We start from the raw sequence: 114,304 nt of genomic DNA, 5'->3' as shown, positions 1-114,304 counted from the left end.
TTCTGCCTGCCGGATCCCGGCTGCGAGAACCACACCGCGTTCAGCGCCGACAGCGGGACCCTCGCCTACGGTGCCAAACCGCCGGTCGGCCGCTACTCCAAGGTCACCTTCTATGTCTGGGACACCCGTACCCGCCGCCAGGTCGCCTCGCTGTCCCTTCCGGAGGGCGTCGAGGGCATCGGGCTCAGCCCGGACGGGAAGACCTTCCTGGCCTCCAGGATCAAGGCAAGCGGGACGATCGAGGTGTGGGACGTCCGCAGCCGGACCAGGACCCGGGTGCTCCACGGTGTGCGGGACGTCCCCGTCGTCAGGCCCGACGGACGCCTGCTTGCCACGTCGGGCGGCGACTTCGTCGACCTGCCCTCCGGCAAGGTGACCCACCGCAACGCCTCGGACCCGCTGTCGGCCGTCGTCTTCAGCTCCGACGGACGGTATCTCGCCGTGGGCGGCCGGGGCGGGGTCACGATCTGGGACGGCGGTGCCCGACGACGCCTGGCGAACCTGCCCGCGACCCCCGACGGTGACATCGACGGGGACACGGACGACGACGACCAGTTCGTCACGACGGTGGCCTTCTCGCCGGACGCCCGCTATCTCGCCGTGGGCACCGCCGGCGGAACGCTGCAGATCTGGCAGACCGAGGCACCCCACCTCCGGCCCACGGTGTTCCCCGCCCTGGGCGGCCGGGTGCAGTCCGTGGCCTTCGGTCCCGACGGGGGCACCCTGTACGCCGCGAGCACCCACCGCCGCTCCCGCTCCTACGACCTCGACCCCGAGCACGTCGCCACCACCGTGTGCGCACGGGCGGGCGGCGGGCTGTCCCGCGCCGACTGGCGGAGCTATCTCCCCGACGTGCCCTATCGGGACGTGTGCTGAGCCCCTCCCCGGGGGTCCCTCGGGCCCCCGAGTCGGCCTCTCCTGAGCAGGTCGGATAACGTATGAGCGCACTTGTGGGGCTGTTCGCGGCCCCCGGGTGACGCCCCCTCGGGAAAGTTCGTGAAGTTCTTCACAAGGAATTCGGTCCTGTTGGGCGACGAACGTGCTCCGCAGGGCCCTTTCGGGGGCTCACCAGGGGCGGGAGCGTGCTCGGGGGAGCGTTTCGGCGGGGTTTCCGGTGGGTGTGGCGGGAGGCTGGTCCAGTCACTCCGGCGACCCGGAAGGGCAGTTCACGCGGCATTGACATCGGGGCGTACCGCCCGCTGGTTCGTCCCGCGCGACACGGCCTCGGCCATGCGGGCCGCGCAGTGTAGCAGAGGGGGTCCATATGCTTGTGAAGGGGCTCACGAGCGACCCCCCTGGGGCGGGTGGATACTCGATGGCATGAGCACCACGGAGCGTCCCAGGATCCTCGTAGTAGGCGGTGGGTACGTAGGCCTGTACGCAGCTCGGCGCATTCTCAAGAAGATGCGCTACGGCGAGGCGACCGTCACGGTCGTCGACCCCCGGTCGTACATGACCTACCAGCCCTTCCTCCCCGAAACCGCCGCCGGCAGCATTTCGCCGCGCCACGTCGTCGTACCGCTGCGACGTGTGCTGCCCAAGGCGGAAGTCCTCACCGGTCGGGTCACCACCATCGACCAGGACCGCAAGGTCGCCACGATCGCCCCCCTCGTGGGTGAGGCGTACGAGCTGCCTTTCGACTACCTCGTCATCGCCATGGGCGCGGTCTCCCGCACCTTCCCGATCCCCGGCCTCGCCGAACAGGGCATCGGCATGAAGGGCATCGAGGAGGCCATCGGCCTGCGGAACCACGTCCTCGAGCAGCTGGACAAGGCCGAGTCCACGACCGACGAGGAGATCCGCCGCAAGGCGCTCACCTTCGTCTTCATCGGCGGTGGCTTCGCGGGTGCGGAGACCATCGGCGAGGTCGAGGACATGGCGCGCGACGCGGCGAAGTACTACCCCAGCGTGTCCCGCGAGGACATGCGGTTCGTGCTCGTCGACGCCGCCGACAAGATCCTTCCCGAGGTCGGCCCGAAGCTTGGCCAGTACGGCAAGGAGCACCTGGAGAGCCGCGGGGTCGAGATCTATCTTTCGACTTCGATGGACTCGTGTGTGGATGGCCATGTGGTCCTGAAGAACGGCCTTGAGGTCGACTCCAACACCATCGTGTGGACGGCCGGCGTCAAGCCCAACCCGGTGTTGTCCCGGTTCGGCCTGCCGCTGGGGCCGCGCGGTCACGTGGACGCGCAGCCGACCCTCCAGGTCACGGGTACGGACTACATCTGGGCCGCGGGCGACAACGCCCAGGTGCCCGACGTGGCCGCCCGCAAGGCCGGCGTGGAGAACGCCTGGTGCCCGCCGAACGCGCAGCACGCTCTGCGGCAGGCGAAGGTGCTCGGCGACAACGTGGTCTCCGGTATGCGGGGCTTCCCGCAGAAGGAGTACTCGCACTCGAACAAGGGCGCCGTGGCGGGTCTCGGCCTGCACAAGGGCGTCGCGATGATCGTCATGGGCAAGGTGAAGATCAAGCTCAAGGGCCGGCTGGCGTGGTACATGCACCGCGGCTATCACGGTCTGGCGATGCCGACGTGGAACCGGAAGATCCGGGTGTTCGCGGACTGGACGCTGGCGATGTTCCTGAAGCGTGAGGTTGTGGCGCTGGGGGCGTTGGAGACTCCTCGGGAGGAGTTCTACGAGGCTGCGAAGCCGGCGCCGGTCGCTGCCGCGAAGAAGACGGAAGAGAAGACAGAGGCCAAGGCCTCCTGACCTCCGTGCACTGAATTCCCCCTGCCTGAGCCCGAAGGGGCCGCCCGCCATCCGTGGTGCGGGCGGCCCCTTCGGGTTTTTTCCTCGCCCCCGCCGCCCCTACCCGTTCCCATCCCTGGGGGCGGCAGCCCCCAGAAGGATGGGAACGGGTAGGGGCGGCGGGGGTGAAGGAAGCTTGGTGTCGGGTGGCTGCCCCGCTGGGCAGGCACTTTGCCCAGTTGTGATCCCCCCGGGGGACTGCGAGCCGGGCGTGTTGGTGTTTTCGTGGGTGTTGGACATTCCCGGTTGTGCCGTAACGGAGGTGTGCGTCATGCCCGAAGCCGCGTCGCGGCTGCAGAGCTTCGCCGAACAGTTGCTGGGTGCCCCGCTCCCGATGCGCATCCGCGCCTGGGACGGCTCCGAGGCAGGCCCGCCCGGCGCCCCCGCCCTGGTCGTCCGCAACCGCCGCGCCCTGCGCCGGCTGCTGTGGAAGCCGGGCGAACTGGGGCTCGCCCGCGCCTGGGTCGCGGGCGACCTGGACATCGAGGGGGACTTCTACGCCGCCCTCGACCTGCTGTCCGGGCTGGTCTGGGAGCGCGGGGAGGACGCCAGGACCCTCACCGAGGCGCTGCGCGACCCCGAGGTGCGGGCAGCGGCGCGCGGGCTCGTGAAGATGGCCGGGCCTCCTGTACCTCCCGCTCCGCCCCGTGAAGAGGTTCCGCGCCGGCGCCGGCACCTCCACACCAAGCGCACCGACAAGCGCGCCGTCAGCCACCACTACGACGTCGGCAACGACTTCTACGAGATCGTCCTCGGCCCGTCCATGGTGTACTCCTGCGCCTACTGGGACGACCCCGAATCGACTGCCCTCGAAGCCGCGCAGCGCGACAAGCTCGACCTCGTCTGCCGCAAGCTCGCCCTCGCGCCCGGCCTGCGTCTCCTCGACGTCGGCTGCGGCTGGGGCTCCCTCGCCATCCATGCCGCCCGGGAGCACGGCGTACACGTCGTCGGCGTCACCCTCTCGCAGGAGCAGGCCGCGTACGCCCGTAAGCGCGTCGCCGACCAGGGGCTCACGGATCGGGTCGAGATCCGGGTGCAGGACTACCGGGACGTCACCGACGGGCCCTTCGACGCCGTCTCCTCCGTGGGGATGGCCGAGCATGTGGGGAGCGAGCAGTATCTGACGTACGCGCGTGATCTGTATGCCCTGCTGAAGCCCGGCGGGCGGCTGCTCAACCATCAGATCGCCCGGCGGCCTCAGGCGGACGAGGGCGCGTACAGCCTCGACGGGTTCATCGACGCCTATGTCTTCCCGGACGGCGAACTCGAGCCCATCGGCACCACTGTCACCCAGCTCGAACGGGCCGGGTTCGAGGTGCGTGACGTCGAGTCCATCCGGGAGCACTACGCCCTCACCCTGCGGCAGTGGGTGACCAACCTGGAGGGTGACTGGGCGCGCGCCCAGCAGCTCGCCGGCCCGGGGCGGGCCCGCGTCTGGCGGCTGTACATGGCCGCCTCGGCCCTCGCCTTCGAGCACAACCGGATCGGCGTCAACCAGGTCCTCGCCGTACGGACCTCGGAGGAGGGTGACTCCGGGATGCCGCTGCGTGCCCGTACCTGGAACTGACCAGACCAAGTCGGGCCCCGCTCCTCACGAGCGGGGCCCGACCTCCGTACTCCCGCCGCTCTACTCCGACTTGATCGCCGCCAGCATGTTCAGGCGGGCAGCGCGCCGCGCCGGCCACAGGGCCGCCAGGACGCCCACCGTGGCGGCCAGGAGCAGGAAGAACGCCATCCTGGCCCAGGGCAGGACGAGTTCGTACGTCGGCATGCTCGTGCCGATGAGTTCGCCGGCCGCCCAGCCGAAGAACACGCCCAGGCCGATGCCCAGGACACCGCCGAAGACGGAGATGACCAGGGATTCCAGGCGGACCATGCGCTTGATGCCCTTGCGGTCGAGGCCGATCGCGCGGAGCATGCCGATCTCCTGGGAGCGTTCGAAGACCGACATGGCCAGGGTGTTGATGACGCCGAGGACCGCGACCAGGACCGCCATCGCCAGCAGGCCGTAGAGCATGTTCAGCATCAGGGTGAACATGCTGGCGATCTCGTTGGAGATGTCCTTCTTGTCCTGGATCTGGATGGCCGGGTTGGCGCCGAGGGCCTGCTCCAGCCGGTCCTTCGTCGCGTCCGTCGCGCCGCCCGAGGTCTTCACCATGACCTGCATGTCGCCGATGTCGTCGGCGGCCGTCCGGTGCGGGGCCAGGACGCCGTCGTCGACGAGGAGGCCGCTGATCATCTCGTTGCCCTCGTACACGCCCGCGACCGTCAGCCGCTGCTTCTTGCCGTCCTCGTAGCCGACGGTGAAGGCCGAACCCGCCTTCCAGCCATGGGAGTCGGCCGTCCACTCGTCCACGACGACCTGGGCGCCGCCGACCTTGAACGTGCCCTCGTCGAGCGTCAGCTCGGTCAGCTTGCCGATCGTGGCGCCGCTGACACCGGTCACCGACTCCGTCCCGCCCTCGATGCGTACGGGGGTGTTGCGCATGGGGCTGAGGGCGGTCACGCCGGTCGTCCCCGCCAGCTTCTCGGCGACCTCGGGGGAGAGCTCCATGCCGTTGGCCATCGAGACGACGTAGTCCGCCCTGATCGAGGACGAGGCCATCTTGTCGATCGACTTCTGGAGGCTGCCCGCCATCACCGTCATGCCGGTGATGAGGGTGAGCCCGATCATCAGCGCGGAGGCCGTGGCGGCCGTACGACGGGGATTGCGGACCGAGTTCTGGCGGGCCAGCTTCCCGGAGACGCCGAACACACGCATCAGCGGGCTCGCGGCGGCGATCAGCGGGCGGGAGAGCAGCGGGGTGAGGATGAAGACGCCGATGATGAGCAGGACCGCGCCGATGCCCATGGGGGCCTGGCCGTCCGAGCCGCTCATCGTCGTGGCCGCCAGGACCACGGCGACGCCCGCGCCCGAGAAGAGCGCGCCCAGTGTGTTGCGCAGGACCAGCGACTTGGTCGTCGCGGTCGCGTGGACGCTGCTCATCGCGGCGACCGGGGGGATCTTCGCGGCGCGGCGGCCGGGCAGCCAGGCCGCCAGCATGGTGATGAGGATGCCGACCGCGAGGGCCGCGCCGACCGTGCCCGGTGTGACGATGAGCGGCCCGTCGGGCACGGTCGCGCCGAGCAGGCCGAGGAGTGCCTTCAGTCCGGCCCCGATCCCGATGCCCGTGACCAGCCCGGTCACCGCCGCCACCGCCCCGACCACGAACGCCTCGATCAGCACCGACCGTGTGACCTGGCGGCGCGAGGCGCCGACCGCCCGCAGCAGCGCCAGTTCCTTGGTGCGCTGGGCGACCAGCATGGTGAAGGTGTTGGCGATGATGAACGTGCCGACGAAGAGCGAGATGCCGGCGAAGACCAGCAGGCCCTGCTTGAGGCCGCTCATCGAGGAGGAGATGAACTTGGCCTGGTCGTCGGCCAGTTGGGTGCCTGTCGTGGTCTCGACCGTGTCGCGCGGCAGGGCCTTGTCCAGCGCCGCCTTGAGCGCGGTCTGGCTCGTCCCGGCCGCCGCCTTGACGTCGATCTCGTCGTACGTGCCCGTCTTGCCGAACAGTTGCTGCGCGGTCGCCGTGTCGAAGAGGGCGAGGCTGCCGCCGGCCGCGACATTGCCGTCGTCCGTGGTGAAGACGCCGGAGACGGTGGGCGTGAGCACCGGGCCGTCCACCGACAGGCGCACGGTGTCGCCGACCTGGTAGCCGGCCCGCTCGGCGGTCTTCGCGTCGAGGGCGACCTGGTTCGCGCCGCGCGGTGCGGTGCCGTCCTTCAGCGGGTACCGGGCGTCCTTGTCGCCCCAGAAGTTCCCGCCCTGCGACTGGAAACCGTCGCCGACGAGCTTGCCGTCCTTGTCGGCTATGGCGGTGAAGCCGGTCACGACACCGATGGCGGAGGCGGCACCCGGGACCTTCGCGCTCTCGTCGAGCAGGGCCCGCGTCAGCTCCGGAGTCTTGCCGATCTTGTCGCCCACATCGTCCCGGGGGCGCGCCTGCACGGCGACGTCGACCTGGTCGAAGCCCTTGGCGGAGCTGTTCTGGAGGGCGTTCGAGAGGGTGTTGGTGAAGACCAGGGTCCCGGACACGAACGCCACGCCGAGCATCACGGCGAGCACGGTCATCAGAAGCCTGGCCTTGTGCGCGAGTACGTTGCGCAGGGCGGTACGGAACATGGGGTGTCGTCTCAGTCCGTCGGGTCGTGAGCGGGGTGAAGTAAGGGCAGGGTTACGGGAGTTGAGGGCACGTCAGCTGGTACGGACGGTCCTGGTGTCCAGCCGCTTCATGCGGTCGAGGACCGCGTCCGCCGTCGGGCCGTACAGCTCGTCCACGATCCGGCCGTCCGCGAGGAAGACGACCCGGTCCGCGTACGCCGCCGCCACCGGGTCGTGGGTGACCATCACGACCGTCTGACCCAGCTCCCGTACGGAGTTGCGCAGGAAGCCCAGTACCTCGGCGCCCGCGCGGGAGTCGAGGTTCCCGGTCGGTTCGTCGCCGAAGATGATGTCGGGGCGGGAGGCCAGCGCCCGGGCCACCGCGACGCGCTGCTGCTGGCCGCCGGAGAGCTGGGACGGGCGGTGGCGGAGCCGGTCGGCGAGGCCGATCATCGTGATCACCGAGTCCAGCCACTGCTTGTCCGGCTTACGGCCCGCGATGTCCATCGGGAGGGTGATGTTCTCCAGGGCGGTCAGCGTCGGCAGCAGGTTGAACGCCTGGAAGATGAAGCCGATCTTGTCCCGGCGGAGCTTGGTGAGCTGCTTGTCCTTGAGGGAGCCCAGCTCGGTGTCGCCGATGCGCACGGAGCCCGAGGAGAAGGAGTCCAGGCCCGCCACGCAGTGCATCAGCGTGGACTTGCCGGAGCCGGACGGGCCCATGATCGCGGTGAACTCGGCCTGCCTGAAGTCGACGGAGACCTGGTCGAGGGCGACGACCCGCGTCTCACCCTGTCCGTAGACCTTGGACAGTTCCGTGGCACGGGCGGCCACCGTGGTGGTGGTCCGGTCGGCGAGGGGGGTGGTGGTCACGGGCGGGCTCCTGTCGGGAGGTTCGACGAGTTTCGGCGTCTGTGGCTCGTGAACCATCGTCATGGCGGAGAAGCGCCGTGTAGTCAGCCGCTGTTCCGGTTCCGAAGACAGCCTTGGGACGGACCTGGCGGGTCTGTGTCATACCTGGGGATGACGGGCGTCCCCTACAAGGGGGCATGACAAGAACAGGTGGAGCCCCCTTGTTCGGGCGGTGAAATTCCGTCATTCCGCATGCGCACCGGACTGCCTCGCGAAAGGCTATTGGCAAGTGCGGATGGCCCGTTCCAGGTGCTGATGCACCCTCAGACGTCAATAAAATAAGACAACATCGGTCCCCTCACCCGCAGTTCGGGTGAGGCGTCCCGATAGGCTCGGAACCTCGATGCGGAGCCCAGGGCCTGCCCGGATGGTGGAATGCAGACACGGCGAGCTTAAACCTCGCTGCCCCTTCGCGGGCGTGCCGGTTCAAGTCCGGCTCCGGGCACCTCCGACCCTCGTATGCCGGATTTGTCGGTGCTTCATCCATTGAAGTCTTGGCTGCGGAATCGTTGACAGCGGGCGTATGCGGTCAGACACTCATCTCAGGTAGTCAGTGAAGAAAGTTTCACTATACGAACATTCCTCGGATGAACGTACCGCATGAAGGGAACGACCGATGCGTACCACCGTCGGCATCATCGGAGCCGGCCCCGCCGGGCTCCTGCTCGCGCGGCTGCTCCACAACGCCGGTATCGACTCGGTCGTCCTGGAGAGCCGGGACCGGGAGTACGTGGAGCACCGGCAGCGCGCCGGGATCCTGGAGCAGGGGACCGTCGACGTGCTGCGCGCCGCCGGGGCGGGCGAGCGCATGGACCGCGAGGGCCTGCGCCACGACGGCATCGAACTGCGGTACGACAGGAAGCGCCACCGCGTCGACTTCCCCGCCCTCACCGGCGGCCGGTCCGTGATGGTGTACGCGCAGACCGAGGTCTGCAAGGACCTCATCGCCCTCCAGCTGGCCGAGGGCGGCCCGCTGCTGTTCGAGGCGGAGGCGCTGGCGGTGGAGGACGCCGACAGTGGCAGCCCGCGCGTGCGGTTCCGGCACGAGGGGCGGGAGGACGTACTGGAGTGCGAGTACGTCGTCGGGTGTGACGGGTTCTGGGGCGTGGCCCGTACGGCGATCCCGGCCGAACTCACCCGGGTGTTCGAACGGTCGTACCCCTTCGGCTGGCTCGGCATCCTCGCCGACGTACCGCCCTCGCACGACGAGCTGGTCTACGCCCGCCACGACCGGGGCTTCGCCCTGCTCTCCATGCGCTCGCCGTCCGTCTCCCGCCTCTACCTCCAGGTGCCGGACGGCACCGACGCCGAGGCGTGGAGCGACGAGGAGATCTGGGACGAGCTGGAGCGGCGCTTCGAGACCGCCGACGGCTGGAAGCTCGACCGGGGGCCCATCACGCAGAAGTCCGTGACCCCGATGCGGAGTTACGTCCACGAGCCGATGCGGCACGGACGGCTGTTCCTCGCCGGGGACGCCGCGCACATCGTCCCGCCGACCGGCGCCAAGGGGCTCAACCTCGCCGTCGGGGACGTCGTGACCTTCGCGCGCGCACTGACGTACGAGAAGGAGACGGGGTCGGCCCAGCTGCTCGACGCCTACTCCGAGACGTGTCTGCGCCGGGTCTGGCAGGCCGAGCGGTTCTCGTACGACATGACGACGATGCTGCATCGCTCCCCGGACACCACTCCCTTCGAGGAGCGGCTGCAGCTGGCGCGGCTGGAGCGGATCGCCACCGCCCGTTCGGCGGAGGGGGATCTGGCCGAGGGGTACACGGGCTTCCCCCTGTGATCAGTGATCGGTCTCGGGTCTGTACCGGGTTGGTCATGGTCCTGGGGCTCCGTGGCCGGGAATCAGGCGGGCGCGTAGCGTGTTCGCGACAGGACAAGGGAAAGATCCTCCCCAAGCACTAGGGTCAATCCTTTGCCCACCTATTACTCTTGAGCCCAAGGCCACGCATCGTGTCCATGGAGGAGTGAAATGAGGAGCAGCAACCCGGTCTTCTCGCGACGGGGGTTCAGCCGCGACAACGGCTACGCGGGTTTCAACACCGCGCCGCAGGCCGGGGGCGCCGCTGTCGGTACGCAGTCGGGCAACCCGTACGCGGACCAGCAGGCCCAGCAGGGTGGCAACCCGTACGCGACCAACCCCTACGCCCAGCAGGACCTTCAGCACGGCGCGCCGCCGCAGGCCCCGGTCACCACCGGCCGGATGACGATCGACGACGTCGTCATGCGGACCGCCACCACCCTTGGTGTGCTGGTCGTCACGGCGGCGCTCGCCTGGGCGCTGCTGCCGGTCGACGACGCGAACATCAACCGGTCCTACGGCATCGCCATCGGCGCCGGTCTGGTCGCGATGGTCCTCGGCCTCGTCCAGTCCTTCAAGCGCAAGGCCTCGCCCGCGCTGATCGTGACGTACGCGGCGCTGGAGGGTGTCTTCCTCGGCGTCGTCTCCAGCGTGGTCGACAACCGCATCGCGAGCGGTGCGGCCATGCAGGCCGTGATCGGCACGCTGGCGGTCTTCGCCGGCGTACTCGTGGCGTACAAGGCGGGCTGGATCCGCGTCAACCGCCGCTTCTACGGTTTCGTCATGGCGGCCGCGCTCGGTTTCGTGCTCCTGATGGCCGTGAACCTGCTGTTCGCCGTCTTCGGCGGCGGTGACGGCCTCGGCTTCCGCAGCGGTGGCCTCGGCATCGTGTTCGGCATCATCGGCATCCTGCTCGGTGCGTGCTTCCTGGCTCTCGACTTCAAGCAGGTCGAGGACGGCATCGCCTACGGCGCGCCGCGCGAGGAGGCCTGGCTGGCCGCCTTCGGCCTGACCATGACGCTGGTCTGGATCTACCTGGAGTTCCTGCGGCTGATCGCCATCCTTCAGGGTGACGACTAGTACGACGGCCGACAGTAGCCAGTAGGCAGTAGAAGGGCCCCGGGGTCGCTCCCGGGGCCCTTCGTCGTCGTGGTGTCGGTGCGTGTCGGTGCGCGCCCCGGGCTCTCAGAGGAGCTTGCGCGCGGCCCTCCTCATGTCGTACTCGTGAATGATCGCCTTGGCGTGGCCGTACGCGAGATTGTGCTCGTGCCGGAGCCAGCTGACCTTCTCCTCGAAGCGGAAGAGGGAGGGGCCTTCGTCGACGGTGCGCAGCCAGTCGGATACTTCACGACCGGTGCAGTGGGGGATGCGGGCGAGCATGTTGCGGTGGGTCTCCTCGGAGAGGACGTGGGACATCGGCGCCTCCGGACGCAAAGGGGATGTAAGCCGGTCCTTCACGCCACGGTGCCTGAGGGTTGGGTTGTTGGCAACAGTCCAGGTGCGACCGTTAGTCTCACGGCGTGCTGGATACCTCGCCTTTGACGCGCGCAGTGGATCACTTTGCCGATCGTTTGCGGGCGGCGCCGCAGAGTCGGTTGCAGCGGGGGGCTGCCGCTGAGGCGTTGGGGTTGGCCAGGGAGTTGGCACGGCGTGCCCAGTTGTTGGAGTCGCCGGGGGGTGAGCCGCTCGTCATGCCTGATGTGGGGATGTTCGCGGGGGCGGATCAAGTGACTGTGGCCGCGCATGATTTGGCGCTGGTTCTTCGGAGTGAGGGGGAGTTGGCTTCGGCGTTGGCTCTTGTTGCGGAGGCTCAGCAGCGGGCGGGGGTTTAGGGGGTTCGTTGTCGGCTGACCGCCGGTGGGGGCTTGTCGCGCAGTTCCCCGCGCCCCTGAAGGGGCGCCCCTGTCGGCGGCGATTGAATGCTCAGCCCCTTGCAGCAACGAAAAACCAACCGCCCGCCCGCAGCCAGCGCCCGCAACCGCCCGCCCGCAACCAGCGACCGCGACCGACCGCTCGCCCGCAACCAGCGACCGCGACCGATCGCTCGCCAGCGACCAGCGACCGCCCGCTGCGGCCAGCGGCCCGCAACCGCCCGCCCGCGACCTGCAACCGCCCGCCCGCAGCCAGCGACCGAGCCGCCCGCCCGCGGCCAGCGACCGAGCCGCCCGCCCGCGGCCAGCGACCGAGCCGCCCGCCCGCGGCCAGCGACCGAGCCGCCCGCCCGCGGCCAGCGACCGCTCCCGGCTACAGGGAAGCTATGACGCGGTCCGCCAGTACGTACACCGTTTCCTCGCCGCATTCGAAGGTGAGGGCGTAGGCGCCTGAGATGCCTGAGCCGCCTAGGAGGACCGGGGCCTCGCCTGCGCGGAGGGCTGCGGAGAGGCGTTCGGCGGTTTCGCGGTGGCCGGGGGTCATGCAGAGGGTCGTGCCGTCCGTGAAGACGTAGACGTCGAGCGTGCCCAGGGGGCCGGGGCGGACGTCGGACAGGGCCGTGCGGGAGTCGGCGAGGTCCTCCAGGCAGGCGACCGTGCGTTCGTGGTCGTTCACGATGGGCGACTGGGCCGGGACGAAGTCCGGGTGGGACGGGTGCCGGCGGCGGGCGGCGGCCAGTTCGGCCGATTCTCCCCCAGAGGGGGTACCCCCAGCGAACTCGTCGGATTCCGTGCTCGGCTCGGTCACCGGCTCCAGGGACTCCAGGCCCGCGAAGTCCGCCGGACGCGGCAGGAACAGTTCGCTGTCGGGGAGGCCGAGCAGGGAGGGGGCGTCGGAGGCGTCACGGGCCTCCTGGGCGGCCCAGAAGGCACGCGCCTCGGCAAGCTCCCGCTCCCGCTCCTCGGCGAGCGCCTCGGCCACGGCAGCGCGTATCTCGTCGGTCTCACGGGGCGTGCGGGCCTGCGGCACGCGCCCGTGCGCCCCGACGGCGAGGCTCTGGGCGGCCAGCTCGGTGTGCAGGGCCGCGATCTGTCGACGCAGTCCCAGCAAGGTGCGCAGAACGGCGACGCCCACAGCCGTGGTGACGGTGGCTGTGGCGAGCAGCAGAGCAAGAGGCGTAGCGCTCACTGACGTACTCCCGGTTCAAAGTCGACCCCCGACTTCCTACATCAGCTTGAAGGGTGGACTAACCACCTGTCAGTGCGTAACGTCACGAAACGGACAGGACTTTGGGCCTGATGTTTGGGGTCGAACCCCAGGTGACCTGCGCAAATGCCCCTTCGGAGCGAGATAGGTCACATCCTGGGGGAGATTGGATCACAAAACGGCCCAGAACCCCGGTGGTTGCGGGGTTCCGGGCCGATCTCTCACGCAGGGTTTCCGGCCAACTACCGTCCGGAATTGGGGGTGGAGGTCAGCTCAGGCGCTCGATGACCATGGCCATGCCCTGGCCGCCGCCGACGCACATCGTCTCCAGGCCGAACTGCTTGTCGTGGAACTGGAGGGAGTTGATGAGCGTGCCGGTGATCCGCGCGCCCGTCATGCCGAAGGGGTGGCCGACGGCGATGGCGCCGCCGTTGACGTTCAGCTTCTCCAGCGGGAGGCCGAGGTCGCGGTAGGAGGGGATCACCTGGGCGGCGAACGCCTCGTTGATCTCGGCCAGGTCGATGTCGTCGATGGTCAGGCCGGCGCGGCGCAGTGCCTGCTGGGACGCTTCCACCGGGCCGAGGCCCATGATCTCGGGGGAGAGGCCGGAGACGCCGGTGGACACGATCCGGGCCAGCGGGGTCAGGCCCAGCTCGCGTGCCTTCGTGTCGCTCATGATCACGACGGCCGCGGCGCCGTCGTTCAGGGGGCAGCAGTTGCCGGCCGTGACCAGCCCGTCCGGACGGAACACCGGCTTCAGTCCCTGGGTGCCCTCCAGCGTCACACCCGCGCGCGGACCGTCGTCCTTCGAGACCACCGTGCCGTCGGGCAGCGTCACCGGGGTGATCTCGCGCTCCCAGAAGCCGTTCTTGATGGCTTCCTCGGCGAGGTTCTGCGAACGGACGCCGAACTCGTCCATGTCCAGCCGCGTCACGCCCTTCACGCGGGCGAGGTTCTCGGCGGTCTGGCCCATCGAGATGTAGGCGTCCGGTACGAGACCGTCCTCGCGCGGGTCGTGCCAGGAGGTGCCCTCCTGCTCGGCGACGGCGGCCGTACGGGCCTCGGCCTCCGCGAAGAGCGGGTTGTGCGTGTCGGGCAGCGAGTCCGAGTTGCCCTTCGTGAACCGGGAGACCATCTCGACACCGGCCGAGATGAAGACGTCGCCCTCGCCCGCCTTGATGGCATGCAGTGCCATCCGGGACGTCTGGAGCGACGAGGAACAGTAACGGGTGATCGTGCAGCCCGGCAGGTAGTCCATGCCCATCTGCACGGCGACGATCCGCCCGAGGTTGTTGCCCTGCTCACCGCCGGGCAGACCGCAGCCGAGCATCAGGTCGTCGATGTCCCGCGGGTCCAGCTCGGGGACCTTGGCCAGTGCGGCCTGGATGATCGTGGCGGTGAGATCGTCGGCGCGCAGCTCCTTGAGGGAGCCCTTGAAGGCGCGTCCGATGGGGGAGCGGGCGGTCGAGACGATGACGGCTTCCGGCATGACGGCTCCATTGGCGTTACGGGGGCTGCTGGGCGTTTTTTTGCTTCGTGCGCTTCTTGCAGGCGGACCTGCTTGGGAAGTTACCCGTACGTATGGTCCCGGTCACGGGTGTGGCGGTGTGACTCGGACCGCACTTTTCTAAGCGCTTGCTCAGAGGGTGGTGGGTGAGGTCGGGAGTGGGGGCAGTCGCCCCTTCCTCTCCAGCCACGTCCAGTACACCCCCGCCCGCTGCACCTCCGCCCAGTACGCCTTCGTGAGCGCGTCGTGCAGTGCGGGCGCATGCTCGGCGAGGGGGCTGTCGGCCGCCCACACCAGCCGTTGCCGCACGCCCATCGGGTCCCCGGTCAGCGGCCGTACGACGACACCCTCGCGCTCGGTCACCAGCGGGTGCGCGAGCGCGACCCCGTGCCCCTGTCCGACCAGCGGGAACACCACGCTCCCGCTCAGCCGCTGCACGCGGCGCGGAGTGAACCCGGCCCGACGGCACGCGGCCCGGAACTGCGCCCGCATCCGTACGTCCTTGTTCTCCCCGGCGAGCCAGGCCTCGCCGGAGAGTGCCGTGAGGGGGATCTCGGGCCGGGCGGCGAGCGGGTGCCGTTCGGCGATCAGCACGAAGACGGGGTCGACGGCGAGCAGGGCGTCGCTGAGTCCGGGGCGCAGCGCCAGCTCGTAATCGGGGTAGTCGACGGTCAGCCCGAAGTCGAGCCGGCCGCCGGCGAGGAGTTCGAGCTGCTCCTCCTCCGTGTCGCAGGTGTGCAGGGTGATCTCGGCCCGGGGGAGGAGCCGGCGCGCGGTGGTGACCAGTACGGCGGTGAGCGGGCCGGGGACCGAGCCGAGCCGCAGGGCGGTCAGGTCGGAGTCGCCCGGGCCCCGCTGCCGTACGTCACGCATGAGGTCCTCATGGGCGGTGAGGATGCCGTGGGCGTGCGCCAGCACCATCGCGCCGAACGCGGTCGGCCGGGAGCCACTGCCGTCCCGTACGAACAACGCGCCGCCCAACACGCGCTCGATGCGCTGGAGTTGGGCGGTCAGCGCGGGCTGGGTGAAGCCGAGGGCCGCGGCGGCACGGGTGATGGAGCCGGTGTCGGCGATGGCGTTCAGGACGCGTAGGTGGCGGATCTCCAGATCCATAGCGCGATGTTATGGGCGGTTGGGAGTACCGGGAAGATCGCACCGGCGGGGACAGTCGACGGCGACCGAGTCACGACCGTCACCACCGCAGCAGTGGAGGCCGTATGTCCCGCATGTCCCGAAGACTGGTCGGCGTACTGACAACCGCGTTGCTGGTGCAGGGAGTTGCGGCGACCGCGCCGGCAACCGGCGCTGTGGGCAAGGCTGTTGCCTCCGACTGGACCCACGGAACCGGACAACAGGCCGCCGCCTCCCACCGGGTCACCCTCGTCACCGGCGACCGCGTGGACCTGGCCGGTGCGGGCGTCGCCATCGAACCGGGCCCGGGACGCGAGAGCTTGGGCTTCCAGCAGTTCGAGCGGGACGGCCACCAGTACGTCGTACCGAACGACGCCCTGCGCCTGGTCGCCGGCGGTCAGGTGGACGAGCGGCTGTTCGACGTGACGGGCCTGGTCGCGGCCGGGTACGACGACGCGAGTACGGCCGTACTGCCCACGATCGTGACGTACGCCGACGCGACGCTCGGCGGCCGGAGCCTGCGCGCGACGGACGGCGCCCAGGTGATCCGTACCTTCCCCGCTGTCGACGGCGCGGCGGTGGCCGTGGCGAAGGAGAGCGCGGGCGCCTTCTGGGACGGGGTGACAGCGGGCAGCCGTACGACCGGACTGCGCGCCGCGAGTGGTGTCGCCAAGGTCTGGCTGGACGGGAAGCGGCAGGTCAGCCTGGACCGGAGCGTGCCGCAGATCGGCGCGCCGACGGCCTGGCAGGCCGGGTACGACGGGACCGGCGTCACGGTCGCCGTCCTCGACACCGGCGTCGACGCCACCCACCCCGACCTGGCCGGGCGGATCAAGGAGGCCGTGAACTTCACGGACGCGCCCGACGCCGACGACACGGTCGGGCACGGCACGCATGTCGCGTCGACGGTCGCGGGCGGCGGGGCCAAGTACAAGGGGGTGGCGCCGGGGGCGTCCCTGCTGATCGGCAAGGTGTGCCCGGACCGTTCCTGCCCCGACTCGGCGATCCTGGCCGGGATGGAGTGGGCGGCGCCCCGGGCACAGGTCGTCAGCATGAGCCTCGGCGGTGACGACACCCCGGGCGAGGACGTCCTCGAAGAGGCCGTGAACACGCTGACCGCGAAGACCGGCGCCCTCTTCGTACTCGCCGCGGGCAACGACGGCAGCGCGGACGGCTCGGTCGACTCCCCGTCCACCGCCGACGCCGCGCTGTCCGTGGGCGCCGTCGACAAGCAGGACGTGATGGCGTCCTTCTCCAGCCGGGGCCCGCGCGAGGACGGCGCGATCAAGCCGGAGATCACGGCGCCGGGCGTCGACATCGTCGCGGCGCGGGCCGCGCACGCGGGCAGCGAGTACGTGGAGGTCGAGCCGGGTTACACCTCGGTCTCGGGTACGTCCATGGCCACCCCACATGTCGCCGGGGCGGCGGCGCTGCTCGCGGGCCAGCACCCGACCTGGCGGGCGGCCGAGCTGAAGGCGGCCCTGATGGCGGCGGCGACGCCGACCCCCGGCGCGAACGTCAACGCACAGGGCGCGGGCCGGACGGACGTGGGCAGAGCGGTCCAGCAGGCGGTCCTCGCCACCCCGACCACCCTCCCCCTGGGCACGCAGGAGGCTCCGGCCGAGGACGACGTACCGGTGGTCAGGACGGTGACGTACCGGAACGAGGGCGCGGAGCCGGTGACGCTGGACTTCGCGGCGAAGGTGACGGGCCCAGGCGGGGCCGCTGCCCCGGCGGGCATGTTCACGGTCAGCCCGTCGCACACGACGGTCCCGGCGGGCGGGTCGACGACGGTGACGGTGACGGCGGACACGCGCGTGCAGAGTGCGACGGGCGTCTTCGAGGGTGCGCTGGTGGGCACGGACGCGACGGGCGGCGTATCGGTCCGCGTACCGCTGACGATCACCAAGGCGACCCCCACCCACAAACTGACGGTCAAGGTCATCGACCGAGCGGGCAACCCGGCGGCGAACTACTGGACCGACATCATGAGCCTGGACGGCTCGACGTACCGCTTCGTGTACGACCCGTCAGGCTCGGGCACGGTGTCGCTCCCGGCGGGCCGCTACACGGTGGACGCGTCGGTGATCACGCAGACGGACGGCAGCACGACACTCCTGGCCCGCCCCACCCTGACGGTGACCGGCGACACCGAAATAGTCCTCGACGCTCGCAGGGCCACCCCCGTCTCGGCGACCCTCCCGCGCAAGGACGCGAGCCTGCGCCTGGCGGCGGTCGGCTTCCGCCGCGAACTGACCAACGGGACGGGCTTCGGTATGCGGGCCACCGCCGACTCCTTCGACAAACTCTTCACGGCCGCACTGGGCGAAGACGTGGGCCCGGGTGAGGGCGGGCTGGTGGCGGACGTACGCGGCTTCTGGGCGAAGAAGGGCGCTGACGGGACGTACAACGACTCGCCGTACGAATACGTCCTGGTGTGGTTCGAGCGAGGTCATCTGCCGACGAACTTCAGCAGGGTGGTGCGGCAGAGCGAACTGGCCGAGGTGAAGCAGCGGTACTACTCGGTGACGCCGGGAGCACCGGCACGGGCGTTCCAGCACAACTTCGGCTTCCCGCCGGAGGGCGGGAGCGCGCTGTCGGCGGGCGCGATCTGGTTCGACACCCCGGGCAGCGGCCGGACCCTGTACTACAAGGCCGACGACACGATGTGGGAGACGCGGTACAACCAGTACGCGGCCGACGGCAGCACCTTCCAGACCCAGTTCTGGTCGAAGGACTACGAGAGCTACAAGCCCGGCAAGCGCTACACGGTGACCTGGCAGAAGGCGGTACCGGGCCCACGCTTCGGCCGCCTGACGTTCGTCGCCCGCGAGGGCAACCGCCTCTCCTTCAACATGCCGATGGCCGGCGACCAGGCAGGCCACACCGGCTACTCCCTGTACGACAAGAGCCGCGTCGCCTTCTACTACGGCGACCAGAAACTCGTGGAGCTGAACTACCCCTGGACCGACGCCTCGGGCACGGTCCCGGCGGCCGAATCGACCTACCGCCTGGAGTACTCGTCGGAGCGCAGCGTGGCCAACGGGGGCTTCGGGCTGGGGACGAGCATCAGCGGGTCGTGGACGTTCCGGTCGGCGGAGGTCGTGGGCGGGCGCGCGGCTCTTGGCCTGTCGGCGTTCGACTTCGCGCCGGTGGTCGACCTGAGCAATACGGGGCGGGGGGCTGTTCTGCCGATGCGGTTGGTGCGGCAGCCGGGGGCGGTGGCTTCGGCGGTGCGGTCGGTGGGGGTTGAGGTGTCGTACGACGACGGGGGGAGTTGGCGGAAGGTTCGGCCGGTGCGGGTGGGGCGGGATGCTTGGGTGGTGCCTCTGCCTGGGGGTGGGCGGGGGCTGCCGAAGGGCGGGGGGTATGTGTCGGTGCGGGCGAGTGCGGGGTTCGCTGATGGGGGTGCGGCGGAGTATCGGGTGATTCGGGGGTATCGGGTGGGGTGAGGGGGCTCATGTCGGCGGCGCTGCGACTCGCGTAGTCGCAGCGCAAGTTGGCAGAGGTTCGTAGTCCCAGGGGGACTGGCGTACCCAGCCTGGTCCCATGAGACAGCAGCAGACGCCGCCCCTACTCCTCGCCCCGGCCGCCATCGACGTCGGGAAGCCGTTCGACCACGAACGATCCGCGCGCTCTCACGGTGACGATCAGTCCACGTTCCCTCAGGATGTCCAACGACCGGCGGACCGTGTTGGAGCCGACGCCGTATTCCTGAGACAGGATCAACTCGCCAGGCAGGCGCGACCCTGCGGCGAACTCGCCAGTCCGGATCTTGTTCTCGATGATCTTCGCGAGCTGCTCGTAGTGGTAGGTCGCGGCGGCCGGATTGATCTTCTCTTCCACGTACTCGAACGTAAGCGTTCGGCAACTTGCGTGCATCCTCGAAAACTGTCAACTGCTGTCAACCACTGCCGTCTACTGCCGACCGCTTTCGAAAGTGGCTATGGTGGCTGGCGCAAGCAGATGGAGAAGGCGAGACCCCCCGCGACTGTGCGACCAGTCCGGGGGCGTGGCCCTCAACCGTTGGGAGGTTGACGACATGCGAGAGCGTAGCGCGGTCGTATTCGTTGGATTGTTGCTGCCACTGCTGTGCTGGGTCCTGCCAGGGACCGGCAGGCGGCGGAGGGCGACTTCGGAACCAATCCGGAATGTCGTGACCAGCAAGAACGTGAAGCGTCCCGTGCGTCTGGTGAAGCGGGTGCCGTCCCGGCAGCGGTCGCCGTACAGCGCCGACCGGGCGCCCCTGGACGGTTCCGCGTCCCGGCTGTCCCGGCCCTACCTCCCCGCCTTCGCTGACCTTGTTGTCCACGCCGAGCTGAACACGGCGGGGGCCCGATGACCGGCCAGCGGGGTAACAGGGTTCAAGCAGCCGTACGCCAGGCCGAGTTGCCGATGCTGCGTGCCTACCGGCTCTGGTTCGAGCACGCCCGCAAGTGCGCCGAATGCAAGCCCGCCAGCAAAGCGATGGACGGGTGCGAGAACGGACAGGGGCTGTGGGGCGCCTACCGCCACGCGTACGACGGAGGTGCCGGATGACCACCCATCCCACCGACACCTGCGGGACCGTTCGCGCCTCGCTGTTCTACCGGGCACCGATCCTCAGCGAGACCGGAGCGTGCGTCCTCCCCAAACGTCACGAGGGCGACCACCAGGACGCCAAAGGCGCACGCTGGTACGTGATTCCCCTCGTCGGCGGTGCGGACCTCGGCGGGGAGAGGGGTACGCGATGACCCGCGAGTCGGCCCTAGCTCCGGAACCCCCGTTCCGTTCTCCCCGCTGCGTCCTGGGCCAGCACCCCGGGTGCCAGGACGACGAACCGCGTGACACCGGCGTACCCGGAGTGCACTACCTGGTGTGCACCTGCGCCTGCCACTGTCCGGCACCCGCGCCGCCCTTCATCGCCCGCGATGCCCAGGGCGAACCGCTCAACGGTGTCATCCAACCCTTCCCCTACCATCGCGCGGTGAGGATCTGGACGGAGCCCCCTGCCAAGACCGACGTCGAAGCGGTCGTCCACCGCTACTTCGATCTGCTCCGCGTCGGAAAGCTCCCCGAGGCCGAACAACTCGTCGATCACACGTCGCTCCGGCATGTGCTCAAGGCGCTGTGGACCGGCTCGGTCGGGGTGGACGCCGGTGAGGGCGAGGCGAGTTGCAGGGTCGCTGCCGACGCGTGGGAACAGGATCTGTCCTGGCTTCGCGAACTCCGGCTCGGGGACTTCAACTGGGGTCACGCCGGCGGTCAGTTCTACGTAGAGATCAGCTACCTCGCGCAGACAATCGACGTGGCCTTGGGTTTTTGGGTCAAGCCCGTCGACGCCGGCTGGGTCGTCTCGGGGCCGTCCACCCTCTGGTAGGGCATGCCGGATGTCGTCCCCGCTTCCGTACAACGTCTCCGCCCCCGCGTGAGTCTGACGGTGCGGAACGGGCCGGAGCGGCCGTTCCGCACGGCAGTGGCTGCAGCGCAGTGCCGACGCAGCCGACCGGGAAGACCAATGGGGGTAGGACTCGTGAGACGCGCGACTCTGCGTACGGTGTCGAGAAGGAGACGGTCGAGGGGCGGCGGCGGGGTGGTCTCGGTCGCGGCGGCCCTGGCGGTGGTGGCCGGGCTGCTGCAGTTCACGTCGGTGCCGGCCGTCGCGGCGGACGGCGGCGACATGCCGACCGTCACGCTGACCGGCGTGCACCGGACGCAGCCGAGGTCGGCGTCCCTGGCCGCGGTGGACGACTCCGGGTACCTGTCCGTACCGCAGCCGTACTCGACGGACTCCCCGGCGGTGTGGACCGGCCGCGACGGCTCGACCAAAGACATCCCGAGCCACGGGTCCACGACCGCCTACAACGGCGGCCTCGGGCTGGAAAAGGTCCCGGGGACGACGAACGTGTACGAGATCCGGCGCTACTCCACCAACAAGGTGACGCGGTTCTACGTGCCGGCCGGCGACCGGGTCACCAAGGTCTTCGCCGAGAACCGTCTGCTGGTCTCCCGCCAGGTCGGCGGGAAGTGGACGCTCGTCCTGCTGGAGATGCCGGCGGGCGGCGGGCAGCTGGTCGAGCGGCCGGTGACCGGCCTGGACGACGACTTCGCCGGGGGGACATACGGAGAGACGTCGGACACCCGAGGGGCCGCGTTCTGGTACAAGCAAGCCGACGGCTACGCCCCCTGGCGCACGGCGCTGCTCGACTTCGACACCGCCGCGGTGACGTACGTGCCGAGCGACGACTTCGGTCTCCTGGAATACCCCCACCTCGCCGGCGACACGGTGCTCTTCTACGCCATCGACAAGGCGTTCGACACCTCGCGGCTGTACGTCGTCGACCGCGCGCACCCGGAGACCCCCGGGCACCTGGTCGACGTCCCTGAATCCGCCCTCCTCAAGGCCCGCGCGATCGGCGATTGGGTCCTGTACCCCGAACCGATCGACAACGCCACGAACGCGATCCTCGCCGTGCCGGTGACCGGCGGCCCGGCGCGGACACTGCTGACCGCCTCGGCCGGCGACTTCGTCGACGGCGACGACGGCAGTTTCTCCATCGAGGGCGGTACGGACGCCGAGCACTGGGCGGTCCAACGCGTCACCCTGGGCGCGGACGGGATCCCGGTCGTCGAGCCGGTGGCGCCGCTGCCCGCGGTCTCGGTGTACGAGGTCGGAGGCGTCGCGGTCGACCAGGGGCGGGTGCTGCTCGGCACCGAGCGCGTGGACAGGTCCGCCACCGATCTCACCGCCTCCGCGCTCTCCCTGGCGGCCGACGGCACGCTGACCGCCGCACAGCCGGAGAACCTGGGCGACCTCGGGTACGACGTGGAAGACCCCTTCGGCAGCCCCGTCCACGTCCAGTGCAGCGGCGAGTGCCTGCGGTTCACCGGCACGGGCGAGGGCAACATCCTTCACTCGGACGACAAGGTGTCGGCGGTCGTGGCGGCGTCCGGTTCGTACTCGGTGGTCCGGACGACCAGGGGTACGCAGGAGGTGCGGGACGGGAGCAAGGTGCTGGCCACCGGCGGCTGGCCGGCCGTCGCCCTGTGGGGGAACACCTTGTGGACGGCCCGGACCGACTCGCTGGGCAAGTACGAGAGGTACTCGCTGCCGTCGATGCGGAAGCTGGACAGCCTGTCCTTCGGCTCCTGCGTCCCGACCGATCTGCAGGTGGTGGGCCGGTACGTCTACTGGTCCTGCGGACCGAACAAACAAGCGGGCATCTACGACCAGACGACCCACGCGGAGCAGGACGTACCGCGCGGCTACGCGCGGCTGGGCGACGGTTATCTGGTCTCCCAGGACGACGAGGCCGGCAAGCTGCTGATCACCTATCTGCGGGGCGCGGTCCCGGCCGACCGGGTCGGTACGGAGAACCTCGGCCCGCTGCCGTCCCCGGCGTATGCTCCGGCCGATCTACGTGGCCGGTTCTGGAACGTGGACCGGTTCGGTGGTCCGGTCGCCTACTCGACGGCGTCCGGTGACGTGACGGTGAAGTGGCCGCAGGTGACCACGTCCCCGTTCGCGGTGACCGACGCCACCGTCCCCACGTCCGTCGACCTGCGTGAGGGCACCCACTTCCAGGGGACCTGGCACCTGACCAGACCGACCGAGAGCTGGAAGCTGACCATCGCCACCTCCGGCGGCGCTGTCGTGCGGACCGTCACCGGTGGCCCGGCGCGCGGGAAGGTCACCGCGGCCTGGGACGGACGTGCCGAGAACGGGGCACTGGTCCGCACGGGTACCTACCGCGTGAAGTTGACCGCCCGGGTCGCGAGCGAGACAACCGCGGACTCGGACACGGTGATCTACGACAAGCCGCTGTCGGTCCGCTCGACGGAGCGCCATGACTTCGGCCGGGACGGCATCGGTGACCTGCTCACCTTCGACAGCGCGGGCCGGCTGGCCATCCAGCCCGGTACCGGGCGCGGCACCATCGACAGCGCGCACAAGGCCCTGGCCGGCGGCTGGCCCACCTCGTCGGCCTTCGTGCCGTTCGGCGATCTGAGCGGCGACTCGTGCAATGACCTGCTGGTCCGGGACTCCGGCGGGCGGCTGCTCCGGTACGACGGCACCTGCGGCAAGGCGTTCACGCCGAAGACCCCGCCGCATCGTGTGATCGGTACGGGGTTCGGCGGGTACAACGTGCTGACCTCGCCTGGTGACCTGACCGGTGACGGCCGCGCCGATCTGGTCGCGCGTGACAAGGCGGGTGTGCTGTGGCGGTACGCCGCCGACGGCAAGGGCGGTCTGGCCGCGCGGGTCAAGCTGGTCGCGGGCCAGGGCGGCTACACCCGGCTGATCGGCGCGGGCGACCTGAACGGCGACGGCGTCGGTGACCTGGTCGGCCTGGACCGTGCGGGCGTGCTGTGGCGGTGGCTCGGCAACGGCAAGGGCGCCTTCGGTGCCCGGGTCCGGATCGCGGGCGGGATCGGCGTCAACGCGCTGGCCGTACCCGGTGATCTGACCGGCGACGGCCGTCCCGACCTGCTCGGCCGGGACAGCAAGGGCGCCCTGTGGCGCTGGAACGGAACAGCGTCCGCCACCTTCGGCACGAAGACCCGGATCGCCACCGGCTGGAGCGGCTACACCGGCCTGTACTGAACCCACTCACCCCTGGCACCGGGCCCGGCCGCGACTCTCCCCGCGGCCGGGCCCGGTCGTCTCCGGCCTCAGTTCCTGACCGCCTCCGCGATCCGCCCGGCGGCCTCGGCGGGCGTGAGGTGGGTGGTGTCGACGACCTCCGCCTCGGCGTGCAGCCAGGTGCGGGCCGCCTCTGCGTAGGGGTCGAGGTATCTGAGGCGGAACGGGGAGTTGGGGCCGAGGACGGTGTCGTTCGCGATGCGCCCCCGGAGAGTGTCCTGGTCGGCGTGGAGGACGAAGTGCCGTACCGGGATGGCGTGTTGGGCCAGGCCCGTGCTGATCTCGCGCCAGTACTCCTCGACCAGGACGGTCATGGGGATCACCAGGGTGCCCCCGGTGTAGTCGAGCACGCGGCGGGCGGTCTCGACGACGAGCGGTCGCCACGGCGGCCAGTGCTGGAAGTTGTCCGTCGCGGGCAGCCCAGGCTTGATGTCCATGAGTGTCTCGCCGACCTTCTCGGCATCGAACACCCTTGAATCCGGGATCAGTTGCTGTACGAGCGCACTGGTCGTCGTCTTGCCCGCGCCGTGCGTGCCGTTGAGCCATACGATCATAGGCCCGACGCTATCGCTCCCCTCGCACGCCGCCTGTGCCGCCCGCGCCGGTCTCGCTGCCGTTGCGGCCCGGCGTCGGGCGCGGATGATTGATCTCATGACGGTGGATGTGCTGATCGTCGGGGGCGGGCCCGTGGGGCTCACCGCCCGGGCGCTGCTGGAGCGCTGGGGTGTGCGGGCGCTGCTCGTCGAGAAGCGGGTCGAGCTGTCGCCCTTTCCCCGGTCCCGGCTCGTCAACGTGCGGTCGATGGAGATCTTCCGGCAGCTCGGGCTCGCCGACACCATCGCGGCCGGTGCGTTCGCCGCGGAGTACGGCCGTATCCGCTTCCGCGACACCCTCCTCGGGCATGACTTCGCCTCCGCGGCGATGATCGGCGTCAACGCGCCCGTGCCCGAGAGTCCCGCGATCGGGGTCGTCACCTCGCAGGACCGGCTGGAACCCACCCTGCTTGAAGCGGCGGACGAGGCGGACGCACAGGTGCGGTTCGGGGCCGAGGTCGTCGGTCTCGTCGAGGAGGGCGACGGCGTCACCGTCCGGCTCGTCGACCGGCGCAGTGGTGAGGAGACCCGGGTCCGGGCCCGGTACGTCCTCGCCGCCGACGGCGCCAACTCCACCGTCCGGGAACTGCTCGGCATCCCCACCGCGGGGCCCGGTGCGCTCGGGCACGTCACCACCGTCGTCTTCGACGCCGACCTCACCGGCTGGTCCGCCGGTCAGCCCGCCGGTGTCTACGCCACCGCCCACGGGTCCTTCCTCCCGCTCTATCCCGAGGGCGGCTGGGCCTGGGTCGCCCCCACCCCGGACGACCCCGAACGCGCCGACTGGTCCGGCCTCGTCTCGCACGCCCTCGGCCCCGACGGACACGGCGTACAGGCCGATGTCCTGCGGGTCCAGCACTGGACGACCACCGCGTACGTCGCCGAGCGCTTCCGGCACAGGCGGATCCTGCTGGCCGGAGACGCCGCGCACACGCTGCCCCCGGCAGGCGGCCTCGGCATGAACGTCGGCATCGCCGATGCGCACAACCTCTGCTGGAAACTGGCCGGCGTGCTGCGGGGGTGGGCGGGGGCCGGGCTGCTGGACAGTTACGAGACGGAACGGCGACCCGTCGCCCAGCTGAACCTCCGCCAGGCGGTCGCCAACGCCAAGCTCATGTTCCAGGCACAGGACCGGCGCCGCGAACAACTCCGGAACGGGGCGGGCGCAGACGTACCGGACCAGGTCGAACTGCCCTGGTCGGAGCGGTACTTCGCCCAGCTCGGGCTCGCACTCGGGATCAGCTACCGCTCCGGTGCGGTTCTTGTCGACGACAGCACCCCGCCGCAGGGCTCAGCCCAGGCTCCGCCCCAAGCCTCACGCCAGGCTGCATTCGATGCCCCGCCCCAGGCCTCACCCCACGCCTCACCCCAGGCTCCATCCCACGCCCCGCCCCAGCTCTCCGACCCCGACCCCGACCCCGACTACACCCCCACCGCCGAGCCCGGGCACCGCATGCCCCACCTCTGGCTCACGCCCGGCCGCTCGACCCTCGACTCCTTCGGTGAGTGGTTCACCCTGCTCACCCCGGACCCGGGCAGCTGGGAACAGCAGGCCGACCCGTCGTCCCTGGCGCCCTTGCGCGTCGAGGAGTTGCCCGGCGAGTACGCCGAGCACTGCGGCCTCCGCCCGGCCGGCGCCCTGCTCGTCCGGCCCGACGGGCACATCGGCGCCCGCTGGACCGACCGTCCGGACGGCGACTCCGCCGTCCGGTCCGCCCTCGCCGGGATCAGCCGCCCGGCACCTCTTTCGTCGTAGCCCGACGGGCACATCGGTGCCCGTTGGACCGGTCGGCGACCCAGCGACTCCGCCCTCCCTCGCGCCCTCGCCGGGATCAGCCGCTCGACACCCCTCCCGACGTAGTCGGCGTGGGTGTCGGGTCCGTCCCCGGTACCCGCCTGCGCCGTCTGCGCTTGAGGAGTGCCCAGGGGCCCCTGGGCCCGGTCGGCATCGCCGCCGTGACCTCCGTGCCCGCCTCCGACGCGGCCTCCGCCGCCGCCCGCGCCACCGGCAGGAAGCCCTCGCGGCGGGACACGTCCGGGCGCTCCTCCTCCGCCGGCCACAGGCCCAGTGCCGCGCACACCGTCGGGAGTACCGCCATGGCCGCTGTCGCGTAGCCCTCCGCCGAGGGGTGGTAGTTGTCCGGGCCGAACAGTTCGCGCGGGTTCGCCTCGAACTCGGGGCCCAGCAGGTCGCCCAGCGACACCGTGCGGCCCCCCTGTTCCACGACCCCGATCGTCTGCGCCGCCGCCAGATGCCGGGACGCCCGCCGGGCCAGCCAGCGCAGCGGCTGCTGGACCTGCTCCACGGTGCCCAGGTCGGGACAGGTCCCCACGACCACCTCCGCACCCGCCGTACGCAGCCGTCGTACCGCCGACGAGAGGTGACGGACCGAGCGGGTCGGGGGCATCCGGTGGGTGACGTCGTTCGCGCCGACCATGATCACGCAGATGTCCGGGACCCAGTCGGACGCCGAGACGGTCAGTGCCACCTGGCGGTCCAGATCGTCGGACTGGGCGCCGGGCAGCGCCACGTTGCGCAGCTGCACCGGGCGTTCCGCCACCGCCGCCAGGCCCGACGCGATCAGCGCGCCCGGAGTATGACGGGCCCGGTGGACGCCCTGGCCGGCCGCCGTGGAGTCACCCAGCAGTACGAGTCTGAGCGGAGGTTCACCGGGCGTGGCGTACCCGCGCCCGTAGAGGCCGTCCGCGCTCGGCGGGTGCGGACTGCGGCCGTTGCCCACCTGGCGTTTCGCCATCCGGACCTCGGCCAGCACCAGACCCACGGCCGCCGCGCTCACCAGGCCGATCCCGCCACCGCCGTACGCAGCGCCGGCCGCGATCCGCCGGGCCACCCTTGCCCTGGACATGCTCGTCATGCGTCGCCGCCACCTCCTCGTAGCCGTACAACCACTCCTTGCCCCGTACCGACCGTCCGCCAATCGTGACGTGAGGTGAATGCCGAGGCGGAGCCTTAGGCTGGCCGCACCAATGACAACCACATTTATGTGCGGCAACCGGAGACAACGGTGCAATTCCACGACTCGATGATCAGCCTCGTCGGCAACACCCCGCTGCTGAGGCTCAACAGTGTGACCGCGGGCATTCAGGCGACCGTCCTCGCGAAGGTCGAGTACTTCAACCCCGGCGGGTCCGTGAAGGACCGCATCGCCCTGCGCATGATCGAGGCGGCGGAGCAGAGCGGGGAACTCCGGCCCGGCGGCACGATTGTCGAGCCGACCAGCGGAAACACCGGTGTCGGGCTGGCCATCGTGGCCCAGCAGAAGGGGTACAAGTGCATCTTCGTGTGCCCCGACAAGGTCTCCACCGACAAGATCAACGTGATGCGTGCCTACGGCGCCGACGTGGTGGTCTGCCCCACCGCCGTCGATCCCGAGCACCCGGACTCGTACTACAACGTGTCCGACCGGCTCGTCCGTGAGACGCCCGGCGCCTGGAAGCCCGACCAGTACTCCAACCCCAACAACCCCCTCTCGCACTATCACTCCACCGGCCCCGAGCTGTGGGAGCAGACCGAGGGACGGATCACCCACTTCGTGGCGGGCGTCGGCACCGGCGGGACCATCTCCGGGACGGGGCGCTACCTCAAGGACGCCAGCGACGGGCGCGTCCAGGTCGTCGGGGCGGACCCGGAGGGGTCCGTGTACTCCGGGGGGTCCGGGCGGCCGTACCTCGTGGAGGGTGTGGGCGAGGACTTCTGGCCCACCGCCTACGACCGGACCGTCGCCGACGAGATCGTCGCCGTGTCCGACAAGGACTCCTTCCAGATGACCCGGCGGCTCGCCAAGGAGGAGGGCCTGCTGGTGGGCGGCTCCTGCGGGATGGCCGTCGTCGCCGCGCTGCGGGTCGCGGAGCGGCTCGGGCCGGACGATGTCGTGGTCGTGCTGCTGCCCGACAGCGGGCGCGGGTACCTCAGCAAGATCTTCAACGACGAGTGGATGGCCGACTACGGCTTCCTGGAGGACTCCGGCCCCTCCGCTCGAGTCGCCGCCGTCCTCGACTACAAGGAGCACGGCCACATTCCCTCCCTCGTCCATATGCACCCGGACGAAACCGTCGGTCAGGCCATCGAGGTGCTGCGTGAGTACGGCGTCTCGCAGATGCCGATCGTGAAGCCCGGCGCCGGTCACCCGGACGTCATGGCGGCGGAGGTCGTCGGGTCGGTCGTCGAACGCGAGCTGCTCGACGCGCTGTTCACCCAGCGGGCCTCGCTCGACGACCCGCTGGAGAAGCACATGTCGGCGCCGCTGCCGCAGGTCGGCTCCGGTGAACCGGTCGGCGACCTGATGTCCGTACTGGGCGCCGCCGACGCGGCGATCGTGCTGGTGGAGGGCAAGCCGACCGGTGTCGTCAGCCGGCAGGACCTCCTGGCCTTCCTGGCCAAGGGCGGCAAGCAGTAGTAAACGTCCGGTGAACTGGGCGTGTCGGAGCGGAAGTTGCGGTCTCCGCAGCGATGTCCCGGTCCGATTCCCTTCGGATTCCCTTTCCGAACGGAACTTCGTGGAAGTGGTACGAGGGCGTCACGTCCGCGCAGCACACGCTTAACACGAGTCCGGCACATTAGTGGATGTCGGCAAGGGCGGGAGCGGCTCCCCGCCCCGGCCGGCAACCGAAACGGCGTCACGGACCTCCGGAGCGGCTCCCGGACCTCCACCGACGCCTAGGACGCGCCAGCCCGGCCCTGACCCGGCCCGCGTCCCTCGCGGGGACCGCCGTCGTCCCGCCCCCCGGCAACGGGGGTGCGGCGGTCCCCGCGCATAGCTTTTTTGGGGAGTGTCAGTCCTCCCAGTCGTCCCTGTCCCGGCCGGACCCCTTGTGGCGGCCGAACATCCATGACGAACTGCGCGCCGCCTGGACCGCGTTGACGCCCACGATGCCCGCCCACGCGACCAGCAGGCCGGGCAGCCCCGAGCTGCCGCCGCCGATGGCGGACAGGGGTATCGCGACGATCAGCGAGACGATGCCGAAGCCGAAGCGCTCGCCGCCGGAGTCGTTGGACTTCGGGCCGCGCGAGCCGCGTGCCACCACCATCTGCTGCTCGGCGAGCTGCCGTCGTACCCGGCGCTCCACCGAGTCGTCTATCCGCTGGTCGACCTTCTCCAGGAACGAGTCGACCAGCGCGGACTCGTACTCGTCGCCCAGTTCCCTGCGGGCCTGCAGGGTGGCGTTGAGTTCCTTCTTCAGGTCGGCGTCGTGTGCGCCCGTCGCGTCCATACCGGTCATGCACACCACGGTAGAGAAACCGCGCCCGACCGGCACTGGGGATAGCCCCCCAGTTGTCCCTGGGCCGGACCCTAGGGGGCAGGACCGGCAAGGGGTCTCCGGCAAAGGTTCTCCGGCAAGGGGCCTACTTCGTCAGGCCCTTCTCCTTCGCGTACGCGTTCGCCACGTCCTCCGGGTCCTTCTTGTCCTTGTCCACCTTGCGGTTCAGCTCGGTGAGGTCGGTCGTCGTGAGGACGTTGCCGAGTTCGGCGAGGGCCTTGCGGACCTTAGAGTCGGCCTTGCGGTCGGCTATCAGGGGGACGATGTGCTGGCCGGGGATCAGGTTCTTGGGGTCCGTCAGGACGACCCAGCCGTTGTCCAGGATGTCGGTGTCCGTGGTGAACAGGTTCGCCACGTCGACATCCCCCTTCTTCAGGGCGCCCTTGACCAGCGGACCGGACGAGTCGAGCGACTTGAACTCCTTGAACTCGACCCCGTACACCTCCTTGAGGCCCACCACGCCCACCTCGCGCGTCTTCACCTCCGCCGCCGCACCGATGATCAGCTTGCCGTTCTGCTTCTTCAGGTCGGCCAGGGAGGTCAGGCCGTACTTGGCCGCCGTCTCGCGGGTCACGACGAAGGCGTCCGAGTCCTCGGCCATGCCGTACGGGAGGACCTGGAGGCCCGCCGGGAGGGCGATCGTGAGGGCGTTCTGCATCTCGCCCTCCTCCGTCGCCGTCGCCTTGGGGGCCACGTAGTGCAGCAGGGCGCCCTGGTACTCGGGGAGGAGGTCGATGTCGCCGCTCTTCATCGCGGGGATGAGGATCTCGCGGCTGCCCAGGTTCGGGCGGACCTTGGTCTTCACGCCCGCCGCGCCCAGTACGGCCGCGTAGAGGTAACCCAGCACCTGGTTCTCGGTGAAGTTGGCGGTGCCGATGGTGAGGCCGCCCGCGCTGGAGCCGCTGCCCCCGCCCGCGGAGCCGGACCCTTCGTCGAGGGAGGTGATGCCACCGCTGCACGCGGCGAGGGCGGGGACGGAGGCGGCTGCGAAGAGGCCGCCGAGGAGGGCACGTCGGTTCATCGGAAGGGCCATCGGAAGAACTCCTGGGCGGTTCGTTTACGCGGGGCGGTGACGGATTACGCGGGGCGGTGACGGAAGAGGAAGCGCTGGACGCCGGAGAGCGCCAGGTCCAGGGCGATGGCGACCACGGCGACCAGCACCGCACCGCCCATCACCTGGACCAGGTCGCGCTGGGCGAGGCCGTCGAAGACGTAGCGGCCCAGGCCCCCGAAGGAGACGTACGCGGCGATGGTGGCCGTGGCCACCACCTGGATCAGTGCCAGGCGCAGGCCGGTCATGATCAGGGGGAGCGCGAGCGGCAGTTCGACCTGGAAGAGGACCTGGTGCCAGCGCATGCCCTGGCCGCGCGCCGCGTCCTTCACGTCCAGGTCGACGGCGGTCATACCGGCGTACGTGTTCGTGACGATGGACGGGACCGCGAGCGCCACCAGGGCGATGTACACCGGCCACATCGAAAGACCGCTGGCTAGGAAGACGAGAACGACCAGGCCGACCGTCGGCAGGGCGCGGCCGAAGGAGGCCAGGTTGATCGCCACGAACGCGCCCCGGCCCGTGTGGCCGATGAGCAGGCCGAGCGGGAGGCCGATGGCTGTCGCGATGAGGGTGGCGAGCAGAGAGTACTGGAGGTGCTCGGCGAGGCGGTGCGCGATGCCGTCGTAGCCGGACCACTGGTCGCCGCTGGTCAGCCAGGAGCCGAGATCCTTGAAGAGTTCGTACATGTCAGGCTCGCCGCCTCGTCCACGGGGTGAGTACGTACTGGACGGCGACCAGCAGCGCGTCCGCGATCACCGCGAGGAGCAGGGTGAGGACCACTCCCGCGATCACCGGGGTCGGGAAGTTGCGCTGGAAACCGTCCGTGAAGAGCTGGCCGAGGCCGCCGTCGCCGATGTAGGTCGCCACGGAGACGAGCGAGATCGACATGACCGTCGCGATGCGGACGCCCGCCATGATCACCGGGAGTGCGAGCGGGAGTTCGACCGTGAGGAGGGTGCGCAGCGGGCGCGTGCCCATCGCCTTGGCCGCCTCCTTCGTCTTCACCGGCACCGAGTCGAGGCCCTCGACCGTGTTCCGCAGCAGCACGACCAGCGTGTAGACCGTCAGGCCGATCACGGTGGTGGTGCGGGTCAGACCGCTGACCGGCAGCAGGAGCACGAAGATCGCGATCGACGGGATCGTGAAGAGAACGTTGGACAGCCCGAGCAGGAAGCCGCGCAGGGGGCGGACCCGGTGGGCGACCACGGCCAGGGGGAGCGAGATCAGCAGTCCGAAGAAGACCGCCGAGAGGGCCGCCTGGAGGTGGGAGACGGTGAGGGTGGTGAGGTCGTCGGTGTGGTCGCCGATCCACGACCAGTCGATGGTCATGCCTTGACCTGGGCTTCCGTCTGGGCCTCTGTGTGGGCTCGGCCCGCGTGTGCGTGGATGTCGTCGCGGGACGAGACGCCGGTGAGGGTGCCCGCGGCGTCCACGCGGGCTATGAGCCCGGTCGGGGAGGCGATCGACTCGTTGAGCGCCGCGAGCAGCGAATCGCCGTCCTTGAGCGGTCGTACGGGGATGTCGGCGCCGTTCGCGCCCCCGTCCGCCGCGTGCCAGTGCAGTGGCTTGCGGGCCTCGTCCAGTACGAGGGTCCAGGCGCCGCCCTCCGGGGCCGGGGCCTGCGGGAGGTCCGCGAGGGTCTTCAGGGAGAGCAGCTTGAGGCCGCGCTCGGCGCCGAGGAAGTCGGCGACGAAGTCGTCGGCCGGGCGGGCGAGCAGTTCGGCGGGGGTCGCGCACTGGACCAGATGGCCGCCGGTGCGGAAGATCGCGATCTGGTCGCCGAGCCGGACGGCCTCGTCGACGTCGTGCGTGACGAAGACGATGGTCTTGTTCAACTCCTTCTGCAGGCGCAGCAGTTCGTCCTGGAGCTGGGTGCGGACCACCGGGTCGACCGCGCCGAACGGCTCGTCCATGAGGAGGACGGGCGGGTCGGCGGCGAGCGCGCGGGCCACGCCGACGCGCTGCTGCTGGCCGCCGGACAGCTGGTGCGGGTACCGCTTGCCGGCGTCGGCGTTGAGGCCGACGGTCTCCAGGAGTTCGGCCGCGCGGGTGCGGGCCTTCTTCCGGCCCCAGCCAAGGAGCAGCGGTACGGTCGCGATGTTGTCGAGGACCGTGCGGTGCGGGAAGAGTCCGGACTGCTGGATGACGTACCCGATGGATCGCCGCAGGTCGGCGGCGTCCTGCTGGAGGACGTCCTTGCCGTTTACCTTGATTGTGCCGGAGGTCGGATCGACCATCCGGTTGATCATCCGCAGGGTGGTCGTCTTGCCGCAGCCGGAGGATCCGACGAGAACGGTCACGCCGCCTTCCGGCATCTGGAGCGAGAGGTCGTGGACTGCGGTGGTGCCGTTCGGGAAGCGCTTGTGGACCGCGTCGAACTGGATCATGGGGTGTCCCTTGCCGGGCCTGTATAACGTCATGCAGAGTTCTCCGTGTCTGAATAGATTGTCAATGCCCTCGTGTTAATCCGAGGTAACGGACGCCCAGCAAGCAAGATCAAACGTCCCATTTGAGGGGAGCGCGCACCTTATGTCGTCTCGGATCGTGGATGCATCGCTTCCGGTGCCGCCTCCGGTGTCCACCGGCATCGTCGTGCTGGACGGCGTCGGTCTCGGCGTCGAGGACGTCGTACGCCTCGCCGACGGAGCCGCGCGGCCTGTCCCCGGCACCGACGCGATGAAGCGCGTCGAGGAGGTCTGGGGCGTCGCCCGTCAGATCGCCGCGACCGGCCGCGTGTACGGCCGCTCCACCGGCGTCGGCGCCAACCGCAACGAGAACGTCCCGACCGAGGCCGCCGCCGACCACGGTCTGCGTCTGCTGCGCAGCCACGCGGGTGCCATCGGCGCGGAACTCCCGGCCCGGCAGGTACGGGCGATGCTCGCCGTCCGCGCCAACCAGCTCCTCGCTGGCGGCGCCGGACTGCGCCCCGGGGTGGTCACGGCCCTGTGCGAGGCGCTGGAGAGCGGCGCGTATCCCGTGGTCAACGAGTTCGGGTCGGTCGGTACGGGCGACATCGCGGCGCTGGCCCAAATGGGGCTGGCGCTGGCGGGGGAGCACGAGTGGATCGCGCCGGCGACGGGAGCGGGGGGCTCGGCTTCCCGCGGCTGGCGGGTCACCGGCGCCCCCGAGCCGCAGGCCCTCGACAACAACGACGCCCTCGCCCTGATCAGCAGCAACGCCCTCACTCTCGGGCAGTCCGCGCTGGCTCTGCACGAACTGCGCGGGCTCATCGTCGCCACGCAGGTCGTAGCCGCGCTCTCCCTCCTGGCCGTCGACGGCTCGCACGAGGCGTACGCCGCCCCCGTGCACGCCGCGCGTCCGCACCGGGGGTCGGTCGAGGTCGCGCGCCGGATGCGGGCGTTGATCGGTTCGGCGGACCGGCCCACGCCTCCCCTCGGCCGCATCCAGGACCCGTACGCCTTCCGGTGTCTGCCGCAGATCCACGGGCCCGCGCACGACGCGGCGGATGCGCTGGAGGGGGTCCTCGCGATCGAGATCAACGCCGCCGCCGAGAACCCGCTCATCTCCCCCGAGGACCTCGCCGCCTACCACCACGGCGGCTTCTACCAGGCCCAACTCGCCCTGGCCCTGGACCACTTCAGGCTGGCGGTCACTCAGGTGGCACGCCTGTCCACCTCCCGCCTGTCCACCCTCAACGAGCCCGCCTTCACCCGCCTGCGCCCCTTCCTGGCCGACCATGAACCCGCCGCCTCCGGCGTGATGATCCTGGAGTACGCCGCCGGCGCCGCCCTCGGTGACCTGCGGGCCTTCTCCGCGCCCGCCTCGCTCGGGCACGCTGTACTCTCCCGGGGCGTCGAGGAACAGGCCAGCTTCGCCTCGCTCGCCGCCCGCCAGACACTGCGCGCCTGCGACGCGTACCGTCTCGTCGTCGGCTGCGAACTGGTCGCCGCCGTCCGGGCGCTGCGCCAGCGCGACCTGCGCCCGGACCCGGACCTGCCGGTCGGCCGGGCAATGGAGCTGGCCGAGTCGGTCCTGGACGCCGACTCGACCGACCGCCCACTCACACACGACGTGACGGTGGCGTCGGCACTGCTGGACCGGTTCACGGAGATCTGGAGGGGGAGCGGGGAATGAGCACGCCGAGGGCGGACGACAGCGGGGGTGCGGGTACCTCGGGTACGGGGGCGCGTACCGGTACCGGTGTGGGTGGGGACGCGGGCGTGGGTCCCGGCGCGCGCCGGGACGGGAACGCGGACGACGGTGTCGGCGCGGACATGGGAGCGGGTGCGGAGGCGGGCGTGGGCACGGGTGCGGCGGGGGGCGTGGAAGGTCGCGGGGACGCGGGCGGCGGCACGGGTGGGACCGCCACCGGTGGCCCCGGCCTGGATGGGGACGCGGGTGCGGGTGGGACCCCGCCCGACAGTCCTGCCGGGCGGCTTCAGGCGCTCTTCGAGGGGCATCGGCTCACTCCGACCCAGCGGCGTATCGCGCACAGCATGGTGCGGCGGGCCGCCGACGTGCCGTTTCTCTCCAGCGTCGAGCTGGCCGAGCTGGCCGGGGTCAGCCAGCCGTCCGTCACGCGGTTCGCCGTCGCTCTCGGGTTCGACGGTTATCCCGCCCTGCGCAAGCATCTGCGCGAGGTCGCGCCCGCCGAACAGAGCGCCGAGCCGGGCTCGTACAACGAGTACCAGCAGGCCGTCGAGGCCGAGATCGAGAACCTGAGGCACCTGGCCGAGGTGCTCGCCGATCCGCGTCCCGTGCACCGGGCCGGGCGGCTGCTCGCCGCGTCCCGCCCGCTGCCCGTCCTCGGGCTGCGCGCCGCCGCCTCCCAGGCCTACGGCTTCGCCTACTTCGCCGCCAAGGTCCACCCGGACGTACGGCTGCTCCACGAGGGCGGCACGATGATCCACGACCGGATCGACGCCGCCGTACGGGCGGGCGCCACCACCCTGCTCTGCTTCGCGCTGCCCCGGCATCCGCGCGAGGTCGTCGACACCCTCGCCTACGCCAAGGCGGCCGGCCTGACCGTCGTCACCGTCGCCGACTCCGCGTTCGCGCCGGTCGCGAAGGTCTCCGACCTGCTGCTGCCCGCCGCCGTCGGCACCGGCCTCGCCTTCGACACCGCCTGCGCGCCGATGCTCCTCGGCCGGGTGTTGCTGGAGGCCATGTGCGACGACCTGCCGGACGCCCAGGCCCGCCTGGAGGAGTTCGACGCGCGGGCCGCGACCCGGAGTCTGTTCGTGGAGTAGGCCTCATCACGGACTTGTGCGGCTCTCAGACTCGTCTCACGTTCGCTCGTTACTCTCCCGCTCCGACAGCACTGTGCCGGGAGAACGAACCGGGAGGCGGACGTGGCACGCGGAGTTCACGGAAGACAGGGCCTGGCTCGGGTGGCCGTGGTCGTAAGGGCCGGAGCGGCGCCCATGTGGTGGCTCGGAGTGTTCGCGGCGGGCGTCGGCGTGGTGCTGCCGGGGATCACCGGCCGCCGGATCGGCGTCATGGCGGGGGCCGCGCTGTTCATCGTCACGGCCGGTGCCGTGGCGTATCTGCGGCGCCGGCGCTACACCGCGCTCGCCGCCGGTACCGCCCGGGCGGGCCGGCACGATGTGCTCCAGGACCGCGCGGTGACCGTGCGCAACTGGCGCCGGGGCCACCGCTGGTGGCTGCTGCTCGCCTTCGCCGCCGCGCTGGGCAGCTCCTTCGCGGTGCCCGCCGCGGGCGGGATGCTCCTCGCCGGGGCCGGTACGGGACTGCTGCTGAAGGCCGCCTGGCTGGGCCGGCGCGAGCGCGCCGACGACGTACTGCTGTGGGTACGGGTGGACTGGCTCGGCCCGCGCGCCGGCGCCCCGGTCGGCAAGCCGGTCAAGGCCTACCGCTCCACCGGGATCGCCGCGGGCGACGCGACCCCGGGCGGGGCGCGCCGCCGCGGCGACGTACTGGTCTAGCTCGTCGGTTCCCCCGGTGCCGGGGCGGGTCTCAGACCTCGATGTCCGCCTCGATCCTCTTCAGCTGGTGGCGGGCCATCGCCAGGTTGGAACGGTTGATGTCGAGCACCAGGTAGAGGAAGAGGCCGTTGCCGCCGCGCCCCTTCATCATCCGGATCAGGTGGTACTGGCTGGAGAGCGTGATCAGGATGTCCTCGATCTCGCCCTTCAGCCCGAGATGCTCCATCGTGCGCATCTTGGCGCGTACGACATCGGTGTTGCCGGCGGCGGCGACGTTCAGGTCGAACGTCTTGCTGCCGCCCATCGTGCCCAGGGCCATGCCGCTGGTGTAGTCGACGAGGGCGACTCCGGTGGCGCCCTCGATGGAGGTCAGCGCCTCTTTCAGCGCGGTCTCGGTGTTGGCCATGACGGTGTTCCTCTCCTGCTTCCGGTTCAACTTTCCGTGGTGGTACGCGCGTTGGGCGTGGTTGACGGTGTGCGTGGCGCGCGCGGTGTTCTGGTTCGGGTGGGCATCGGTGGTGCGGGGGCGGGTGACGGCGTGGGCGCGGGAGCAGCGGCCGGTCTGGGCGCCTGTTCGGCCGCCGCGTCCACCAGCTCCCCGATGCGGACGCCGGCCCTGCGGCCCTCCAGGTGCAGCCGGCCGACGTTGACGCGGTCCTGGGCGAGCAGCGTCAGGACGGCGCTGCGGCCCGCCGCGTACGTCGCCACATAGCCGTACACCCCGCGCACCAGCAGCTCGCGGAAGTCGCCCTGGCCGGTCGCGTCCGCCATCCGCACGGCGACGCTGAGCGCGGTGGCGGTGAGCGCCGCGACCGTCTCCGGTTCGACGCCCGGGGTGTCGTGGACGAGGACGAGACCGTCGACGCTGGCCGCGAGCGCCCCGGTGAGCTGCGGCACGCGGGCCCGCAACCGGCGTAGTTCGTCCATGACTTCGGCCTCGGCTGCCATGAGTTGTCTCCTCTCGGCACGCGGGCGCTGCCGCTCAAAGGGCCTCCAGCGCATCCCTGAGCCTCTTCAGCAGCGTGATGTTGGGGTCGGTGAACGAGGGCGGCAGCGATCCTGGCGGCGCCGGTGGCGCCGAGGACGTGGACGGCGGGGGAGGCGGGAGGGCCGGGACAGCCGCCGGGACTATGACCCCGGCCGCCGCGAGCCGCCGTACGTCCACCAGGGTGTGGAAGGTCGGGCGGGCCAGCGCCAGTGCGATGTCCGCCGCCGTGCGGACACCGTCCACCAGGTCCAGTACGGCGGACTGGCGGGCGCTGATGGTCGGCGCCCCCGGGCTGCCGGAGCGGAGCAGCGGGGCGCTGTCGGCGGCCGGGTCGGGCCAGATGCGGTGGAGCAGGGCGCGGCGGCGCAGGGTCTCGTGCTCCAGCGCCGCCACCGGCACGGGGCGCACCGGGCCGAGCCAGTGCGTGTCCCCGTACCGGAAGTGCCCCGGTGTGCCGCTGGGCGCGAGGGCGAAGTACGCCGCGTCGTACAGCGCCCCCAGGTGGCACACCTCCAGGGCGCCCGCGCCGATCCGGCCGCTCTCGACCAGGAACCGCCCGACCCGGTTCCGCTCACCGGCCGCTCCTACGGCGTCCCGCCAGCCGTCCGCGTCCAGCGTGCCGCGCGCGGTGAGCAGCACGTCGAGCCCCGGTACGGCCGGGCTCTCGGCGTGCACGACCTGGCCGTCGGCGAGATAGAGCGAGCCGCACTCCCGCACCAGGGCGCCGGTGGCCCGCTCGCCGGCCAGCCGGCCGAGGATCGGGGAGACCCCGCCCCACGCGCGCTGCCGGGCCGCCGCCTTGTCCCGTACCGGCAGACGCGGCGGCGGGGTCGTCAGATTCGCGTGCACCGCAGTCATCCCAGCACCAGCCGTCCGGCCATCTCGCCGAGGCGGATGCGGGCCAGCGCGAGATTGCCCTCCGCGCGGGCCAGCCACAGGTGCAGGAACACGCTGCTGTCGAAGCTCGTCGTCACGAACCGCAGGACGTGATAGCTGTCCCGGTTGCTGATGATCAGGTCCTCGACCGGCGGGTCCTGCCCCCGGCCGACGGCCGCCCCGCCTGCCGCGGCTGAACCGGACTCCCCGTCGTCGCCCTCGGGAGCGAACGCGCGGTGCTCGGCGGCCAGCCGGGCCAGCTCCGCCGCCTCGGCCGCCATCGTCTCCGGGTCACCGCCCGGGGAGTCCCCGACGGTGCCCAGTGCCAGCCCGCTGGTCCAGTCGACCAGCGCGGCGCCCCTGGCACCGGGCAGCCGCATGGCTTCCAGCAAGCACTCGTCGATTCCGGGCACCCTTGGCCCCTCCTGCCTGTCCCGCTCGCGTCTGTCCGGCCGGTGTTCGATCGCCCAGCCTGGAGTTCGCCGACCTGACGTTCGGCCAACCTGGTGTTCGGCTGAGTGACGCAGACGCTACGCAACGTGTGCATGAGGAGTGAGAGATCTGGCATTTTCCAGTGGAACATGCGCTGGATGACTAAGGTGGGTCGACTGGCCCTGTTTTCAGAGCAGTTGACCTGCATGTTCCCCGGAGTCCGTCAAGGGCGTGCGGTGGGGGAGGTGGTTGCGGAGAGGGTGGTGAGCGTGGCGGCGTGCGCCCCGCCGGATTCGGCCACGATCTCGGCGACGGTCTGCGGCTCCCGTACGACCGCGAAGACGACGTTTCCGTCCCCGTTCCCGCTCGGCGCGAAGCCGTAGATCCCGGGCCGGGCGAGGGAGTTGTACGCGTAGTGGTGCGCGAAGTAGTACGCGCCCGTGTCCAGTGCCGCCGCGTAGTCGCCCTGTTCGAGCAGCGGCAGCGCACGCCCCTCGGCGAGCAGGTCGCCCGAGAAACAGGCAGGCCCGGCCACGTCCTGCACGACCTCCGGTCCCGCCTTCGGCCGCCCCTTCTCGTCGTACGCGGCGATCCTCAGCGGCCACGACGCAGGCGCGTACACCGTCCGTGTCGCGACCTGCACGCCCGCGTGCGTGACCGCGACCGGCCGCCCGCCGGCGCTCTTCGCGTACTCGACCCGCGCCACGATCGTGCCGTGCTTGGCCAGCAGCGACCGCCCGAATTCGGTCACCAGCCCGTACCGCCCGCCGAACAGCCCCGGCACCTCCTCGCTCAGCAGCCGTGCGTACTGCGCGTACGTCGGGCTCGTCGCGTCCGACGCGAAGTTGACCGGGAGCCCGCCGCCGATGTCGATCGTGTCGATCTGCCGCCGCCCGACCCGCCGGTTGATCTCCTCGGCCAGCGCGTACGTCTCCGCCGCGCCCCGCACCATCAGCGCCAGCGGGATGCCCTGCGACCCGGTGTGCGCGTGCAGCCTGGTCAGCCACGGGCGCTCGGCGTACGCCCCCACGATCCACTCGCGCGCCCCCTCGTCCAGCAATGCGACCCCGAACTTCGAAGTCGCGGTGGCGGTGGAGGTGGCCCCGATCGACCCTCCGCCGATCTGCGGGTTCACCCGTATCCCGATGGGGGACCGGCTGGTCGCCGACCGCATCAGGGCGTCGAGACGGTCCAGCTCCTGCGGGTTGTCGGCGTTCACGGCGATGCCCAGGGCCAGCGCCTCGCGCAGCTCGGCGGGCGTCTTCGCGGGCGAGTCCAGCACCGTCCGGGACGGCGCCACCCCGGCCGCCCGCGCCAGCGCCAGCTCCCCGGGGCTCGCCACCTCGGCCCCGATCCCCTCCTCGCGCAGCAGCCGCAGTACGGGCACCAGCGGGGTCGCCTTCACCGCGAAGGCGTGCAGTACGGGTGTGCCGGGCGCGACGACCGCGTCGAAGGCGGCGCGCAGCTCGGCGGCGGACTCGCGGATGCCGGTGACGTCGAGGAGTCCGACGATGGGTGCGTCGGCGCGGAGCAGCCCCTGCTCCACGGCGGCACGTACGGCCTCGTCCCGGCGGTTGGTCCGACCGGCCCCGTTGTGGTCCACAGTGTCCCCCGTGGTGTCGATGTCCGTGTCCATGGGTCAAGCGAAACATCCGTGCCGCACACATGCAGACGCCGGAATGTATTGACTAGTTCTATTCAGGAAGTCAGGATGTGAATATCCGCTGCAACAGTCCGTCAGTAGTTCTTCAACAGTCCGCTGGGAGGCAGACCATGTCAGGACCCCGCCCCGTACGAGCCCCGCGCGGTACGGAACTGAGTGCCCTGGGATGGCAGCAGGAGGCCGCCCTCCGGATGCTCCAGAACAACCTGGACCCCGAGGTCGCCGAACACCCCGACAAGCTCGTCGTCTACGGCGGCACCGGCAAGGCCGCCCGTGACTGGCGCTCCTTCGACGCCATGGTCCGCACCCTGCGGACCCTGAAGCAGGACGAGACGATGCTCGTCCAGTCGGGCCGCCCGGTCGGTGTCATGCAGACCCACGAGTGGGCCCCGCGTGTCCTGATCGCCAACTCCAACCTGGTCGGCGACTGGGCGAACTGGGAGGAGTTCCGCCGCCTGGAGGCCCTCGGCCTGACCATGTACGGGCAGATGACCGCCGGTTCGTGGATCTACATCGGCACCCAGGGCATCCTCCAGGGCACCTACGAGACCTTCGCCGCCGTCGCCGCCAAGAAGTTCGGCGGCACCCTCGCCGGGACGATCACCCTGACCGCCGGCCTCGGCGGGATGGGCGGCGCCCAGCCGCTCGCCGTGACGATGAACGACGGTGTCGCGATCTGTATCGACGTCGACCCGCGTGCCATCGAGCGCCGCATCGAGCACCGGTACCTCGATGTGAAGGCCGACTCCCTGGAGCACGCCCTCCAGCTCGCGGTCGAGGCCCGTGACGCCCGCCGCCCGCTCTCCATCGGCCTGCTCGGCAACGCGGCCGAACTGCTCCCGCGGATGCTCGCCGAGAGCGCGCCCATCGACATCGTGACCGACCAGACCTCGGCCCACGACCCGCTGGCCTACCTCCCCGTCGGCGTCGACTTCGACGACATGGCGTCCGCCGCGGCGAAGGACCCGGCCGGCTTCACGACCCGGGCGCGCGAGTCGATGGCCCGGCACGTGGAGGCGATGGTCGGCTTCATGGACGCCGGTGCCGAGGTCTTCGACTACGGCAACTCGATCCGGGGCGAGGCCCAACTCGCCGGATACGAGCGGGCGTTCGCGTTCCCGGGCTTCGTCCCGGCGTACATCCGCCCCCTCTTCTGCGAAGGCAAGGGCCCCTTCCGCTGGGCGGCCCTGTCGGGCGAGGCGTCCGACATCGCGAAGACGGACAAGGCGATGCTGGAGCTGTTCCCCGAGAACGAGTCCCTGCACCGCTGGATCAAGATGGCCGGTGAGCGGGTCCACTTCCAGGGTCTCCCGGCCCGGATCTGCTGGCTCGGCTACGGCGAGCGGGACAAGGCGGGCGAGCGCTTCAACGACATGGTGGCGAGCGGTGAGCTGGCGGCGCCGCTGGCGATCGGCCGCGACCACCTGGACTGCGGGTCCGTCGCGTCTCCCTACCGGGAGACCGAGGCGATGCTCGACGGTTCCGACGCGATCGCCGACTGGCCGCTGCTGAACGCGATGGTGAACGTGGCGTCCGGCGCGTCGTGGGTGTCCATCCACCACGGGGGCGGGGTCGGCATGGGCCGGTCGATCCACGCCGGGCAGGTGTCGGTGGCGGACGGTACGAAGCTGGCGGGGGAGAAGATCCGCCGGGTGCTGACGAACGACCCCGGGATGGGTGTCATCCGCCATGTGGATGCCGGGTACGACATCGCGGAGACGGTCGCTGACGAGCGGGGTGTGCGGGTGCCGATGCGCGAGGGGGACGACGCGTGAGGGATTCTTCGGTCGGGGACGGCAACTCTTCGGCGGGGGCGGGCGGTTCGTCGCCGACTGCCGGTTCGGCTGTGCCCACCCGTTCCGCCCTGCGGAACGCCTGCCCACAGCCTGGTGGCGGGCCGGCCGCACAGCCCGATGCGGCGACCGCTGGAACGGAAGCCGGTGGACCGCAGCCCGGGCCGACCGGCGCCTCCTTCCACGCCATGTGGCGTGACCTCGCCCCCCTCGGGCGGCACCCCGACTCCCGTGGCTATCGGCGTTACGCCTGGACCGGGATCGATCTCGAATGTCGGGCCTGGTTCAAGGAGCAGGCCGAGTCTCGGGGGTTGTCGTACGAGGTCGACCGGAACGGGAATCAGTGGGCCTGGCTCGGGGATCCCGCTGAGGGGGATGCCGTTGTCACCGGGTCGCATCTTGACTCCGTGCCCGATGGTGGGGCCTTCGACGGGCCCCTGGGTGTGGTCTCCTCCTTTGCTGCTCTCGATGAGCTTCGGGGGCGCGGGGCGCAGTTCACCAAGCCCCTCGCCATCGTCAACTTCGGGGACGAGGAAGGTGCCCGGTTCGGGCTCGCCTGTGTCGGGTCGCGGCTCACCGCCGGGGCCGTCACCGTCGAGCAGGCTCGGCTGCTGACCGACGGGGACGGGATCACGCTGCCTCGGGCCATGGAAGCCGCCGGGTACGACCCGGACACCATCGGGCCGGACCCCGAGCGGCTCGCCCGTATCGGCGCCTTCGTCGAACTGCACGTCGAGCAGGGGCGGGCGCTCGACCTGAGCGGCGACCGTGTCGGCATCGCCAGTGCCATCTGGCCGCACGGGCGCTGGCGGTTCGACTTCCGCGGCGAGGCCAATCACGCCGGTACGACACGGCTCGTCGACCGGCGCGACCCCATGCTGTCGTACGCCGAGACCGTCCTCGCCGCCCGCCGCGAGGCCGAACTCGCCGGTGCCGTCGCCACCTTCGGGAAGATCTCCGTCGAGCCCAACGGCGTCAACGCCATCCCCTCCCTCGTACGCGGCTGGCTCGACTCCCGTGCCGCCGATCAGAAGGCCCTCGACACCGTCGTCTCCGGCGTCGAGCGGGCGGCCCGCGAGTACGCCGAGGCGCACGGCGTCGACCTCGACGTCGTCCGGGAGTCCTTCACCCCCGTCGTCGAGTTCGACCACGCCCTGCGCGACGAACTCGGCCGCATCCTCGGGAAGGACACCGACCTCACCGTCCCCGTCCTCGGTACCGGCGCCGGACACGACGCCGGGATTCTCTCCGGGAGCATCCCGACCGCCATGCTGTTCGTGCGCAACCCCACGGGCGTCTCGCACTCCCCGGCGGAGTACGCCGCCGAGGACGACTGCGTGGCCGGGGTGACCGCACTCGCCGACGTACTGGAAGGGCTGGCCTGCACGTGACCCACCCCCAAGCACGGACGTACTGGCTGGAGCACGCCTGGCTCGACACCAACGTCGAGCCGGGCGTCGCCCTGGACGTCGAGGACGGTCGGATTGCGGCCGTTCGTACGGGAGTCGACGGCCCGCCCTCCGGCGCCGAGATCCTTCGCGGGCTCACCCTCCCCGGCCTCGCCAACGCCCACAGCCACGCCTTTCACCGGGCCCTGCGCGGCACCGTCCAGGTCGGCTCCGGGACCTTCTGGACCTGGCGCGAGGTCATGTACTCCTTCGCCGACAAGCTGACCCCGGACACCTACCACGCCCTCGCGCGTGCCGTGTACGCCGAGATGGCCCTCGCCGGTATCACGGCCGTGGGCGAGTTCCACTACGTCCACCACGCCCCGGGCGGCACCCCGTACGCCGACCCGAACGCGATGGGTGAGGCACTCGTCGAGGCCGCTTCCGACGCCGGTGTCCGTATCACCCTTCTCGACACCGCCTATCTCTCCTCCGGTTTCGGACAGGCCCCCAACCGCCACCAGCTCCGTTTCTCCGACGGCACCGCCGACGCCTGGGCGGAACGCTGTTCAGTTCTCAAGGAACGGGATCACGCGCGGATCGGTGCCGCCATCCACTCCGTACGGGCCGTGCCCGCCGGGCAGTTGGCGACCGTGGCCCGCTGGGCCGAGGAACGACGGGCCCCCCTTCACGTCCACCTCTCCGAGCAGACCGCCGAGAACGACGCCTGCCTCGCCGCCCACGGACGCACCCCCACCCGACTCCTCGCCGACCACGGAGTCCTCGGCCCCCGCACCACCGGCGTCCACAACACCCACCTCACCGACGAGGACATCGCGCTGCTCGGTCACAGCGGCACCGGCACGTGCATGTGCCCCACCACGGAACGCGACCTCGCCGACGGCATCGGCCCCGCCGTCGCCCTCCAGCGCGCGGGTTCACCGCTCTCCCTCGGCTCCGACAGCCATGCCGTCATCGACCTGCTCGAAGAGGCCCGCGCCATGGAGCTGAACGAGCGCCTGCGCACCCGCACCCGGGGCCACTGGACAGCGGCAGCCCTGCTCCGGGCAGCCTCCGCCGACGGTCACGCGGCCCTCGGCTGGGAGGACGCGGGCACCCTGGAAGCCGGTGCGCTCGCCGACTTCACGACGATCGCGCTCGACTCGGTCAGAACTGCGGGACCGGTGCCTCGTCTAGGCGCGGAGACGGCGGTATTCGCAGCGTCGGCAGCGGATGTGCGCCATACGGTCGTGGGCGGGCGGCACGTCGTGCGCGACGGGGCGCACACCCTCGTACCAGAGGTGCCGCAGGCGCTCGCGGCGGCTGTCGAAGCCCTGCGCGCCTGACTCCCGTACGCACCCCGGTTCGCATCCCGGCCCTCCGCCCCGCCACCCATGAGGACGCCATGAACAGCCCCAGCACGCCGAGCAGTCCGAGCAGCCCGAACCGGACGAACAGTGCTATCGGCAGTACGACCGACACCACCACCGGCACGACGACCGTCATCACGAACATCGGCAGCCTGGTCACCAACGACCCCTCTCTCGGCGACGGTTCTCCTCTGGGACTGATCCAGGACGCGGCCGTCGTCATCGAAGGCGACCGCGTCGTCTGGACCGGTGAGAACAGCAAAGCACCCACCACTGACAATCGGGTCGACGCCGGTGGCAGGGCCGTCCTCCCGGGCTTCGTCGACTCCCACTCCCACCTCGTCTTCGCGGGCGACCGGACGCAGGAGTTCAACGCCCGGATGTCCGGGCGGAGCTATACGGCAGGTGGAATCCGTACGACCGTCGCCGCCACCCGCGCCGCCACCGACGCGGAACTGGAGGCCAACCTCACCCGTTACCTCCGCGAGGCGCTCCGGCAGGGCACGACGACCTTTGAAACCAAGTCCGGGTACGGCCTGACCGTCGAGGACGAGGCCCGCGCCCTGCGCATCGCCGCCGCGCACACCGACGAGGTCACCTACCTCGGCGCCCACATCGTGTCCCCGGACTACGCCGACGACCCGGCCGCCTATGTCGCCCTGGTCACCGGCGAGATGCTCGACGCCTGTGCCCCGTACGCCCGTTGGGTCGACGTCTTCTGCGAGAAGGGCGCCTTCGACGGCGACCAGGCCCGCGCGATCCTCACGGCGGGCAAGGCGAAGGGGCTGCACCCGCGCGTTCACGCCAACCAGCTCTCGTACGGCCCCGGCGTACAGCTCGCCGTCGAACTCGACGCCGCCAGCGCCGACCACTGCACCCACCTCACCGACGCCGATGTCGACGCCCTCGCGAACGGCCGTACGGTCGCGACCCTGCTGCCCGGCGCCGAGTTCTCCACCCGCGCCCAGTGGCCGGACGCCCGCCGGCTCCTCGACGCGGGCGTCACGGTCGCGCTCTCCACGGACTGCAACCCCGGCTCCTCCTTCACCTCCTCCGTGCCCTTCTGCATCGCGCTGGCCGTACGGGACATGGGCATGACCCCGGACGAGGCGGTCTGGTCGGCCACGGCGGGGGGCGCGCAAGCCCTCCGGCGCGACGACATCGGCCGTATCACGCCCGGGGCGTACGCCGACCTGACCCTCCTGGACGCCCCGAGCCACGTACACCTGGCCTACCGGCCGGGGGTCCCCCTGGTCAGCGGGGTGTGGCGGCGGGGCGTGCAGGTGGTCTGATCCCGGCCTCGGCTCAGAGGCCGTACCGGCTCTTCAGGTGGCGCCAGAAGTCACGGAACATCCACTTGTCGAACTCCGTGATCTGCGCCGCGCTGCCCGCCTTCATCAGGAAGCAGCACTGGCCGGTCGGGGTCCAGTCGTAGAAGTCGTCGAGCCCGAACGTGTGGCCGACCTCGTGCAGGTAGATGTGGATGTTCTCCTGGTCCAGCGCGCCGGTGAAGTACTCCTGGCCGACCCGCTGGCCCCAGTCGCCGCCCGCGCCACCCTGGAAGCCCTTCGTCAGCCACAGCGACTGGTCGTAGTGGCGGGCCGCGCCGCCCGGGCAGCGTGAGTAGTTGCCGTCCTGGTGGAAGAAGCGCCCGCAGTCCGGGGAGCACTGCGGGGAGCCGCCGGCGTCGAGGTTCCCGGCGTAGATGTCGACCGAACTGTCCGTCCACTGGAGGGTCGAGCGGTTCTTCACGGCCCAACCGACGATGTTGACGGGCACGTTGGTGTACGGCCAGGCGTTGTGGCCCGTGCCGTTGTCGAGCATGGCCGCCGTCCACTTGCCGAACTGCTTCTTCAGCGCCGCGTGGATCCGGTCGCGCAGGGCGGTGCTCACGGGCGCGTCCGACTCCCAGCGGACGCAGTAGTTGACGCTTCCCCGGTTGGCCATGACCTGGTCCCAGCCGTAGTTGCGGAAGCCGTAGAGGTCCGGGTAGGTCGACGAGACGTGGTTCCACACCTCGTTCAGCGGCTGTACGAGGTTCGCGGGCGGGTTCCAGACATCGGCGGCGGCCCGCACCTGTGCCGTCGTCCCGGCGGGGGCGGCGAAGGCGGCGGGCAGACCGGGGGCAGCGATCAGCGCGGCCAGTGCGGCCAGCACCGCCAACAGACGTGCGATGTGCTTGCGCATGGGTGAACTCCCTTTGTGGGGAACGGGATTCACCCTCGGGTCGCCGCCGGTCGCGGGCCGGGTTGCCCATCCCTCCCCGGCCGCTTTTCACTCCCTTCCTGTACGGCGGAGTGAATCGCGCCGCCGACGGCGGAGGTTGGCGAGCGCGGACTTTTCAGCTAGCGCCGGCCCGCCACCGCTGCCCCGTCCCGCCCGTCAGCGCTACGAACTTCACGCCGCCGTCGGCCGCCGGAACCAGCCCCGTCGCGAAGGCGATCGCCGGGCGGATCACCCCGTCGTCGTCCACGGTGAAGCGCAGGTTGTCGCCGTTGTCGCTGTCCACCGAGGCGCACTCCCAGATCCCGACGCCCCGGTCCACATCACCCCGGCTGTCCAGGCACAGGTCTGTGTCGGCCGCCGACTGCAGGACCCCCAAGTCGGCGTCCACACGCCAGCGTTGGGTCTGGGACGACGCGGAGCACGGCGCCGTGAGAACGTCCGTGCCCTTCTCCAGCACACCGCCCCGGATGTCCAGACAGCGCCCCGAGGCGACGTTCACCACCTGGGCGTACGAGGCTCCCGGCGCCCGGAACGCAGGCGTGGGCGTGGGCTTAGGGGTGGGGGTCGGCTTCGGCGCCGGGGCGGAAGAGGTCGGCGGCCGTGAAGTCGGCGACGGGGAAGGGGACTTGGGGGTCGTCGGCGAGGAAGGAGCCGTCACCTCGGGGCTGCTCGGTACGGCGGTGACCGGGAGCGTGTTCGACGCGCCCTGGGGGCTCGACGAGCCGTCGCCCGACGACAGCATCACGATCAGCAGCGGGATCAGCGTCACGCCGAGGACCGCCGAGGCCAGCGCGAAGCGCCGACGGGACGGCGCCGGTGCGGGCGGTGTCCGGGCCCAAGTCGGGGCCGAGGCAGGGGCGTTGGCGAGAGTGACCGTCGGCGCGTCCCGCGCGTACGCCGTTCCGCACCACGGCAGCAGGCCCTCCCCCAGAGCCGTGCGCGGGCTGTCGCGCAGGGCGGAGAGTTCCTCGTAGGCCACCGAGCAGTGCGGGCAGATGACCATGTGGGAGTTCAGGTCCGTGCTGTGGCGGGGGTTGGCGGGGCGGACCGACTCCTCGATCAGCCGCCGGAAGTCCTGGCAGCGCGGGTCCTCGGAGACGGCCAGCCGGGCCCGCAGACAGGCCTGGGCCAGGGCCTGGAGCGCCGACTCCGTCTCGTACGTCACGTCCTCGGGCGTCAGGCCGAGAAGGGCGGCGGTCCGCTCCTCGGATTCCCGCTCCACGATGCCGTACCAGATGAGGCCCTGGGTGCGGGCCGGCAGCGACTGGAACGCGCCCAGCATGGGCGGGGGCGCGAACAGGTGCTCTCCGCCCGCCGTGTTGAGCGTGTTCAGGACGAGGAGCAGGCTCGGGTCCAGGCCCGCCGCACGTTCGTCCGTCGCCCAGCTGGCCGCCAAGTCGGCGGTGAGCAGCAGGAGTTGGTGGCGCCACGGCACGTTCGGCTCGGTACCGCGTGCCGTGTCCCGGGCCGCCGTCGTGAACGCCTGGGCCGCCAGCTGCCCCGCCGTGGAGTCGCTCGTCGTGCACAGCCGGGCGTAGGCGAGGACGGACGCGCGGTGGCGGGTACGGAGTTCCTGCAACGCCGAGTACGCGGTGGGGGAGTTGGTGCGGAGCAGCTCGGTGAGGCGGGCGTCGGACACGCCCGCGTACAGCCCGCTGTCGTCGATGTGCTCAGACATCCCGTCCGCCTCCTCGGACCCCCGTCCGTTCTGACGTACCAGCCAGTCTGAAGGCGGTGTCCGTGACACAGGAGGCCTTTGGGAAAAGAAGGGAGGGGTTTCTGTGGGTAACCAGAAACCCCTCCCGCAAAGACCGCAATGAGGACGTCAGCCTTCGATCGTCAGGCCCTTCCGCAGCCGGTGCAGCGTCCGCGACAGCAGCCGCGACACATGCATCTGCGAGATGCCCAGTTCCTCGCCGATCTCCGACTGGGTCATGTTGGCGACGAACCGCAGCGAGAGGATCTGCCGGTCCCGGGGCGGGAGTTCGGCGATCAGCGGCTTCAACGACTCGACGTACTCGATGCCTTCGATGCCGTGGTCCTCGTAACCGATGCGGTCGGCGAGTGCGCCCTCGGAGTCGTCCTCCTCGGGCTGGGCGTCGAGTGAGCTGGCGGTGTAGGCGTTCGAGGCCGCCATGCCCTCGACGACCTCGTCCTTGGAGAGGTCGAGACGGTCGGCCAGCTCGCCCACGGTGGGGGCGCGGTCGAGCTGCTGGGCCAGTTCGTCGCCGGCCCGGGCCAGGTCGAGCCGGAGTTCCTGGAGTCTGCGCGGTACGCGGACGGACCACGACGTGTCGCGGAAGAACCGCTTGATCTCGCCGACGATCGTCGGCATCGCGAAGGTCGGGAACTCGACCCCGCGGCTCAGCTCGAAGCGGTCGATCGCCTTGATCAGGCCGATGGTGCCGACCTGGATGATGTCCTCCATCGGTTCGCTGCGCGAACGGAAGCGGGAGGCGGCGAACTTGACCAGGGCGAGGTTGAGCTCGACGAGGGTGTTGCGGACGTACGCGTAGTCGTGCGTCCCTTCTTCGAGGGACTCCAGCCGCGCGAAGAGGGTCTTGGACAGGGCCCGTGCGTCGACCGCACCCACCTCGTCGTACGGCGGGATCTCGGGGAGCCCGTCCAGGGCGTCCGGAACGCGTGGGCCCGGAATGAGCGGGTCCTGGTCCAGCTGGTGGGAGTCCGTGTGTTCCGGAGGGGGTGTCGACGTCGCCCTCTGGGTATGCGATGCGTCGAGCCGGGGTGACATGGTGTCCTCCATGGTTCTCGGCATGAGGCTGCCGAAGCCGGTGCGTGTGCACGTGCGGTGTGCGGCGCCTCCAATGCCGGCCGTGTCGGGTACGTGTATCTAGCCCTACCCGGTTTCCCGAGCCCACCGCAAGTGCGTTCCCTTGCCATATGTCCGGATATGGGCGTTAGTTCAGGTGTCGGAGAGTGTGAGGAAGGCGTAGTGTTCGAGGACGTCAGCGGGCGCGATTGGGCGCCGGCGAACAGCCACGACCTCGGGAGAGAGACGGCATGGACCGCGGGACGGTCGGCAGCGCACAGTCTGGCCGGCTACTGGTCGAGGTACGGCGGGAGGGTTCCAGCGCCGTTGTGACTCCGGCGGGTGAGCTGGATCACCACACCGCCGATCTGTTGCGTGAACCACTTGAGGACTGCCTCGCGAAGGGACTCGCGCGGCTGGTCGTCGACTGCGCACGGCTGGAGTTCTGTGACTCCACCGGCCTCAATGTGCTGCTCGGTGCCCGCCTGAAGGCGGAGGCCGCCGGCGGCGGGGTGCACCTGGCCGGAATGCAGCCGGTGGTCGCACGGGTGTTCGAGATCACGGGCGCGGACGCGGTCTTCACCGTGCACGAATCGCTCGCCGACGCCCTGTCCGACGAACCTCCCGAGTCCTCCTGACCCTCACGGTCCACCTGGCCGAGTCTTCCGGGTCGGCGGGGTGGGCTGCCGAGCGCGCCGCGTTCGGGGGGTGTTCTGTCGGTTCCGCCGGGCAGGAGACATCCTGAATATGCGCACAAGGGCGCGCGTAATGAACTGTGTGCAATGACGACCGTGTACGTGAACTGGTGAATCGGTGAGGTGAAGCGCTGATGAGCACCACCCGGCCCGACTCGCCGGGCTCTGCGGAGTCCCCGGAGTCCCCCGAGCCCAGCGGCGCTTCCGGGGGTCGCCAGACCCGCAGCCTGAGTTTCGACGGCGAGAGCGGTGTCGTTCCGCTCGCCCGGGACTTCGCCCGGCAGGCGCTGTACGCGTGGGGCTGGCTGCCCGCCGCGACCGCCGACCGGCGCGCCGCCGCCGAGGACGTCCTGCTCGTCGTCTCCGAACTCGTCACCAACGCCTGCCTGCACGCCGAGGGCCCGGACGAGATGTGGATCACCTGCGACAACAAGGTGATCCGTGTCGAGGTCGCCGACCGGGGCACGGGCCAGCCCGCCCCGCGCACCCCGCACAGAGCCGGCCGCCCGGGCGGCCACGGCATGTTCATCGTGCAGCGCCTGTGCCTGGACTGGGGAGTCGTACGGACCCCCGGCGTCGCGGGCAAGAAGGTGTGGGCGGAGCTGGGCGCTCCGGCGTAGTTCCCGCCGATGTGGCGGCAAAGCGCCGCCGGGATCCGGTCGATTTTCCGCCGATCCGGTCTGCGTTGTGTCTTCCTTCTCCTGGTTACCGGGCGTACCTTGACGGCCGATCCGCGATCTGATGTGCCGTCAGAAATGCTGACAGGACCGCCAGGAATGGGGGACGACGATGTCGTACCACCGGACATGCCGCAGCACGCACCCGAAACGAAGCGCCGCGCTCGCGTCCGTCGCGGCCCTGGCCGGATCGGCGGTGCTGCTGGCCGCCCCCGCCGCCCGTGCCGAGGTCGTGGACGTCAACTACCAGTGCAAGACGCCGATCGGCGACAAGAGCGCCCTCTCGCCCATCGACATCAAGGCGGTGGAGAGCGACGGCGGCTACAAGGTCACGATGTCCTGGCAGAAGGGCGTCTCGTCCAGCCCGGTGGAACTGGGCAAGGGCGCGATGAACCCGAGCGCCACGATCAAACTCGGCGGCGCGGACAGCGGCACGCTGAACGTCAGCGGCCCCGCGAACGCCGAGGCGGTACCCGCCAACACCCCCATAAAGATCAGTGACTTGAGCGGCACGTACAAGCCGTCGAAGAACGGCAAGGTCACCTTCACGGCCGGCGTCCTCACCATCAAGGCCCTCGGTACGACCACCACGTGCACGCCCACCAACAATCCGGGCCCGTCCCTGACGCTCGACGTCACGGGCGCCTCGGACGGCGGAAGCACCGGCGGTACGAGCACCGGCGGTTCGGACGGCGGCGCCGAACTCCCGCAGACCGGCCCCGAGGACTCCGTGATCGCGCTGGGCACCCTCGGCGGCACGGTCCTGCTCATGGGCGCGGCGGGCGCGCTGTGGCTGACGCGCAGGGACCGGACCGCACGGGACGAGCGGGCAGTACGCCGCTGAGGCACGGCCAGTCGACCACGGGAGCCGCCGATGCGTGCCGTCCTCTGTCTCTCCTTCTGCCTCGTCGTCCCGCTGCTGTGGGCCATGTCGTCCACGGCCGCGGCCGACGAGGGGCGGGACGGCTGGTCCGCCGCGCCCCTGGGCACCGACCGGCCCTACTTCTACGCCGAGGGCACCCCCGGTACGGTCCTCCAGGACACGCTCTCCGTCCGCAACCCGACGGACCGCGTCCTCAACATCCGGCTCTCCGGCGGCAGTTGGCTCACCCTCGCCGCCCCCGAGGTCGACGTCCCCGCCCGCACCCGCGCCGACGTGCCCTTCACGGTGTGCATCCCCGACGGCACGCCTCCCGGCGACCGCACCGCCACGATCACCGCCCGCGCCTCGGGCCGGACCGCGACAGTGCGCGTCCGACTCCGGGTCGGAGGACCCCGGTTGCCCGCGCTGACCGTCGAGCACGTACGGGTACGCGGTGACCGCATCGCGTACGAGCTGGTCAACCGGGGCACCACCGACCTGACCCCGACGCTCACCGTCCGCGCGGACGGTGTCCTCGGCTCCCTCCTCGACCGGCCGCCACGGACCCTCCCCGTACGTCTGCCCCCGGGCGAGCGCGTCGCCCTGACCGAACCCTGGTCCGGGCAGCCCGAGTTCGACGCGGTCGACGTACGCCTGACGGTCACGGCGGCCGACGGGACGGTACGCGCCGAGGCGGGCACATCGGCACGGTTCGTGCCGTGGGGCGGGGTGGCTGGAGGAGCGGGGGCGCTGGTGGCAGGCGGCGCCTTGATGGCCGTACGACGGCACGGGCGCCGCAGGAGCGACGAACAGCCGTGCGCACGTGAGGAGTTGGCGGAGGAGCTGACGGGGGCGATGAAGTGAAGCGGCGGATTCCCGCACTGGTCGCGGCGGCACTGGCGTTCGCCTTCCTGCTGCCCGTATCGCTGCTGCCCACGACCGCCGCAGCGGCCGACGGACCGACCGTCAAGGTCTCCAAGTCGCAGGCTGGGACCGGGAGTTCGATCATCGTGACCGGGACCGGCTGGCCGCGGAAGGCGCTGCTGATGATGCTGATCTGCGGCCGGTCCAGCCCGTACCGGGGAGTGATCGGCGGCACCAACTCCTGTGCCAACGCGGACGGGAGAGCCGTCACCACGGACACGCAGGGCGCCTTCAGCCAGAGCCTGCCGGTGGTCGAACCGCCGGTGCCGTGCCCGTGCGTGGTGCATGCGGCGACGGTGACCGGGTCGTCCGACACGGCGGCCGACGCGGTGTTCCGGGTCGCGGGCCACCCGGTCGAGCCGCTGCCCGAATCGGACGGCACCGAACGTCTCTCGGTCCTCACGGACCCCCGGCTCGACGGTTCGAGCGGACTGCTGACCTGGTTCGGGGCGCCACCCAGGCGCACCCTCGTCGTGACCGTCGGCAACCTCGGCACGGCGGCCGTCAAGGACCCGGTCTTCCAAGTCGGCACCTCCCACGGGGTGTTCGCCCCGCAGTGGGACGAGCAGCAGTGGCAGGGCACCATCCAGCCGGGCCGCAAGGCACGCGTCGAGCTGCCGGTCTCCCTGGCGAGCGGGGCGCACGGCGACTACTCGGTCTCGCTGAAGTACGACGGCAAGGTGCTCGCCGAGCAGCCCTGGGGCGTGGGCCGGCCATGGGGCGTGACCCTGTTCTGGGTCCTGGCCGGAGTCGTCGTACCGGCGGCGCTGTTCCGCGTCGGGATGGCGGTGGTGGACCGGGTACGGCCACGCGGGCAGCAGACGGTACGCCGTGACCGGGACGGAGACTCCCCGCACCTGGACAACTCCCCACCCGTTGAGGCCTCTTCGGCCCTGCCGTGGTTCACCCCGGACGCCGACCCCGGCACGAGCACGACAAGCACGGCAGGCACCACGAGCACTCCGACGACGAACGCGATGAACACGACGAACTCGAAGGGGAACACGTGAGAACGCAACGGAGACGGAGCACGAGTGCGGCAGGGGTCCTGTTGCTGCTCGGCGGAGCGGGCGGTGTCCTGCTGGGCATGGCCGCGGCGGGGCCCGCCCAGGCGGCCGAGGTGTCGTACGCGACCAGGTGCGTGCCCCCGGCGGCCTCAGGGCTTGACCCCGTCAACGGCACCACCAAGGTGCAGATCACCGCGCCCGCGACGGCCAAGGTGGGCGACGAGGTGGACGTGGTCTGGAAGTTCACCCAGGCCGCGTCCAAGAACCCCGACCTGATCGACCTCCCGGCCAACTCGGTCCAGCCGAGCGGGGTGTTGAAGGCGGGCGGTGCGCAGACCGCCGACGTCGCGATGGTCGGGCCGCGCGAGAACCCGGCGATCCCCAAGGGCGGGGCGATGGTCCTGTCCGACATGAAGGGCAAGGTGAAACTGACGACGGCCGGAGACGTGACGCTGACCCCGGACGCGTACACGATCAACGCCTTCGGGACGGACACGAAGTGCGCGCCGACGGAGACGGTCCAGCCGTCGGTGACGATCAAAGTGACGGCGGGGGGCGGCAGTTCACCCTCACCGAGCCCGACTCCGACTCCGACGACATCGACGTCACCGTCGCCCTCACCCACGCCGACCGACTCCGCGTCCCCGAGCTCGAGTTCGACCCCGACGGACGAGGAGAGCGAGTCGCCGAGCCCGACGGACGGCGGTCAGACGGACTTCACCGGGAAGCTCGTACAGGTCCCGTACAAGTGCGTGACGCCCATCGGCGACAAGGAAGTGACCTCCCCCATTCAGATCAACGCCAAGAAGAACGGCGGGAGTTACGACCTCACGGTCCAGTTCAAGGGCTCGGTGATGGACAGTCCGGCGGACCTCCCGGCGGACTCGGTGAAACCGTCCATGGAGGTCATTCTGGGCGGGTCCGACACGGGCACGGTCCATGTCGAGGGCCCGGCCAACACGGAGCCGATCAAGACCGGTGACGCGATGACGATCTCCGACATGACGGGCACCTACAAGCCTGGCGCGACCGGTGAATCGACCCTGGCACCAGGCGTGTTGACGGTGAGCGCCCTCGGCACGACGACCACCTGCACCCCGACCACGACGATGGTCTCCCTGACCCTGGACACGGAGGAACAGGCGAGCGGAGCGTCCGGCGGCTCCTCCACGTCGGGCGGCACGACGTCCGGCTCCGGCAGTACGTCGACCAGCGGCGGCCTCGCGAACACGGGGGCCGAGAACAACGGCGCCCTGAAGGCGCTGGGCCTGGTGGCCGGAACGGTGATCCTCGCGGGCGTGGCGGTGTTCACGTTCATGCCGGGCCGCCGGCGGCTGCGCTGATCGGAGGCGATGTCAGGACCCCGCTCCGGTGTGCGTCGCCGGGGCGGGGTCCGGCGTACTCCTCGTGCGCGGAGGGGACGGCCCGCACGGTGTCAGGGCGCGCACCCCTGCTCATGGAGCCCGTGCTCGCTCAACTCCCGTTCACAGTCGCCGACTTCACCCGTGCGCCCGGCCTCCCGTGCCGCGTCCCGCTGAGCGGCCAGCGCCTCGCACACATCGCAGGGCTCCGCCGGGGCCCCGCCGGGAACCGTGGTCACGACGACCACCGGACGAGCGCCGCCTCCAGCGCGCGCAGCACGTCGGGGGTGGGCGCCGCCCAGGTGCCGGGCGCCGGGACGGACACGGGGGCCGGGGCGATGCCGTGGGCGGCGGCGGTGGTGGTCGTACGGATGGTCCGGGGAAAGCGGGGCAGGCGGGGGAGGGTGGTCGTCGTCATGCGGGTTCACTCCTCGGGTGGGGCGGTACCGGCGTGGGCCTGTGCCACGAGCATGACGCCTGAATGGGGCGAAAACGTCGCGGACAGGGCCGGGTTGACACGTTCGGCGGTGGCTGAATTTCCGGTACGCCCCGAACGGCCGGGGCCGCCGCGCCCGTCCGGACACGGCGGCCCCGGCCGCGTACAACCAACCTGCGCATACCGTCAGTTGAGCCTTAGTTAACGCTCCCCATGAGCTGCTTGACCTTGCCGCGGTACGACCACACCGCCGCGCCCGCGACCACCGCGAGCACCGCCTCCAGGGCCACCACGCCCATGCGGTCGAGGTTGACGCCCGCGACCGAGAGCAGGCCCGTCGTCGCGTCGCCCGCCGTGACCGCCAGGAACCAGACGCCCATCATCTGGGAGGCGTACTTCGCCGGGGCCATCTTCGTCGTGACCGACAGACCGACCGGGGAGAGGGTCAGTTCGCCGACCGTCTGGACGAAGTAGATCGCCACGATCCACATCGCCGCCGCCTTGTGACCGTCCCCGGCGATCGACAGCGGCGCCAGGAAGAGGAAGAACGAGACGCCGACCAGGACCAGGCCCGACGCGAACTTCACGATCGTGCTCGGCTCCTTGCCCATCCGGTTCAGCGCCAGCCAGAACCAGGCGAAGACCGGGGCCAGCGCCATGATCAGCACCGGGTTCACCGACTGGTACCAGGAGACCGGGAACTCCCAGCCGAAGACCGTGTTCTCGGCCTTGCCGTCCGCGAAGATCGACAGGGTCGTGGCGCCCTGGTCGTAGATCATCCAGAACACGGCGGCGGCGACGAAGAACCAGATGTACGCCGACATCGACCGCTGCTCGGGCTCGCTCAGGTCCTTGTCGCGCCTGATGCGGGCCAGCACGACCACCGGGACGATAAGGCCGAGCAGGATCAGCGGGACCATGACCCAGTTCAGCGTGTAGTGGCCGGAGAAGCCGACGAACGCGTAGAACACGGCCGCGATGCCCGCCCAGACCGCCGCCTTGCGCAGCGTCGCGGACTTCTCCGCGGCGGACAGCGGGGTCGGGACGACGCTGGAACGCGCGTCCAGGTGCCGGCTGCCCAGCAGGAACTGGGCGAGACCGAGGGCCATGCCGAGCGCGGCGAGCGCGAAGCCGAGATGCCAGTCGACCTTCTCGCCGATCGTGCCGATCACCAGGGGCGCGGCGAACGCGCCCGCGTTGATGCCCATGTAGAACACGGTGAAGCCGCCGTCGCGGCGCGGGTCGTCCGGGCCGTCGTAGAGGTGGCCGACCATGGTGGAGATGTTGGCCTTGAGCAGGCCCGAGCCGATCGCGACGAGCCCGAGGCCCGCGTAGAAGGTGCCCGCCGTCGGCAGGGCCAGCGTCAGATGGCCGAGCATGATGACGCCGCCGGCCACGGCGACGGTCTTGCGGGGGCCCCAGACCCGGTCGCCGAACCAGCCGCCCGGCAGGGCGAGCAGATAGACGAGCGAGACGTAGACGGAGCCGATCGCGGTCGCGGCCGTCGCACTGAGGTGCAGGCCGCTCGGGGCGATCAGGTACAGGGGGAGCAGTGCCCGCATGCCGTAGTAGGAGAACCTCTCCCACATCTCGGTCATGAAGAGCGTGGCCAGTCCGCGGGGGTGGCCGAAGAAGGACCGTTCGGAGACGGGGGAATCCTTCGTCAGGCTGGACGCCATGGGTCGTTCCTTGCTGTCGGGACGCACAAAAAAGACCTTCGGCGGAAAACTCGCCAAAGGTCCCCAGGTGCCGTTAAGAGCTCCAGTCACCATACGACAGTTCACTGTGGTAAATGAAAGGATTTGAGACACGGATCACAGGTGATGGGTGTGCAACAGCCGCTTATTCGAAGGTAAGAGACAGGATCTCATCGCGGAGACACAGGTTCGGCAGCGAGGGTACGGCGTTCACCGGCCGCGTCGCACCGGACGCCCTCGTCGTAGCGTCCGAAGGTAAGAATCAAGAACGCCTGGTCACACCCCAGACGGCGTCCAGGGCGGTCTACCATCAGTTCATGACCCGTGTACTGCTCGCTGAGGACGACGCGTCCATCTCGGAGCCGCTGGCCCGCGCACTTCGCCGGGAAGGTTACGAGGTCGAGGTCCGCGAGGACGGCCCGACCGCGCTCGACGCCGGCATCCAGGGCGGTATCGACCTGGTCGTTCTCGACCTGGGACTGCCCGGCATGGACGGCCTCGAAGTGGCCCGCCGGCTGCGTGCCGAGGGACTGACCGTCCCGATCCTCATCCTGACCGCGCGCGCCGACGAGGTGGACACCGTCGTCGGCCTCGACGCGGGCGCCGACGACTACGTCACCAAGCCCTTCCGGCTCGCCGAACTGCTCGCCCGGGTCCGGGCCCTGCTCCGGCGCGGCGCCGCCGAGCCGCAGCAGCCGCCCGCCACGCACGGTGTGCGGATCGACGTCGAGTCGCACCGGGCGTGGATGGGCGAGGAGGAGCTCCAGCTCACGGCGAAGGAGTTCGACCTGCTGCGGGTGCTGGTGCGTGATGCGGGGCGGGTCGTGACCCGCGACCAGCTGATGCGCGAGGTGTGGGACACGACGTGGTGGTCGTCGACCAAGACGCTCGACATGCATATCTCGTGGCTGCGGAAGAAGCTGGGCGATGATGCGGCGAATCCTCGGTACATCGCGACGGTACGGGGTGTTGGTTTCCGTTTCGAGAAGAGTTAGCGGAGCTGGACGCGCGTAACGTCCCTTGGGGCTTGTGCGTGATGTGCGGCTGCCGGCCGGTGGGGGCTGATCGCGCAGTTCCCCGCGCCCCTGGAAGCGCCCCTCCGGGGCGCCCAGGGGCACGCCCGCCGTCCGTCAGCCATCGCCCGGAGGGGCCGCCTTGCGTCGTCGTCTGATCCAATCCACGCTCGCCGTCGTGCTCGTCGTGATCGCCGTGTTCGGGGTGTCCCTGGTCATCGTCGAGACGCGGACAATCAGTGCGAGCGCGCAGGAGCGGGTGGACTCCGAGGCTGTGCGACTGGCCAGCATCGTGGACAGCCGGATACTCGGCGACGAGCAGATCAACGCCAAGGTCCTCGGCGGGCTTGTCACCGGGGACCGGTACGCCGTCGTACGCATCCCGGGGCGCGCGGCGATCGAGGTCGGGGAGAAGCCCGTAGGGGACGTCATCTCCGCCGAGGAGGACGGCGAGGAGGGCGAGACCGTCCGGGTCGAGGAACCCCGTTCCTCCGTGACCCGCGAGGTCGGCCGCACGCTGCTGATCATCGGCGCCGTCGCGCTGCTCGCCGTGATCGCCGCAGTCCTGCTCGCCGTACGCCAGGCCAACCGCCTCGCCTCACCCCTGACGGACCTCGCCGAGACCGCCGAACGCCTCGGCTCGGGCGACCCGCGCCCCCGGCACAAGCGGTACGGCGTCCCGGAGCTGGACCGGGTCGCGGATGTGCTGGACGGCTCGGCGGAACGTATCGCCCGCATGCTCACGGCGGAACGCCGCTTGGCAGCCGACGCCTCGCACCAGCTCCGCACCCCCCTCACAGCCCTCTCCATGCGCCTGGAGGAGATCACCCTCACCGACGACCCGGACACGGTGAAGGAGGAGGCCACGATCGCGCTCACACAGGTCGAACGCCTCACGGACGTCGTAGAACGGCTGCTCACCAACGCCCGCGACCCGCGCACCGGCTCCGCCGTCTCCTTCGACCTCGACGAGGTCATCCAGCAGCAGCTGGCCGAGTGGCGCCCCGCCTACCGCAGCGCGGGCCGGGCCATAGTCAGCTCGGGCAAGCGGCACCTTCAGGCTGTGGGCACCCCAGGAGCCGTCGCCCAGGTACTGGCCGCGCTGATCGAGAACTCCCTCATGCACGGCGGCGGCACGGTCGCCCTGCGCACCCGCGTCATCGGCAACCAGGCCGTGATCGAGGTCACGGACGAGGGCCCCGGCGTCCCCGCCGACCTCGGCGCCCGGATCTTCGAGCGCGCGATCAGCGGCCGCAACTCCACAGGCATCGGCCTGGCAGTAGCCCGCGACCTGGCAGAAGCCGACGCAGGCCGCCTGGAACTCCTCCAACAACAACCCCCGGTCTTCGGCCTCTTCCTCTCCCGAACCCCCCCGAAAAAGCCCCAGAACGGCGACGAAGAACGCACGGTCAGATAAGCGCCCCAAAGGGGCGCGGGGAACGGCGCGACAAGCCACAACGGCGCCGCACGGACCAAACCCGCTCAGCCGACCCGCTGCCGCTTTTAGGGGCGCGGGGAACGGCGCGACAAGCCACGACGGCGCCGCACGGACCAAACCCGCTCAGCCGACCCGCTGCTGTCTGTAGGGGCGCGGGGAACGGCGCGACAAGCCACGACGGCGCCGCACCGAACCAAACCCGCTCAACCCACCCGCTGCCGCTGATTCCGCCGCCCAGGAATCGCCCCACCCTCGGGGAGCTCCTCAAGGAACGACTCCGCACTGGCCACAGCCTCCCGCGCCGGCAGCGTACGGAACACCCACGTCCGGTACGACCAGAACCGGAACAACGTCGCGACCCCGATCCCCACGAACTTGAAGACGTTGCTCTGCAACGGACTGTCCAGCCCGAACCCGTACGTCGCCGCGTACAGCACACCGTTCTCGATGACGAGCCCCACCGCGCTGAACAGCAGGAACAGCGTCAGTTCCTTCGTACGCCCGCTCTTGTCCCGGTCCCGGTAGGTGAAATACCGGAAGCCGATGTAGTTCGTGCAGATGGCCACCACCGTGGCGACCACACTCGCCCGGACCACCGGGAGATCGGTCGTGTGGCGGACCAGGTTGAACACGAGGAGGTTGACGAGAAGCCCCGCCGTGCCCACCGCCCCGAACTTCGCGACCTCGGCCGCGAACTGGTCGAAGCGCCGGCGTACGGCGCCCGGAGGCTTCGTACGCGGCCCGTCGGAACCACGTTTGGAACCACGTTCCATGGTCTGTCGGCCCCCGTCTGTGGGATCGCCCTGTGGGATTTCGTCAACTCAGCCATGCTAACCACCCCCTCTGGGGCTCGCCTGTGTGTACGGGGTCACAGGCGTGTAATCAGGCCGCGGCGGCCGGGCCGATACTCTTGGAGGGTGACGTTCCCGGTAGTCGGCATGGTCGGCGGGGGGCAGCTCGCTCGTATGACACACGAGGCGGGCATCCCGCTCGGCATCAGGTTCAAGCTCCTCAGTGACACCCCGCAGGACTCCGCTGCGCAGGTCGTCGGCGATGTCGTCGTCGGCGACTACCGCGACCTGGAGACGCTGCGCGCGTTCGCGCAAGGGTGCGATGTGATCACTTTCGATCACGAGCACGTCCCGACCGAGCATCTACGGGCCCTGGAGGCGGACGGCATCCCCGTCCGCCCCGGCCCGGACGCGCTCGTGCACGCCCAGGACAAGGGCGTGATGCGGGCGAAGCTCGTCGAGATCGGCGTGCCGTGCCCACGGCACCGGATCGTGACGGATCCCGCCGACGTCGTCGCCTTCGCGGCCGAAGGCCTTTCCGAAGGTGACCGGGGCGACGGCTTCCCGGTCGTCCTCAAGACGGTCCGCGGCGGGTACGACGGCAAGGGCGTGTGGGTCGTCAGGTCCGAGGCGGACGCGGCCGACCCCTTCCGGGCCGGCGTCCCGGTCCTCGCCGAGGAGAAGGTCGACTTCGTACGGGAACTCGCGGCGAACGTCGTCCGCTCCCCGCACGGCCAGGCGGTCGCGTACCCGGTCGTCGAGTCGCAGCAGGTCGACGGCGTGTGCGACACGGTCATCGCCCCGGCGCCCGGCATCGCGGAGGAACTGGCGCTCCAGGCCGGGGAACTGGCCCTGCGCATCGCCAAGGAACTCGGCGTGGTCGGCCACCTGGCCGTAGAGCTGTTCGAGACGAGAGACGGCCGCATCCTCGTCAACGAACTGGCGATGCGCCCGCACAACTCGGGCCACTGGACCCAGGACGGCGCGATCACCAGCCAGTTCGCCAACCACGTCCGCGCGGTCCTCGACCTCCCGCTCGGCGACCCGCGCCCCCGCGCCAAGTGGACGGTCATGGCGAACGTCCTCGGCGGCGACTACCCCGACATGTACTCCGCGTACCTGCACTGCATGGCCCGCGACCCCCAGCTGAAGATCCACATGTACGGCAAGGACGTGAAGCCCGGCCGCAAGGTGGGCCACGTCAACACCTACGGCGACGACCTCGACGACGTGCTGGAGCGCGCTCGTCACGCAGCCGGCTACCTGAGAGGCACGATCACCGAATGAGCCCCGTCGTAGAACCCGGTGCGGGACCCGTCGTAGGCATCGTCATGGGGTCGGACTCCGACTGGCCCGTCATGGAGGCCGCCGCCCAGGCCCTGGACGAGTTCGAGATCCCGTACGAGGTCGACGTCCTCTCCGCGCACCGCATGCCGCGCGAGATGATCACGTACGGCGAGCAGGCCGCCGACCGCGGGCTCAAGGCGATCATCGCCGGCGCGGGCGGTGCCGCCCACCTCCCCGGCATGCTGGCCTCGGTGACCCCGCTCCCGGTGATCGGCGTCCCGGTCCCCCTCAAGTACCTCGACGGCATGGACTCGTTGCTGTCGATCGTGCAGATGCCGGCCGGTGTGCCGGTCGCGACGGTCTCGGTCGGCGGCGCGCGCAACGCGGGCCTGCTCGCGGCGCGCATCCTCGCCTCGCACGACGAGGAACTCCTCGGCCGGATGCGGGAGTTCCAGCAGGAGCTGAACGACCAGGCCACCGAGAAGGGCAAGCGGCTGCGCGCCAAGGTCGAGAGCGGCGCGGGCAACGGCGGCGGCTTCGGCTTCGGGAAGTGACGCCCGTGAGCGGCTCGTTGGAGGAGGCCCGGGAACTCCTGCGCGAGTTCCCGGTCGTCGACGGCCACAACGACCTCCCGTGGGCACTGCGCGAACAGGTCCGCTACGACCTCGACGCCCGCGACATCGCCACCGCCCAGCACGCCCACCTGCACACCGACATCCCGCGCCTGCGCGAGGGCGGGGTCGGCGCGCAGTACTGGTCGGTGTACGTCCGCTCGGACCTGCCGGACGCGGTGCCCGCGACCCTCGAACAGATCGACTGCGTACGTCAGTTGATCGCGCGGTACGGGAACGAGCTGCGGCCGGCCCTCACGGCCGCCGACATGGAGGCGGGCCGGCGTGAAGGCCGTATCGCCTCGCTGATGGGCGCTGAGGGCGGTCACTCGATCGCCGACTCCCTCGGCACCCTGCGGGGGTTGTACGAACTCGGCGTGCGCTATCTGACCCTCACCCACAACGACAACGTGGCGTGGGCGGACTCGGCGACCGACGAGCCGGGCGTCGGCGGTCTGTCGGAGTTCGGCCGCGAGGTGGTGAGGGAGATGAACCGCCTCGGCATGCTGGTCGACTTGTCCCATGTCGCGGCGACGACGATGCGGCACGCGCTGGACACGTCCGTCGCGCCGGTGATCTTCTCCCACTCCTCCTCGCGCGCGGTGTGCGACCACCCGCGCAACATCCCGGACGACGTACTGGAACGCCTGCCCGTCAACGGCGGTATGGCCATGGTGACCTTCGTACCGAAGTTCGTCCTCCAGGCCGCCGTCGACTGGACGGCCGCCGCGGACGACAACATGCGCGCCCACGGCTTCCACCACCTCGCCACGACCCCCGAGGCGATGAAGATCCACCGGGCCTTCGAGGAGCGGAACCCCCGCCCGGTCGCGACGGTCTCGACGGTCGCCGACCACCTGGACCACATGCGCGAGGTGGCCGGAATCGACCATCTGGGCATCGGCGGCGACTACGACGGCACGGCGTTCACCCCCGACGGGCTGAACGATGTCTCCGGCTACCCCAACCTCATCGCGGAACTCCTCGACCGGCGCTGGTCGAAGGACGATCTTGCCAAGCTGACCTGGGGGAACGCGGTGCGGGTGCTGGGGGCGGCGGAGGATGTGGCACGGGAGGTGCGGGAGCGGCGGGGGCCGTCCAACGCCACGTTGGAGGGGTTGGACGGCTGAGGGGTGGTGCGACCCCTCAGAACGCGCCAGAGAGACGACTGTCTGTTGAACCGTGGCCACAACGGGTAAGAACCGTAGGCGCGTTCAGCGTTTCTCGGAGCGGGGCGAGATCTGTAGGGGGCGGTGTTGGCCGGGGATCGGGGTTCGGTTGTGTGGCGGAAGAGCAGCCACAGCGGTACCGATGGCGATCAGGACTGCTGCGAGGTTGCCATGTTTCCCGGGGCGGTCGGAGTCCGCGATTCCAAACGATCCGACGGCGCGCAGGTGATGGTCACAGCGGATGCCTGGCGTGCGGCGATAGCGTTGTTCCTCGCTCCGGATGCGAATGGGCGGGGCCACGTCTGACGATGTGATGACGCGGACCGAGTTACGGGATGTGAGATGAGCGGCGAACGCCGAGAGCAGACGGTGACCAGGTATTCCGGGCTGGCCGGATACTGCGTGGTGACCGGTGTGCTCGCCATGGCTGCCGGGGCAGGTGTCTCACTGCTGGGCGGAAGCCCGTGGGCGCGGCTCGGGATGTGGCTGGCGGTGCTCGTCGCGGTGTCCGCGGCTGCGGGCTGGTGGTGGGTGCGCTCACCGGCTACGGCCCGCCACTGGACGGTGGATCTTCTGGTCCGTCCGGCAGGGAGGAACGCACCGCCACGAAGGCCATGACGAACGCCCAGATCGTGAGCGGTCCACCACTGAAGGCGATGATCAGGCAGTACCAGGGCGACACGCCCAGCCCGATACCGGCGAAGGCCACCAGGGTGGAGGGGACCGAGAAGAAGATGAACAGGGCACCGAGGTTGCGCAGGAGTCTGATCTCGTCGGCGTCGGCCCGCCCGCGCCGGGTACCGGGCGGACGGGCCTGCGTTTCGTTCGTTTCGCCGACGGTGGCTTCCGACTCCAGGAACATGTTGTAGCTGGGCTCGGCGCGGCGCGAGCGGCGAGGACCCAGCTCCGGTCCCTTGCACTCGTCGTCGCTGGTCATGGCGTCCCCCGGGCCTCAATGCACGCTGACTGGATGTCAGGGGGTGCGGTGGAAGTTTTCGATGAGGTCGTCGAACATCGCCATCGTGTCCTCCTCGCCGAGCGCCTTGTTCTGCAGATCCTCGAAGCACTCCTGGTAGCGGGCGACCTTTTCCCGGTCGTCCCGGTTGGTGAGAACGCCGCCGGGGCCGGAGAGGTACAGGACGTCCTCGTCGTCGGTGAAGCCCAGGAGGATGAAGCTGCTGTCCATGCTGTCGTGGGCGCCGGCCGTGAAGGGGAGTACCCGCAGTGTGGCCTGCTCTCCGGAGGCGAGTGCCTTGAGGTGGGCCAGCTGTCGGCGCATGACCCCCGGGCCGCCGATCTGGCGGCGCAGGGCGGCCTCGTCCAGGATCATCTCGACCTTGGGGCCGCCGTCGTGGAAGACCCTCTCCTGCCGTGCCAGCCGCATGTCGATGAGGCGCCTGGCGCGGGGGGTCGGCTCACTGACCTCCCAGAGGGCGGTGATGTAGTCCGTGATCTGCAGCTGGCCCGGGATGAGACTCGGGTGGTAGCTCCGGATGAGGTTCGCCGCGCTCTCGTAGCCGAGGTACTGGGAGAACGGCTGGCTGATGACGTCGTTGTAGTCGGACCACCAGGACTGGCCCTTGCTGCCCCGGGCCGCCTCTTCCAGCTCCACGACGATGTCGGGGTCGTTCACGCCGTACTCGAGGAGCATCGCGCGCAGGTCCGTGACGGACAGACTGACCGTGCCCGCTTCGATGCGGATCAGCTTGGACAGCGACCACTCCAGCGCGTCGGCCGCGTCGCGCTGCGTCAGTCCGCGCTTGTCGCGGGCTGACTTCAGCGCCAGTCGCAGCTTGCGGCGATTGAGACTCGGGTCCACGGCCGTGGGCATGATGCTCCCTCAGAATCTTGACAGCGGCGGTTGGGCACTTGTCGTGCCGAAACTTCGCCATCGTAGTAGGTCGACTCGCGTCACATCCATTCGCCCTACTCCAATCGAGGTACGGCAAGTCGCCGCCGTCTGTATGGGCCTACCCGAATGACACATGTCTAATCGACGGGAGCTGTTGGAGCGTGGCGAAGTTGCGTAGCTCACATGTGGGCGAGGGGTACGAGTGACGGATGAGGTCACGGGGGACTCGTGACGTACCCCCGAACGCCCCACCCACCAGGAAGCTCCCTCTCCGCCGTGCGACGGTGGCCGTATTGCGATCACGAGGTAGATCACGCCGTAGATCACGACGTACGGAGCCCGCCATGGCCGATCTGCAGGACGAACTGCACACCACAGCCGAGGTCGGGGAACTCGACCCACCACTTCCCTTGCCGGAGCCCGACGACGACTCGGCGGCGGAGGGCGACTTCTCGCCCGTCTCCGACCCGGACGCCGCCCCCCTCGACCGCGCCCACGCGATCCTCGCCGCGCACCCCGTCGCCGACGGCTACAGCGGGCTGCCCTGGGCGCTCAGGCACCTGCCCTGGTACGACCTGGAGCTTGGGGAGAGCACTGTGGACACCGATGTGCCCCGTATGCGACGAGGTCACGTGGCCGCGCTGTTCTGGGCGCTGCACCTGCCGGAGGGGCTCACCGGCGACCGGGCCGTCGGGGCCACTCTGGAGCAGCTGGACCTCGTGAAGACGGTGGCCCGGAGCCACCCCGAGGGGCTGCGGCTGGCGGGCACCGCCGGGCAGGTCACCGACGCCCGCAACTGCGGACGCGTCGCTGTCGTGCTCGGGCCCGCCTCGGCCGCCGCCCTCGACGACTCGCTCGGCATCCTGCGCGTCCTGCACTCCCTGGGCCTGCGCGTGCTCACCCTCGCCGGCACGTCCTGGGCCAGCGAGGCCGGACTCACCCGGTTCGGCGAGGAGGTGGTCCGCGAGATGAACCGGCTCGGCGTGCTGGCCGACCTCTCGGGCGCCTCCGCGGCCACCGTCCACCGCGCCGTCAGGATCTCCAAGGCGCCGGCCCTGTGCACCCGCTCCGCCGCCAGGGCCCTGCGCCCCCACCCCGCCAACCTGCCCGACGAGACGCTCGCCGAGCTGGGCGCGGCCGGGGGCCTGTGCCTGGTGCCGCTGACGGCCGAGCAGACCGGACCGTCCGTCCGTGACGTGGCCGACCATCTCGACCACGTCCGTGCGGTCGCGGGCCCGGAGAGCGTCGGCCTGTCCGGCACGTACGACTCGGGCAGCGCCCACCCCCAGGAACTCGGCGACGCCTCCTGCTACCCGAACCTGATCGCCGAACTCCTGCACCGAGGCTGGACCGAACCCGACCTCGCCCTCCTCACCTGGGGAAACGTCCAACGCGTCCTGCGCAGCGCCGACTTCACGGCGAAGGCGGCCCAGCAGCGCCGGGAACCGTCCACGGCCCGCATCGCGGAACTGGACGGCTGACCCGCCCCGAGTTCCACGGGCTCAGGGGCGCTCGATCCGGCAGAGGCAGAACGGATGCCCTGCCGGATCGGCGTACACCCTGAAGTCCCGCTGCCCGTCCTGGTCGTCCAGGTCCAGCGGGCGGGCGCCCAGTGCCAGGACCGCCTCCTGCGCCGCGTCCAGCTCCGCCCGGGTGGACCCGGCGTCCAGGTCGAGATGGAACTGCTGGGAGCCGTGGTCGGCCCGCGGCCACTCGGGCGGGGAGTACCCGGGCGCCCGCTGGAAGGCCAGCCGTGGCCCGTCGGGGACGTACAGCACGACCCACTCCGGGTCCTCGTCCAGGGGCGTACCGCCGACGACACCCGCGTAGAAACGGGCCAGTGCCCGTGGGTCCGGGCAGTCGACGACGACGGTACGGAACCGGGCCACGGGTGCTACGGGATCCTCCTGAGCCATCCGTGATCAGCCCGCGCAGAGACAGAACGGGTGCCCCGCCGGGTCCGCGTAGACACGGAAGGAGCGGGCCCGGTCCTCCGTCTCCAGCGGCTTCGCGCCCAGCGCGAGCACCTCCCGCTCGGCCGTGTCCAGGTCGGCCACGGTCACGTCCAGATGGAACTGCTGCGAGGCGTCGGGCGACGGCCACTTCGGCGGTACGTGGCCGGGGGCCGCCTGGAAGGCCAGCGTCGGCCCGTCCGGGAGCCGCAGGTCGATCCAGTCCTCCTCGACCTCGGGCGTGCCGCCGAGCAGCGCGGAGTAGAACGCGGCGAGTGCGCCGGGGTCGGGACAGTCCAGGACGACGGCGCCGAGCTTGGCGATGGGCATGGCTTCCTCCGTTGATTGCCTTCTCTGTTACCTGTTGATGGTGCTCATCAGGTAACGGTCACACGCTAGCGGTTACCGTATGCCCATGCCTAGGAGGTAACGTCACCTGTGTGAGTGAGAACGCGTCCGCGCCCGGGGGGCTGGCCCTCGTGGAGGCCCTGGTCAACACCAGGAGCCTGGACTCGGACAGGGACGCGCTGAACACCGCCGAGGGGCGGGCCGCGTTCGGCATCCAGGGGATCGGCGAGCGGGAACTGGCGGCCGTGAAGGAGCTGCGGGAGTCCCTGCGGGCCGTCTGCCTCGCACACGCCGGACATCCACCGCACGACGACGCCGTCACTCCACTGGGTCAACTGCTCTCCCGGGCACCGCTGTTGGTCACCGTCGACGACCAGGACGGCTCGGCCCGGCTCACCGCCGCAGACGAGGGCCCGCTGCTCTCCCGCGTCGCGGCGGCCGTCGCGGAGGCGCTCACCGACGGCACCTGGCTGCGTCTCAAGGCGTGCGAACTGCCCGACTGCCACTGGGCGTACTACGACCGCAGCCCCGCCGGCAGGCGCCGCTGGTGCTCCATGTCGGTGTGCGGGGCCCGCGCGAAGATGCGCCGGTATCGCGCGAAGTAGGCTTCTGGGCCCAGGAGTTCGATCGCGAGCGCGATCACGCGCCGACGGAACGGAGCCCCCTGCCATGCCGAACCCCGGTCCCCGTGACGTCCTCGCCCGCTACCAGCAGGCGATGCTCGACTGGTCCGCGGACGACCTGGCCGACCTGTACGCGGTCGACGCCGTCCACGAGTTCCCGTTCCTCTTCCCCGGCATGCCCGAGCGCTACCAGGGCCGCGAAGAGGTCCGCGCGGGATACCGGGCGGCCTGGGGCGCGAGCCCGGCGCGGCCGGAGGAGATCCGTGACGTCGTCGTCCACGACAGCACGGACCCCGAGGTGATCACCGTCGAGCAGGTCGTCACCGGCACTGTGACCACGACCGGCCGCCCCTTCAGCTTCCCCGGCCTTCTGGTGATCCGGGTCCGCGACGGCCTGATCGTGCACGTCCGCGACTACATGGACGGACTCCGAGTCGCGCACACGATGGACCGCCTGCCAGCCGTGGCCACCGCTCTCGGCGACGGCTCCCGCTGCTAAGCGCTTCGGGAGCGCCCCGAAGGGGCGCGGGGCCGTATAGATATGCGGCTCCGCCGCGTGGGCGCGACCAGCCACGACGGCGCGGCAGCTGAACGACGGCACATAACGGCACATCCAGCGGAGCGCTCATGCCTCGCTCTCGGCCCCGTCGCCCTTCCCCCGCGGCGCGGCGGCCCGCGACCCCACCAGCAGCAGGCACAGTACGGCGATCCCGGCGACGATCCCCGTCAGGAGCAGCAACGGGTCCAGCGGCCGTACCGACGCGACGGTGGCCGTTGAGGTGACGGGCTGGGCCTGAGGGACCGTCCCGGCGGCCGCCGAGGAGGCGGGGGACGGGGAGGCAACTGGACTGGGCGTGGTTCGGCCGGAGGCGGCCGGTGCCGAGGCCGCCGAGGTCGTGCGGGCCGGTGCTCTGCCGCTCGTCGCCGTCGACTGGCTCGTACCGGTGCCGTGATGCGCCGTGCCAGCACCCGTGCCTGACCCCGACCCCGACCCCGAGGTGGGTTTCGTATGGGTGTGGGAGTGAGTCGGGGCCGCCGAGGTCGCGGGGGCCGGCGCCTGGACCGTGATTCCGGCCGTCATGTTCGGATGCACGGTGCAGTAGTAGGCGTACGAACCGGCCGTCGTGAAGGTGAAGCTCCAGCTCTCGCCCTTGTCCAGCATGGGGGAGTGGATCTGCACCGGGCCCGAGGTGGTCTTCACGTCGTGCGGGGCCGTGTCCTGGTTGGTCCAGGTCACCGTGGAACCGGCGGGGACGGTCAGGGTCGCGGGGGCGAAGGCGTACCCCTGCATGGTGACCCGGTAGGTGGCCGCCGAGGCCTGTCCGGGCAGGGCCAGCAGCAGGGCGACGAGGGCCAGTACGGGGACCAGGGCCGCCCGGCGTACGGTCCTGCCCGCCGTCCTCACGCGAACTCCGCGGCGACCAGCAGCCGCAGCCGGGTCGCCGGGCGCGGCAGCCGGCCCGGACGGAAGCCGGTCGCGCGGCGCAGGAGGCGGTACGGCAGCCGGGCCGTGCCCACGACGAGCAGGCGGTCGTCGGCGCGCTCGACGATCCGGAGGCGCAGCAGGGCGGGGAAGCGGACGCCCCGCAGGACCAGGTCGCCGGAGAGCTGCAACTTCCGTCCGCCGTCCAGGAGTTCGACGGTGTCGGAGGCGAGGACGGTGGAGGGGGCGGGGGTGCCTTCGGCCGGGTCGAGCCGGTCGAGGTTCCCGAACTCGAAGCGGAGCGCGGGGGATTCGGGCTCGTCGAGCGGGTCGGGCACGGTCAGGGAGGCGCCGGTGAGGGTGACACGTCGGCGGTGGGTGGGCAACGGGCCGTACCAGGCGGTGAGTTCGACGAGCGAGCGGTCGGGGGCCACGGCGTACCGGCCGGGCAGCGGCAGTACGGCGGTGGCGGTGGCGGTGGCGGTGGGCAGGGTGACGGTTGTCATCCCGGGTCTCCTTGGAAAGCGGTTCCCGAAGTGTGGCGGGGTTGTGGAGAATGGGGCAGGCGCCGGTCCGGCCGACTGAGCCTCGGCCGGACCGGCGTCCCTTTCTCGGGGTGAGTCCTGGGGTGAGCCCTGTCAGCAGCTGCCGGTGAGGAAGTCCTCGGTGGGTGCGAGCAGGTGCTCGGCCCAGACCGTGTGCATCTTCACGTAGCTGTCGACGTCGAGCAGATCGGTGATCTGCTGCCCGAGCGACTCCTCCAGGTGCGCCGAGTTGATGTGGTTCAGCAGCACACTGAGCGTGTCGTCGAGAACCGTGCCGCCGCCTTCGAGGGCGGGCGTCAGGATCGTCTCGACCCACACCGTGTGCAGCTTGATGTACGAGTCCAGCGCGAGCGCGTCCTGCACCTGCTGGCCCGGAGACCGCTCCAGGTGCGCGGCGTTGATGTGCTGGAGGATCGGCAGCAGCACGTCCTGGACGCTGGCGCACTGCTCGTCGCCGCCGTCACCGCCCCCGGTACCGCCCGTGCTGCCGGTACTGCCACCGGTCGAGCCGCCCGTGGTGGTGCCGCCGGTGGTCGTGCCACCGGTTGTGCTGCCGCCCGAGTCCGAACCGCCGGTGGTTCCGCCGGTCGTTCCGCCGGTGGTGGTGCCACCCGTCGTACCTCCGGTGGAACCGCCCGTCGAGCCGCCTGTCGAGCCCCCTGTGGACCCACCCGTGGTGCCGCCCGTCGTGCCGCCGTCGGCCGCGACGACCTTCACCGACGCGACCATGTCCGGGTGGACCGCGCAGTAGTACTCGTACGTGCCGGCCGTCGTGAAGGTGTACGACCAGGAGTCGCCCTGCGCCAGCGTGCCCGAGTCGAACTTCTTCGGGCCCTTGGTGGTGGTGACCGTGTGCGGCACGCTGTCGTGGTTGGTCCAGCGCACGGTCTCGCCGACCTCGACGACCAACTGCTTACCGTCGCCGAACTTGTTGTTCATGATGTCGACCTGTTGGTCGGGTGCCGCCGCGGCCGCCTGCCGCACCTCGGCCGCCGCGGCGGCGGGCGCCTGAGCCGCGCCCGCCGCCGTGTCCGAGGTGCTGGTGGCCGTGGTGCTGCCCGAGGCCGCCTGGAGCAGTCCCAGGCTGAGCACGGCGGCGAAGGCCGCGCCGAGCCCCGCGACCAGCAGGGGCCGGTTCCCGGCGGGCGACCCGCGACGCGATGCGCGCTCGCCGGCCCCACCGGTTTCGTCGGTGCGTTTCAAAGCAACTCCTAGATTTTCAGGGGGGTTCACTGGCCGGGATCGGCAGTGACCAACAGACTCGTCACGGCGAGCACGACGAGGACGAGCCCCGTCTCGGCCGCGACCGAGTAACCGAAGGGCCGCACGGTGGCGGCGTCGCCGCGCAGCAGCACGGCGAGATCGAGACGGGTGCGCACCCACTGGCGGCTGCACTGGGCGGCCAGCAGGACACCCCCGAGCACGGCGGTCTTGACCAGCAGCAACTGCCCGTACGAGGTGTGCAGCAGGGCGTCGTACGACCCCACGACCTGCCACGCCAGCACCAGCCCGGCGACGGCGATCGCGGCGACCGAGCCGGCGGCGAGCCGCGAGTAACCGGGCACCACCGCCGCCAGTTCGACGGGCTCCCGGCGCGGCAGCACGGCCACCGTCAGCATGACAAGGCCGCCGATCCACAGGGCCGCCCCGAGCAGATGGACGAGGTCGGCGACCGCGCCCCAAGTCGGGTCGCTGCCCTCGGAGTTGTGCCCGCGCATACCGGTCGTCCGCAGCAGCCCGAGCGCCACGGCGAGGGCGCCCACCCGCCAGCCGGGCGAGCGCGAGGTGGCGGCCCCGCCCTGCAGCAGCGCGCTCAGTACGACGGCCGCGAGCACCCACAGCAGCCCGCGCGCGGCGAGCGCGACCCCGGGCTCGGTGGTGAGCACCTCGGTGTACGACGCCGGGCGCAGCGCGTCCCGCAGGCCGCCGAAGGAGACGTATGCCCCCTGGAGACCGATGGCCGCGACCGTCGACAGCAGCCCGCACATCCAGGCCAGCGTGAGCAGCGCCCGCGCCCGGGCCGCCTCCGCGCCGCGCGGCCACAGCAGCGTGACGAAGGCGAGCCCGCCGACGAACACGGCCAGCGCGAGATACCCGGTCCAGCGAGCGGCGACGAGGCCCTTCCGCACCAGGGGCGAGGGGGAAGGGGCGGCTGCGGCCTCGTCGCCGCGGTCCTGGGCGCCCGCCGTCGTACTGGCCGCCGCGTCGACGGCGAAGGTGAGCCGACCGGAGGAGGCGTGACCGTCCTCCATGTCGACGACGGACCAGACGACGAAGAGCGTGCCGCCGGCCGGGTTGCCGGTGGCGATCCGCACGGTGTCGCTGGCGGTGTGCGGAGCGCGAGTGACCGGGAGTCGGTCGCCGTCGGGGGTCATGGCGCGTACGTCGGCGAGGTCGACGGGCTCGTCGAAGGTGAGGGTGAGGTGGTCGGGGGCCTTGGCCAGCTTCGCGCCGTCCTTCGGGACCGAGCGGACCAGTTCGGTGTGGGCGGCAGCGGGGGTCGCGCCGACGACCAGCCCGCAGAGGAGGACGGCGAGGAGCAGCGGGAGGAGCGTGCGGAGGCGGGTCACGGGGTCGCCTCCGGCAGCGGGGACGCGGAGGGGGAGGGGGAGGCGGAGCCGCCGAGGAGGGAGGAGAGCGGGGCGAGCCCGATGCACGGGGAGGCCGTTGGTTCGGGCGTCTCGGCGGCGTCCGTGCTGTTGAGGAGGCCGAACAGCGGCTGGGTGATGCCGGTGAGGATGGGCGCCACGAGCCGTACCTCGCCGTCGGCGCAGGTGGCGTCGTCGGTGGGCGGCGCGGAGTCGGAGGGGGAGGGGGCAGGAGAGGTCGTGGACGGAGTGGTGGGCGTCGGAGTCGGGGAGGTGCCGTGCCCGGTATGGCCCCCATGTCCGGCGGTGCCGTCGCCGGAGCCGGTGCCAGTGTCGCCGTACACCGGCAACTCCCCGCTACCGACCGGCACTTGGCCCGTCCAGCCGCTGCCGCTGCCGGTGTCCCCGCCCATGTCCATGCCGGTGCCGCTGCCCGGTGCCTGGGCGCCGGAGTCGCCCGGCGCGGAGTTCGGCGGTGCCGTGGCCGCGGGGAGCGACGACGGGGGAGCGGCGGCCTCGGCGGCGCCGGAGGCCGTGGAGGCGCCGATGCCCGACGCGTAGCCGAGCACGATCACCACCGCCCCGACCAGAGCCCCCGCGACGAACTCGTCACGATGGTCCCTGGGCCACTCGGCCCTGCGGAACACGGGCATGATCACACTCCCTGGCATGGTCCGGTCATTCCGATCGGTGAATGCGGACCATTGGAGGGCGGTGCGGATTCCACTTGACTACGCGCCAGTTAACTGCCTGTTGCCCACCTCTCTTTCGGAGGTGCCCCCGCTGTGAGATGGGTCGAGAACGCTGTCAATACGCGCAATGCGACCGTGAAGAATTCGCGCAGGCGGAACTGCAATTCCCGCACATTGCTCGAATGAATTCGAATCAGTTCTGGGGATTTTGCGGAGATGGCATATGCCAGGTCGCGGAGGCCTTCACGCCTGGGCTCCAGGCGGTCCGCCGGGGGTGAGCCGCCCGAGTGCGCGGTTTATCGAGACCTCCCGAACGCGGCGACCGCCCCGGAATTTACCAACCATTGGGAATTCGGGGTCGCCCGGAATTTCGGGCGACCCCGAAAAACCCACAAGGAAGTGAGGATCAGGCGGTAGGACGCCCCATGGCCCGGTAAGTCCACCCGGCCTTCCGCCACAGCTCCGGATCGAGGGCGTTGCGCCCGTCCAGGATCAGCCGGTGGGCCACCGCCTCGCCCAGCGCCGCCGGGTCCAGCTCGCGGAACTCGCGCCACTCGGTCAGGTGGAGTACGGCATCGGCGCCCCGAACCGCCTCTGTGGCCGTGTCGGCGTACGCGAGCGTCGGGAAGAGCTTGCGTGCGTTGGCCATGCCCTTCGGGTCGTACACCGTCACCTGGCCGCCTTGGAGGTGGATCTGGCCGGCGACGTTGAGGGCGGGCGAGTCGCGGACGTCGTCCGAGTCGGGCTTGAAGGTGGCGCCGAGCACCGCGACCCGCTTGCCGAGGAAGGGGCCGCCGCCCAGCGCCTGCCGGGCCAGCTCCACCATCTGGCCGCGCTGGCGCATGTTGATGGAGTCGATCTCGCGCAGGAAGGTCAGCGCCTGGTCGGCGCCCAGCTCGCCGGCGCGCGCCATGAAGGCGCGGATGTCCTTGGGCAGGCAGCCGCCGCCGAAGCCGATCCCGGCCCGCAGGAACTTCTTGCCGATCCGGTCGTCGTACCCGATGGCCTCCGCCAGCTTCGCCACATCGCCGTCGGCGGCCTCGCAGACCTCCGCCATGGCGTTGATGAACGAGATCTTGGTGGCCAGGAAGGAGTTCGCGGAGGTCTTCACCAGCTCGGCGGTCGGGAAGTCGGTGACGACGAACGGCGTGCCCTCCCCGATCGGCGTGGCGTACACCTCGCGCAGCAGCTTCTCGGCCCGCTCGCTGCGGACGCCGACCACGACCCGGTCGGGGTGCAGCGTGTCCTGGACGGCGAAGCCCTCGCGCAGGAACTCCGGGTTCCAGGCCAGCTCGGCGTCCGCGCCGGCGGGGGCGAGCCCGGCGATCGTCCGGGCGAGCCGGTCCGCCGAGCCGACGGGCACGGTCGACTTGCCGACGACGAGGGCGGGGGAGGTGAGATGCGGGGCGAGGGACTCGATCGCGGCATCGACGTACGACATGTCGCAGGCGTACTCGCCGTGCTTCTGCGGGGTGTTCACACAGACGAAGTGGATGTCGCCGAAGGCGGCGACCTCGGCCCAGTCCATGGTGAAGCGCAGCCGCCCGGTGGACCCCTCGATCCCCGCGACATGCTTGCGCAGCAGCTCTTCGAGCCCGGGCTCGTACATCGGGACCTGCCCGCGCCGCAGCAGGTCGATCTTCTCCTCGACGACGTCGAGCCCCAGCACCTCGAAGCCCAGTTCGGCCATGGCGGCGGCGTGGGTGGCACCGAGGTATCCGGTGCCGATCACGGTGATCTTGAGAGCCATGGGTTGCTCCTGGGGTCTGGGTCGTACGTGCCGTCGGGTCGAACGTGCGATGGACGAGCATAGTCGGGGCGTTTCATGGGCCCTCACCGGGCAGATTTCCCCCGTGATCTCCCCCTGTCGCCAAGCTCACGTATCACTCACGTGGACAGACCCCTAAAATTTGGGTTACCGAGCGTGTTACTTAACGGTAGTTAGCGTCAGTCATACAGTTACAGCGTCTTTGGAGCGTGAGAGACCTTGGCCGGATCGGCTGATTTCGACCTGTACCGCCCGTCCGAGGAGCACGACATGCTCCGGGACGCGATCCGCTCCCTGGCCGAGGCGAAGATCCTGCCGTACGCCGCGGCGGTGGACGAGGAAGCCCGCTTCCCGCAGGAGGCCCACGACGCGCTGGTCGCGAGCGACCTGCACGCGGTGCACGTACCGGAGTCGTACGGCGGCGCGGGCGCGGACGCGCTGGCGACCGTGATCGTCATCGAGGAGGTGGCGCGGGTCTGTGCCAGCTCCTCCCTCATCCCGGCCGTCAACAAGCTGGGCTCCCTCCCGGTGATCCTGTCCGGCTCGGAGGAGCTGAAGAAGAAGTACATGACGCCCCTCGCCAAGGGCGACGGCATGTTCTCGTACTGCCTCTCGGAGCCCGACGCGGGCTCGGACGCGGCCGGCATGAAGACCAAGGCGGTCCGCGACGGCGACTTCTGGGTCCTCAACGGCGTGAAGCGCTGGATCACCAACGCGGGCGAGTCCGAGTACTACACGGTGATGGCGGTGACCGACCCGACGAAGCGCAGCAAGGGCATCTCGGCCTTCGTCGTCGAGAAGTCCGACGAGGGCGTCTCCTTCGGCGCCCCCGAGAAGAAGCTCGGCATCAAGGGCTCCCCGACCCGCGAGGTCTACCTCGACAACGTCCGTATCCCGGCCGACCGCATGATCGGCGAGGAGGGCACGGGCTTCGCCACCGCGATGAAGACCCTGGACCACACCCGCATCACGATCGCCGCACAGGCCCTCGGCATCGCGCAGGGCGCCCTCGACTACGCCAAGGGGTACGTCAAGGAGCGCAAGCAGTTCGGCAAGCCGATCGCCGACTTCCAGGGCATCCAGTTCATGCTGGCCGACATGGCGATGAAGATCGCCGCCGCCCGCGCCCTGACCTACCAGGCCGCGGCCGCCTCGGAACGCCTCGACAGCGACCTCACCTTCCAGGGCGCGGCGGCGAAGTGCTTCGCGTCGGACGTGGCGATGGAGGTCACCACGGACGCGGTCCAGCTGCTCGGCGGCTACGGCTACACCCGTGACTACCCGGTGGAGCGCATGATGCGCGACGCCAAGATCACCCAGATCTACGAGGGCACGAACCAGGTCCAGCGGATCGTGATGGCGAGGAACCTGCCGTAGACAACCCCCGAACACGCGAGTCGGCCCCTGCCCGAAGGATCGGGCAGGGGCCGACTCGCGTATCGCGCTCAGTTACCGGTGACGGTGACCTTGTCGTCGTTCTTCAACTCGGTGACCAGGGTCTTCACCTTCGTCTTGTCCCAGAGGAGGTTGCCGCCGGTCGAGCCCGCGAGCGGCATGTTCATGGACTTGCCGTCGCCGCCGGTGACGCCCTTCATCGCCCAGAACATGTCGGCCAGGTCGAACAGGCTCATGTCCTTGTCGACGACCAGGGTGTCGAGGCCCGCGCTCATCGTCGGGTACAGCTTGAAGGGGTTCAGCAGCGTGCTCGGCGTCGCCGTCTGGCTCGCCAGGGCCGCGAGGAACTTCTGCTGGTTCTTCGTACGGTCCAGGTCGCTGCCCGCGAGGGCGTACCGGGTACGGACGAAGGCCAGGGCCTGCTCGCCGTTGAGGGTCTGCTTGCCCGCCGTGAAGTTCGCGCCGGACTTGGTGTCCTTCATCCCGCCCTTGGGGATGGTCAGTTCGACGCCGCCGACCGCGTCCACGATGTTCGCGAAGCCGGCGAAGCCGATCTCGACGTAGTGGTCGATGCGCAGCCCGGTGTTGAACTCGACGGTACGGACGAGCAGTTCGGGCCCGTCCTCCGCGTACGCCGCGTTCAGCTTCACGTGCCGGCCCGTGCCCTTGAACGTCTTGCCGGACTCGGAGCCCACGAAGGTGGGGATCTCCACGTCCGAGTCACGGGGGAGGGAGATGAGGGTCGGGCCGTTGTCGCCGGTGTGCAGGATCATCATCGAGTCCGTGCGCTGCCCTGCGGCGGACCCGGTACGAAGCTTCTTCTTCTCCTCGTCGGACAGCCCCGCGCGACTGTCCGAACCGACGATCAGATAGTTCGTGCCCTTGCCCGCGTCCGGCCGGTCGATGACCTTCGACAGGTCGACCTCGCGGTTCAGCTTGGAGTCGGCCCAGAAGTACGTACCGACGGACACCACGATCAGCAGCGTGACCAGGGTGATCGCGGTCCACTTGATCCGCTTGCGCCAGTTGGGCGCCGGACGGCCACCACGACCACCGCCTGCCGCGGCACCGGCCCCGCCACCGCCGTAGACCTGGCCGGTGTTGTAGTCGCTGCCGCCGCCGCTGTAGCCGTCGTTGCCGTACGGGTCACTGCCGTACGGCTGCTGCTGTTGCTGCGGGACCCCGCCACCGTACGGCGGCGCGGAGGAGCCCTGCCCGTACTGCCCGCCCGGGCCGCCCTGAACCTGCCGCATCACGCGCGCGCCCTCGGGCTGTGCGTTCGCGCTGCCGCGACCGTACCGGTTGTTGCGGTTGTCGTCGGACCACGCGTCAGGCCAATCGTTCATGCGGACCAGTGTGCAGTGCGGGGGTGTGTCCTATACAAGGGTCGAAGGAAATTAGGAGCAGTGCTGTTGCGAAGCTGACACAAATCGCCCACGTGTACGTCCGGCATAAGGTGAGGGCCATGACAGACCAGGCCACCAGCGCGGATGCGGCGCCCCCGGGCAAGCCGACCTCCGCCTCCCGGACGACCCTCAGCCACATCATGACCCACGCCGACACGAACCTTCTCGGTACGGTGCACGGCGGTGTGATCATGAAACTGGTCGACGATGCGGCGGGTGCGGTGGCGGGACGGCACAGCGGGGGCCCCGCTGTCACGGCGTCGATGGACGAGATGGCGTTCCTGGAGCCGGTGCGGGTGGGCGACCTGGTCCACGTCAAGGCCCAGGTCAACTGGACGGGCCGGACGTCCATGGAGGTCGGGGTACGGGTGCTCGCCGAGCGCTGGAACGAGTCGACGCCGGCGACGCAGGTGGGGTCGGCGTACCTGGTCTTCGCGGCGGTGGACGTCGACGGCAAGCCGCGCCGGGTCCCGCCGGTCCTCCCGGAAACGGAACGGGACGACCGCCGCTACCAGGAGGCCCAGATCCGCCGCACGCATCGCTTGGCGCGACGGAGGGCGATCGTGGAGCTGCGGGAACGAAGAGCAGCAGAGGGCTTGGACGACTGAGGGGACTTTTCTTCGCCCCCGCCGCCCCTACCCATTCCCGTCCCCTGGGGGCTGCCGCCCCCAGACCCCCGCTACGGCCCTGAAGGGGCCTTGTCCTCAAACGCCGGACAGGCTGACAAACCAGCCCGTCCGGCGTTTGAGGACAAAGGGGGGTCTGGGGGCGCAGCCCCCAGAAGGATGGGACGGGTAGGGGCGGCGGGGGCGAGAAAAATGCCTACCGACACCCCACCTGATCCCCCGTAGTAACCCCGAACTCCCCCACCCGAACCTTCCGCACCCCCCGATAATCCGCCCCGACAGTCACCCGCATCACAGCCCCCTGCCCCCGCACCACCCGCAACGAACTCCCCGGCAACGCAGCCGCCAACGACCGGGCCGACCGATCCCACCGCGGGTCGTACGCGATCACCGTCCGCCCCACCTCCCGCCCCCGCGCATTCACCGGCACCCGAGTAGTCCGAAACCCAACCCCCGCCAACTCCCGATCCACCTTCCGCCCCAGCCCCGCCGTACGCGTCCCGTTCTCCACCTGCACCCGAATCCCCTGCGGCGCCACCTCCACCCGAACCGGCGCACCGCCCTTACCGCCCCGGCCCCCAGGCGCCCGCCGCACCGCAAGCGGCTCGTCCTCCCGCAGCGCCCGGAACAACCGCCCCGACTTCGCCGCGTCCCACTTCAACGTCGACCCGATCCCCGGCACGGCGAACCCCATCCGCCCGATCGGCACGGTCGTGAACTCCGACGACGCCGGCGAGAAGTTCCGCATCGCCCGCCCGAGGTCCAGCAGCTCACCCGTACCGAACTCCTTGTCCGCCCGCACCGACCCGAGCACCGCCCGCGTGATGTCCCGGAACTTCATCGGGTTCAGCAGCACCCCGGACGACGTGGACTGTGCGATCAGCGCCGCCATGAACTGCTGCTGGCGCTGCATCCGCCCCAGGTCGGAGGACCCGTCGGCGTGCCGGGAACGGACGTACTGCAAGGCCTCCCCGCCACTCAGTTCATGTTTCCCAGCCGCCAGGTTCAGCCCCGTGTACGAGTCCTTCAGCGGTCGCGTCGCACAGATCTCGACTCCCCCCAGCACATCCACCGTCTTCATGAAGCTCGTGAAGTCGACCTCCAGATAGTGGTCGATCTTCACGTGCGTCATGTGCTCCACCGTCCGCACGGTGAGGTTCGGCCCGCCCTCCGCGTACGCCGCGTTCAGCTTGATGACATGGCCGCCGTGTCGGCGTCCGGTGGTCCGGTCGGTGTGCGGGGGCGTCACGGCGTACGAGTCGCGCGGCAGGCTGACGACGCTCGCCCGCTCCCGGTCCTCCGAGATGTGCACGATCATCATCGTGTCGGTGCAGTGGCAGGGCGCGCCGCCGAGCCGGTACTTGCGCCGCTCCCGCTCCGAGATCTTCTCGCGGCTGTCCGTGCCGACGAGCAGTACGTTCATGCCGTGGCCCGCCCGTGGCCGGTTCTTCATGTCCTTGAAGGGGTCGACCCGGGCGATGTCGGCGTCGAGGCTGCTGACCACCGCGTGCCCGATCCCGGCCGCGGCGAGCACCACGACGGACAGCGTCGTCACCGCCCGCATGGCCCAGCGTGGCTTCCTCCGCCGTACGGGGGGACGCGGACGCCCGGACGACGGCCGTGGCCGGCGCTGTGGGGAACCGGGGGATGCGGGCATGGGGGACACCTCCGCGAAGGCTGCTGGCCGGGGGAGTGGGGCCGAACGTGGGATCCGCGAGCACCGTAGGCCCATACGATCTGCGGCCCGGCTCAGGGAGCGGGCGGCGCGCGTCGGTGTCCCCCGTTCGCGGTAACGTGAGCCCCCTATGAACGCCAAGCCCGACGTGCAGCTGCCCGCCGTGTCCGTGATCATGCCCGTCCTCAACGAGGAGCGGCATCTGCGCGGAGCCGTCCAAGCGATCCTCGCCCAGGAGTACGCCGGCGAGATGGAGGTCGTGATCGCCCTCGGTCCGTCCACGGACCGCACGGACGAGATCGCCGCCGAGCTGGTACGGGAAACGGCCGGCACGAACAAGCGTGTCCATACCGTCCCCAACCCCACCGGCCGTACGCCCGCCGCGCTGAACGCCGCGATCAAGGCCTCCCGCCACCCCGTCGTCGTACGCGTCGACGGACACGGCATGCTCTCGCCGGACTACATCGCGACCGCCGTCCGGCTCCTCGACGAGACCGGCGCGCAGAACGTCGGCGGCATCATGCACGCCGAGGGCGAGAACGCCTGGGAGGACGCGGTCGCCGCCGCGATGACCTCGAAGATCGGGGTCGGCAACGCCGCCTTCCACACGGGGGGCACGGCCGGGCCCGCCGAGACCGTGTACCTCGGGGTCTTCAGGCGCGCCGCCCTCGAACAACAGGGCGGCTACAACGTGGAGTTCATCCGCGCCCAGGACTGGGAGCTGAACTTCCGGATCCGGGAGGCGGGCGGCCTCATCTGGTTCTCGCCCGAGCTGCGGGTGTCGTACCGCCCGAGGCCCTCCGTGCGCGCGCTGGCCAAGCAGTACAAGGACTACGGCCGCTGGCGCCATGTCGTGGCCCGCTACCACGAGGGCTCCATCAACCTGCGCTACCTCGCCCCGCCCACCGCCCTGTGCGCGATAGCGGCGGGCGTGCTGCTGGGCGCCGTACTGACGCCGTGGGCCTTCCTGGTGCCCGGCGGCTACCTCGCGGCGATCACGGCGGGCTCGGTCCCTGCGGGCAAGGGGCTCTCGCTGAAGGCCCGGCTGCAGATCCCCGTCGCCCTCGCCACCATGCACATGTGCTGGGGCTGGGGCTTCCTCACCAGCCCCAAGTCCCTTGCCAGGAAGGTGATCGCGGCCCGCCGCCCGGCGGTACTGGACGGCGCGAACGCGAGCGCGAATTCGAACTAAGCCTGAACCACAACGAGTTGGGGCCCGCGGTCATCTGACCGCGGGCCCCGACTCATGTACCCCTACCAGCGGTAGGGCGAGTACACCTCCATGCACGCGCTGGTGTCCGAACCCACCACCGCGTCGGCCGTGTCGGGCAGTTGGCCCGCCTTCGGCGCGGTCTGCTTCGGATACGCCGTGCCCTCGCGCCAGTCGGCGCCCACGGTCACCGTCACACCGGAGACGTCCGTCGACTTCTTCACCGAACTCGTCGGAATCCCCAGGGACTTGGCGACGAGCTGGGCGTCGCCCGCGAGGTCGGCGCTCGGGTAGTACACGACCGTCTTGTCGACCGACAACGATGCCGACCGGTCCGCCGCCGCGTTCGTGAAGCCCTTGCCCGCGAGGATCCCGCTGATGCTGCTCGCCCGGCCGCTCACCGCGGCGAGCGTGGCCGTCCGGGTGCCGTTCTGCACGAGGACGCCGATCTTTCCGGGAGCGGCGGCCGGGTCCGTCGAAGCCGTCGCCGAGGGCGAGGCCGTCGGGGCCTTGGTCGCCGTGGCGCCGCCCTTGTCGTCGAAGGAGATGTCGTCGCGGAGCATCGTCCACATCGTCTCGGCGTCGGCCTCGGCCGCCACCAGATGATTCGGGTTCTGCGGGTCCACGACGGTCGGCATCGTCGTCATCGTGATGCGGTCGGTCGGCACCGACTTGAGCTGCATGCCCAGGTCGTACAGCTCCTTGACCGTGCCCAACTCCTCAGACACCGTCAGGGACTTGGTGGCCGCCTCGGCCAGACTCGTCAGCCGCGGCGCGTCCGTGAAGACGTTCTGCGACTTCAGCGTGCGGATCATCGAGTTCATGTACATGTGCTGGGCCTTGGCCCGCCCCAGGTCGCTGTAGAAGGCGTGCCGGGTACGCAGCCACTGCAGCGCCGACTTGCCCTCGACCTTCTGCTTGCCGGCCTTGAGCTTGAGCCCCGAGCCGCCCGGTACGCCGGGCAGCGCGTGGTCCCACACGTTCTGCTTCACACACACCTCGACACCGCCGATGGCGTCGGCCATCTTCACGACGCCCGCGAAGTCGATCGTCATCCAGTGGTCGATGTAGACCCCGGTGAGGTTCTGCCAGGTGGCCAGCGTGCAGCCGGCGCCACCCCGGGCCAGCGAGGTGTTGATGATGTCGTTGGTCGCCGCGAACGTCTCCCCCGTGTCGGGGTCCGTGCACTTCGGGATGTCGACCCGGGTGTCGCGCGGGATGCTCACCACGGCCGCGCTCTTGCGGTCGGCGGAGAGATGGATCAGCATCTGGACGTCGCCCAGCGGCGGGTTGCCGCGGTTGGCCTTGCCGCCGCCCAGCGAGACGTTGGCGTCGGAGCTACGGCTGTCCGAGCCGATCAGCAGGATGTTCAGCGGAGTCTGCCCGGCCGCGTTGGGCTCGGTCTTCTGCGCCTTCGAGTCGCCGCTGCTGCGCTTGCCCTTCTGGATGTTGCTGTTCAGATGCTCGTAGTAGAGGTATCCGGCGCCGGCCGTGCCGAGTATCAGCACCGCCAGCGTCATCGCCGACCAGCGCAGCACCTTGCGCTTGCCGGGCCGCCGCGGTCTTCCCCCCGGACGGTCACCGCCGCCACCGCTGCCGCCGGCCGAGCCGCCGCCCCCGTCCCCGGAGTCCGCCTCCTGCTGCTCGTGCGAGCCGTCCCGCTGCCCCGGAACCCGAGCAGGCCGGACGCCCGATCGCGTCCCCTCCCCGTGCACACTGCTCTGTGTCATTCCCCTGCCTCCCCACCCTTGCGCCGTCGAACAGGCCTGCCTTGCGTCCGGTAAGACGCAAGGCAGGCCTGTCAGGTCAACCGGCGCACCCAAAACAACTGGCGCAGACGCCCAATTCTTCGATCGGCGTACTCAGTCGATCGGTGTCCTCAGCTGGCGCACTGCACCTTGTCCGCCGTGGACTGCCCCTCCACGGTCGGTGCCTTCGCCGGCGCGGTGAGCGAGACGCCGGCCCCCTTGAAGTCCTTGCCCAGGGTCAGCGTCATGGTGGGCAGCCCCTGGGAGTTCGTCACACTCTTTCCGGGCTTCATCGCCGAACCGGACAGCCCCATGATGGCGGCCAGTCGCCGGGCCTGGTCGGCCTGGTCGGGCGCGTACTCCAACGTCGTCTTCGCAAGCTCCGCCGAGGCGTTGCCCGCGTTCTCGGACTTGGACACGCCCTCATCATTCTGCAGATAGTTAAGAGTCTCCTGTGCGGAGCCGGACGGGGCACCGCCGTTCAGGATCCGCACCCGTACGTCGGCGGCCGCGGACTTGGTGCCCTTGAGGCGGGCGGCGACGGCGGCCGCCTCCTTCGCCTTCTGCTGCTTGACCGCCGTGAACGACACGTCGTTGCTGATCGCGTCGAACACCGACTGGGCCGTGGGGCCGACGGTGACCGTCGCCCGGACCACCTCCCCCGGGGTGTCGATCACCGGCACGGTCATGAAGGTGATGTTCTTCGTCGGCACCTTCTTCAGCTCAAGCGCCACGTCCTTGAGCGTGGAGACCTTGCCGAGACCGGTGTCCACGGTCAGCGCCTTGGTGGCCGCGTTGGCGATCTTCAGCAGCTTGGCCGGGTTGGTCAGGGTGTCGCTGGAGGCCATCTTGCGCATCAGCGAGCTGAGGAACTGCTGCTGCACCTTGATCCGGTCCAGGTCGCCCTGGTTGCCGAAGCTGTGCCGCGTACGGACGAAGGCGAGCGCCTGCTCCCCCTCGACCGTCGACTTCCCAGCCGGCAGCTTCAGCTTGGACTCCTTGTCGTTGACGGCGTTCTCCACACAGACCTCGACCCCGCCCACCGCCGTCGTCAGCGTCTTCACGGCGTTGAAGTCGGCCATCATGAAGTGGTCCGGCGAGATACCGGTGACCTCCTTCACGGTGCGCATGGTGCAGCCCGGGTCGCGCCCGTCCTGCCCGAGGCTGGTGTTGAAGCGGACACCCTGGGTACCGGAGATGATCTTCTCGGACCCGTCCTCCTGCACGGTCGGACAGTCCGGGACGTCGACGATGAGGTCACGCGGAATGCTGAGCGCGGTCGCGTTCGTCCGGTCCTTGGAGACGTGCAGCAGGATCGTCGTGTCCGCGTGCCCGACGCTGCCCGCGTCGCCGTATTTCTCGTTGCCCGCACCGGTGCGCTTGTCCGTACCGATGATCAGGATGTTGAAGGCCTCGTCCTTGCTGAAGCCGTCCTTGGCCGCCGTACCGACGTCGGTCGTCGTGACGTTGCCCTCGAGGTGCTTGAGATAGAAGTAGCCGGCCGTCGTGGCGGCCACCAGGACGAAGGCCATGGTCCCGCCCGTCCAGAGCAGCGCCTTCTTGGCCTTCGACTTCTTCTTCTGCGGGGCACGCGAACGCCGCCGCCCAGGCAGCGGGTCCTCAGGCTCCGGCGCACCCCGCCGCCTTCTCGGCGGCGGCACCTGCCCGGGTGACCCGGGCACGCCGTGCGTCTCTCGGTCCTGCTCCCGCTCCGGTGCCGCCGAACGCCCGCGTACCGCACCCGCGTTGGCGGGTGTGGCTCGACGAGGTCCCGGGACCGCTGATTGCGGTGCGGAGGGAGTCAGTCGCAGTTCGTATTCGCCAGTGCTCGGGTTGAGCACCCACTGGTCTGCGGGGTCGATGTCGTCCGCCCGCCCACGGCCTTGCGCGTCCACGGTTGTCTGAATCCTCCGTCGGGGCCACGCGGCGCCTTTCCCCCTCCAAAGGCGCTCGGGTCTCGGTCTCCGGTGTGCACACGACACTCGTCCTGACGCACCGGATCGCTCACACTATCCGTCCAGTTGGGCGTCAAGCGACGACGGTGACAAATTCCACGTCCCTACAACCGGGCAATCCACCCAATTCTTTGAACTAAAGTTCGCCGACTTGGCAATCGCTTTACCCGCAGGCGTCCTGGGCGGCCGTGTTCCCGCGAAAAGTGGGTACGGGGGCAGGGGTGGGGAGTTGGGCGGACGGCGACCTTCCGGGCCGCTTGCCGGCGGAGTCCGCCTCGAACTCGTATCCAGAATTGTGTTGCACTTCACTGCTTTGTACGACGGAATCACCCTGAACCGGGATTTCCCCCGCGACGGCGACCGGTACGTCGGACCACGGCCGCGCGAACACCCGCCCGGCGTCCGGCTCCACAAGCCGCACACGTTCGGCAGGGATGCCGCGCATACCGCGCGAGACACACCTCGACCCCGTCGACGGCATCGACGATGTCCTTGAAGCCGCGGGCTCGCCCCGACTCCCGCCCGGCCGCAGGCAACTCGGTACGTCCACCATCGGATCGCCCGGCAGGAACATCGCGGTGACACTGCACCGACCGGCGGCGAGACGCAACAGCACGGTCGCCTCCGACCGCTCGGCCCCGGAGCCCCGCCCGTACTCCCGGTCCCCTTTCCCGACCCGCCACAAGTAGGCCGAACGAATGAACGCCGGGCGAGGGCACCCACCCAGGGGCGCGGGGAACTGCGCGACAGGCCCCCACCGGCGGGCAGCCAAAAAACGACCTCACGCCCGGCGAGCAGCCAAACCCCGGTCGTCCTATGAACGCCGGGCGAGGGCACCCACCCAGGGGCGCGGGGAACTGCGCGACAGGCCCCCACCGGCGGGCAGCCAAAGAACAACCTCACGCCCGGCGAGCAGCCAAACCCCGGTCGTCCTATGAACGCCGGGCGAGGACACCCACCCAGGGGCGCGGGGAACTGCGCGACAAGCCCCCACCGGCGGGCAGCCAAAAAACGACCTCACGCCCGGCGAGTAGCCGAAACCCGCTCATCCTCAACCCGCTTGGCAACGACACCCTCGGACACCCGCTCCAGATGCCGGCACAGAACAACGGACCCCCCGGTGGCAAGCGGCGAGTACAACCCCGCACTGACCCCTTCCCACGTGTCGTACCCCAGCCCCGACAACAACCGAGACCCAGGCCCAGTCAACCCGAACCCCACCGCATCGGCCCCGGCCCGCTCCACAACCTCCGCCCCCGTGAACTCCGCCCCGGCGACGATCAACGCCGCCGCCTCCGGATCCACGGGCGCGTACGGCACGAACCGGTCCCCCTGACTCGGCACCTCCACCGCGTAGTCGGCGAAGCCGTCCGGAGCCTGCGGAAACCGCCCGCCCAACGGCCGCAGCGCGAGCGCGACCCGCTCACCGGAACACGCCCGCGCCGCGTCCAGCGTGTCCGGCCCGCTGACGACGATGTCGGCGACGGAAGCCTCGCCCCCCATGTCCGCGACGACCCCCACCGACGAACACGCCAGCAGCCATACCGCCGTCTGCCAGTGCGCGGGCAGCAGCAGCGCGACCCGGTCACCGGGCTCGGCGGACAGCTCGCCCTGGAGGAGATTCGCGGTCTTGGCCACCCAATTGGCGAAGGTGGCCACGGACAATTCGACACGTTCGCCCGTGGCATCGTCGTAGAAGGTCACCAGGGGGCGCGCGGGGTCCGCGGCAAGCGCGGAACGCAGCAGGTCGGCAGGGGTGCGGTCGGTGGCGTTCACCCGCGCAAGGGTACGCGTGGCCAGGGGTGCGAGCCGCCCTCCGGGGCCCCGGTTCGGGCCGACACGCCAGACGGACCGTCAGTTCATCGTTGGACAGATATGTATGACTATGTCCAGGATCAGGGGCATGCGTAGGTATCTTGCTTCCTCGATCGGCGTCACGTGTGCAACCGCCCTGGCGCTCCCCTTGACCCTGCCCACAACCCCGGCCTCGGCCACGGCGAGACCCGCCGAGGCGAGACCGGCAGCGGTGGCCCCCGCCGTCCCCGGCAGCACTCAGTCGCTCCCGCTGGCCCCCCGCCCCGGCGACCGCATCCTCGGCGCGGCCGCCGAACAGGGCCTGTACCGTCCGGACGTACGCCGCTTCTCGCTCGTCGGCGTCATCTGGGACAACCCGGACACCGAGCTGTACGGCCGTGTCGAGGTCCGTACCCGGGAGGCCGGCGGCGACCACTGGTCCGGCTGGCAGGACGTCGAGACGCACAACCACGACCACGCGGCCGACCCCGACACGGCCGAACGCTCCTCGGGCCGGGTCCGGGGCTCCACGGCACCGCTGTGGGTGGGCGACTCGGACGGCGTGGAGGTCCGCGTACGGGCGGACGGCGAGGGCCGCACGACGGGCGCCCGCGAGCCCCTCCCCGCGGGCCTGCGCCTCGAACTGGTGGACCCGGGCACGGCACCGGCGGAGCCCGAAGGCCAACGCACGCGCGACATGAGAGCGCCGGAGACACAGACCGAGTACGCCACCGAGATCCCGGCACTGAACAGACAGCAGACGGAGAAAGAGGCACGCCTGCTTCAGAGGGAGCAGGGTGAGCAGGGGGAGCTACGGGTGAAGCCGTTCATCGGCCCGCGCCCGCGCATCGTCACCCGACGCGGCTGGGGCGCCGACGAGAAGCTGCGCGAACGCGGCTTCGTCTACACGAAGAAGGTCAAGGCGGCCTTCGTGCACCACACGGCCTCGGGCAACAAGTACTGGTGCACCCAGGTCCCGTCCCTCATCCGCGGCATCTACCGCTACCACGTGCTGAGCAGCGGCTGGCGGGACATCGGCTACAACTTCCTCGTCGACCGGTGCGGAAACATCTACGAGGGCCGCGCCGGTGGCGTGGCGAAGCCGGTGAAGGGCGCACACACGCTCGGGTTCAACACGGACAGCATGGGGATCGCCGTCCTCGGAACTTTCGTCAGCTCCAAGCCGTCCAAAGCGGCAGTGGGGGCGATCGCGCGGCTCACCGCCTGGAAGCTCGGCCTGTTCGGGGCGAATCCGAACGGAAAGACATATCTGAAGTCAGGTGGTGGCAATCTCTACCCAAAGGGAAAGAACGTACGACTGAACGTGATCTCCGGCCACCGGGACGGCTTCGCCACCGAGTGCCCGGGCCGACTGCTCTACGGAAGGCTCGGCTCGGCGCGCCTGACGGCGGCCAAGTACCAGGGCCGATGAGGACTTCGGCCGACCGACCGCGATGATCCGGTCGGCCCCGGCAGGAAATCAGGAAATCAGGAAGTCAGAAAACAGGAAGCAGGGACGACAGGTGACAGAAGCGATTCTCCTGGTCGGCGGCAAGGGCACCCGGTTGCGTCCGCTCACCGTGCACACCCCGAAACCGATGGTCCCTGCGGCCGGAGTGCCCTTCCTCACCCACCAGTTGGCGAGAGCGAGAGCGGCCGGGGTGGAGCACATCATCCTCGCCACCTCGTACCTGGCCGAGGTCTTCGAACCCCACTTCGGCGACGGAGGGTCCCTCGGCCTCCATCTGGAGTACGTCACCGAGGACGAGCCCCTCGGCACGGGCGGCGCGATCCGCAACGTGGCCTCGCGCCTGCACTCCGCCCCCGACGACCCGGTCCTGGTCTTCAACGGAGACATCCTCACGGGCCTGGACATCAGGGCCTTGGTGAGCACCCACGAGTCGACAGAGGCAGACGTCTCCCTGCACCTCACCCGAGTAACGGACCCGAGGGCATACGGCCTGGTCCCGACGGACGAATCAGGCCGGGTGACAGCCTTCCTGGAGAAACCCCAAACCCCGGAGGAGATCGTCACCGACCAGATCAACGCGGGGGCGTACGTCTTCCGCCGCTCGGTCATCGACACGATCCCGGCGGGCCGCCCGGTCTCGGTGGAAAGAGAAACGTTCCCGAAACTCCTCTCCATCGGCGCCCACCTCCAGGGCCTGGTGGATTCGACGTACTGGCTGGACCTGGGCACTCCCGCGGCCTTCGTACGAGGTTCAGCGGACCTGGTACTGGGCCGAGCCCCGTCCCCCGCGGTCCCGGGCCGCTGCGGCGACCGTCTGATCCTCCCCTCGGCCACAGTGGCCCCCGACGCCAAGCTGACCGGCGGCACGGTGGTTGGGGAGGGCGCGTTCGTGGCGGAGGGCGCACGCGTCTCGGGCAGCACGATCCTGGCGGGCGCGGTGGTAGAACCGGGCGCGGTCATCACCAACTCCCTGATCGGCACAAGGGCCCGAGTAGGCGAACGCTCGATCCTGACGGGCACGGTGATCGGCGACGGAGCGATCATCGGCGCCGACAACGAACTCAGGGAGGGCGTACGGGTCTGGTGCGACGCAAGAATCCCAGCGGGGGCGCTCCGCTTCTCGTCGGACCAGTAGGACTTTCAGCCCGTCCGGCGTTTGAGGACGAGGCCGTTCAGGCCGACAGGGGGGTCTGGGGGCGCAGCCCCCAGAAGGATGGGAACGGGTAGGGGCGGCGGGGGCGAGATCAAAGCCGCCCAATATCCCCCTTGCGCATCCGAGGCCCCCGCCGCCCCGGCACCCGCCCACTCAACAGAATCAACCGAGCCGCCCGATGCCGCTGCCCCGCATACGGCTCCAGCAACGACAACATCACGTCATCATCCGCATCCCGATCCCCCGCCAACGCGAACCCCACGATCCCCGGCAGATGCAGATCCCCCACAGTCACCGCATCCGCCGCCCCATGACTCCGCTGCACAACCTCTGCAGACGTCCAGGGCCCCACCCCCGGAACCACCTCCAGCCGAGCCCGGGCCCGCTCCGGATCCAGCCCCACCGCCTCCTCCAGCCGCCCCGCGACCCGAACCGCCCGCAGAATCGTCGAGGCCCGCTTGTTGTCGACCCCGGCCCGATGCCACTCCCAGGACGGAATCAGAGCCCAGTCCCGAGCCGCAGGCGCGACGAACAACCCTTGGGGCAGGCCTTCGGGCCCAGGCGCGGGCTCCCCGAACTTCCGCACGAGCGACCGCCAAGCCCGATAAGCCTCGTCGGTGGTCACCTTCTGCTCCAGCACGGACGGAATCAGCGACTCCATGACCAGCCCGGTCCGAGTCAGCCGCAACCCCGGCCGCCGATGCCGAGCGAGCGCGACAACCCGGTGCCGAGGCTCGAACGCCTCGGGATCGTCGTCCGCCCCCAACAACCCGGGCAGCCGCTCCAGCAACCACGCGGCCCCGGGCCCCCAGGCCTCCCCCCGGACGACCCCGTCCCGCAGCGCGACCCGCAGGGTCCCGGGCCCGTCAGGCGTACGACTGGCGCGCCAAACGGACCCGTCCGACGAGGCTCGGAACGTCGGATCCCCCGGCCCCCGCCGCAACGGCCCCAGCACGAGCCCGAGATCAAGCGGCACACCAGGTACCCAGGTCCGGGTGACCCCCGAGGCAACGGCCTGCCGAGGCACCCCACCGGACCCTGCCCCAGGCACCACGACATGCCCACCCCGCACGGTCGTACGAGTGGGCCGCGAAGGCTGCTGAGGAGCGAACCGTCCTGCCACGAAAACCGTTCCTAACCGGAGGAATCGAACCCCACAAGCTCACCGCACCTCGGTCGACCTCACCGCACCTCGATGAACGCCCCCGCATCCCGATCCACCCGAGCCCGCGGAGCCTCCGTCGGATGCCCGACCGCGATCGCCCCCATCGGATCCCACCCGGCCTCCAACCCCAGCACCTCCCGCACGACATCCCGGCAGAACATCGTCGACGACACCCACGCCGACCCGAGCCGCTCCCCGGCGAGCGCGACAAGGAAGTTCTGCACCCCGGCCCCGGTCGCCACCACGAACATCTCCCGCTCGGCCCCGTCCCGCCGCGCGTCCCCGTACGTGTGCGACCCGTCCATCACCAGACACGGCACCACGAGATAGGGCGCCCCCCGCAGCACCTCACCCCGCCGCACCCGCTTCGCGATGGACTCCTCGCTCTTCCCGTCCCGCCGCAGATCCGCGATCCAGGCGTCCCGCATGGCGTCGAGCAGCTCGGTCCGCGACCGCTGCGACTCCAGCAGTACGAAGCGCCAGGGCGTCGTGTGATGAGGCGCGGGCGCGGTCACGGCGGCGGCGACCGCCCGCCGTACCGCACCGGGGTCGACGGGCTCGTCCGTGAACGCCCGCACCGTACGCCGCTGGGTCACCGCCTCCCGTACGGCCTCCGACGTACCGAGCCGGAACATGTCGTCGCGCGCCTCACGCACGAGAGCCCGCGCCCCTACATCCTCACCGCTGTCGGCCACGACGTGCGGCAGCCCGCGTACGACGGCGACGGGCAGCCCGGAGGCCTTGCCCTTGACCAGGTCCCCGGCGGCGGCCAGCTCGTCGGCGGTCGCCACGACCGTCGCGGAGAGCGGATTGCCGTACGCGTCCGTGCCCCCGCGCAGATCGTCGAGCACCCGCACGCCGGCGGCGCCGATCGCCACGTCCGTGAGCCCCGCGCGCCAGGGTCGCCCGAAGGTGTCGGTCACGACGACCCCGACGTTGACGCCGAGGGCGTCCCGCAGACCGTCCCGGATCGCCCGCGCGGACGCGTCGGGATCCTCGGGCAGCAGCAGGACCGTCCCGGACGGTGTGTTGGAGGCGTCGACGCCGGCCGCGGCCATCACCAGCCCCTGCCGGTTCTCCACGATCCGCAGCGGCCCGCGCCGGGCGACGACCCGTACGGTCTCGGCGTCGATGGCGGCCTCCCGGTCCACCGCCCGCACGACCCGCCCCTCGGCCTTGGACACGATCTTCGAGGTGACGAGCAGTACGTCCCCGTCGAGCAGGCCGGGCCCGGCAGCGGCGGCGATCAGCTTCGCGACATCGTCCCCGGGCTGCACCTCAGGCAGCCCGCCCACGGCCCACACCCGGTACCCGCCATCGGCACCGCCACCGACCGTACCGCTGCCACTGACCGCGCCACCGAGAATGCCGCCGCCGCTGACCGCACCACCGTCACCGACCGCGCCACCGTCACCGAAAACCTCACCGCTCACGCGCCCCGCACCTCCTCCGCCAGCGCGAGCGCCTCGCGCGCCATCTGCGCCGACGCCTCCACGTCCGTCATCATCAGCGGCACGGCACGGCAGCGGATGCCCGCCGTCTCCACCCGCTCCACCGCACCCGCGTCGACCGTGTCGACGAGCCAGCCGTCCAGCAGCCCCGAGCCGTAGTGCTCGGCGACCGCCGCGGCCGTGGCCTCCACGCCGACCGCCGCGAGCACCTTGTCGGCCATCCCGCGCACGGGCGCGTCCCCGACGATGGGGGAGAGGCCAACCACGGGCACCCCGGCCTCGGCGATCGCCTCGCGGATCCCGGGCACGGCCAGGATCGTGCCGACGGACACCACCGGGTTGGACGGCGGGAAGAGGATCACGTCGGCGTCGGCGATCGCCTCCAGGACCCCCGGCGCCGGCTTCGCCTGCTCAGCGCCGACCGGCACGATCGCCTCGGCCGGCACGGACGCCCGCAGCCGCACCCAGTACTCCTGGAAGTGGACCGCCTTGCGCTCGCCGTCCACCTCGACGGCGACATGGGTCTCCACGCGGTCGTCGGACATCGGGATGAGCCGCACCCCGGGCTTCCACCGGTCGCACAGCGCCTCGGTGACGGCGCTCAGCGGATAGCCCGCGCCGAGCATCTGCGTCCGCACGATGTGCGTGGCGAAGTCCCGGTCGCCGAGGCCGAACCACTCCGGCCCGACGCCGTACGCCGCCAGCTCCTCCTTCACCTGGAAGGTCTCGTCGGTACGCCCCCAGCCCTGCTCCTCGTTGATGCCGCCGCCGAGGGTGTACATCACCGTGTCGAGGTCGGGGCAGACCTTCAGCCCGAAGAGGTGAATGTCGTCGCCGGTATTGCCGATGACGGTGATGTCCGCGTCCGGCACGGCCCGCTGAAGACCGCGCAGGAACCGGGCACCACCGATGCCGCCTGCCAGAACCACAATGCGCATGCCGACAAGTCTGGCAGGCGGGTACGACAACGCGTCGGCCGGTCGCCGAGCCGGCCGCGGAGACCCGCTGTCAGCCGGTCACCGCGGCCGACGGGGCGCAGCGTGCCGCGTGCATCGGCATCTCCGTCAGGCCCGGGTAGTAGACGTGCAGGCTCACGGCCGGTTCGAGCGCGTCGTTGACCACCTCGTGGACGTACCCCGGGGCGAACACCCGCTGGGCGCCCGCACGCAACGCGCGCGTGCCGCGCTCCGTCCGCTCCGTCAGCTGCCCGTCCAGGACCGTCAGGACGCCCGACGAACCGCCGTGGTCGTGCAGCCCGCTGCCCTGGCCCGGGACCCAGGACAGCAGCCACACCTCGTACCCGGGGCCGGTGCGCAGCCGGTGGTACCAGCGCGAGGTCGCGTCGTACTGGACGAGGTGCGCCCACTGGGAGCGGTCCTCGGCGATGGTGCGGGCCAGGCCGACGAAGTCGGCGACGGTGGCCGGGTGCTCGCGCGGGGCCTGGAGGAGGTGCGGTACTTCGAGGATGTCGCCGGCGATCTGGAGGTCGCTGTCGCTGTTCATGAAGTGCGGAGGTCCTCGGCGGGAGAAGTGTGGGGGCTGGCTGGGTGTCGCGTGCCGTCCGCCCGGGTCGCGAGCGGGAAGGCCGGGAAAAACAGAGCCCTGATGTGGGCTTCGGGGGGAACAGCAGCCGAGTCGCGGTGGACTCAAAGGCAGCCGGAGCGCGTTGGGCTCAACAGCTGGGACAGCAACAACAGCTACAGCGAGCAGGGGCAGCACCGAGGGACCGCACGGGGCGGGTCGAGGTGAGTGCCAAGTTCGCGAGCATGCCCACAAGGACAGCGGTTCACACCTTCACTGTCAACTCGACGCCCGGTATGTGGGACATGTTTCACCTCATCCGGTTCATCTCCTCGGTGAAAGGTTTGTGCGTACGCCTTCGGGGACACATGCGCACAACCAGGCGCACCGACCTCGGAACGAGATCGAACTTCTGGGCGTCCTCTCCCGTACAGGCTCTGTGCGCGGGGCGGTCGTCCTCCAGGGGCCTCCTCTGCCTGTCAAGGTTTATGCCGATTTGAACACTTTCCGCATGGCCTTGGTTCCGCAGAGTGAATAAGGGGCCCAATAGCAGATCTCGGCTTGACTCGCCCGGAGCAGCACACTTGTAATTTCACTCGTGTCGTTCGGCCGATATCGGTTGACGGCAACCTCACGGGGACGCGAAAGACGGACGAGGGGCGCACATGACCGAGACGGTGCAGCAACTGCTGGTCGACGACGCGGACGAGGAACTCGGCTGGCAGGAGCGCGCGCTGTGCGCCCAGACCGACCCCGAGTCCTTCTTTCCCGAGAAGGGCGGCTCGACCCGCGAGGCCAAGAAGGTCTGCCTCGCCTGCGAGGTCCGCTCCGAGTGCCTCGAGTACGCCCTCGCGAACGACGAACGCTTCGGCATCTGGGGCGGCCTCTCCGAGCGCGAACGCCGCCGGCTGAAGAAGGCCGCCGTCTGAGGCGTACGGCACCGGGCTCCACGTAATTCGGCAGGACGCAGGCAGGATGCAGCGAACGGCCCGTCGCGGGTGGGTTATCCACAGGCGGCGGGCCGCTGTGCTGCCCAGCCGCTAGTGTGGCTGCTCGTCCGAGACGCCCCGCCGCTCACAGAGGGCTCAGGCGTCCACCACAGTCCACCGAACCGGGGCCCGTACCTCGATGTCCGCGCACAGCCACACGGCAGCCGACTACGGCACTGCCACCACGCCCGAGTTCCCGCGTCACGTGGTGACCGCGGTGCTGGTCTCCCACGACGGCGCCCGCTGGCTGCCCGACGCGCTCGCCGGGCTGCTCGGCCAGGAGCGCCCGGTGCAGAACGTCATGGCGGCCGACACCGGCAGCGCGGACGACTCCGCCCAGCTGGTCACCGACGCCCTCGGCGCCGACCGCGTCCTGCACCTCGCCCGCCGCACCGGCTTCGGCCAGGCCGTCGAGGAGGCCAACCGCACCGCGCCCGTCCTCACCCCGGACGAGCTGACGTACCTGAAGCGCCCCAGCGGCTGGGACCCCGTCACCCGCAGCTGGCGCGACGACGCGTACGACATGCCGGAGCTGCCCCACGGGGAGCCGGTCCAATGGCTCTGGCTGCTGCACGACGACTGCGCCCCGGACCCGGACGCCCTCGCCCAGATGCTGCGCGTCGTCGAGACCGAACACGAACTGGGCCGGGCCGACGACATCGCGGTCGTCGGCCCCAAGCTGCGCGGCTGGTACGACCGCAGACAGCTCCTCGAAGTCGGCGTCACCATCGCCAACTCCGGCCGCCGCTGGACCGGCCTGGACCGCCGCGAGCAGGACCAGGGCCAGCACGACCACGTCCGCCCGGTGCTGTCCGTGTCCACCGCGGGCATGCTCGTACGCCGCGACGTCTTCGAGGAACTCGGCGGCTTCGACCGCCGGCTGCCCCTGATGCGCGACGACGTCGACCTGTGCTGGCGCGCCACCACCGCCGGCCACCGGGTCCTCGTCGCCCCCGAGGCGGTCGTCCGGCACGCCGAGGCGTCCTCCCGGGAGCGCCGCACCGTCGACTGCGTGGGCCGCACCTCCGCGTCCCCGCACAAGGTCGACAAGGCCGGCGCGGTCTACACCCTGCTCGTCAACAGCCGTACGGCACAGCTGCCCTGGGTGCTGCTGCGCGTGGTCCTCGGCACCCTGCTGCGCACGGTGGCCTATCTGGTCGGCAAGGCCCCCGGACAGGCCGTCGACGAGATCCGCGGCCTCCTGGGCACCCTGCTGCGGCCCGAGCGGATCATCGCCGGGCGCCGGGGCAGAGGCGCTCCCCAGATCGACAAGGGCGAGCTGCGGGCCCTGTTCCCGCCGCCCGGCGCGACCGTGCGGGCCACCATCGAACAGGCCGCCGGTGAACTCGTCGGACGCTCCGACCCCGAGGTCACCTCCGGGGCCGGCCGGCACGGCGGCGCCGTCGAGTCCGGGCCCGGTGGGGACGACGCCGACTTCCTGGAGGTCGAGCAGTTCGTCCGGCTCAAGCGCATCGCCCGCAAGCCCGGCCCGGTGCTCTTCCTCGTTCTCCTGTTCGTCTCGCTCGTCGCCTGCCGTGAACTGCTCGGTGGCGGCGCCCTCGTGGGCGGCGCGCTGCTGCCCGCCCCGGCCGACTCCGCCGAACTCTGGGCGCGCTATCTGGACGCCTGGCATCCGGTGGGCGTGGGCGACACCTCGTCGGCGCCGCCCTATCTGGCGCTCGTCGCGATGCTCGCCTCCACGCTGTTCGGCTCGACGGGCCTCGCGGTGACCGTTCTGCTGGTCGCCTCGGTGCCGCTGGCCGGCTTCACCGCGTACTTCGCCTCCCGTCCGCTCGTCGAATCGCGCCTCCTGCGCGCGTGGGCGGCCGTCGTCTACGCCTTCCTGCCCGCCGCCACCGGCGCCCTCGCGGGCGGCCGGCTCGGCACCGCCGTACTCGCCGTACTCCTCCCGCTGGCGGCCCGCGCGGGCATCGCGGCAAGCGGGCTCGCGCACACCTCGGGAGCGCGCGGCAGCTGGCGCGCCACCTGGGCGTACACGCTGCTGCTGACGGTCACCACCGCCTTCACGCCGATCGTGTGGCCCATCGCCCTGCTGCTCGGCGTCGCGCTCCTCGTCGTACGACGAGGCGAGATCACCGCCTACGGCCTCCGCTTCCTGGCCCAGCTCGGCGTCCCGATGCTGGTCCTCGCGCCCTGGTCGCTGTCCCTGCTCCCGTTCGGCTTCTTCCAGGAAGCCGGCCTGGAGTACGGCTCCGGCACCGCCGGCGCCCTCGACCTGCTCGGCGCCAGCCCGGGCGGCCCCGGCACGGTCAGCGGACTGATGCTCATCGGCGTCGTACTCGCGGCGCTGGCCGCCCTGCTGCGCACCGAGCGCCAGTTCGGCATCTGGACCGCCTGGGCGGTCGCCCTGGTGGGGCTCGTCTTCGCGGTCCTGTCGAACAGCTCGGCGTGGGCCGGACCCGCCACCCTCGTCTACGGCCTCGCCCTGCTGGCCGCCGCCACGCTCGGCGCCGACGGGGCACGCTCGCGCGTGGCCGAGCAGAGCTTCGGCTGGCGCCAGCCGGTCGCCGCGCTGATCGCGTTCGCCGCCGCCGCGGGCCCGCTGCTGCTCGCCGCGGGCTGGATGATCCGCGGCGCCGACGGCCCCCTGGAACGGCGCGACCCCGTCCAGGTGCCGGCCTTCGTCGCCGAGGAGAGCGGCACCCGCGACCAGGCCCGCACCCTGGTCCTGGCCAGCGACTCCGCCGCCCGCGTCGGCTACACCCTCGTCCGGGGCTCCGGCGCCCGGCTCGGCGACGGTGAACTCGCCGCCGAGAGCGGTGAGAACGCGCTCCTCGACAAGGTCGTCGCCAACCTCGTCGCGGGCTCCGGCGCAGACCAGGCCGACGAACTCGGCGGCTTCGCCGTGCGCTATGTCCTGGTCCACCGGGGCACGCCCCGCCAGGTCAGCCGCATCCTGGACGCCACACCCGGCCTGAGCAGACTCAGCCAGCAGGAGAGCGGCGCGCTGTGGCGCGTCGACTCGGAGGTCTCGCGCGCCGCCATCGTCCCGGCGTCCGGCTCCGGCGACCCGCAGCCCGTCGCCGCCGGACCCGTGGAGATCCACACCACGATCCCGGCCGGCTCGGGCAGCCGTGTCCTGCGCCTCGCCGACTCCGTCGACGAGGCCTGGACGGCCACCCTGGACGGCAAGCCGCTGACCCCCACCACCCTCGACGGCTGGGCCCAGGGCTTCGAACTTCCCTCCTCCGGAGGGAAGCTGGACGTCACCTTCGACACCCCGATCGGGCACACCGCCTGGCTGTGGACGCAGGGCTCGCTCGCCGTCGTCCTCGTCGTCATGGCCCTGCCGGGCCGGCGCCGGGACGTCGACGACGACCTGCCCGAGGAGGAGCGCGAGATCCCCGCCCAGGCCGCCACCGGCGAGGGCCGCCGCGCCCGCCGCCTGCGCGCCCAGGCGGAGGCAGAGGCCGAACAGGCCGACGACCAGGCCGAGTTCCCGACGGACATCCCCCCTCCCGCGGAGGAGGTCCCGGCCGCGATCCCGCAGCAGCAGCCGTACGGCGACGAATGGAACACCGCGGCCTACGCGGGCACCCAGTACGACGGCTACAACGCCGACCAGTACCAGAACGCCCAGCATTACCCGCCGGGCACCTACGACCCCGCCTACCAGGGGGACCCGTACCAGAACGGCCAGTACGACCCGTACGCGTACGGTGCCTCGCCCCAGACGACGGCCTACGACCAGACGTACAACCAGGGCTACGACCCCGCGTACGACCCGGCGCAGCCACACCAGCCCCACCCGCAGGGTGAGCGCCCCGACGGGAGCCAGCAGTGAACCGCACCACCATCTCCCTGATCGCCGGCACGACCGCGCTCGCCGCCGTCACCGGGTTCGCCTCGCTCAGCACACCGGAGGCGGCCGACGCGGGCACGGCCAAGGCGGCCGCTCAGCTGCCCGTGGAGCGCACGAGCCTGCTCTGCCCGGCTCCCAGCACCTCCGACCTCGCGGACACGACGTACACGTCCTTCACGCCCGTCACAGAGGGCACCGGGAGCGACGGCAAGGCCGAACTGGCCGCCACCACCGAGTCGGCCACCGGCGCGAAGGGCAAGCCGAAGGCCGTCAAGCCCGTCCTCACCCCCAAGGAGCCCGGCAAGCCGGTCACCGGGGACACCTCGGGCGGTGACACGCCCGCGTTCGTCGGCACCGCCGAGGGCAGGTTCGCGCCGGGCTGGGCCGTGCAGGAGACCACCGAGGTCGCCGCGGGCACCGGACGCGGTCTGCTGGGCATCAACTGCACCGTCCCGGACACCGAGTTCTGGTTCCCGGGCGCCAGCACCGCCGCCGGCCGCACGGACTACGTGCACCTGACCAACCCGGACGACTCCGCGGCGGTCGTCGACATCGAGCTGTACGGCAAGGATGGCAGCATCAAGTCCGACGTCGGCGAGGGCATCACGGTCCCGCCGAACGGCAGCGAGCCGATCCTGCTGTCGACGCTCACCGACGCACCGCAGGCCGACCTCACCGTGCACGTGAGCGTGCGCAGCGGCCGGGTCGGCGCGGCCGTCCAGGCCCTGGACGCCAAGACCGGCGGCGACTGGCTGACCGCGTCCACCGAACCGGCGGGCAGCCTGGTCCTGCCCGGCATCCCCAAGGACGCCACCTCGGTGCGCCTGATCGCCTTCACGCCCAGCGAGAGCGACGCCGACCTGAAGGTGCGCCTCGCCTCCCCGAACGGCCTGATCACCCCGGCCGGCAACGAGACGCTGCACATCAAGGCGGGCATGACCGCCGCCGTCGACCTCGGCGACGTCACACGCGGGGAGGCGGGCTCCCTGGTGCTCACCCCGACCGACACGTCGGTGCCGTTCGTGGCCGCCCTGAAGGTCGTACGCGGCAAGGGAGCCAACCAGGAGACCGCGTTCATCCCGGCCACGGGCCCGGTCTCCGCGCGCGCGACGGCCGCCGCCAACACCGCCAAGGGCACCACGCTCTCCCTGACCGCCCCGGGCAGCGCCGCCCAGGTCAAGGTCACGGCGTCCGCGGGCACCGAGGGCGGTACGGCGGCGACGAAGACGTACACGATCAAGGGCGGCACCACCCAGGACGTCGAACTCCCCGTCCCGGCCGGTCTGAAGGGCACGTACGCGCTGACGGTCGAGCGGGTCTCCGGTGGCGCCGTCTACGCCTCCAGGACCCTCGCGGCCCCGGCGGACGGCGTCCCGGCGTTCACGATCCAGACGCTCCCGGACGACCGGGGGACGGTGGCGGTGCCGGACGCGGAGCAGGATCTGTCGGTCCTGCAGAAGTGACCCTCCGGGGGCGTCAGTCCTCGCCGTATCGGGGGTCCACGGTGTCCGGGGTGAGCCCCAGCAGTTCGGCGACCTGCTCGACGACGACCTCGTGGACCAGGGCCGCGCGTTCGTCGCGGCCCTTGGTGCGGATCTCGACCGGGCGGCGATAGACCACCACGCGCGCGGGGTGACCCTCCCGGGCGGGAATCGTGCCCCCCAGGGGGACCGTCTCGTCGGCCCACGCCTCGGGCGGACCTTCGAGCCTCGGCACTTCGAGGACGATGAAGTCGATGTCCGCGAGCTGCGGCCAGCGCCGTTCCAGCCGCTCCACGGAGTCCTGCACCAGATCCGCGAACGCCTCGGCACGGCTCGCGGAGAGCGGAACCTGCGGCGGCGCCACGGGGCCGCGCATGCCACGGCCGTGGCGATCACGGCGGCGGGGGCCGGGGCCTGCGGCGCGGGGCGGTACGGGGTTGTCCATCACTGACGAAGAGTAGTCCCCGCGACCCCCGCGCGGGTGCCGGGCACGCTGCGCCTGCCTGCGACCCAGAATGATCATTCCGGCCAAGGTTGGGCTTGATTTCGTATCCCTCTTCGATCGTCTGGAGCGTCGACCTCATGCCAATTGACATGGTTTGCGACAAGTAATGATCGGGGTCGGGGTTGTTCGGTATTTCGTAACCAGATGTCGTCCCAGGTCAACGAGTTGTCCAAGAAGACCCGTGTGGGCGGTTTCACAGCACGACACGGGGGAGTGACCTGGTGGGGAGTCGTCGCGGCCCGCTCAAGAGTGCGGTACCGTCCAACGTCGTGAGCCCTGTACGTCGCTGTTCGCGCACCGCTTGCGGCCGTCCCGCCGTCGCGACGCTGACGTACGTCTACGCCGACTCGACCGCGGTCCTCGGCCCTCTCGCGACCTACGCCGAACCCCACTGCTACGACCTCTGCGCCGAGCACTCCGAGCGCCTCACCGCGCCGCGCGGCTGGGAGGTCGTCCGGCTGCTCGACTCCTCTGCTCCCGCACGCCCCAGCGGAGACGATCTGGAGGCGCTCGCCAACGCGGTCCGCGAGGCGGCCCGTCCGCAGGACCGGGCGGCCGGGGCCGGCGGCGCGCGTACGGCGGACCCGCGCGAGGTCGCACCACGCCGCGGGCACCTGAGGGTGCTGCGCTCGCCCGACAACTGAGCGCGCGCACAAGGCTCTTCGGGTCGCCACGCCCTCCGCACTCCCGTGATTCCCGTACGGCGATTTCATTGAGTGGTGCACGCGCATTGACGTGAGGTTGTCGCGGACACGACCATTCCGTCACCCGTGAGAAATCGTTTTCCGCATCGCGGAATCCGGGGAGGCGCCCGTGTACGTCCAGGAACTGGAACCCGTCGCCGGCTCGCTCGGCCTGTCCGCTCTCGTCGCGACCCTGCCCCTCGTCATCGTCCTCGTCCTGCTCGGCGGTGTGCGCATGAAAGCGCACCGCGCGGGCCTGATCGGCCTTCTGGCCGCCGCTCTGGTCGCCTGCCTCGCGTACGGCATGCCGGTGGACCAGACGCTCGCCGGCGCCGCGCAGGGGGCCGTGTTCGGTCTCTTCCCCATCCTGTGGATCGTCGTCAACGCCCTGTGGGTGTACCGGATGACCGTCCGCACCCGGCACTTCGACATCCTGCGCCGCTCCTTCGGGCGGCTGTCCGACGATCCGCGCATCCAGGCACTCGTCGTCGCCTTCTGCTTCGGCGCCCTCCTGGAGGCGCTCGCCGGCTTCGGCGCACCCGTCGCGATCTGCTCGGTCATGCTCGTCGCACTCGGCTTCGACCCGGTGCGCGCGGCGGTCGTCGCGCTCGTCGCCAACACGGCGCCCGTCGCCTTCGGCGCGATGGGCACACCGGTGGTGACACTCGCTCAAGTCACCGGCCTGCCACTGGACTCGGTGGCCTCGGTGGTCGGCCGCCAGACCCCGCTCCTCGCCCTCGTCGTCCCCCTCGTGCTCGTCTGGCTCGTCGACGGCCGACGCGGCCTGCGCGAGACCTGGGCGCCCGCCCTGGCCTGCGGATTCGCCTTCGCCGTCGCCCAGTTCGCCGCCTCCAACTACGTCTCCGCGCAACTCGCCGACATCGGCGCCGCGTTGGCGGGCGCGGGCGCCCTGATGGCCGTACCGGACGCGCGCAGGCCGGCCGCCGAACCCGTACGCGTCGCCGTGCTCACCGGCGTCCGCAGCGAGGACCTCGACGAGGAGGACCCGCGCCCCGAAGTCCTGCGCGCCTACGCCCCGTACGCCCTGATCGTCGCGATCTTCTCCGTCGCGCAGATCCCCGCCGTCAAGGACTGGCTGGCCGGGGCGACCCGGACGTACGACTGGCCCTTCCTGAACGTCGTGAACCCCGACGGGAAGGCGGTCGGCGGCAACGTCTACACCTGGCCGATCGTCTCGACCGGCGGCACGCTCGTGCTGCTCGCCGGGGTGTGCACGGCGGCCGTGATCGGGGTCCACGCGCGCGTGGCGGTCAAGGAATGGGCGGCGACCGTCCACGAACTGCGGTTCGCGATCCTCACCGTGACGTCCGTACTGGCCCTCGCCTACGTCATGAACCTCTCCGGACAGGCCGCCACCATCGGTCACTTCGTGGCGGCGGCGGGCGCCGGGCTGGCCTTCCTGTCGCCGGTACTGGGGTGGTTCGGCGTCGCCGTCTCGGGCTCGGACACCTCCGCGAACGCGCTCTTCGGCGCCCTCCAGGTGACCGCGGCACGGGAGTCCGGGCTGTCCCCGGAACTGCTCGCCGCCGCGAACAGCTCGGGCGGTGTCCTGGGGAAGATGATCTCCCCGCAGAACCTGACCATCGCGTGCGCAGCCGTCGGCCTCGCAGGCCGGGAGGGGGACCTGCTGCGAAAGGTGCTGCCCTGGAGCCTGGGGCTGCTGCTGGTGATGTGCCTGATCGTGGTGGGGCAGAGCACGGCGGTGCTGGGCTGGATGCTGCCGTGAGGACGAGAACGCGGGGCGGGCGCGTGACCAGGGGCTTCCGGTCGGACGGGCTGTCAGTGGGGGCGAGTAGTTTGGGGTGACCGATGGACGTTCAGGAAGGTTGGCCGTGTCTGCAGATCTGTCGCAGCTCGTGAAGGCGTACGACGTACGTGGTGTGGTCCCGGACCAGTGGGACGAGCCGCTGGCGGAACTGTTCGGCGCCGCCTTCGTCCAGGTGACCGGGGCGGACGCGATCGTGATCGGACACGACATGCGGCCCTCGTCGCCCGGCCTGTCGCGGGCCTTCGCGCGCGGGGCAGCGGCACACGGCGTCGACGTGACCGAGATCGGCCTGTGCTCCACGGACCAGCTCTACTACGCGTCCGGCGCCTTCGGCCTGCCCGGCGCCATGTTCACCGCCTCGCACAACCCGGCCCAGTACAACGGCATCAAGATGTGCCGGGCGGGCGCGGCACCGGTCGGCCAGGACACGGGCCTGACCGAGATCCGCGAGCTGGCCGAGACCTGGCTGGACGAGGGCGCACCGGAGCCGGAGGCAGCGCCCGTGACTCCGGGAACGATCACACAGCGCGACACGTTGGAGGACTACGCGGCGCACCTCCTCTCGCTCGTCGACCTGACGTCCATCCGCCCCCTGAAGGTCGTGGTCGACGCGGGCAACGGCATGGGCGGCCACACCGTCCCGACGGTCTTCGCCGGCCTGCCCCTGACCGTCGTCCCCATGTACTTCGAGCTGGACGGCACCTTCCCGAACCACGAGGCCAACCCGCTCGACCCGGCCAACATCGTGGACCTCCAGAAGCGGGTCCGCGAGGAGAACGCCGACCTCGGCATCGCCTTCGACGGCGACGCGGACCGCTGTTTCGTCGTCGACGAGAACGGCGACCCGGTCTCTCCGTCGGCGATCACGGCCCTCGTGGCCTCCCGCGAGCTGGCCCGCAACGGCGGCTCCGGGACGGTCATCCACAACCTGATCACCTCCTGGTCGGTCCCGGAGGTCGTCCGCGAACAGGGCGGCACACCGGTACGCACGCGCGTGGGCCACTCCTTCATCAAGGCGGAGATGGCCCGCACGGGCGCGATCTTCGGCGGCGAGCACTCCGCCCACTACTACTTCAAGGACTTCTGGAACGCCGACACGGGCATGCTGGCCGCCCTCCACGTCCTAGCCACCCTCGGCGGTCAGGACGGCCCCCTGTCGGCCCTGGTCGCCCAGTACGACCGCTACGCGGGCTCCGGCGAGATCAACTCCACGGTGACCGACCAGACGGCCCGCCTGGCCGCGATCAGGACGGCGTACGAGGGCCAGGAGGGCGTGGCCCTGGACGACCTGGACGGCCTGACGGTCACGGCGACGGACTGGTGGTTCAACGTCCGCCCGTCCAACACGGAGCCGCTGCTGCGCCTGAACGCGGAGGCGAGGGACGGGGCGACGATGGAAAAGATCCGGGACGAGGTCCTTGAGATCATCCGAGCCTGACCCTCACGAACTCCTTTCTTCGCCCCCTCCGCCCCTACCCGTTCCCATCCCTGGGGGCTGCCGCCCCCAGACCCCCGCTGTCGGCCCTGAAGGGGCCTCGTCCTCAAACGCCGGACGGGCTGGGTATCTCAGCCCGTCCGGCGTTTGAGGACAAAGGGGGTTCGGGGGCGGAGCCCCCGAGGATGGGACGGGTAGGGGCGGCGGGGGCGAAAACCCCAACCACCCGCACCCCACCCACGCCCCGCCACCCCGCCCCCACGGCGGTACCCTGACCAGGCCACATCACCGCACCCCCGAAGGGACACCACATGCCGCTCGAAGCCGGCCTCCTGGAGATCCTCGCCTGCCCGGCCTGCCACGCTCCCCTCAAGGAGCAGGACACCGAGCTGATCTGCACAGGCCAGGACTGCGGCCTGGCGTACCCCGTCCGGGATGGCATCCCCGTACTGCTCGTCGACGAGGCCCGACGCCCCGCGTAACCCCGCCCCGGCGATCGGAGGTGCCACCCATGCTCGACGAATCGCTGCTCGACGCCCCCGAGGCGTTGGCGGAAGCAGACCGCCGCGGCCTCCTCCGCGGAGCCGCCGAAGCAGGCGCCCGCGTCCGCACAGCCGCCCGCCACGCGGCCGAGGCAGGCGTCAACGACCTGAAACCGGACGGCCGCCCCCGCGCCGTCCTGATCGCGGGCCCGGGCGCCGCCGCGACCTGCGTCGCCGACCTCCTCGGCACCCTCGCCGGCGCGACCACCCCTGTCGCCCGCCTGGCCCCCACCGGCGTCGCCCCCGCGGCAGGCGCCCTGCGCTGGGAGCTGCCGGGCTGGGCCGGCTCCGTGGACCTGCTCCTGATCGCCACCCCCGACGGCACCGAACCGGGCCTGTCCCTGCTCGCCGAGCACGCGTACCGCCGCGGCTGCACGGTCGTCGCCGTGGCGCCCGTCGGCACCCCGCTCTCCGAGACCGTGCAGGGCGCGGCCCACGGCCTCTTCGTACGGATGGCGACCGCCCCGTACGAGCAGGAGGAGGCGGACCAGCCGCTCGCCGCATCCGCCCCCGGCGTCCTGTGGGCACTGCTCACCCCGCTGCTCGCCCTCCTCGACCGCACCGGCCTGCTCACCGCCCCGCCGGACGCCCTGGAGAAGGTCGCCGACCGCCTCGACCACATCGCCGAACGGTGCGGCCCGGCCATCGCGACGTACAGCAATCCGGCCAAGACCCTCGCCGCCGAACTCGCGGACACGCTCCCGGTGATCTGGACCGAGGGCACGTCGGCCGGGCCCGCGGGCCGCCGTTTCGCCGCCGCCCTCGCCGAGCTGGCCGGCCGCCCCGCGCTCGCCGCCGAACTCCCCGAGGCGCTCGCCGCGCACGGCGCCCTGCTCGCGAGCCGACTCGCCGCCGGCGCCGACCCCGACGACTTCTTCCGCGACCGCGTGAACGAGGCACCCGCCCTGCACGCGCGCGTGGTGCTCCTCCGCGACCGCCCGACCGGTGGCCTCAGCGCTGCCCCCGCCGCCCGTGAACTCGCCCTCGGCCACGACACGGCGATCAGCGAACTCGAACCGGAGGACGGCGCCGAACTGGAGACCCTGGCCGAACTGATCGCCACCACGGACTTCGCGGCGGTGTACCTCGCGCTGACGGCAGGAACCTGACAGCCAGGACCGCCAAACCAGCCCCAGAACCAGCCCACCCCCTTCCTCACCTGCCTCCCGCACGCAGAAAGACCGCCATGGACCGCCTCGACAACACCATCCGCCCCTACGCCTGGGGTTCCACCACCGCCATCCCGGCGCTCCTCGGCACCGAGCCGACCGGCGAACCGCAGGCGGAGATGTGGATGGGCGCCCACCCCGGCGCCCCCTCGCGCACCGGACGCGGCACACTCGTCGAGGTCATCGACGCGGACCCGCAGGGCGAACTCGGCGCGGCGGCCGTCGCCAAGTTCGGCCCCCGCCTGCCCTTCCTCCTCAAGATCCTCGCGGCCGGCGCCCCCCTCTCCCTCCAGGTGCACCCCAACCTCGCCCAGGCGAAGGAGGGTTACGAGGACGAGGAACGCCGCGGAATCCCGGTCGACGCCGGACACCGCAACTACAAGGACGCGAACCACAAGCCGGAACTGATCTGCGCCCTCACCGAGTTCGACGGCCTGTGCGGCTTCCGCGACCCCTCGCAGGTCGCCGACCTCCTCGCCGCCCTGGACGTCGACTCCCTCAAGCCGTACGTCGACCTGCTGCGCGCCCACCCCGAGGAGGCGGCGCTGCGCGAGGTCCTGACGGCCGTACTCGGCGCCGACCGCGAGGACATGGCCCGCACGGTCACCGAGGCCGCGACCGCCTGCGCCCGCCTCGGCGGCGACTACGCGCCCTACGCGGACATCGCCCACCACTACCCCGGCGACCCGGGCGTCATCGCCGCGATGCTCCTCAACCACGTCCGACTCCAGCCCGGCGAGGCCCTGTTCCTCGGCGCAGGCATCCCGCACGCCTACCTCAACGGCCTCGGCGTCGAGATCATGGCCAACTCCGACAACGTCCTGCGCTGCGGCCTGACCCCCAAGCACGTCGACGTCCCCGAACTCCTGCGCGTCGTCCGCTTCGAGGCGAGCGACCCCGGCGTACTGCGCCCGGAGGCGTCCCCCGACGGCGAAGAGGTCTACGACACCCCCATCGACGAGTTCCGCCTCTCCCGGTACGTCCTCCCGGAGAGCACCCCCGCCCGCGACCTCACCCTCCCGACCCCCCAGATCCTGCTCTGCACGGCAGGCTCGGTCCGTATCGGGGACATCGAACTCGCCCCCGGCCAGTCGGTCTTCGTACCGGCGAGCGACAAGGCCGAACTGTCCGGCCCCGGCACGGTGTTCCGGGCGACGGTCGTCGTCTGACACCACCAGCCGCGTCGTTGTCGGAGGGGGCTGCAACAATGACCCACCGGCAAAGGGCGGGCAAAGCCCGGGACAGCGTACGTACTGAAGGGACAACGCGAACACATGAGCGCGTCAGGCGGCACCAAGGCGATCGTGGCGGCACTCGGCGCCAACCTCGCGATCGCGGCAGCGAAGTTCGTGGCGTTCCTCTTCAGCGGTTCGTCGTCGATGCTCGCCGAGTCCGTGCACTCGCTCGCCGACTCCGGCAACCAGGGCCTGCTCCTCCTCGGCGGCAAGAAGGCCCAGCGGGAGGCGACCCCGCAACACCCCTTCGGCTACGGCCGCGAGCGGTACATCTACGCCTTTCTCGTCTCCATCGTGCTCTTCTCGGTCGGCGGCATGTTCGCGATCTACGAGGGCTACGAGAAGATCAAACACCCGCACGAGATCGAGCACTGGTACTGGCCGGTGGGCGTCCTCGTCTTCGCGATCATCGCCGAGAGCTTCTCCTTCCGTACGGCCATCAACGAGTCCAACCCGCTGCGCGGCGGCCAGTCCTGGAAGGAATTCATCCGCCACGCCAAGGCCCCCGAACTGCCCGTCGTCCTCCTGGAAGACCTCGGCGCGCTCGTCGGCCTGATCCTGGCCCTCGGCGGCGTCGGCCTCGCCCTCGCCACCGATGACGGCGTCTGGGACGGCATCGGCACCCTCTGCATCGGCATCCTGCTCATCCTGATCGCGCTGGTCCTCGCCGTCGAGACCAAGTCCCTGCTGCTGGGCGAGGCCGCGGGTACGGAAGCGGTCGTGGCGATCGAGAAGGCGATCGTCGACGGCGAAACCGTCACCGGCATCATCCACATGCGCACGCTCCACCTCGGCCCCGAGGAACTCCTGGTCGCCGCCAAGATCGCCGTCCAGCACGACGACACCGCCGCCGAGGTGGCCACCGCGATCAACGCCGCCGAGTCCCGTATCCGCGCCGCCGTCCCGATCGCCCGCGTCATCTACCTGGAACCGGACATCTACAGCGAGACGGAAGCCGCCAAGGGCGCCGACCGCGAGGCGACTCCGGGCGGCCCGGCAGGGCCCGCCGCCCACTGAGTTCCCTTCCCTTCAGGCTTGATCTGTCCTGATGTGTTCGCAGGCGGACTGGGGACGGCCGGGCCTACAGGTGTAGCTTGGGACGGAGCCAGACGTCGCTGCTGATGGCGGTCGGTCGGTCCCCTCGCGGACCGGCCGAGGGAGAGAGGGCCTCCGACGGACTGCGCTGCGCGTACTCGGGCATGCCTGTGCCCTCTTCGGGCACCCCTGTGTCCGCTGCCGCGCAGACCAGCCGTACCCACCTCGCCCCACCCCTGAGGAGCAGCCCGTAATGACGACTGTCGACGCCCGACAGGACTTCAAGGTCGCAGACCTCTCCCTGGCCGAGTTCGGCCGCAAGGAGATCACCCTCGCCGAGCACGAGATGCCCGGCCTGATGTCCATCCGCAAGGAGTTCGCCGCCAGCCAGCCGCTGGCCGGCGCCCGCATCATGGGCTCCCTGCACATGACCGTGCAGACCGCCGTCCTGATCGAGACCCTGGTCGCCCTCGGCGCCGAGGTCCGCTGGGTCTCCTGCAACATCTTCTCCACCCAGGACCACGCGGCCGCCGCCATCGCGGTCGGCCCGAACGGTACGCCCGAGAACCCGCAGGGCATCCCGGTCTTCGCCTGGAAGGGCGAGACCCTGGAAGAGTACTGGTGGTGCACGGAGCAGGCCCTGACCTGGCCGAACACCCCCAGCGGCGGCCCCAACATGATCCTGGACGACGGCGGCGACGCCACCATGCTCGTCCACAAGGGCGTCGAGTACGAGAAGGCCGGCAAGGTCCCCTCGGCCGACACCGCCGAGTCCGACGAGCACCGCGTCGTCCTCGAACTGCTCGACCGCACCATCACCGACGGCTCGCAGAAGTGGACCCAGGTCGCCTCGGAGATCCGCGGCGTGACCGAGGAGACCACGACCGGCGTCCACCGCCTGTACGAGATGCAGCGCGACGGCGCCCTCCTGTTCCCGGCGATCAACGTCAACGACGCCGTCACCAAGTCGAAGTTCGACAACAAGTACGGCTGCCGCCACTCCCTGATCGACGGCATCAACCGCGCCACCGACGTCCTCATCGGCGGCAAGACCGCGGTCGTCTTCGGCTACGGCGACGTGGGCAAGGGCTGCGCGGAGTCCCTGCGCGGACAGGGCGCCCGCGTGATCGTCACCGAGATCGACCCGATCTGCGCGCTCCAGGCGGCCATGGACGGCTACCAGGTCGCGACCCTCGACGACGTCGTCGACAAGGCCGACATCTTCATCACCACGACCGGCAACAAGGACATCATCATGGCCAGCGACATGGCCAAGATGAAGCACCAGGCCATCGTCGGCAACATCGGCCACTTCGACAACGAGATCGACATGGCCGGCCTGGCCAAGATCCCGGGCATCGTCAAGGACGAGGTCAAGCCGCAGGTCCACACCTGGAAGTTCCCCGACGGCAAGGTCCTCATCGTGCTGTCGGAGGGCCGCCTGCTGAACCTGGGCAACGCCACCGGTCACCCGTCGTTCGTGATGTCCAACTCCTTCTCGGACCAGACCCTGGCCCAGATCGAGCTGTTCACCAAGCCCGACGAGTACCCGACCGACGTCTACGTGCTGCCCAAGCACCTCGACGAGAAGGTCGCCCGCCTCCACCTCGACGCGCTCGGCGTGAAGCTGACGACGCTCCGCCCCGAGCAGGCCGCGTACATCGGTGTCGAGGTCGAGGGCCCGTACAAGCCGGACCACTACCGCTACTGAGCCGGCACCCCCGCCGGTGGTGAGCACGTCCGTGCACTGACGCACTCACCACCAGCAGGTCCTCCGCTCCGAGACAGGCCCCCGCACCCCCGTGCCGGGGGCCTGTCCCATTGCGAGGCTCACGCAACAGCCCGAGAACACCCAGGATCCCCATGCCCCGCGGCCGTTATTCGCTCCACGATCCGCACGACCACACCCCCCTCGCAGAAGAACACTTCCACTGCGCCCCCGGTCCCTCCGGCTGGCGCTACGTCTCCCAGCTGACCGCCCCCTCGGGCGACCACACCGGCTCCGTCGACCTCGCCCTCGACGACCTGGGCCGCCCCATCCGCCTCGAACTCCACGCGTCGAGCTGGCAGATCCGCGGCGCCGCCCTGGACGGCGTCACCTGGGTCCGCACCGACCCCACCGGAACCCACGCCACCGAAGGCAACGTCCGCGCCCACGCCTTCACCGGCACATCCCCCGCGTTCCTGATCGCCACAGCCCGCCTCCTGCGCCTCACCCCTTCCGCCTCCGCGACTCGCGTACGCCTCGTGGCCCTCACGGACCCGGTCCTCGCCCCGCGCACCGTGGACCAGTCCTGGGCCTTGGTGAAGAGAGAAGCACACGCCACTGACAACGGCCCTCTGACCGTGGACGAATACCAGGTCACAGCCCTGGACACGGGCGAACAGCACGCCGTGCACATCACCGGTGACGTGGTCCTGGCGGCACCCGGCATCGAGCTGGAACACCTCGAATCCCCGCCGTCGGCGTTCCCCGACTAGGCGGGCGGCGCGAACCCACCGGAGGGGCGCTGCTCGGCAGCCGGATCCTGCGGCACGGCTTCGACGACCGGGACGGGGAGGGGTGGGGGGAGGGGGACGGCGGCGGGCGGATACGGAACCGCAACCGGCGCCTGAGGCCGCACCGGAGCCCCGAACGAACCAGGCCCACCAGGCACCCCGGGCCCACCGGCAGCCGCCCCGATCCCGAACGTCCGCCGAGCCTCCCGCACCTGCCGCTCCTGCACCACGGCCGCCAGATAGGCAGCCGGCGGAACATCGTGCGGCGCCGCAGTCCCCGTACACGCCGCCACATCCGAGGCGAGCCGCTCGGCCATGGCCCAGCCCACCTGCGGATCCAGCTGCCCCATACGCGTCAGGTACTGACGTACGGCCAGCCACAGCCCGTCAGGCACGGCCGACAGATCGAGTTCCGCGAACCGTCCGGACAACCAGGGCGGCGGGGGAGGAACGAAGGCTGTCCGACCGACGGGCACACGCTCCCGTACGACGAGCGTGCCCGCCACGACATCACCGATCCGCCGGCCCCGAGCGGAGACGAGCGAGGCGATACAGGCCACCACCCCGAACGTCATCAGAATCTCGACCACACCGACCGCACCCCGCACCAGCGCGTGCCGGAACCGGATCGGCCCGCCGTCGTCCCGCACCACCCGCAGACCGCAGGCCATCTTGCCCAGCGAACGCCCATGGCTGAGCGTCTCCGCCGCGATCGGCGCACCCACCAGCACCAGAATGAACGCGGCGATGGAGAGCGCGAACTGTGCCGCCTCGTCCAGCGAAGCCGTGGATATGACCAGAACAATGGTCACGACGGTGTAGACGAGCCCGACCGCAACCAGGTCGAGCAACACGGCCAGCGCCCTGCTGGGCAGTTTCGCGGGACGTAGTTCCAGCGTCACCGCCTCGCCCGTAACCAGCTCACTCACGCCTGCCGCCCTTCACCTGACCTGCCCCTGGAACCGCCAGTCTGCCAAGCTGAAGGGGCATCGCGCCGCAGTACGACAAGCCGACACCCACGACGCGCAGTCGACGAACAGCCGAGGAGCAGGCAAAACGATGGACCTCGACGTCTTCGTCTCCGCCCACCGCGCCGAGTGGGACCGCCTGGACGCACTGCTGCGCCGCCAGCGCCGTCTCACCGGAGCCGAGGTGGACGAACTCGTCTTCCTCTACCAACGCACGGCCACCCACCTCTCGCTGATCCAGTCGAGCGCCCCCGACCCCCAGCTGACGGGTCGGCTCAGCCAACTCGTGGCACGCGCGCGTAGTGCCGTGACAGGAACCCGCCGCGCCTCCTGGCGCGATGTCACCCGCTTCCTCACCCACGGCTTCCCCGCGGCGGTCTACCGATCACGCCATTGGTGGGCCCCCGCCGCGCTCATCTCCACGGCGGTGGCGATCCTCCTGGGCTGGTGGATAGGCACGCACCCCGAAGTGCAGTCCTCCATAGCGGCGCCCGACGAACTGCGCGAGCTCACCCGCCCCGGTGGCCAGTACGAGACGTACTACTCCAGCCATCCCGCCGCGTCCTTCGCCGCTCAGGTGTGGACGAACAACGCCCAGGCCGCCGCGATGTGCCTGGTCCTGGGAGTCTTCCTCTGTCTCCCGGTCGTCTGGATCCTCTTCCAGAACATGCTCAACGTGGGCATCGGTATCGGCCTGATGTCATCGGCCGGCCGCCTCGACACCTTCCTCGGCCTGATCCTCCCGCACGGCCTCCTGGAACTGACCGCCGTCTTCGTGGCCGCGGGCACGGGCCTGCGCCTCGGCTGGACCGTCATCGACCCGGGCCCGCGTTCCCGCCGCACGGCACTGGCCGAGGAGGGACGAGCAGCCCTGGGCATGGTGATGGGCCTGGCCCTGGTCCTCTTCGTCTCGGGCGCCATAGAAGGCTTCGTCACCCCGTCGGGCCTGCCCACATGGGCCCGCATCACGATCGGGGTCGTCGCCGAACTGGCCTTCCTCGCGTACGTCTATGTCCTCGGCGGTCGCGCGGCACGCGCCGGCGAGACGGGCGACCTCGACGCGGTCGAGCGCAGCGCCGTCGTACCCACTGCTGCCTGATGTGCGGACACACCGGCGGGGCTGCTAGTCTCCTCTTCGCCCCACAAGAGCCGTTGACGCGGAGGGAGTGGGGAGGTAGATTAGAACAGTTGCCTAGAGCCGGACAGGCTCGGTGGCGACAGTGAAAATCTATGGGTTTCTCGAGGACTTGGATTCTTGAGGACCACTTCCCGATTACCTCAGGAATGAGCGGCCGGTAAGTCCGGCCAAAAACTTCTGATAAAGTCGGACTCGCCGAAAGAGAGCCGGAAGGCAATCGAATAGGTAGAAGCCCTCCAACGGCTACTGGATCAAAATCCCAACCGGAAACGGAACGGAAAACAGTCTGGTAAGGTTGGAAACGCAAGACCGAAGGGAAACTGCCCGGAGGAAAGCCCGAGAGGGTGAGTACGAAGGAAGCGTCCGTTCCTTGAGAACTCAACAGCGTGCCAAAAATC

General features: G+C 70.6%; 102 protein-coding genes and 1 tRNA gene (1 of these 103 cut by a window edge). 56 read left to right on the top strand and 47 right to left on the bottom strand.

The features are described from left to right. The 3 genes from ACFYXF_RS26190 to ACFYXF_RS26180 form a co-directional block, all read left to right on the top strand. On the top strand, positions 1-876 hold the 3' end of the coding sequence (locus ACFYXF_RS26190; protein WP_389352844.1) for a helix-turn-helix domain-containing protein. It extends 2,952 nt beyond the left edge of the window; 876 of the gene's 3,828 nt are visible here — the last part of the coding sequence; the start codon falls outside the window, past its left edge; it ends in the stop codon at positions 874-876. Positions 877-1,320: 444 nt separating this feature from the next. Continuing rightward, positions 1,321-2,709, top strand: coding sequence for an NAD(P)/FAD-dependent oxidoreductase (locus ACFYXF_RS26185; protein WP_389352842.1), 1,389 nt, complete (start codon positions 1,321-1,323; stop codon positions 2,707-2,709). A gap of 310 nt (positions 2,710-3,019) precedes the next feature. Next, a complete protein-coding gene (locus ACFYXF_RS26180) occupies positions 3,020-4,315 on the top strand; it encodes a class I SAM-dependent methyltransferase (protein WP_389352840.1) in 1,296 nt (431 codons plus the stop codon). A 60-nt stretch (positions 4,316-4,375) separates the two neighbouring features. Here the strand turns inward: ACFYXF_RS26180 and ACFYXF_RS26175 are convergent, their stop codons facing one another. Both ACFYXF_RS26175 and ACFYXF_RS26170 read right to left on the bottom strand, forming a co-directional pair. After that, the gene (locus ACFYXF_RS26175) at positions 4,376-6,913 is read right to left on the bottom strand and encodes an ABC transporter permease (RefSeq protein WP_389352838.1); all 2,538 of its coding nucleotides are present in this window, start codon (positions 6,911-6,913) and stop codon (positions 4,376-4,378) included. A gap of 72 nt (positions 6,914-6,985) precedes the next feature. Then, complete coding sequence (locus ACFYXF_RS26170; RefSeq protein ID WP_389352836.1) at positions 6,986-7,762, bottom strand: ABC transporter ATP-binding protein; 777 nt, start codon at positions 7,760-7,762, stop codon at positions 6,986-6,988. 400 nt (positions 7,763-8,162) lie between these two features. Here ACFYXF_RS26170 and ACFYXF_RS26165 point away from each other — a divergent pair. From ACFYXF_RS26165 to ACFYXF_RS26155, 3 genes are all read left to right on the top strand, one after another. Beyond that, a tRNA-Leu gene (locus ACFYXF_RS26165) sits at positions 8,163-8,246 on the top strand. Positions 8,247-8,417: 171 nt separating this feature from the next. Beyond that, positions 8,418-9,590, top strand: coding sequence for a 4-hydroxybenzoate 3-monooxygenase (locus ACFYXF_RS26160; protein ID WP_389352834.1), 1,173 nt, complete (start codon positions 8,418-8,420; stop codon positions 9,588-9,590). Positions 9,591-9,779: 189 nt separating this feature from the next. Beyond that, positions 9,780-10,688: a Bax inhibitor-1/YccA family protein gene (locus ACFYXF_RS26155; RefSeq protein WP_369034566.1), complete on the top strand. Its 909-nt coding sequence runs from the start codon at positions 9,780-9,782 to the stop codon at positions 10,686-10,688. Positions 10,689-10,793: 105 nt separating this feature from the next. Here ACFYXF_RS26155 and ACFYXF_RS26150 read toward each other — a convergent pair whose 3' ends face one another. Beyond that, complete coding sequence (locus tag ACFYXF_RS26150; protein WP_235478137.1) at positions 10,794-11,024, bottom strand: DUF4287 domain-containing protein; 231 nt, start codon at positions 11,022-11,024, stop codon at positions 10,794-10,796. Between the two features lie 104 nt (positions 11,025-11,128). Between ACFYXF_RS26150 and ACFYXF_RS26145 the strand changes: the two genes are divergently transcribed. After that, on the top strand, positions 11,129-11,440 hold the full coding sequence (locus tag ACFYXF_RS26145) for a hypothetical protein (protein ID WP_235478138.1): 312 nt from the start codon (positions 11,129-11,131) through the stop codon (positions 11,438-11,440). Between the two features lie 412 nt (positions 11,441-11,852). On the opposite strand, the gene ACFYXF_RS26140 is transcribed toward ACFYXF_RS26145, so the two are convergent. From ACFYXF_RS26140 to ACFYXF_RS26130, 3 genes are all read right to left on the bottom strand, one after another. Beyond that, positions 11,853-12,668 carry a hypothetical protein gene (locus ACFYXF_RS26140; RefSeq protein WP_389352831.1) on the bottom strand — a complete coding sequence of 272 codons (816 nt, stop codon included), beginning with the start codon at positions 12,666-12,668 and terminating at the stop codon, positions 11,853-11,855. Between the two features lie 286 nt (positions 12,669-12,954). Then, positions 12,955-14,175: an acetyl-CoA C-acetyltransferase gene (locus tag ACFYXF_RS26135; RefSeq protein ID WP_389352829.1), complete on the bottom strand. Its 1,221-nt coding sequence runs from the start codon at positions 14,173-14,175 to the stop codon at positions 12,955-12,957. A gap of 150 nt (positions 14,176-14,325) precedes the next feature. Further along, complete coding sequence (locus tag ACFYXF_RS26130; RefSeq protein ID WP_389352827.1) at positions 14,326-15,306, bottom strand: LysR family transcriptional regulator; 981 nt, start codon at positions 15,304-15,306, stop codon at positions 14,326-14,328. A 104-nt stretch (positions 15,307-15,410) separates the two neighbouring features. On the opposite strand from ACFYXF_RS26130, the gene ACFYXF_RS26125 reads away from it, so the two are divergent. Then, entirely contained in the window at positions 15,411-18,776 is a 3,366-nt protein-coding gene (locus ACFYXF_RS26125; protein WP_389352825.1) for a S8 family serine peptidase, read from the top strand. A 121-nt stretch (positions 18,777-18,897) separates the two neighbouring features. On the opposite strand, the gene ACFYXF_RS26120 is transcribed toward ACFYXF_RS26125, so the two are convergent. Beyond that, on the bottom strand, positions 18,898-19,170 hold the full coding sequence (locus ACFYXF_RS26120) for a GntR family transcriptional regulator (protein WP_389352823.1): 273 nt from the start codon (positions 19,168-19,170) through the stop codon (positions 18,898-18,900). Positions 19,171-19,480: 310 nt separating this feature from the next. On the opposite strand from ACFYXF_RS26120, the gene ACFYXF_RS26115 reads away from it, so the two are divergent. The 5 genes from ACFYXF_RS26115 to ACFYXF_RS26095 all read left to right on the top strand — a co-directional run bounded on the left by ACFYXF_RS26115 (position 19,481) and on the right by ACFYXF_RS26095 (position 23,908). Then, positions 19,481-19,666: a hypothetical protein gene (locus ACFYXF_RS26115; RefSeq protein WP_389352821.1), complete on the top strand. Its 186-nt coding sequence runs from the start codon at positions 19,481-19,483 to the stop codon at positions 19,664-19,666. Beyond that, complete coding sequence (locus tag ACFYXF_RS26110) at positions 19,663-19,863, top strand: hypothetical protein (RefSeq protein WP_389352820.1); 201 nt, start codon at positions 19,663-19,665, stop codon at positions 19,861-19,863. Before ACFYXF_RS26115 ends, ACFYXF_RS26110 begins: the two co-directional genes overlap by 4 nt. After that, complete coding sequence (locus ACFYXF_RS26105; RefSeq protein WP_389352819.1) at positions 19,860-20,057, top strand: hypothetical protein; 198 nt, start codon at positions 19,860-19,862, stop codon at positions 20,055-20,057. Before ACFYXF_RS26110 ends, ACFYXF_RS26105 begins: the two co-directional genes overlap by 4 nt. A gap of 233 nt (positions 20,058-20,290) precedes the next feature. Then, on the top strand, positions 20,291-20,683 hold the full coding sequence (locus ACFYXF_RS26100) for a hypothetical protein (RefSeq protein WP_389352817.1): 393 nt from the start codon (positions 20,291-20,293) through the stop codon (positions 20,681-20,683). Positions 20,684-20,836: 153 nt separating this feature from the next. After that, the gene (locus ACFYXF_RS26095; protein ID WP_389352815.1) at positions 20,837-23,908 is read left to right on the top strand and encodes an FG-GAP-like repeat-containing protein; all 3,072 of its coding nucleotides are present in this window, start codon (positions 20,837-20,839) and stop codon (positions 23,906-23,908) included. A 68-nt stretch (positions 23,909-23,976) separates the two neighbouring features. On the opposite strand, the gene ACFYXF_RS26090 is transcribed toward ACFYXF_RS26095, so the two are convergent. Beyond that, positions 23,977-24,501 carry an AAA family ATPase gene (locus ACFYXF_RS26090; RefSeq protein WP_389352813.1) on the bottom strand — a complete coding sequence of 175 codons (525 nt, stop codon included), beginning with the start codon at positions 24,499-24,501 and terminating at the stop codon, positions 23,977-23,979. Positions 24,502-24,598: 97 nt separating this feature from the next. Between ACFYXF_RS26090 and ACFYXF_RS26085 the strand changes: the two genes are divergently transcribed. Next, positions 24,599-26,296 (top strand): FAD-dependent monooxygenase, encoded by a 1,698-nt coding sequence (locus ACFYXF_RS26085; protein ID WP_389352812.1) that lies wholly within the window; start codon positions 24,599-24,601, stop codon positions 26,294-26,296. A gap of 76 nt (positions 26,297-26,372) precedes the next feature. Here ACFYXF_RS26085 and ACFYXF_RS26080 read toward each other — a convergent pair whose 3' ends face one another. Then, the gene (locus ACFYXF_RS26080; protein ID WP_389352810.1) at positions 26,373-27,416 is read right to left on the bottom strand and encodes an SGNH/GDSL hydrolase family protein; all 1,044 of its coding nucleotides are present in this window, start codon (positions 27,414-27,416) and stop codon (positions 26,373-26,375) included. A 150-nt stretch (positions 27,417-27,566) separates the two neighbouring features. On the opposite strand from ACFYXF_RS26080, the gene ACFYXF_RS26075 reads away from it, so the two are divergent. After that, complete coding sequence (locus ACFYXF_RS26075) at positions 27,567-28,958, top strand: cystathionine beta-synthase (RefSeq protein ID WP_389352809.1); 1,392 nt, start codon at positions 27,567-27,569, stop codon at positions 28,956-28,958. Positions 28,959-29,334: 376 nt separating this feature from the next. On the opposite strand, the gene ACFYXF_RS26070 is transcribed toward ACFYXF_RS26075, so the two are convergent. The 5 genes from ACFYXF_RS26070 to ACFYXF_RS26050 all read right to left on the bottom strand — a co-directional run bounded on the left by ACFYXF_RS26070 (position 29,335) and on the right by ACFYXF_RS26050 (position 33,261). Beyond that, positions 29,335-29,781, bottom strand: a complete 447-nt coding sequence (locus ACFYXF_RS26070; protein ID WP_389352808.1) for a hypothetical protein — start codon at positions 29,779-29,781, stop codon at positions 29,335-29,337. A 124-nt stretch (positions 29,782-29,905) separates the two neighbouring features. After that, positions 29,906-30,841 (bottom strand): ABC transporter substrate-binding protein, encoded by a 936-nt coding sequence (locus tag ACFYXF_RS26065; protein ID WP_389353322.1) that lies wholly within the window; start codon positions 30,839-30,841, stop codon positions 29,906-29,908. A gap of 56 nt (positions 30,842-30,897) precedes the next feature. After that, complete coding sequence (locus ACFYXF_RS26060; RefSeq protein WP_389352806.1) at positions 30,898-31,560, bottom strand: ABC transporter permease; 663 nt, start codon at positions 31,558-31,560, stop codon at positions 30,898-30,900. A gap of 1 nt (position 31,561) precedes the next feature. Continuing rightward, a complete protein-coding gene (locus ACFYXF_RS26055; protein WP_389352804.1) occupies positions 31,562-32,203 on the bottom strand; it encodes an ABC transporter permease in 642 nt (213 codons plus the stop codon). Next, positions 32,200-33,261, bottom strand: coding sequence for an ABC transporter ATP-binding protein (locus tag ACFYXF_RS26050; protein ID WP_389353320.1), 1,062 nt, complete (start codon positions 33,259-33,261; stop codon positions 32,200-32,202). The genes ACFYXF_RS26055 and ACFYXF_RS26050 overlap by 4 nt, the downstream gene beginning before the upstream one ends. Before the next feature lie 142 nt (positions 33,262-33,403). Here ACFYXF_RS26050 and ACFYXF_RS26045 point away from each other — a divergent pair, with 142 nt between their 5' ends. The 3 genes from ACFYXF_RS26045 (at position 33,404) to ACFYXF_RS26035 (ending at position 36,780) form a co-directional block, all read left to right on the top strand. Next, complete coding sequence (locus ACFYXF_RS26045) at positions 33,404-34,969, top strand: aromatic amino acid ammonia-lyase (protein WP_389352802.1); 1,566 nt, start codon at positions 33,404-33,406, stop codon at positions 34,967-34,969. A 140-nt stretch (positions 34,970-35,109) separates the two neighbouring features. After that, positions 35,110-36,084, top strand: a complete 975-nt coding sequence (locus tag ACFYXF_RS26040) for a MurR/RpiR family transcriptional regulator (protein WP_389353318.1) — start codon at positions 35,110-35,112, stop codon at positions 36,082-36,084. Between the two features lie 102 nt (positions 36,085-36,186). Further along, positions 36,187-36,780: a hypothetical protein gene (locus ACFYXF_RS26035; RefSeq protein ID WP_389352801.1), complete on the top strand. Its 594-nt coding sequence runs from the start codon at positions 36,187-36,189 to the stop codon at positions 36,778-36,780. Positions 36,781-36,811: 31 nt separating this feature from the next. Here ACFYXF_RS26035 and ACFYXF_RS26030 read toward each other — a convergent pair whose 3' ends face one another. The 5 genes from ACFYXF_RS26030 to ACFYXF_RS26010 form a co-directional block, all read right to left on the bottom strand. After that, positions 36,812-37,186: a hypothetical protein gene (locus ACFYXF_RS26030; RefSeq protein ID WP_053745740.1), complete on the bottom strand. Its 375-nt coding sequence runs from the start codon at positions 37,184-37,186 to the stop codon at positions 36,812-36,814. A gap of 26 nt (positions 37,187-37,212) precedes the next feature. Further along, positions 37,213-37,728, bottom strand: coding sequence for a roadblock/LC7 domain-containing protein (locus ACFYXF_RS26025; RefSeq protein ID WP_389352799.1), 516 nt, complete (start codon positions 37,726-37,728; stop codon positions 37,213-37,215). Between the two features lie 34 nt (positions 37,729-37,762). Further along, the gene (locus ACFYXF_RS26020) at positions 37,763-38,626 is read right to left on the bottom strand and encodes a transcriptional regulator (protein ID WP_389352797.1); all 864 of its coding nucleotides are present in this window, start codon (positions 38,624-38,626) and stop codon (positions 37,763-37,765) included. Continuing rightward, entirely contained in the window at positions 38,623-39,057 is a 435-nt protein-coding gene (locus ACFYXF_RS26015; RefSeq protein ID WP_389352795.1) for a hypothetical protein, read from the bottom strand. The genes ACFYXF_RS26020 and ACFYXF_RS26015 overlap by 4 nt, the downstream gene beginning before the upstream one ends. Positions 39,058-39,299: 242 nt before the next feature. Beyond that, positions 39,300-40,712 carry a diaminopimelate decarboxylase gene (locus tag ACFYXF_RS26010; protein WP_389352793.1) on the bottom strand — a complete coding sequence of 471 codons (1,413 nt, stop codon included), beginning with the start codon at positions 40,710-40,712 and terminating at the stop codon, positions 39,300-39,302. Positions 40,713-40,849: 137 nt separating this feature from the next. Between ACFYXF_RS26010 and hutU the strand changes: the two genes are divergently transcribed. The 4 genes from hutU (at position 40,850) to hutI (ending at position 46,582) form a co-directional block, all read left to right on the top strand. Next, positions 40,850-42,514 carry a urocanate hydratase gene (gene hutU / locus ACFYXF_RS26005; RefSeq protein WP_369034589.1) on the top strand — a complete coding sequence of 555 codons (1,665 nt, stop codon included), beginning with the start codon at positions 40,850-40,852 and terminating at the stop codon, positions 42,512-42,514. A gap of 206 nt (positions 42,515-42,720) precedes the next feature. Next, positions 42,721-43,923, top strand: a complete 1,203-nt coding sequence (locus ACFYXF_RS26000) for an allantoate amidohydrolase (RefSeq protein WP_389353317.1) — start codon at positions 42,721-42,723, stop codon at positions 43,921-43,923. Beyond that, positions 43,920-45,266, top strand: coding sequence for a formimidoylglutamate deiminase (locus tag ACFYXF_RS25995; protein ID WP_389352791.1), 1,347 nt, complete (start codon positions 43,920-43,922; stop codon positions 45,264-45,266). The genes ACFYXF_RS26000 and ACFYXF_RS25995 overlap by 4 nt, the downstream gene beginning before the upstream one ends. A 59-nt stretch (positions 45,267-45,325) precedes the next feature. After that, positions 45,326-46,582 carry an imidazolonepropionase gene (hutI, locus tag ACFYXF_RS25990; protein WP_389352789.1) on the top strand — a complete coding sequence of 419 codons (1,257 nt, stop codon included), beginning with the start codon at positions 45,326-45,328 and terminating at the stop codon, positions 46,580-46,582. Between the two features lie 13 nt (positions 46,583-46,595). Here hutI and ACFYXF_RS25985 read toward each other — a convergent pair whose 3' ends face one another. The 3 genes from ACFYXF_RS25985 to ACFYXF_RS25975 form a co-directional block, all read right to left on the bottom strand. Then, positions 46,596-47,477 (bottom strand): hypothetical protein, encoded by an 882-nt coding sequence (locus ACFYXF_RS25985; RefSeq protein ID WP_389352787.1) that lies wholly within the window; start codon positions 47,475-47,477, stop codon positions 46,596-46,598. Positions 47,478-47,631: 154 nt separating this feature from the next. Next, positions 47,632-49,194, bottom strand: coding sequence for a ricin-type beta-trefoil lectin domain protein (locus tag ACFYXF_RS25980; RefSeq protein ID WP_389352785.1), 1,563 nt, complete (start codon positions 49,192-49,194; stop codon positions 47,632-47,634). 147 nt (positions 49,195-49,341) lie between these two features. Continuing rightward, entirely contained in the window at positions 49,342-50,268 is a 927-nt protein-coding gene (locus tag ACFYXF_RS25975) for an RNA polymerase sigma factor SigF (RefSeq protein ID WP_389353315.1), read from the bottom strand. A gap of 269 nt (positions 50,269-50,537) precedes the next feature. Between ACFYXF_RS25975 and ACFYXF_RS25970 the strand changes: the two genes are divergently transcribed. The 6 genes from ACFYXF_RS25970 to ACFYXF_RS25945 all read left to right on the top strand — a co-directional run bounded on the left by ACFYXF_RS25970 (position 50,538) and on the right by ACFYXF_RS25945 (position 55,794). Continuing rightward, positions 50,538-50,924: an STAS domain-containing protein gene (locus tag ACFYXF_RS25970; protein WP_389352783.1), complete on the top strand. Its 387-nt coding sequence runs from the start codon at positions 50,538-50,540 to the stop codon at positions 50,922-50,924. A 191-nt stretch (positions 50,925-51,115) separates the two neighbouring features. After that, positions 51,116-51,601: an ATP-binding protein gene (locus ACFYXF_RS25965; protein ID WP_389352782.1), complete on the top strand. Its 486-nt coding sequence runs from the start codon at positions 51,116-51,118 to the stop codon at positions 51,599-51,601. 169 nt (positions 51,602-51,770) lie between these two features. Further along, positions 51,771-52,502, top strand: a complete 732-nt coding sequence (locus tag ACFYXF_RS25960; protein WP_389352780.1) for an LPXTG cell wall anchor domain-containing protein — start codon at positions 51,771-51,773, stop codon at positions 52,500-52,502. Positions 52,503-52,532: 30 nt separating this feature from the next. After that, a complete protein-coding gene (locus ACFYXF_RS25955; protein ID WP_389352778.1) occupies positions 52,533-53,384 on the top strand; it encodes a hypothetical protein in 852 nt (283 codons plus the stop codon). Then, on the top strand, positions 53,381-54,454 hold the full coding sequence (locus tag ACFYXF_RS25950) for a hypothetical protein (protein WP_389352776.1): 1,074 nt from the start codon (positions 53,381-53,383) through the stop codon (positions 54,452-54,454). The genes ACFYXF_RS25955 and ACFYXF_RS25950 overlap by 4 nt, the downstream gene beginning before the upstream one ends. A 77-nt stretch (positions 54,455-54,531) precedes the next feature. After that, the gene (locus ACFYXF_RS25945) at positions 54,532-55,794 is read left to right on the top strand and encodes a hypothetical protein (protein WP_389353314.1); all 1,263 of its coding nucleotides are present in this window, start codon (positions 54,532-54,534) and stop codon (positions 55,792-55,794) included. A gap of 92 nt (positions 55,795-55,886) precedes the next feature. Here the strand turns inward: ACFYXF_RS25945 and ACFYXF_RS25940 are convergent, their stop codons facing one another. The 3 genes from ACFYXF_RS25940 to ACFYXF_RS25930 all read right to left on the bottom strand — a co-directional run bounded on the left by ACFYXF_RS25940 (position 55,887) and on the right by ACFYXF_RS25930 (position 57,927). Then, positions 55,887-56,051, bottom strand: coding sequence for a hypothetical protein (locus ACFYXF_RS25940; RefSeq protein WP_389352774.1), 165 nt, complete (start codon positions 56,049-56,051; stop codon positions 55,887-55,889). Then, entirely contained in the window at positions 56,048-56,230 is a 183-nt protein-coding gene (locus ACFYXF_RS25935; RefSeq protein WP_389352772.1) for a hypothetical protein, read from the bottom strand. The genes ACFYXF_RS25940 and ACFYXF_RS25935 overlap by 4 nt, the downstream gene beginning before the upstream one ends. Before the next feature lie 215 nt (positions 56,231-56,445). After that, positions 56,446-57,927 carry an oligopeptide:H+ symporter gene (locus tag ACFYXF_RS25930; protein WP_389352770.1) on the bottom strand — a complete coding sequence of 494 codons (1,482 nt, stop codon included), beginning with the start codon at positions 57,925-57,927 and terminating at the stop codon, positions 56,446-56,448. Positions 57,928-58,262: 335 nt separating this feature from the next. Between ACFYXF_RS25930 and ACFYXF_RS25925 the strand changes: the two genes are divergently transcribed. Both ACFYXF_RS25925 and ACFYXF_RS25920 read left to right on the top strand, forming a co-directional pair. Then, positions 58,263-58,940 carry a response regulator transcription factor gene (locus tag ACFYXF_RS25925; protein ID WP_318320350.1) on the top strand — a complete coding sequence of 226 codons (678 nt, stop codon included), beginning with the start codon at positions 58,263-58,265 and terminating at the stop codon, positions 58,938-58,940. Positions 58,941-59,100: 160 nt separating this feature from the next. Further along, complete coding sequence (locus ACFYXF_RS25920; protein WP_389352768.1) at positions 59,101-60,375, top strand: ATP-binding protein; 1,275 nt, start codon at positions 59,101-59,103, stop codon at positions 60,373-60,375. A gap of 224 nt (positions 60,376-60,599) precedes the next feature. On the opposite strand, the gene ACFYXF_RS25915 is transcribed toward ACFYXF_RS25920, so the two are convergent. Continuing rightward, positions 60,600-61,169 (bottom strand): GtrA family protein, encoded by a 570-nt coding sequence (locus ACFYXF_RS25915; RefSeq protein ID WP_389352766.1) that lies wholly within the window; start codon positions 61,167-61,169, stop codon positions 60,600-60,602. A 144-nt stretch (positions 61,170-61,313) separates the two neighbouring features. Between ACFYXF_RS25915 and ACFYXF_RS25910 the strand changes: the two genes are divergently transcribed. From ACFYXF_RS25910 to ACFYXF_RS25895, 4 genes are all read left to right on the top strand, one after another. Further along, positions 61,314-62,474 (top strand): 5-(carboxyamino)imidazole ribonucleotide synthase, encoded by a 1,161-nt coding sequence (locus ACFYXF_RS25910; RefSeq protein ID WP_389352765.1) that lies wholly within the window; start codon positions 61,314-61,316, stop codon positions 62,472-62,474. Further along, complete coding sequence (purE, locus tag ACFYXF_RS25905; RefSeq protein ID WP_389352763.1) at positions 62,471-63,028, top strand: 5-(carboxyamino)imidazole ribonucleotide mutase; 558 nt, start codon at positions 62,471-62,473, stop codon at positions 63,026-63,028. Before ACFYXF_RS25910 ends, purE begins: the two co-directional genes overlap by 4 nt. A 5-nt stretch (positions 63,029-63,033) precedes the next feature. Further along, entirely contained in the window at positions 63,034-64,215 is a 1,182-nt protein-coding gene (locus tag ACFYXF_RS25900) for a dipeptidase (RefSeq protein WP_389352761.1), read from the top strand. A gap of 123 nt (positions 64,216-64,338) precedes the next feature. Next, positions 64,339-64,560, top strand: coding sequence for a DUF397 domain-containing protein (locus tag ACFYXF_RS25895; protein ID WP_389352759.1), 222 nt, complete (start codon positions 64,339-64,341; stop codon positions 64,558-64,560). Positions 64,561-64,798: 238 nt separating this feature from the next. On the opposite strand, the gene ACFYXF_RS25890 is transcribed toward ACFYXF_RS25895, so the two are convergent. Both ACFYXF_RS25890 and ACFYXF_RS25885 read right to left on the bottom strand, forming a co-directional pair. Continuing rightward, positions 64,799-65,191, bottom strand: coding sequence for a hypothetical protein (locus tag ACFYXF_RS25890; RefSeq protein ID WP_389352757.1), 393 nt, complete (start codon positions 65,189-65,191; stop codon positions 64,799-64,801). Between the two features lie 36 nt (positions 65,192-65,227). Then, positions 65,228-66,085: a helix-turn-helix domain-containing protein gene (locus tag ACFYXF_RS25885; protein WP_389352755.1), complete on the bottom strand. Its 858-nt coding sequence runs from the start codon at positions 66,083-66,085 to the stop codon at positions 65,228-65,230. Positions 66,086-66,450: 365 nt separating this feature from the next. Here ACFYXF_RS25885 and ACFYXF_RS25880 point away from each other — a divergent pair, with 365 nt between their 5' ends. Next, positions 66,451-67,587, top strand: a complete 1,137-nt coding sequence (locus ACFYXF_RS25880; RefSeq protein WP_389352753.1) for a dipeptidase — start codon at positions 66,451-66,453, stop codon at positions 67,585-67,587. A gap of 21 nt (positions 67,588-67,608) precedes the next feature. Here ACFYXF_RS25880 and ACFYXF_RS25875 read toward each other — a convergent pair whose 3' ends face one another. After that, positions 67,609-68,022, bottom strand: a complete 414-nt coding sequence (locus ACFYXF_RS25875; RefSeq protein ID WP_389352751.1) for a VOC family protein — start codon at positions 68,020-68,022, stop codon at positions 67,609-67,611. A 6-nt stretch (positions 68,023-68,028) separates the two neighbouring features. Next, a complete protein-coding gene (locus tag ACFYXF_RS25870) occupies positions 68,029-68,388 on the bottom strand; it encodes a VOC family protein (RefSeq protein WP_389352749.1) in 360 nt (119 codons plus the stop codon). Positions 68,389-68,498: 110 nt separating this feature from the next. Here ACFYXF_RS25870 and ACFYXF_RS25865 point away from each other — a divergent pair, with 110 nt between their 5' ends. Next, positions 68,499-69,011: a CGNR zinc finger domain-containing protein gene (locus ACFYXF_RS25865; RefSeq protein ID WP_389352747.1), complete on the top strand. Its 513-nt coding sequence runs from the start codon at positions 68,499-68,501 to the stop codon at positions 69,009-69,011. A 64-nt stretch (positions 69,012-69,075) separates the two neighbouring features. Continuing rightward, the gene (locus ACFYXF_RS25860) at positions 69,076-69,528 is read left to right on the top strand and encodes a nuclear transport factor 2 family protein (RefSeq protein WP_389352745.1); all 453 of its coding nucleotides are present in this window, start codon (positions 69,076-69,078) and stop codon (positions 69,526-69,528) included. Between the two features lie 126 nt (positions 69,529-69,654). Here ACFYXF_RS25860 and ACFYXF_RS25855 read toward each other — a convergent pair whose 3' ends face one another. The 6 genes from ACFYXF_RS25855 to ACFYXF_RS25830 all read right to left on the bottom strand — a co-directional run bounded on the left by ACFYXF_RS25855 (position 69,655) and on the right by ACFYXF_RS25830 (position 76,027). After that, positions 69,655-70,434 (bottom strand): cupredoxin family copper-binding protein, encoded by a 780-nt coding sequence (locus ACFYXF_RS25855; protein WP_389352744.1) that lies wholly within the window; start codon positions 70,432-70,434, stop codon positions 69,655-69,657. Continuing rightward, positions 70,431-70,958: a hypothetical protein gene (locus tag ACFYXF_RS25850; RefSeq protein WP_389352742.1), complete on the bottom strand. Its 528-nt coding sequence runs from the start codon at positions 70,956-70,958 to the stop codon at positions 70,431-70,433. The genes ACFYXF_RS25855 and ACFYXF_RS25850 overlap by 4 nt, the downstream gene beginning before the upstream one ends. A 132-nt stretch (positions 70,959-71,090) precedes the next feature. Beyond that, positions 71,091-72,200: a plastocyanin/azurin family copper-binding protein gene (locus ACFYXF_RS25845; protein WP_389352740.1), complete on the bottom strand. Its 1,110-nt coding sequence runs from the start codon at positions 72,198-72,200 to the stop codon at positions 71,091-71,093. 26 nt (positions 72,201-72,226) lie between these two features. Continuing rightward, a complete protein-coding gene (locus tag ACFYXF_RS25840; RefSeq protein ID WP_389352738.1) occupies positions 72,227-73,567 on the bottom strand; it encodes a copper resistance CopC/CopD family protein in 1,341 nt (446 codons plus the stop codon). Then, positions 73,564-74,238 (bottom strand): hypothetical protein, encoded by a 675-nt coding sequence (locus tag ACFYXF_RS25835; RefSeq protein WP_389352736.1) that lies wholly within the window; start codon positions 74,236-74,238, stop codon positions 73,564-73,566. The genes ACFYXF_RS25840 and ACFYXF_RS25835 overlap by 4 nt, the downstream gene beginning before the upstream one ends. A 445-nt stretch (positions 74,239-74,683) precedes the next feature. Continuing rightward, complete coding sequence (locus ACFYXF_RS25830) at positions 74,684-76,027, bottom strand: UDP-glucose dehydrogenase family protein (protein ID WP_389352735.1); 1,344 nt, start codon at positions 76,025-76,027, stop codon at positions 74,684-74,686. A 237-nt stretch (positions 76,028-76,264) separates the two neighbouring features. Between ACFYXF_RS25830 and ACFYXF_RS25825 the strand changes: the two genes are divergently transcribed. Continuing rightward, positions 76,265-77,422, top strand: coding sequence for an acyl-CoA dehydrogenase family protein (locus tag ACFYXF_RS25825; protein WP_389352734.1), 1,158 nt, complete (start codon positions 76,265-76,267; stop codon positions 77,420-77,422). 68 nt (positions 77,423-77,490) lie between these two features. Here ACFYXF_RS25825 and ACFYXF_RS25820 read toward each other — a convergent pair whose 3' ends face one another. Further along, complete coding sequence (locus ACFYXF_RS25820) at positions 77,491-78,786, bottom strand: LCP family protein (protein ID WP_389352732.1); 1,296 nt, start codon at positions 78,784-78,786, stop codon at positions 77,491-77,493. 119 nt (positions 78,787-78,905) lie between these two features. Here ACFYXF_RS25820 and ACFYXF_RS25815 point away from each other — a divergent pair, with 119 nt between their 5' ends. Further along, on the top strand, positions 78,906-79,454 hold the full coding sequence (locus ACFYXF_RS25815; protein ID WP_389352731.1) for an acyl-CoA thioesterase: 549 nt from the start codon (positions 78,906-78,908) through the stop codon (positions 79,452-79,454). Positions 79,455-79,668: 214 nt separating this feature from the next. On the opposite strand, the gene ACFYXF_RS25810 is transcribed toward ACFYXF_RS25815, so the two are convergent. After that, positions 79,669-81,036 (bottom strand): LCP family protein, encoded by a 1,368-nt coding sequence (locus ACFYXF_RS25810; protein WP_389352730.1) that lies wholly within the window; start codon positions 81,034-81,036, stop codon positions 79,669-79,671. A gap of 241 nt (positions 81,037-81,277) precedes the next feature. On the opposite strand from ACFYXF_RS25810, the gene ACFYXF_RS25805 reads away from it, so the two are divergent. After that, positions 81,278-82,339: a glycosyltransferase family 2 protein gene (locus tag ACFYXF_RS25805; protein WP_389352728.1), complete on the top strand. Its 1,062-nt coding sequence runs from the start codon at positions 81,278-81,280 to the stop codon at positions 82,337-82,339. A 62-nt stretch (positions 82,340-82,401) separates the two neighbouring features. Here ACFYXF_RS25805 and ACFYXF_RS25800 read toward each other — a convergent pair whose 3' ends face one another. Together ACFYXF_RS25800 and ACFYXF_RS25795 are read right to left on the bottom strand one after the other, a co-directional pair. After that, positions 82,402-84,087, bottom strand: coding sequence for an LCP family protein (locus ACFYXF_RS25800; protein WP_389352726.1), 1,686 nt, complete (start codon positions 84,085-84,087; stop codon positions 82,402-82,404). Between the two features lie 149 nt (positions 84,088-84,236). After that, positions 84,237-86,000 carry an LCP family protein gene (locus tag ACFYXF_RS25795; protein ID WP_389352724.1) on the bottom strand — a complete coding sequence of 588 codons (1,764 nt, stop codon included), beginning with the start codon at positions 85,998-86,000 and terminating at the stop codon, positions 84,237-84,239. Positions 86,001-86,494: 494 nt separating this feature from the next. On the opposite strand from ACFYXF_RS25795, the gene ACFYXF_RS25790 reads away from it, so the two are divergent. Next, positions 86,495-86,749, top strand: a complete 255-nt coding sequence (locus ACFYXF_RS25790) for a hypothetical protein (RefSeq protein WP_389352723.1) — start codon at positions 86,495-86,497, stop codon at positions 86,747-86,749. A gap of 328 nt (positions 86,750-87,077) precedes the next feature. On the opposite strand, the gene ACFYXF_RS25785 is transcribed toward ACFYXF_RS25790, so the two are convergent. Further along, entirely contained in the window at positions 87,078-87,836 is a 759-nt protein-coding gene (locus ACFYXF_RS25785; RefSeq protein WP_389352721.1) for a TIGR03089 family protein, read from the bottom strand. Between the two features lie 109 nt (positions 87,837-87,945). On the opposite strand from ACFYXF_RS25785, the gene ACFYXF_RS25780 reads away from it, so the two are divergent. Together ACFYXF_RS25780 and ACFYXF_RS25775 are read left to right on the top strand one after the other, a co-directional pair. Further along, entirely contained in the window at positions 87,946-89,286 is a 1,341-nt protein-coding gene (locus ACFYXF_RS25780; protein ID WP_389352719.1) for a peptidoglycan recognition protein, read from the top strand. A gap of 91 nt (positions 89,287-89,377) precedes the next feature. Further along, the gene (locus tag ACFYXF_RS25775) at positions 89,378-90,460 is read left to right on the top strand and encodes a sugar phosphate nucleotidyltransferase (RefSeq protein WP_389352717.1); all 1,083 of its coding nucleotides are present in this window, start codon (positions 89,378-89,380) and stop codon (positions 90,458-90,460) included. A 109-nt stretch (positions 90,461-90,569) separates the two neighbouring features. Here the strand turns inward: ACFYXF_RS25775 and ACFYXF_RS25770 are convergent, their stop codons facing one another. The 4 genes from ACFYXF_RS25770 to ACFYXF_RS25755 form a co-directional block, all read right to left on the bottom strand. Then, positions 90,570-91,601: a DNA-3-methyladenine glycosylase family protein gene (locus tag ACFYXF_RS25770; protein WP_389352715.1), complete on the bottom strand. Its 1,032-nt coding sequence runs from the start codon at positions 91,599-91,601 to the stop codon at positions 90,570-90,572. Positions 91,602-91,660: 59 nt separating this feature from the next. Further along, entirely contained in the window at positions 91,661-93,010 is a 1,350-nt protein-coding gene (locus ACFYXF_RS25765; RefSeq protein ID WP_389353312.1) for a coenzyme F420-0:L-glutamate ligase, read from the bottom strand. A 62-nt stretch (positions 93,011-93,072) separates the two neighbouring features. Next, positions 93,073-94,032 (bottom strand): 2-phospho-L-lactate transferase, encoded by a 960-nt coding sequence (gene cofD / locus ACFYXF_RS25760; protein WP_389352713.1) that lies wholly within the window; start codon positions 94,030-94,032, stop codon positions 93,073-93,075. 70 nt (positions 94,033-94,102) lie between these two features. Continuing rightward, positions 94,103-94,597, bottom strand: a complete 495-nt coding sequence (locus tag ACFYXF_RS25755) for a cysteine dioxygenase family protein (RefSeq protein WP_235478205.1) — start codon at positions 94,595-94,597, stop codon at positions 94,103-94,105. A 683-nt stretch (positions 94,598-95,280) separates the two neighbouring features. Here ACFYXF_RS25755 and ACFYXF_RS25750 point away from each other — a divergent pair. The 3 genes from ACFYXF_RS25750 to ACFYXF_RS25740 all read left to right on the top strand — a co-directional run bounded on the left by ACFYXF_RS25750 (position 95,281) and on the right by ACFYXF_RS25740 (position 100,890). Further along, positions 95,281-95,544, top strand: coding sequence for a WhiB family transcriptional regulator (locus ACFYXF_RS25750; protein WP_010034659.1), 264 nt, complete (start codon positions 95,281-95,283; stop codon positions 95,542-95,544). A gap of 199 nt (positions 95,545-95,743) precedes the next feature. Further along, positions 95,744-99,409, top strand: coding sequence for a glycosyltransferase (locus ACFYXF_RS25745; protein ID WP_389352711.1), 3,666 nt, complete (start codon positions 95,744-95,746; stop codon positions 99,407-99,409). Next, positions 99,406-100,890, top strand: coding sequence for a DUF5719 family protein (locus ACFYXF_RS25740; RefSeq protein WP_389352710.1), 1,485 nt, complete (start codon positions 99,406-99,408; stop codon positions 100,888-100,890). The genes ACFYXF_RS25745 and ACFYXF_RS25740 overlap by 4 nt, the downstream gene beginning before the upstream one ends. Before the next feature lie 13 nt (positions 100,891-100,903). Here ACFYXF_RS25740 and ACFYXF_RS25735 read toward each other — a convergent pair whose 3' ends face one another. Further along, complete coding sequence (locus tag ACFYXF_RS25735; RefSeq protein WP_389353310.1) at positions 100,904-101,353, bottom strand: metallopeptidase family protein; 450 nt, start codon at positions 101,351-101,353, stop codon at positions 100,904-100,906. Between the two features lie 281 nt (positions 101,354-101,634). Here ACFYXF_RS25735 and ACFYXF_RS25730 point away from each other — a divergent pair, with 281 nt between their 5' ends. From ACFYXF_RS25730 to ACFYXF_RS25690, 9 genes are all read left to right on the top strand, one after another. Then, the gene (locus tag ACFYXF_RS25730) at positions 101,635-102,057 is read left to right on the top strand and encodes a DUF3499 domain-containing protein (RefSeq protein ID WP_235478208.1); all 423 of its coding nucleotides are present in this window, start codon (positions 101,635-101,637) and stop codon (positions 102,055-102,057) included. A 169-nt stretch (positions 102,058-102,226) separates the two neighbouring features. Further along, positions 102,227-103,843 (top strand): L-lactate permease, encoded by a 1,617-nt coding sequence (locus ACFYXF_RS25725; protein ID WP_389352708.1) that lies wholly within the window; start codon positions 102,227-102,229, stop codon positions 103,841-103,843. 106 nt (positions 103,844-103,949) lie between these two features. Beyond that, entirely contained in the window at positions 103,950-105,323 is a 1,374-nt protein-coding gene (locus ACFYXF_RS25720) for a phosphomannomutase/phosphoglucomutase (RefSeq protein ID WP_389352706.1), read from the top strand. A gap of 308 nt (positions 105,324-105,631) precedes the next feature. Beyond that, the gene (locus ACFYXF_RS25715) at positions 105,632-105,802 is read left to right on the top strand and encodes a Trm112 family protein (protein ID WP_007382472.1); all 171 of its coding nucleotides are present in this window, start codon (positions 105,632-105,634) and stop codon (positions 105,800-105,802) included. Between the two features lie 29 nt (positions 105,803-105,831). Further along, positions 105,832-106,971 (top strand): SIS domain-containing protein, encoded by a 1,140-nt coding sequence (locus ACFYXF_RS25710; RefSeq protein ID WP_389352704.1) that lies wholly within the window; start codon positions 105,832-105,834, stop codon positions 106,969-106,971. A gap of 77 nt (positions 106,972-107,048) precedes the next feature. Further along, positions 107,049-108,200, top strand: coding sequence for a mannose-6-phosphate isomerase, class I (gene manA, locus ACFYXF_RS25705; protein WP_389352703.1), 1,152 nt, complete (start codon positions 107,049-107,051; stop codon positions 108,198-108,200). 105 nt (positions 108,201-108,305) lie between these two features. After that, entirely contained in the window at positions 108,306-109,283 is a 978-nt protein-coding gene (locus ACFYXF_RS25700; protein ID WP_389352702.1) for a cation diffusion facilitator family transporter, read from the top strand. A gap of 271 nt (positions 109,284-109,554) precedes the next feature. Beyond that, positions 109,555-111,012: an adenosylhomocysteinase gene (gene ahcY / locus ACFYXF_RS25695; protein WP_389352700.1), complete on the top strand. Its 1,458-nt coding sequence runs from the start codon at positions 109,555-109,557 to the stop codon at positions 111,010-111,012. A gap of 152 nt (positions 111,013-111,164) precedes the next feature. Continuing rightward, positions 111,165-111,782: a hypothetical protein gene (locus ACFYXF_RS25690; protein ID WP_389352699.1), complete on the top strand. Its 618-nt coding sequence runs from the start codon at positions 111,165-111,167 to the stop codon at positions 111,780-111,782. On the opposite strand, the gene ACFYXF_RS25685 is transcribed toward ACFYXF_RS25690, so the two are convergent. Next, positions 111,779-112,729, bottom strand: a complete 951-nt coding sequence (locus ACFYXF_RS25685; protein WP_389352697.1) for an RDD family protein — start codon at positions 112,727-112,729, stop codon at positions 111,779-111,781. The two genes, ACFYXF_RS25690 and ACFYXF_RS25685, sit on opposite strands and share 4 nt — an antisense overlap. A 130-nt stretch (positions 112,730-112,859) precedes the next feature. On the opposite strand from ACFYXF_RS25685, the gene ACFYXF_RS25680 reads away from it, so the two are divergent. Beyond that, positions 112,860-113,867, top strand: a complete 1,008-nt coding sequence (locus ACFYXF_RS25680) for a stage II sporulation protein M (protein WP_389352695.1) — start codon at positions 112,860-112,862, stop codon at positions 113,865-113,867. Positions 113,868-114,304 lie beyond the last annotated feature (437 nt).

It is taken from the genome of Streptomyces sp. NPDC002680 (genome assembly GCF_042889145.1).
Taxonomy (GTDB): Bacteria; Actinomycetota; Actinomycetes; order Streptomycetales; family Streptomycetaceae; genus Streptomyces; species Streptomyces adonidis.
Note: the sequence above shows the minus strand (reverse complement) of the source record. Positions and strands in the feature narration are given on the sequence as shown.

Coding starts and splice junctions, on each gene's coding strand:
- ACFYXF_RS26185 (WP_389352842.1), top strand. CDS start 1,321: ATGAGCACCACGGAGCGTCCCAGGATCCTCGTAGTAGGCGGTGGGTAC.
- ACFYXF_RS26180 (WP_389352840.1), top strand. CDS start 3,020: ATGCCCGAAGCCGCGTCGCGGCTGCAGAGCTTCGCCGAACAGTTGCTG.
- ACFYXF_RS26175 (WP_389352838.1), bottom strand. CDS start 6,913: ATGTTCCGTACCGCCCTGCGCAACGTACTCGCGCACAAGGCCAGGCTT.
- ACFYXF_RS26160 (WP_389352834.1), top strand. CDS start 8,418: ATGCGTACCACCGTCGGCATCATCGGAGCCGGCCCCGCCGGGCTCCTG.
- ACFYXF_RS26155 (WP_369034566.1), top strand. CDS start 9,780: ATGAGGAGCAGCAACCCGGTCTTCTCGCGACGGGGGTTCAGCCGCGAC.
- ACFYXF_RS26150 (WP_235478137.1), bottom strand. CDS start 11,024: ATGTCCCACGTCCTCTCCGAGGAGACCCACCGCAACATGCTCGCCCGC.
- ACFYXF_RS26135 (WP_389352829.1), bottom strand. CDS start 14,175: ATGCCGGAAGCCGTCATCGTCTCGACCGCCCGCTCCCCCATCGGACGC.
- ACFYXF_RS26130 (WP_389352827.1), bottom strand. CDS start 15,306: ATGGATCTGGAGATCCGCCACCTACGCGTCCTGAACGCCATCGCCGAC.
- ACFYXF_RS26125 (WP_389352825.1), top strand. CDS start 15,411: ATGTCCCGCATGTCCCGAAGACTGGTCGGCGTACTGACAACCGCGTTG.
- ACFYXF_RS26110 (WP_389352820.1), top strand. CDS start 19,663: ATGACCGGCCAGCGGGGTAACAGGGTTCAAGCAGCCGTACGCCAGGCC.
- ACFYXF_RS26105 (WP_389352819.1), top strand. CDS start 19,860: ATGACCACCCATCCCACCGACACCTGCGGGACCGTTCGCGCCTCGCTG.
- ACFYXF_RS26090 (WP_389352813.1), bottom strand. CDS start 24,501: ATGATCGTATGGCTCAACGGCACGCACGGCGCGGGCAAGACGACGACC.
- ACFYXF_RS26085 (WP_389352812.1), top strand. CDS start 24,599: ATGACGGTGGATGTGCTGATCGTCGGGGGCGGGCCCGTGGGGCTCACC.
- ACFYXF_RS26080 (WP_389352810.1), bottom strand. CDS start 27,416: ATGACGAGCATGTCCAGGGCAAGGGTGGCCCGGCGGATCGCGGCCGGC.
- ACFYXF_RS26070 (WP_389352808.1), bottom strand. CDS start 29,781: ATGACCGGTATGGACGCGACGGGCGCACACGACGCCGACCTGAAGAAG.
- ACFYXF_RS26065 (WP_389353322.1), bottom strand. CDS start 30,841: ATGAACCGACGTGCCCTCCTCGGCGGCCTCTTCGCAGCCGCCTCCGTC.
- ACFYXF_RS26060 (WP_389352806.1), bottom strand. CDS start 31,560: ATGTACGAACTCTTCAAGGATCTCGGCTCCTGGCTGACCAGCGGCGAC.
- ACFYXF_RS26055 (WP_389352804.1), bottom strand. CDS start 32,203: ATGACCATCGACTGGTCGTGGATCGGCGACCACACCGACGACCTCACC.
- ACFYXF_RS26050 (WP_389353320.1), bottom strand. CDS start 33,261: ATGATCCAGTTCGACGCGGTCCACAAGCGCTTCCCGAACGGCACCACC.
- ACFYXF_RS26045 (WP_389352802.1), top strand. CDS start 33,404: ATGTCGTCTCGGATCGTGGATGCATCGCTTCCGGTGCCGCCTCCGGTG.
- ACFYXF_RS26040 (WP_389353318.1), top strand. CDS start 35,110: ATGGGAGCGGGTGCGGAGGCGGGCGTGGGCACGGGTGCGGCGGGGGGC.
- ACFYXF_RS26030 (WP_053745740.1), bottom strand. CDS start 37,186: ATGGCCAACACCGAGACCGCGCTGAAAGAGGCGCTGACCTCCATCGAG.
- ACFYXF_RS26025 (WP_389352799.1), bottom strand. CDS start 37,728: ATGGCAGCCGAGGCCGAAGTCATGGACGAACTACGCCGGTTGCGGGCC.
- ACFYXF_RS26020 (WP_389352797.1), bottom strand. CDS start 38,626: ATGACTGCGGTGCACGCGAATCTGACGACCCCGCCGCCGCGTCTGCCG.
- ACFYXF_RS26010 (WP_389352793.1), bottom strand. CDS start 40,712: ATGGACACGGACATCGACACCACGGGGGACACTGTGGACCACAACGGG.
- hutU (WP_369034589.1), top strand. CDS start 40,850: ATGTCAGGACCCCGCCCCGTACGAGCCCCGCGCGGTACGGAACTGAGT.
- ACFYXF_RS26000 (WP_389353317.1), top strand. CDS start 42,721: ATGTGGCGTGACCTCGCCCCCCTCGGGCGGCACCCCGACTCCCGTGGC.
- hutI (WP_389352789.1), top strand. CDS start 45,326: ATGAACAGCCCCAGCACGCCGAGCAGTCCGAGCAGCCCGAACCGGACG.
- ACFYXF_RS25985 (WP_389352787.1), bottom strand. CDS start 47,477: ATGCGCAAGCACATCGCACGTCTGTTGGCGGTGCTGGCCGCACTGGCC.
- ACFYXF_RS25980 (WP_389352785.1), bottom strand. CDS start 49,194: ATGTCTGAGCACATCGACGACAGCGGGCTGTACGCGGGCGTGTCCGAC.
- ACFYXF_RS25975 (WP_389353315.1), bottom strand. CDS start 50,268: ATGTCACCCCGGCTCGACGCATCGCATACCCAGAGGGCGACGTCGACA.
- ACFYXF_RS25970 (WP_389352783.1), top strand. CDS start 50,538: ATGGACCGCGGGACGGTCGGCAGCGCACAGTCTGGCCGGCTACTGGTC.
- ACFYXF_RS25965 (WP_389352782.1), top strand. CDS start 51,116: ATGAGCACCACCCGGCCCGACTCGCCGGGCTCTGCGGAGTCCCCGGAG.
- ACFYXF_RS25960 (WP_389352780.1), top strand. CDS start 51,771: ATGTCGTACCACCGGACATGCCGCAGCACGCACCCGAAACGAAGCGCC.
- ACFYXF_RS25955 (WP_389352778.1), top strand. CDS start 52,533: ATGCGTGCCGTCCTCTGTCTCTCCTTCTGCCTCGTCGTCCCGCTGCTG.
- ACFYXF_RS25945 (WP_389353314.1), top strand. CDS start 54,532: ATGGCCGCGGCGGGGCCCGCCCAGGCGGCCGAGGTGTCGTACGCGACC.
- ACFYXF_RS25935 (WP_389352772.1), bottom strand. CDS start 56,230: ATGACGACGACCACCCTCCCCCGCCTGCCCCGCTTTCCCCGGACCATC.
- ACFYXF_RS25930 (WP_389352770.1), bottom strand. CDS start 57,927: ATGGCGTCCAGCCTGACGAAGGATTCCCCCGTCTCCGAACGGTCCTTC.
- ACFYXF_RS25925 (WP_318320350.1), top strand. CDS start 58,263: ATGACCCGTGTACTGCTCGCTGAGGACGACGCGTCCATCTCGGAGCCG.
- ACFYXF_RS25915 (WP_389352766.1), bottom strand. CDS start 61,169: ATGGAACGTGGTTCCAAACGTGGTTCCGACGGGCCGCGTACGAAGCCT.
- purE (WP_389352763.1), top strand. CDS start 62,471: ATGAGCCCCGTCGTAGAACCCGGTGCGGGACCCGTCGTAGGCATCGTC.
- ACFYXF_RS25890 (WP_389352757.1), bottom strand. CDS start 65,191: ATGACCAGCGACGACGAGTGCAAGGGACCGGAGCTGGGTCCTCGCCGC.
- ACFYXF_RS25885 (WP_389352755.1), bottom strand. CDS start 66,085: ATGCCCACGGCCGTGGACCCGAGTCTCAATCGCCGCAAGCTGCGACTG.
- ACFYXF_RS25880 (WP_389352753.1), top strand. CDS start 66,451: ATGGCCGATCTGCAGGACGAACTGCACACCACAGCCGAGGTCGGGGAA.
- ACFYXF_RS25875 (WP_389352751.1), bottom strand. CDS start 68,022: ATGGCTCAGGAGGATCCCGTAGCACCCGTGGCCCGGTTCCGTACCGTC.
- ACFYXF_RS25870 (WP_389352749.1), bottom strand. CDS start 68,388: ATGCCCATCGCCAAGCTCGGCGCCGTCGTCCTGGACTGTCCCGACCCC.
- ACFYXF_RS25860 (WP_389352745.1), top strand. CDS start 69,076: ATGCCGAACCCCGGTCCCCGTGACGTCCTCGCCCGCTACCAGCAGGCG.
- ACFYXF_RS25850 (WP_389352742.1), bottom strand. CDS start 70,958: ATGACAACCGTCACCCTGCCCACCGCCACCGCCACCGCCACCGCCGTA.
- ACFYXF_RS25835 (WP_389352736.1), bottom strand. CDS start 74,238: ATGCCCGTGTTCCGCAGGGCCGAGTGGCCCAGGGACCATCGTGACGAG.
- ACFYXF_RS25830 (WP_389352735.1), bottom strand. CDS start 76,027: ATGGCTCTCAAGATCACCGTGATCGGCACCGGATACCTCGGTGCCACC.
- ACFYXF_RS25820 (WP_389352732.1), bottom strand. CDS start 78,786: ATGAACGATTGGCCTGACGCGTGGTCCGACGACAACCGCAACAACCGG.
- ACFYXF_RS25815 (WP_389352731.1), top strand. CDS start 78,906: ATGACAGACCAGGCCACCAGCGCGGATGCGGCGCCCCCGGGCAAGCCG.
- ACFYXF_RS25810 (WP_389352730.1), bottom strand. CDS start 81,036: ATGCGGGCGGTGACGACGCTGTCCGTCGTGGTGCTCGCCGCGGCCGGG.
- ACFYXF_RS25805 (WP_389352728.1), top strand. CDS start 81,278: ATGAACGCCAAGCCCGACGTGCAGCTGCCCGCCGTGTCCGTGATCATG.
- ACFYXF_RS25800 (WP_389352726.1), bottom strand. CDS start 84,087: ATGACACAGAGCAGTGTGCACGGGGAGGGGACGCGATCGGGCGTCCGG.
- ACFYXF_RS25790 (WP_389352723.1), top strand. CDS start 86,495: ATGCCGCGCATACCGCGCGAGACACACCTCGACCCCGTCGACGGCATC.
- ACFYXF_RS25780 (WP_389352719.1), top strand. CDS start 87,946: ATGTCCAGGATCAGGGGCATGCGTAGGTATCTTGCTTCCTCGATCGGC.
- cofD (WP_389352713.1), bottom strand. CDS start 94,032: ATGCGCATTGTGGTTCTGGCAGGCGGCATCGGTGGTGCCCGGTTCCTG.
- ACFYXF_RS25755 (WP_235478205.1), bottom strand. CDS start 94,597: ATGAACAGCGACAGCGACCTCCAGATCGCCGGCGACATCCTCGAAGTA.
- ACFYXF_RS25750 (WP_010034659.1), top strand. CDS start 95,281: ATGACCGAGACGGTGCAGCAACTGCTGGTCGACGACGCGGACGAGGAA.
- ACFYXF_RS25745 (WP_389352711.1), top strand. CDS start 95,744: ATGTCCGCGCACAGCCACACGGCAGCCGACTACGGCACTGCCACCACG.
- ACFYXF_RS25735 (WP_389353310.1), bottom strand. CDS start 101,353: ATGGACAACCCCGTACCGCCCCGCGCCGCAGGCCCCGGCCCCCGCCGC.
- ACFYXF_RS25715 (WP_007382472.1), top strand. CDS start 105,632: ATGCCGCTCGAAGCCGGCCTCCTGGAGATCCTCGCCTGCCCGGCCTGC.
- ACFYXF_RS25710 (WP_389352704.1), top strand. CDS start 105,832: ATGCTCGACGAATCGCTGCTCGACGCCCCCGAGGCGTTGGCGGAAGCA.
- manA (WP_389352703.1), top strand. CDS start 107,049: ATGGACCGCCTCGACAACACCATCCGCCCCTACGCCTGGGGTTCCACC.
- ACFYXF_RS25700 (WP_389352702.1), top strand. CDS start 108,306: ATGAGCGCGTCAGGCGGCACCAAGGCGATCGTGGCGGCACTCGGCGCC.
- ahcY (WP_389352700.1), top strand. CDS start 109,555: ATGACGACTGTCGACGCCCGACAGGACTTCAAGGTCGCAGACCTCTCC.
- ACFYXF_RS25690 (WP_389352699.1), top strand. CDS start 111,165: ATGCCCCGCGGCCGTTATTCGCTCCACGATCCGCACGACCACACCCCC.
- ACFYXF_RS25680 (WP_389352695.1), top strand. CDS start 112,860: ATGGACCTCGACGTCTTCGTCTCCGCCCACCGCGCCGAGTGGGACCGC.